Source organism: Streptomyces sp. NPDC001157, assembly GCF_053598255.1.
On the sequence record NZ_JBSFJW010000001.1, the window covers coordinates 456,373 to 571,715 of the forward strand.

A 115,343-nucleotide genomic window follows, 5' to 3' on the forward strand; every position below is an offset into this window, starting at 1 on the left:
CAAGCAGATCGACAAGTGGCGCGGGGCCAACCCCGAGCGCGCCGAGCTGTTCGACCGGATCGTCGCCGGCCAGCTGCCCGAGGGCTGGGAGGACGCCCTGCCGGTCTTCGAGGAGGGCAAGGCGGTCGCCACCCGCGCCGCCTCCGGCAAGGTGCTGCAGTCGCTCGGCGCGATCGTCCCCGAGCTGTGGGGCGGCTCCGCCGACCTCGCCGGCTCGAACAACACCACCATCGACAAGACGTCGTCCTTCCTGCCGAAGGGCAACCCGCTCCCGGAGGCCGACCCGTACGGCCGTACCGTCCACTTCGGCATCCGCGAGTTCTCGATGGCCGCCGAGATGAACGGCATCGCGCTGCACGGCAACACCCGTGTCTACGGCGGCACCTTCCTGGTGTTCTCCGACTACATGCGCAACGCGGTGCGGATGTCGGCCCTCATGCAGCTGCCGGTGACGTACGTCTGGACCCACGACTCCATCGGCCTCGGCGAGGACGGGCCGACCCACCAGCCGGTCGAGCACCTGGCCTCCCTGCGCGCCATCCCGGGCCTGAACATCGTCCGCCCGGCCGACGCCAACGAGACCGCCATCGCCTGGGGCGAGATCCTCAAGCGGCACGCCACCAACCCGGCCCCGCACGGCCTCGCCCTCACCCGCCAGGGCGTCCCGACCTACGCGCCCAACCCGGATGCGGCGAAGGGCGGTTACGTCCTCAAGGAGTCCTCGAAGGAGACCCCGGACGTCGTCCTGATCGCCACCGGCTCCGAGGTGCAGCTCGCCGTCGCGGCGCGTGAGCAGCTGGAGGCCGAGGGGATCGGCACGCGGGTCGTGTCGATGCCGTCCGTGGAGTGGTTCGAGGAGCAGCCGCGGGAGTACCGCGAGCGCGTCCTTCCGCCGTCCGTGCGAGCCCGTGTCGCCGTGGAGGCCGGTATCGGTCTGACGTGGTACCGGTTCACAGGTGACGCAGGACGCATCGTCTCCCTTGAGCACTTCGGCGCCTCCGCCGACGCCAAGACCCTGTTCGCCGAGTTCGGCTTCACCCCCGAGAACGTCGCCGCCGCAGCCAAGGAATCCCTGGCCGCCGCCCGCGGTTGATCCGATCGCCAGAAAGAAGATGATGAAAGTGACCGAAGCAACCGCGACCGCGGGAGCACTCAAGCGCCTCTCCGACGAGGGCGTCTCCATCTGGCTGGACGACCTGTCGCGGCGGCGGATCGAGTCCGGCAACCTCGCCGAGCTCGTCGAGAACAGCAACGTGGTGGGCGTGACCACCAACCCGTCCATCTTCCAGGCCGCCATCGGCTCCGGCGAGGGCTACGAGGAGCAGCTCGCCGACCTGGCCGTCCGCGGTGTCACGGTCGACGAGGCCGTACGGATGATGACCACCGCCGACGTCCGCGCCGCCGCCGACATCCTGCGGCCCGTGTACGACGCCACCGGCGGCCGCGACGGCCGGGTCTCCATCGAGGTCGACCCGCGCCTCGCCCACAACACCGGGGCGACGATCGCCGAGGCCAAGCAGCTCGCCTGGCTCGTCGACCGCCCGAACGTCATGATCAAGATCCCGGCGACCAAGGCCGGCCTCCCGGCGATCACCGAGGTCATCGGCCTGGGCATCAGCGTCAACGTCACGCTGATCTTCTCCCTGGAGCGCTACCGCGAGGTCATGGACGCCTACCTGGCGGGCCTGGAGAAGGCCGCCGCGAAGGGCCTCGACCTGTCCCTCATCCACTCCGTGGCCTCCTTCTTCGTCTCCCGCGTCGACTCCGAGATCGACAAGCGGCTCACAGTGCTCGGCACGGACCAGGCGCTCGCCCTCAAGGGCAAGGCCGCGCTGGCGAACGCGCGGCTCGCCTACGAGGCTTATGAAGAGGTCTTCGCCTCGGCCCGCTGGACCGCCCTCGCCGGTGCGAAGGCCAACCGGCAGCGCCCCCTGTGGGCCTCCACCGGCGTGAAGGACCCGGCGTACAAGGACACCCTGTACGTGGACGAGCTGGTCGCCCCGGGCACGGTCAACACCATGCCGGAGGCCACCCTCGACGCCACCGCCGACCACGGCGAGATCACCGGCGACACGGTGACCGGCGGCTACGCCCAGGCCCACGCCGACATCGCGGCGGTGGAGGCTCTCGGCATCTCCTACGACGAAGTCGTGCAGCAGCTCGAGGACGAGGGCGTGGCCAAGTTCGAGGTGGCCTGGCAGGACCTGCTGAACGCCGTGACGAAGTCCCTGGACAGCAAGGGAGTTGACGCAGAATGACCGAGGAAGCTGTGGTCGGGTCGGCGCTCGACTGGACCAACCCGCTCCGCGACGAGCGCGACCGCCGGCTCCCCCGCATCGCGGGCCCGTCCGGACTCGTCATCTTCGGCGTCACCGGCGACCTGTCTCGGAAGAAGCTGATGCCGGCCGTCTACGACCTCGCCAACCGCGGAATGCTGCCGCCGGGCTTCTCGCTCGTCGGCTTCGCCCGCCGGGACTGGGAGGACCAGGACTTCGCGCAGGTCGTGCACGACGCGGTCCGCGAGCACGCGCGCACCGAGTTCCGCGAGGAGGTCTGGCAGCAGCTCGCCGAGGGCATGCGCTTCATCCCCGGCGACTTCGACGACGACACGGCGTTCAAGCAGCTGAAGTCGGCCGTCGACGAGCTGGACGCCTCCCGCGGCACCGGAGGCAACTTCGCCTTCTACCTCTCCGTACCGCCGAAGTTCTTCCCCAAGGTCGTCCAGCAGCTCAAGAAGCACGGCCTGGCGAAGGCGCGCAAGGGCTCCTGGCGGCGCGCGGTGATCGAGAAGCCGTTCGGGCGTGACCTGACCAGCGCCCGCGAGCTGAACGCGATCGTGCACGACGTGTTCGAGCCGGACCAGGTGTTCCGCATCGATCACTACCTGGGCAAGGAGACCGTCCAGAACATCCTGGCGCTGCGCTTCGCCAACCAGATGTACGAGCCGATCTGGAACCGGTCGTACGTCGACCACATCCAGATCACGATGGCCGAGGACATCGGCATCGGCGGCCGGGCCGGCTACTACGACGGCATCGGCGCCGCCCGTGACGTCATCCAGAACCACCTCCTGCAGCTGATGGCGCTCACCGCCATGGAGGAGCCGATCGCGTTCGACGCCGAGTCGCTGCTCACCGAGAAGCTGAAGGTGCTGAAGTCGGTGCGGCTGCCGGAGAAGCTGGGCGAGCACACGGTCCTCGCGCAGTACGCGGAGGGCTGGCAGGGCGGCGAGAAGGTCCTCGGCTACCTCCAGGAGGACGGCATCGACCCGAACTCCAAGACCGACACCTACGCGGCCATCAAGCTGGAGGTGGACAACCGCCGCTGGGCGGGCATCCCCTTCTACCTGCGCACCGGCAAGCGCCTGGGCCGCCGGGTCACCGAGATCGCGGTGGTCTTCAAGCGGGCGCCACACTCCCCCTTCGACTCCACCGCCACCGAGGAGCTGGGGCAGAACGCGATCGTCATCCGCGTCCAGCCCGACGAGGGCATGACGGTCCGGTTCGGCTCCAAGGTGCCGGGCACCTCGATGGAGATCCGGGACGTGTCGATGGACTTCGCCTACGGCGAGTCCTTCACGGAGTCCAGCCCCGAGGCGTACGAGCGGCTCATCCTGGACGTACTGCTCGGCGACGCCAACCTGTTCCCCCGTCACCAGGAAGTGGAAGAGTCCTGGAAGATCCTCGACCCGATCGAGGAGTACTGGGCGCGGCACGGCAAGCCCGCGCAGTACCCCTCGGGCAGCTGGGGACCCGAGGAAGCCGACGAGATGCTCGCACGAGACGGACGGAGCTGGCGCAGGCCATGAAGATCGACCTGACCGACACCACGGCAAGCAAGATCAACAAGGCGCTGGTGCAGGGCCGCCGCGCCATCGGCACCCCCGCCGTGGGCATGGTCCTGACGATGGTCATCGTCACGGACGAGGAGAACGCCTACGACGCGATCAAGGCGGCCGAGGAGGCCTCGCACGAGCACCCCTCGCGCACCCTGGTCGTCATCAAGCGGCACGCCCGCACCCCGCGCGACCGCATGGCCTCCAAGCTGGACGCCGAGGTACGGGTGGGCGCCGACGCCGGCACCGGAGAGACGGTCATCCTGCGCACCTACGGCGAGGTCTCCGACCACGCCGACTCGGTCGTGCTTCCGCTGCTGCTGCCGGACGCGCCGGTCGTCGTGTGGTGGCCGGTGGATGCGCCGAAGGTGCCCGCCAAGGACCCCCTCGGTGCCCTCGCCCAGCGCAGGATCACCGACCTGTACGCGGTGGAGAACCCGACCGAGACCCTGGAGCAGCGGGCCCGCTCCTACGCGCCCGGTGACACCGACCTCGCCTGGACCCGGCTGACGCCGTGGCGCTCGATGCTGGCCGCGGCCCTGGACCAGGCCCGCACCCGGATCGTGTCGGGGGCCGTGGAGGCCGAGGCCGACAACCCGGCGGCCGAGCTGCTGGCGCGCTGGCTGGAGGCCCGGCTGAACGTGAAGATCGACCGCGTGGTCACCGCGGGCCCGGTCGTGACGGCCGTGCGCCTGGGGACCGCGGACGGCGAGATCGTCATCGACCGCCCCGAGGGCCCGCTGGCCACGCTCACCCTGCCGGGCCAGCCCTCGCGCACCCTCGCGCTGAAGGTCCGCACGACCTCCGAACTCATCGCCGAGGAGCTCCGCCGCCTCGACGCCGACGAGATGTACGCCGTCGCCCTGCGGGGCGAGGCGACCAAGGAGACCGTCTCCCATGTCTGACTCCCCGAAGCTCACCCGACGCCCCGAGTGGACCGCCCTGGAGGACCACCGGGCCCAGGGCCAGCTGGTGCTGCGTGAGCTGTTCGCAGCCGACCCCGGCCGCGCCGAGCGGTATGTCGTGCGCGTCGGCGATCTGCGCATCGACTACTCCAAGCACCTGGTCAACGACGAGACCCTGGCGCTGCTGCAGGAACTGGCCGCCGCCACCGACGTGTTCGGGCTGCGCGACGCCATGTTCCGCGGCGAGAAGATCAACGTCACCGAGGACCGGGCCGTGCTGCACACCGCACTGCGCGCCCCGCGGGACGCGGTGATCGAGGTCGACGGCGAGAACGTGGTGCCCCAGGTGCACGCCGTCCTGGACAGGATGAGCGACTTCGCCGAGCGGGTCCGCTCCGGCGCCTGGACCGGCCACACCGGCAGGCGCATCAGGAACGTCGTCAACATCGGCATCGGCGGCTCCGACCTGGGCCCCGCGATGGCGTACGAGGCGCTGCGCACCTTCACGGCCCGCGAGCTGACCTTCCGCTTCGTCTCCAACGTGGACGGCGCCGACCTGCACGAGGCGGTACGGGACCTGGACCCGGCGGAGACCCTGTTCATCGTCGCCTCCAAGACCTTCACCACGATCGAGACCATCACCAACGCCACCTCGGCCCGTTCCTGGCTGCTGAACGGCCCGGGCGGGCTCGGCGAGGAGAAGGCGGTCGCCAAGCACTTCGTGGCCCTGTCGACGAACGCCGGCAAGGTCACCGAGTTCGGTATCGACCCGGACAACATGTTCGAGTTCTGGGACTGGGTCGGCGGCCGCTACTCCTTCGACTCGGCCATCGGCCTGTCGCTGATGATCGCGATCGGCCCGGACCGCTTCCGGGAACTGCTCGACGGCTTTCACACCGTCGACGAGCACTTCCGGACCGCGCCCGCGGAGGCAAACGCCCCGCTGGTCCTTGGCCTGTTGGGCATCTGGTACGGCAATTTCTTCGGCGCCGAGTCCCATGCGGTGCTGCCGTACAGCCACTACCTGTCGAAGTTCACGGCGTATCTGCAGCAGCTGGACATGGAGTCCAACGGCAAGTCGGTCGACCGCGACGGACATGTGGTGGACTGGGACACCGGTCCGGTGGTGTGGGGCACACCCGGCACCAACGGGCAGCACGCCTACTACCAGCTGATCCACCAGGGCACCCGGCTGATCCCCGCGGACCTGATCGGCTTCGCCCGTCCGGCGGCCGAGCTCGGTGACGAACTGGCCGCCCAGCACGACCTGTTGATGGCCAACCTGTTCGCGCAGGGCCAGGCGCTGGCCTTCGGCAAGACCGCCGACGAGGTGCGCGCTGAGGGGGTCCCCGAGGAGCAGGTGCCGCACCGCACCTTCCAGGGCAACCGTCCCACCACGACGATCCTGGCCCCCGAGTTGACGCCGTCGGTCCTCGGCCAGCTGATCGCCCTCTACGAGCACAAGGTGTTCGTCCAGGGCGCCGTCTGGAACATCGACTCCTTCGACCAGTGGGGCGTCGAGCTCGGCAAGGTCCTCGCCAAGCGTGTCGAGCCCGCCCTGACCGAAGGCGCCGACGTCCCCGGCCTCGACCCCTCCACCACCGCTCTCGTGGCCGCGTACCGCGAGCTCAAGAACGCTCAGGAAGAAGTGAACTGACCATGCAGATCGGACTCATCGGGCTCGGCAAGATGGGCGGCAACATGCGCGAGCGGATCCGCCTCGCCGGCCACACCGTCGTCGGCTACGACCGCAACCCCGACCTCTCCGACGCGGCCAGCCTCGCCGAACTGGTCGACAAGCTCGAAGCGCCGCGCGTGGTCTGGGTGATGGTCCCGGCCGGCGCCGCCACCCAGTCGGTCGTCGACGAGCTCGGCGGACTCCTCTCCCCCGGCGACACGGTCGTCGACGGCGGCAACTCCCGCTGGACGGACGACGAGAAGCACGCCGAGGAGCTCGGCGCCAAGGGCATCGGCTTCGTCGACGCGGGCGTCTCCGGCGGTGTGTGGGGCCTGCAGAACGGCTACGCGCTGATGGTGGGCGGCGACAAGGAGCACGTCGAGCGGCTCCAGCCGATCTTCGAGGCGCTCAAGCCGGAGGGCCCGTACGGCTATGTCCACGCGGGCAAGGTCGGCGCCGGGCACTTCTCCAAGATGGTCCACAACGGCATCGAGTACGCCATGATGCAGGCCTACGCCGAGGGCTGGGAGCTGCTGGAGAAGGTCGACTCGGTGACCGACGTCCGCGAGGTGTTCCGCTCCTGGCAGGACGGCACGGTCATCCGCTCCTGGCTCCTCGACCTCGCGGTCAACGCCCTCGACGAGGACGAGCACCTCGACAAGCTGAAGGGCTTCGCGCAGGACTCCGGTGAGGGCCGCTGGACGGTCGAGGCGGCCATCGACAACGCGGTGCCGCTGCCCGCCATCACGGCCTCCCTCTTCGCACGGTTCGCCTCCCGCCAGGACGACTCCCCGCAGATGAAGATGATCGCGGCGCTGCGCAACCAGTTCGGCGGGCACGCCGTCGAGTCGAAGTAGGCGCGTGGTGGGGGACCTTCTCCTGGTCCGCCACGGCGAGACGGAGTGGAGCGTGTCGGGACAGCACACGAGCTGGACCGACCTGCCCCTCACCCAGCACGGTGAGGAGCAGGCCAAGTCGCTCGCTCCACTCCTCTCGCAGCGGACCTACGCACTCGCACTGACCAGCCCGCTCGGCCGCGCGATACGCACCGCCGAACTCGCGGGCATCACCGGCGCGGTCGTCGAACCCGACCTCCACGAGTGGGACTACGGCGCCTACGAGGGCATCACCACCGTCGAGATCCACCGCACCCGCCCCGGCTGGAACCTGTGGACCGACGGCGTGCCGCCCGGCCCGGACGGACACCCCGGCGAATCGCCCGAGCAGATCGGCCGGCGCGCCGACCGCGTCCTGTCCCGCGTGTACTCGGCGCTCCCCGACGGTGACGTGATCCTCGTGGCCCACGCCCATTTCCTACGCGTCCTGACGGCCCGCCGCCTGGGCCTGCCCTCCGCGGACGGCCGCCTCTTCCAACTGGCCACGGGCACCGTCAGCCGCCTGTCGACGGAGCACGACCGCCCGGTGATCGCCGAGTGGAACACCCGGCCGTAGAAAAGGTCCGGCCTGTGCAACAGCCCGCCCCGAACCGGCTCAAGGCCGCTGACGGGGCGGGCGATTTGCCGTAGGGGGAGTCCCTCTGCGCCCCCGGGCTACAGAACGTCTCCGTACTCGCTCAACACCCCCGGAGGGGCCAGCGCGTTCACGTAGTGCCCCGGGCCGTGGTCGTCGAAGGAGTACTTGAACGGGATGGTGCGGGTCAGCGCCAGCCGGGTCGCGAAGAACGCCAGCGGCGCCACGACGGCGAGACCCGCGAGGCTGTCCATCTGGGGGTAGTGCAGGCCCGGTTCGGTGACCTCCGTCCAGCCTTCGCCGCCGCCCCGCAGCAGGGGCCGTACCGACCGCCGTACCCCTTCGGTGACGCGGACCAGCAGCCCGCCCCAGTCCCGGTCGACAGCCGTGCGCAGGACGTCGCTCGGCAGGGTCAGGCTCTCGATCGCCGAATCGGCCGCGAAGGTGAGCGTCGCGTCGACGGGGCCGTGCCGCCTGCGGTAGTGGAACTCGCGGCCGAAGGGGGCGTACGGGCCGACCGGCCGCGGCGGCAGGGCGGGCACCACGTCCCGGTCGAAGATGTAGCGGAGCATCCGGTCGCGCAGGACGTGGTTGTCCAGCGGGCCGGGTGTCTCCTCGCAGGCGCGGGCCAGGTCCGGTCCGCCGACCATGGGCTGGCCGAAGGTGTAGACACCCTTGAGCTTCTCGGCGATGTGCCGGTAGCGCGGCTCGTGGACCAGCGTGACGGCCATGATCGCGGCCATCGCGGCGCCGAGGCTGTGCCCGGTGATGTAGAGGGCCTCCAGGCCGCCGCCGCGGGTGCCCTGCTCGTTCGGGTTCAGGGACTCGCCGCGCACGGCGCGTTCCAGGGCCTCGATGATCAGATGGCGGGTGGCACGGACGTTGCGGTAGAAGCCGGCGTGGACCTCGTACTTGCGGCCCTCCAGTTCGACGCAGAGCATCTCGGGCCGTACGTCGGCGTCGGTGAGGATGCTGATGATGTCCTCGGGCTGGGTGCCGCGGTAGCAGAGGATCGCGACCCTGCGGTCCTTGTCCTGGACCAGATAGGCGGCGGACGCGATGTACAGGGCGTCCACGCGCTGCTCGAAGGCCCGGCAGTGGTTCTCCTCCAGGCCGAGCCGCGCCATGATCATGGCGACGGTCTCCACATCGCTGTGCTGCTCGAATCCGGCGTACGAGTAGGCCGCACAGGTCGCGAGGACGTGCGGGATCACTCCGTCCGGATCGGGCTGGTGCTTGTCCTCGACGAGCCGTTCCACCAGGTCGGGATAGACCGGGAAGCTGCTCGGATCGGTCTCCGGCTTGCACGGGCGCAGCGCGGCGTAGCTGGGCCCTTTGACGTATGTGTCCCGCATCTGGGACCTCCCCCGGGACGTCTGCGGGTGCTGGGCACCCACCATGGCCCCGGACCGCCACCGGCAAGGAGTCGTTCCCCGGCCACGGCGGAGGCGACTGATGGGGTTGCTGGGGAAGGGCGGCGTCCGCGGGGCGGGCACGGGAGGTTACGGCTCCCTCACACGCCCGCCTGACGTGGGCAAGTACGACTCCCCGTGCAATTGTTCGCATGGGGCGCAAGATGGCGCACATCGGCGCGAACCATCGCTGCGAGCGCGCCTCGGCCGCCAGTAGCGTGCGGGGCCCTGTCCCGTACGTATCCGTGCGCGTGAGGAAACGACCGATGGCCGAGACCGGGCAGCAAGAACCGCAGTACGAGCGGTACGAAGGCGGTAGTCCCGAAGCGGAACGGCTGGTGTTCGAGCAGCTGGCCGCCGAACTGATGAAGGTGCAGGTCAAGAACCGGCGGGCGGGGGGCGGCGGGATCGCCCGGACCTTCCATGCCAAGGCGCCGGTGGCCGTGGACAACGCGCGGCTGCGTTTCCACGACGATCTCCCCGCCGCGCTGCGGGTGGGGTTCGCGCAGCCGGGCGCCGAGTATCCGGCGACGGTGCGGCTGTCCAACGCGAGCGGGATCCGGCAGGGCGACGGCTCGCCCGACCTGCGCGGGGCGGCCGTGCGGGTGCAGGTGTCGGGCGAGGAGAGCCACGACCTGCTGGCGACCAGCTATCCGGTCTCGCACGCCCGCAACGCACGGGAGTTCGTGGCCTTCGCGAAGGCCATGGCGGGCGCGAAGAGCCCCGTACAGAAGGCGTTCGGGCTGTTCGTGAAGCTGCCGCTGGCCGTGGGTCTCGGCACCGCGAACCGCATGCGCCGCAATGTCCAGGCCGCCACCCGGCACACCGTCGACTCCTTCGCCAACGAGACGTTCTGGAGCCGCGGCGCGGTGCTGTGGGGCGAGGCGGGACCCGTGCGGTTCCTGTTCCGGCCGACGCCCGGCACGCCGCCGGCGCCCGCCCCGGACCGTCGGGACGCGGACGCCCTGCACCGGGAGTTCGCGCACCGCCTGGCGCAGGGAGAGGTCAGCTACGACCTGTGCGTGCAGCGCTTCGTCGACGAGCGGCGCACTCCCGTCGAGGACGCCTCGGTGGAGTGGAAGGACGGGGTGTCGCCCGCGATCGCGGTGGCCCGGCTGACCCTTCCGAGTCAGGACCTGAACACCGCCGAGGCCCGCGCGGCCGCCCGCCGGATCGAGGACCTCACCTTCAGCCCCTGGTACACCACGGACGACTTCCGTCCGCTCGGCAACATCAACCGCGCCCGGAAGGCCGCCTACCAGGCGGCGAGCGCACACCGGCTGGGGCTGAAGTTCGTCACTGAGGAGCCCCTGCGCAACCGCATCCTGGGACGCCCCATGGAAGCGGCCTTCGCGCTGCTGAACCGGTATATCCCCTGGCACCGGCTGCCCTTGCAGCTGAGCCTGCTGAACCTGGTGTTCCTGCGCAAGGTGCTGCGCCGCCGCAACCTGATCGACACCGAGGTGCGCGAGGCACCGCCGAAGGCCCAGCGGGTGCCCGCGCCGATCCCGGAGCAGCTGCGCGGCGAGCGGTCGTACGACGGGACGTACAACGATCTGTCGGCCCCGAAGATGGGCGCGGTGGGTGCCGCCTTCGGCCGCAACCTGAAGCCGGACTACCGCCCCGACCTCTTCGACACCCCGAACCCGGTCACGGTCAGCCGCCAGTTGCTGTACCGCGAGAGCTTCGTGCCCGCGACCTCCCTCAACATCCTCGCCGCGGCCTGGATCCAGTTCCAGGTGCACGACTGGGTCAACCACCGCCGCTACAAGCCCGGCGAGCGCAGCGTCGAGGTGCCGCTGCCGCCCGGCAGCGGGCCCTGGCACAACACACCCGGCGGGCCCGGCGAGAACGTGATGCGGTTCGCGGAGAACGAGGGCATCGAGGTGCCGGGCCGTCCGCCGATCCTGTTCGGCAACAACGCCTCCCACTGGTGGGACGGCTCCGAGGTGTACGGCGAGGACGAGCACACCGCCCGGTTCCTGCGCGAGGCCGACGGACGTGCCGAACTCCGCCTGGAGGACGGCCATCTGCCCGGCGGCAGCAACGGCCACATCCCGCTCACCGGCTTCAACGAGAGCTGGTGGATGGGCCTGAGCGCCATGCACACGCTCTTCGCCCGCGAGCACAACGCGGTGTGCGCCGCGCTGCGCGCCGAGTACCCGGCGATGAGCGAGGAGCACATCTACCAGACCGCCCGGCTGGTCGTCTCCGCGCTGATCGCGAAGATCCACACGGTGGAGTGGACCCCGGCGATCCTCGCCACCGAGGCGATCGACATCGCCTTGAAGACCAACTGGCAGGGCCCGCCGAAGAACTGGCTCAACCAGCTGGGCCTGTGGCTGTTCGAGGCGCACTCCCTGACGGGCATCCCGAAGACCCTGCCGGACCACCACACGGCGCCGTACTCGCTGACGGAGGACTTCGTCACCGTCTACCGCATGCACCCGCTGGTCCCGGACGACTTCGAGCTGCGCGAGCACCACTTCGGGCAGCGCCTGGAGACGGTGGGCTTCCTGGACATCCAGGGCGGGGCGGCCGAGTCGCAGATCCGCAAGACGGGCCTCGCGAACACGCTCTACTCCTTCGGCATCGCCCACCCGGGCGCGATCACCCTGCACAACTACCCCCGCGCACTGCAGCAGTTCGAGCGGGACGGGGAGATCATCGACCTGTCGGTGGTGGACCTCGTACGCACCCGCCGTCGTGGTGTGCCGCGCTACAACGACTTCCGCGAGGGACTGCACAAGCAGCGCATCCGCTCCTTCGAGGAGCTGACGGAGAACGCGGAGACCCTGGCGCGCCTCAAGGACGTCTACCGCTCGGTCGACGAGATCGACACGGTGGTGGGCCTGTTCGGGGAGAACCCGCCGACCGGGTTCGGCTTCAGCGACACGGCGTTCCGCATCTTCATCCTCATGGCGAGCAGGCGCCTGCAGTCCGACCGCTTCCTCAACGTCGACTACCGGCCCGAGGTGTACACACCGCTGGGCATCGACTGGGTGGAGCGGGGCGGCATGAACTCCGTCATCCTGCGGCACTGCCCGGAGCTGGCGGCGCTGCTGCCGCGCGGGGCGAGCGCGTTCGCGCCGTGGCGGGCGGTACGGCCGACCAGCGAGGAAGACATGCACGGAGGCCGTGAATGAGCACGGTCGACGGACATCCGGGGCTGGCCGACCTGTTCGGCCGGCCCCTGCTGGACACGGTATGGCACCGGCGCACCCACCGCGTCAGCCGCGGCGCCTCGGTGCCCGCCGGGTCGATGAGCTACCGCTCCCCGCACACCCAACAGCCGCTGTCGGAGCTGGAGGAGGCGGTGCTGATCGCGATCACCGGTTGTACGGGCCTCACCATGCCCGACCGGCCCTTCGAGGACCCGCGCGACGGCAAACCCATCATGTCCAAGCCCAACCTGACCATGGCGGGCCGCACCGCGGGCAGCCCCGACAACGCGCAGGGCACCCACTTCTTCATGATCAACGACACGGGGACCTACTACCTGCGGAAGCTGCCACCGGCTCCCCAAGAGCCCTTGGACGCCGAGACGCTGGCGGCGCGGGCGGCACAGTCCAAGGTGAAGGTCCTCGACCACCGGCTCGACGTACCGCAGAACAAGCGGGACTTCCCGGCCTACCTGGACTCGAACCGCTTCCTGTCCAACCTCGCCGGAACGACGGTGTTCTTCCCGGTCGTCGACCTCTCCCACCAGTACATCAACGCCTTGATGTACCTGCTGACCCAACCCGACGGAGCGCGCCCGACGCTGGTGGACGACCGCAACCTCTACCGCCCCGCCGGCGTGACGAAGTGGGTCAGGAACGGCTTCCTGAACGGTGATCTGAAGCTCCCCCTCGGCGCACTCGGCCCGATGCGCACCCAGATCGAGGCGGACCTGCTGCTGCAGAACCTGATGCTGACGGCGGAGGCGATGGGCCTCGGCGCCTGGATCCACGCGTCGATCAACCCCCAGATCGCCCTGGGCGACCCGAAGTTCTCGCGCGCATACGGCAGGATGCTCGGCTTCACCTTCGTCACCCCGCGCTGGCGGCTCGCGGACCTGTGGCGCTGGCACGTCCCGCTCCCGAGGTACGCGACCCTGCGCTCGCACCCGGTGGGCCTCACCTCCCGGGACGGCGAGGCGCTCATCGCGGCCGCCTGCCCGCCCGCGCACAAGTCGATGTCGGACGCGGTGGACTCGGTGATCAGCTCGAAGTTCGGCACCGGCGGCATCTACACCGACAAGGACGTCTTCACCCGCATCTACAAGGAGGACTACGGGCAACGCTATCTCGCGGAGGCGAGCGAGTACGAGGAGCGGGTGATCGACTGCGCCCGCGACATCTGCGAGTACGTCATCCGCACCCACCGCCGCTTCCCCGCGCACACGGACGCGATCCACGTCCCGGGCATCTGGCTGCAGACCCATCACGTGGAACGGGAGTACTACGAGCGGTTCTTCGTGAACGGACTGACCGACACCCACCGGCGGCACGCGGAGCTCTGGGATTAGAGTCCCGCTCTGTGGAGATCAACGATCTGACGCCGGCCGAGCAGCAGGTGTGGCGGGCGTTCTCGACGGGGGCGACGGTCGACTTCCGGGAGGGGGGCGACGACGAGGATGTGGCGGAGGGCGCGCAGTGGGGGCCTGAACGGAGCATAAGAGCAACGGTGTTGCGGGCACTGCTCCTCAACGGCCCCCGAGTGCCGGGCGAAGTGGCCGCCCTGAAGGTCAAAGGGGCACGGGTCACCGGCACGCTGGACCTGAGACACGCGACGGTCCACAGCATCATCCACCTGAGCCACTGTCACTTCGCCGACACCCCGGACCTCTCCGGCGCCCACCTCCCCTACCTCAACCTGCGGGATTCCGTGCTGCCCGGCCTGATGATCGCGCGGGCCCGAGTGGACGGCAGCGTCCGGCTGACCCGATGCCGGTTCACCGGAGTCGTGCACCTGGGCGGATCGCACATATCCGGGGTGCTGTTCCTCGAACGGGCCGAGTTCGCGGCCGTGCCGGAACCGGGGCCGGTCCTGCGGCTCAGCCACGTCACCATCGAGGACGACCTGTGCGCCCCCGGGCTGCGCACGCACGGCGAGATACGACTCGACGGCGCCGCCGTCGCCGGATCGGTCGACCTCAACGACGCCCGGCTCCACCACCCCGGCGCCGCCGTCCTCGACGCCCAGACCCTCGTCGTGGAAGGCGACCTCCTGATGCGGCGCGTGGAGGCGACAGGCTGGATCGGCTTGCGCGGCGCACGCATCGCGGGCCGCTTCGACCTGTCGTACTCCCGACTGTCGAACCCGGACGACTCGGCCCTGCGGGCGAGCAGCTGCACCATCGGCGAACTCTGGCTGCGCAAGGCTCCGCCCTTGGAAGGACGGCTCAACCTGCGCCGTGCCCAGGTGGACGTCCTGTTCCTGGAACCGGAGGTGGTGCCCGACGAGGTCTATCTGAGCAGCCTCGTGTACACCACTCTCACACCCCACGAACCCGCCGAACGCCGCCTCCCCATGCTCGAACGCGATGCCGAGGGCTATGTCCCCCACGCCTACGAGCAGTTGGCCACCGCCTACCGCCGCGTCGGCGACGACCACGCCGCCCGCCTCGTCCAGCTCGCCAAGCAGCGCCGCCTCCGCTCCACCCGCGCCTGGTACGGCCGCCTCTGGGGCTACGTCCAGGACGCCACCGTCGGCTACGGCTTCCGCCCGCTGCGCGCGGCGGTCTGGCTGCTGTCCCTGCTCGCCATCGGCTCGACCGCGTACGGCCTGCACCACCCACACGCCCTCAAGCCGTCGGAGGCCCCGCACTTCAACCCGGTCTTCTACACCCTCGACCTCCTCCTCCCGGTGATCTCCTTCGGCCAGGAGGAGGCGTTCGCACCGGACGGCTGGTACCAGTACCTCGCGTACGCCCTGATCATCACCGGCTGGGTCCTGGCGACGACGGTCGTCACCGGCGTGACCCGAACCGTCAGCCGCCAGTGAGCCGCCGCGCGGCATGCTGCGCGGCCAGGCGCACGGGCGCGTTCTGGGCGCCGTACCCCTGGTATCCGCCGTCACGCTGGACGAGCTCGAAGAAGACCCGGCCCACGGTCCGCGTGTAGCAGTGCCGGAACTCCCCATGCCGGTCCCGGTCGTAGAGGATGCCGAGCTCGCGGTACGTCTCCAACTCCCCCTCGGGGAACTCGAACCGGGCGGCCAGGTCGTCGTAGTAGTTCGGGGGCATCGGCAGCAGCAGCCCGCCCGCCTCGCGAAGGCGGCGTGCCGTGGCCACCACGTCGTCCGTCGCCAGCGCGATGTGCTGGGCGTGGACCGTGTCGTCGGCGGGCGCCGCGCCGACGGACAGGGCGATACGGACGCTGCCGTCGGCGTCGGTGACGGCACGGCTGCGCAACAGGCCGTACGGGTCGGCGACGTCCACGCTCTCCTGGGCGGACAGGCCGAGGACGCTGCGATGGAAGAGGGTGGCCTCGTCGAAGTGGTGCCAGGGCTGGACGAGAGCGAGATGGTCGATGCGCCGCACACCCGGGGCCGCCGCCTGCGCGACGCGTTCGACGTCCTGGAAGTCGCCACGCCAGTCGGGCAGTTGGGGTCGACCCGTGGCGCAGAAGAACAGCTCCGTGCCGTCCGGGGCCGCCACGGCGTCGAGAGGGACGTCCTCACTCGCACGACGGCGGGGCAGCACGGGCGCCAGCAGCGCCTCGGCGCGCCGCGCGGCGCCCGCCGGGTCAGGGGACTCCAGACCGATCGCGGCGAGCCCGGTGCCGTCCCGTCGGGCGGCCGGCCCGGTGTTGACGAGCACCCGGGCCTGACCCGCCTGCCACAGATCGACCGGCTTGCTGCGGTGCCGCGCCGTCCGGGCGAAACCCAGGGCCCCCAGCACTTCGCTGACCGGCTCGGCGTCGGGAGTGACCAGCTCGGCGAAGGCGACACCCGTGGGAACGACAGGGGCGGGCAGCTCGGCCAGCCCCACCGCCTCCTGGAGGACCAGCAGCGACCGTTGCGCGTCCACGGCCGTCGGCCCGGCCTCGGCCTGCCGGAAGACGTCGTTGAAGACCTCCAGGGAGAGCGGCCCGGCATACCCCGTGCGCAGCACATGCCGCACGAGTCCGGCGACGTCGAAGCCCCCCTGCCCCGGGAAGCAGCGATAGTGACGGCTCCACTGCAGGACGTCCATCGCAAGCAACGGGGCATCCGCGAGCTGCAGGAAGAAGATCTTCTCGCCGGGGATGTCCTCGATGCCCTTGGGATCGGACCCACGGGAAAGAATGTGAAAGCTGTCGAGACAGGTGCCGAGCGCCGGGTGATCCGCGGTCTCGACGACGTGCCAGGCATGGTCGTACGTACTGACGTGCCGCCCCCAGGCAAGTGCCTCGTAGGCGACACGGATCCCGAAGTCCTGGGCGAGGTCGGCGAGTCGACTCAGTTGCTCGGCGGCGAGCGCGTCGTCGTCCACGGCCAGGGGACTCACGCTGGAGCAGACGAGGACCGTCTCGGCCCCCAGCCGCCGCATGACCTCGAACTTGTGCCGGGCTCGGCGCAGATTGCGCGCGAACTCGTCCTCGGGGACGGCTTCGATGTCCCGCATGGGCTGGTAGAGGTCGATGCTGAGCCCGAGATCGACACAGCGGGCCCTGACCTCTTCCGGGTCGAGGGGGCTGGCAAGCAGATCGTTCTCAAAGATCTCAACGCCGTCGAACCCGGCCCGCGAGGCAGCCGTGAGCTTCTCGGTCAGGGAGCCACTGAGCGAGACGGTCGCAATGGATGTGCGCATGACGGTGGCCTTTCCGCTTGCCTTACTGCAACGCCCCTTCAGGGGCGCGAGGCTGTGTTTGATTTGCGGCTACCGCCGCGTGGGCGCGACCAGCCACATACGGCCGGCAGCCGGAATACCGCCTAACTCGCCGAGCTCTCGACGGCCCCCGCCATCTCCGCAATATCAGCCAACATTCGCCCACTGTCGGGCTCCCGCCCGGTGAACAGCCGAAACGCATCCGCAGCCTGGAACACAGCCATCCCACCCCCATCCAAAGTGGCGCAGCCAACCGCCCGGGCAGTGCGCAGCAACTCCGTCTCCAACGGCCGATAAACAACCTCGGCAACCCACAAACCGGGGTGGAGAAGCTCGGCGGCAAAAGGCAGCCCGGGGTGTGCGGCCATCCCGGTAGGCGTGGCATGCACAACACCGTCGGCCGAGCCGAGCAGCCGAGGAAGCTGATCGGGAGCAGCGGCGGCCGCACGGCCGACACCGAAGTGCCGATTCAGCCCCGCAGCCAGGTCCGCCGCCCGATCGGCCAGCGCATCAACGACGGTGACCCGTTCGGCGCCCAGCGTGAGAGTGGCGTGTGCAACGGCCGCCCCCGCCCCACCGGCGCCAAGCTGCACCACCCGCTCCAGCGAAGCGTCCGGCAGCCCGCGCGCGAACGACGCGGCGAAACCGGTGACGTCCGTGTTGTGGCCGACGGCGCGGCCGTCCTCGAAGACGACGGTGTTGACCGCCCCCAGCGCCTCGGCCTGCGGAGCAAGCCGGTCCAGGTGCTCGATCACCAGCTGCTTGCACGGGTGCGTGATGTTCAGCCCGTCGAAGCCGAGATCCCGGGCGGCCCGCACCAGGTCCCCGACCGCCTCCGGCGGCACGCCGAGGGTGTCGATGTCGATGAGCCGGTACACATACCGCAGGCCCTGCCGGTCCGCCTCCCGCTCGTGCAGCGCCGGGCTGAGTGACGGGCCGATGCCGGAGCCGATCAGTCCGACGAGATACGAGTCCTTGGCCACGGGGCCTCCTGAGCCGAGCGTTAATGTACGAACCAGTACGTTAGCTATATCAGCACCACGCTTCCCTGGGAAGACCTCGCCGCCGCCATCCGGCCCGCCTTCTAGAATCTGCGGCACTGGCCGTACTCCCCGAAGGAACCCGATGACCAGCGTCGACGAACCGGCACGACCCAACGGGCGGATCCGCGACGCCGCCCGCACCCAGGCCGAGATCCTCGACGTGGCGACACAGGAGTTCGCGCGGGCGGGTTACGACGGCGCCCGGGTCGACGAGATCGCCGCCCGCACCCGCACCACGAAGCGGATGATCTACTACTACTTCGGCGGCAAGGAACAGCTGTTCACGGCCGTCCTGGAGCGGGCGTACGGCGTGATCCGCGAGGCCGAGCAGAAGCTGGACGTCGAGCATCTCGACCCGGTCGCGGCCATCCGGCGCCTGGCCGAGCTGACCTTCGACCACCACGAGCAGCACCCCGACTTCATCCGCCTGGTCAGCATCGAGAACATCCACGGCGCCGAGCACATCGCCGCCTCCGAGAAACTGGGCAGGATCGGCTCACCGGCACTCGACGTGATCCGCCGCATCCTGGCCGCCGGACAGGAGTCGGGCCTGTTCACGGCCGATGTCGACGCGGTCGACCTGCACGCGATGATCAGTTCCTTCTGCTTCTTCCGGGTCTCCAACCGGCACACGTTCGGCGCCCTCTTCGGCCGCGACCTGGTCGACCCGGCGCAGCGTGAGCACTACCGCACGATGCTGGGCGACATGGTGATCGCCTACCTGACGGCGGACCGCGCGACGGACTGATCACGCCGATCACGCCGATCACGCGCACGGCGGCGGCAAGATCCTTCGGCACAACCCCTTGACACCCGGGAAACGTGGGCGCAACATCCGTAGCCAACCGCTACTAACTACCCAGTGGGTTAATTAGCCGGATAGCACCCGGCACGGCCGTCCCGCCACCCCAGGGATCCGGCACTTCTCCCCCGCCGCTCACTCCGCATACGTTGGAGTTCCCTCGAAGGAGCAAGCCGTGTCCGTCCCCGCCGAAGCCGTCGGGCAGCCGAAAAAGGCGGCCGCCGCCGCCTGGATCGGCAGTGCCCTGGAGTACTACGACTTCTTCATCTACGGCAGCGCGGCCGCGCTGATCTTCCCGAAGGTCTTCTTCGACGAGTCCGACCCGGCCACCGCGACCCTGCTGTCGCTGGCCACGTTCGGTGTCGCGTACGCGGCCCGGCCGGTCGGCGCGCTCTTCCTCGGCCACTTCGGTGACCGCGTCGGCCGTAAGAAGATCATGGTCTTCACGCTGATCCTGATGGGTCTGTCGACGTTCCTCATCGGCTGTCTGCCCACCCGCCACCAGGTCGGCACGCTCGCCCCGGTCCTCCTGGTCGCCTGCCGTGTCCTGCAGGGCATCTCGGCGGCGGGCGAGCAGGCCAGCGCGAACTCGATGACCCTGGAACACGCGCCACCGAACAGGCGCGGCTTCTTCACCAGTTTCACCCTCAGCGGCACGCAGGGCGGCCAGCTCATCGCCACCCTGGTCTTCATCCCGGTGGCCGCGCTCCCCGAGGACCAACTGCTGTCCTGGGGCTGGCGGGTCCCGTTCTGGGCGAGCGTCGCGGTCGCCGTCGCCGGCTACGTCATCCGCCGCAAGCTCCAGGAGACCCCGGCCTTCGCCAAGCAGGCGGCCGGCGAGGGTGTCGTGAAGCTGCCGCTGGTGGTGCTGCTGCGCGAGCACTGGGTGGACGTGCTGCGGGTGATCGGCGGCGCACTCATCGCCTCGGTCTCCACGATCTTCACGGTGTGGGCCCTCGCCTACGCCACCAGCGACTCGGTCGGCATGTCCCGTTCCTCCATGCTGTGGGTGGGCGCGCTCGCCAACCTCGTGGCCCTCGCCGCGATCCCCCTGTGGGCCTCCCTGTCGGACCGCATCGGCCGCCGTTCCGTGTTCCTGATCGGCGCGGCGGGCAGCGCGCTCGCCATGTTCGGCTACCTGTGGGCGATCTCGACGGGCAACTACCCGCTGACCCTGATCCTGGGCATCGTCGCCTTCGGCATCGTCTACAGCGCCGCGAACGGCGTCTGGCCCTCCTTCTACGGCGAGATGTTCTCCACCCGGGTGCGTCTGTCCGGCATGGCGATCGGCACCCAGATCGGGTTCGCCGTGGCCGGCTTCGCGGTCACGTTCGCCGCGCAGATCGCGGGCCCCGACGGGAGCGACTGGTCCTCGGTCGCCCTGTTCACCGCCGCCCTCTGCGTCCCGCCGGTGATCACCGGACTCTCGGCCCGCGAGACCCACAGGATCCCGACGGAACGCCTGGGCGAGCGGACCGGTCAGGGGGCGTCACAGCCGGAGACGGTCACCGCCTGACGGCGCTCCACGAACACCCCTGGGCCCCGGACGCCAGACCGGCTCCGGCGCCCGGGGGTTCCGGCCTGCCCGCCCCACGCTCACCCGACGGGCACTGCCCTGAACTCCTCGGCCTCCCGCTCCGGCGTGCCCGCCTCCCGAGCCTGCTCTCGCGCCACCGCACCGGCCTCCCCCCACCGGCCGGGGGCCCGCCGTGCTGCCGGCCTCCGCCGGACCGTGCCCCGCCAGGGCGGCGATGCCCTCCGCCCTTGCCTCCGGGCTGTCGTGGATCCACCGCCGGTCGTGGATCTCGTCCGCGCCCTGCCACGACAGCAGACCGGGCACGGCTCCGGAGGCCATCTCTTGGGACGGGCGAGGTGCTCCGGTCCTACGCCCGTGGGTGACGGGGCTCGTAGAGGCCGACCTCGCCGCCGCCCGGCAGTCGGAAGCCGGTCAGCCGGCCCCAGCGTGCCTCCTGCACGGGCCGCGTGAACTCCACGCCCTTCTGGGTGAGTTCGGCGGTCGTCGCGTCGATGTCGTCGCACATCAGCATCAGTTCGTGCGAAGGTTCGCCCTCGGCCGGGTGGAAGGCCACCTCGGCGGGCGGTGCCTTGAAGATGAGCCAGCCGTGCCCGGCGTCGACGTGAGCCCAGTCGAGGACGTCCCGGAAGAAGGCGCGGTCCGCCTCGGCGTCGCGGGTGTAGATCACCACATGTGCACCATTGATCACGCGCGGAGGCTAGGTCCCCGGCCCGGGGCACGGCAAGGGCGGCACGCGGCCCGTCATGCGGAGGCCGCTGCCACACAGAACTCGTTGCCCTCCGGGTCGGCCATCGTGATGTGGTGTCCGTCGAACTCCTCCAGGACGCTCCCGCCCGCCTTCACCAGGCGCTCGGACTCGGCCCGGATGCGGGCCCACCGCCGGTCGGGGCTGCCGCCGCCCGGCACCCGGACGTCGATGTGGAGGCGGTTCTTCGCCGTCTTGGGCTCGGCGACCTTCAGGATGGACAGCCGGGGGCCCACGCCGTCGGGATCGCAGAGCCACGCGCCGTCGTCCGCCGAGTCGTCGTCCGGCAGGTCGAACTGCGCGAGCCACTCCTCGCGCGTGGTGAAGGGGGCGGGCGGCGGCTCGTCGACATAGCCGAGCGCCGTCTTCCAGAACTCGGCGAGGAGCCGCGCGTCCGCGCAGTCAAGCGTGAGATCGAAGGTGGCTGCCATACAAGGACCGTACTGCGCAGCACTGACAGCGGGTCCGCGACCGGAACCTGATCAGGCGTTCGACCAGCCCCGCTCGCACAGCACCAGCCGGTAGCCGTCCGGATCCTCGATGGTGACGCCCCACCTGTTCCAGTACGGATTGGGCGACGACACCCGCTTGCCGCCGTGCTCCTCCAGCCGGCCCACCAGCTCTTCCGGCACCGGCCCGTCGACGTAGACGACGAGGAGGTCCTCCTCGGTGGGCCGGGGCTCGACGGGCCGCACCGGTTCGTGGACGAGCTCCAGATGCCATCCCGCGTCCGGCCAGCCGAGCATCAATAGGTCGTGCTCGCCGGGTTCGGAACCGCCCTCGGCCCGCCACACCACGCTCAGCCCGAGCCCCTGCGCCCAGAACCGCTCGGCGGCCGCAAGGTCCCGGGACGGGCGGGCGATACGGATGTGGCTGCGGCCGTCGACCGGCATCGTGACCTCTTCCTGAGCAGCGGCTTCGTTCCTCGCAGCCTAGGCGGTCCGTGATCTCCGAACCATCGGTCGTCCGTCCTGCGCTCCCGGACCTAGGTCTCCACCCTCGCTTACCTGAACCCTCCGGGCGAAAGGCGCTGTTGAGGCATTGCGCGCACTGCGGTAATCATGAGGGACCTCCGCGCGCTCCGGCCGGATTCAGGGGCGGCCGGGGTGCGCGGACCGACGTTGACTATCGTTGCCCGATCACACGAGCGGGCGGCGAGAGGCGGACGAGGACGTGGCGGGGGCCGGGTGGATACGGGTGCCGGTCGGCGACGGCGCCGCACGGTGGGCCACCCGCGGGCGCAGCCACAAGGTGCTTCTCGTCGTCCACAACGTGACGGCGGCGACCCGTCTGCTGGACGTCCTGCCGCTCTTCCACGACGACTTCAGGGTGCAACTGCTGGCCACCTGCCCGGGCTCGTCGGCGTTCCGGGCGGGCGTCGCCGAACTGCTGGGCGGGTCCGGGGTGCCCGTACTGCCGTGGGAGCAGGCGGTCGAGACGCCGGTCGCGCTGGCCGTGTCGGCGAGCTTCGGCGGTCAACTCCGGTCACTTTCCGGCGTATTGACCATCTTGTCGCACGGTGTCGGATACACTAAAAGGCTGGCGACACCCGACACCCGACACCCGACACCCGACACCGGGCAGCGGTCGGAAAGAGTCGGATCCGGTCTTCGGGATGTCGCCGGAGTGGCTCCTCGACGAGAACGGCGAGCCGCTCGCGGACGCACTCGTCCTCTCACATCCCGAGCAGTACGAGCGGCTGCGCACCGTCTGCCCCGAAGCCGCGCCCACGGCCGTGCTCGCCGGGGATCCCTGCTGGGACCGTATGCTGGCGGCCCGCCCGTACCGCGACCGCTTCCGCCGCGCCCTCGGGGTGGGCCGGGGGCAGCGCCTGATCGTCCTGAACTCCACCTGGAACCCCGAGTCGCTCTTCGGCGACGGCGGCGATGACGTACTCCCTTCGCTACTGCCTCGTCTGACCTCGGAGTTCCCCGCCGACGAATACCGTCTCGCGGCCGTCCTGCACCCCAACGTCTGGCACGGTCACGGCCCCGGCCAGATCCGCGCCTGGCTCGACCGCGCCCGCCGCGCCGGACTGGCCCTGATCGACCCCCTTGAGGGCTGGCGCCAGGCGCTGCTCGCCGCCGACGCCGTGATCGGCGACCACGGCTCCGTCACCTACTACGCCGCCGCACTCGGCACACCGGTCCTGCTCGGCGCCGCACCCCTCGCGGCCCTGGACCCCGAGGCTCCGGTCCACGAGTTCGTCCGCACCGCGCCCCGCCTCGACCCGGCACGTCCCCTGCGCCCGCAGCTGGACGCACTCGTCGCCCACCACCGCCCACGGCCCGAACCCGCCGAGTCGGTCAGCTCAGCGCCCGGCGAGTCCGCGACCCGGCTGCGAAGGCTCTTCTACGACCTCATCGACCTCCCCGAACCGGACGCTCCCGCCCGCCTCGAACCACTCCCGCTTCCGCCGTACGAACCCGCGAATCGCACGGTCCCGCTGCTCGTCCGCACCCGACTACTCGGCTCCGGCGAGGTATCCGTCACCCGGTACGCGGGCCCGCATCCGGCACCGGACGGGGTGGGCGAGGCCCACACGGCGGTCCACGAGGACACCCGCGAGAGCGAGCAGCTCGCCCTGGCTGACGTGGTGTTCCGATACGGCGAGGCACGCGACCCGCGCTTCGTCTCCCCCACCCACTGGGCGGCGGAAACCCTCGACCGGCATCCGCACTGCGCCCTGGCCGCCTACGTCACCGGCCCCCGCTCATGCGTCGTCCGCACCCGTGCGGGCACGTCGCTCCGCCTGGACGCCGCCCCTGACGCGGACGCCGACCCGGCCGCATACGCCTCCGCCCTGTACGCATGGCACGCGGCGGGCAAGTCGCTGGAGGAGTTGGCCGGGCACCGCCTGACGGTCCGGATCGGGGAGGCGACCCACCCCGTGCGGCTCACCCTGGCGTGACGCACGGGAAGGCGACCCACCCCGTGCGACTCACTCAGGCATACCGCGCTCCCGCAACACCCGCAGCCACGCCACCTGCCACTCGGCACTCCCCTGCCCCAGAACCGCAACCGCTCGCCGATACGCATGGCTCGCGCCAGGGCAAGCCACCGGAAGAGCCGGCCGGCCAGCACCTGACGGTCCGAATCGGGAAGGTGGCCCACCCCGTGCGGCTCACTCCGGCGTGACGCACCGCTCCCGCAGCACCCGCAGCCACGCCACCTGGTACTCGGCGTTCTCCCGCCCGAGAGCGGCAACAGCCTCGTCGATCAGCGGACGTGCATGGTCCGGTGCGCCGCCGTCCAGATGGGTTTCGGCGAGGTCGGTGAGGGTGCGGGCGGTGTTGTAGGCCTCGCCCGAGTCGCGGAAGAAACGCAGGGCGCGTTCCAGGCGCTGCACCGCCTCCTCGCGGCGGCCGAGGCCGCGCAGGGCACGTCCCCGATGGCGTTCCAGCAGGGCCCGGGCGCGCGGGAGGTCGGCGGCGCCCTCGTCGTCGGGGCCGATGCCGTCGAGGATGCCGTACGCCTCCTCGAAGCATGTGTACGCCTCCTCGAACCGCCACTGCCGCAGCCGCAGCAGTCCGAGGAACTCGACCGCGGAGGCGTGACCGCGTACATGGCCGGCCGTCTGCTCGTCCCGGGCGGCGGCGAGCGCTTCGGGTTCGGCCTCGTCCCAGCGGCGCAACTCCGTGAGAGTGTGGGCGAGTTGGGCGTGCAGCGCACCGGCCGTGCGGGTGCCGGGGAAGTGCTCGTCGGCGGCGCGTGCTCCCGTGCGCAGCGCGGGCAGCAGGACGTCGTGATGGCCGGCCTTGAGCTGGAGCGGCCACAGGGCCTGGCAGAGCAGGACGACCGTGGCCCGGTCCCGGAAGTCCTCCGCCGCGTGCACCGCCTCGACGAGACCGGGCGCCTCGACGGCCAGGGCGGCGACGGCCGTGCCCCGGTCCGGGAAGGACACGGGCGAGTCGGCGGTCGGCACCCGCCAGCTCTCGGGCAGCGCGGCCCGTGCCGCGCCGACGGCCAGGTCGCGATAGCCGGCGACGACGCGGGTGACCGCGGCCGAGCAGGCCGCGATTCCGTCGACTACGGCCGCCGTGTGCTCGGCGTGGGCGCGGACGGCGGGGCGGTAGCGGTAGCGGCCGGAGTCGGTGCGTTCCAGGAGGAGGGCCTCGGCGAGTTCCTCCAGGCGGCGGGCGGCTTCGCTCTGGTCGAGGGCCGCGGCGCGGGCGGCCGCCGCGGGGTCGAGAGCGGGCCAGTCGCGCAGGGCGGCGAGCCGGTAGAGACGGGCCGCGGCGGGTGTGAGCAGACGGTAGGAGTCCTCGGCGGCGGCGTGGACGGGGTCTGCCTCGGGTCCGGCGGGCGGCTCGGTGTGCGCGGCCAGGCGAGGTGCCGCGGCGCGCAGGGCGTAGGGCGAGCCTGCGCAGCGGTCGAGGACCGCGGGCAGCGCGGCGCGGGCAGCGCTGATCGCCGGTTTGCCGACGAGGTCGGTGAGCAGCCGTACGGCGTCGCGCCGGGCCAGCGGGCCGACCGGGATGCGCAGGGCGTCCAGGCCGGTGAGCGGCTGCCGGGCGACGACGATCGTGAAGACGCCGGGCGCCGAGGTCAGCAGCGGCCGGAGCTGGGCGGCGGACCGGGCGTGGTCGAGCACGAGCAGCAGTCGCCGGTCGGCCAGACAGCGCCTCAGGAGCTCCGCTCGGTCGGCGGCGGCCGGGGGTATCTCCTCGTCGGGCAGGCCCAGTCCGCGCAGCAGTGTGCCGACAACCGCTTCGGGCGCGCGGGCCCGCAGGTCGGCGTAGAGCTGGCCGTCGGGGAAGCGGGCGGTCTGCCGCCAGCCCCAGTGGAGGGCGAGGGTGCTGGTGCCGATGCCTTCGGGGCCGTGGAGGAGCACCAGCCGGGGGCGTCCGGCGAAGGTGCGCGTCGCCTCCTTGTCCAGGGCCTTCAGGGCCTTTTGACGGTCCGTGAAGAAGTGCGGGGCGGCGGGCAGGCAGGGGCGGTGCGGTCCCGATCCGGTGCCGGGAGCTCGTACACCGGCAGCGAACTGAATCCAGATCTGCGCCAGTTGGGGGTCCTGCTGTACGCGCTCGTGCACCAGACGTGCGACGTCGTCCAGTTGGCCGGGGGTGGTGGGAGCCGTCACCTCACCCCCGGCGATGCGGCGGACCAGACTGCCGGCCGACTCCCACGCCCACTTGCCGGCTTCGTTCGCCATGCCCGACCCGACGGCTCCGAGCACCGCGCCGATGGCGCCCAGCGAAACCGGATCCACCATGCCGCGCACTCCCCGTCTTCCGTTCTCCACGCCGCCCGCGGTGATCAACCCTAGCCGCAGTCGGGCGACATGACAGAGCTTCAGCCGGTGTTGGCGCCCTTGGGAATGCCGTAGGCCCGCTCCACCTTCAACCGCACCACCAGACGCCGGTCGCGGACCATCGCGGCACGGTAGTCGTCCCAGTCGGGGTGCTCGCCCAGGACGTCGCGGTACAGGCGGATCAGCTCCTCCACCGTGTCGTCGTGCGGGTCCTTGGCGACGGGTGTGAGCTCGGCGGTGCCCTCGACGACCGTGTAGGCGCGACGGTCCGGGGTGGAGACGTGGTAGGACGCACGCGCGTCCCGGCGCAGGTTGCGGGTCTTGGCCCGGTCGTCGGTGACGGAGATCCGGATGACGCCCTCGTCCGGGTAGTAGCGGTGGCTGACGTTCGACAGCTGGGGCCGGCCGTCGCGCTTGATGGTGACCAGCACGCCGCTGCGGTCCTCGGAGAGCAGCGTGAGCAGTGTGTCGTGAGTCATACCCGGTCAACCCCTCCTACCGATCTCCGCATTCCCCCGACTGCTGATAGACACTGTCTACGCCCAACTGGTAGACAGTGTCTATGGATGCATCGGAGCGTGGACTGCGGGACCGGCTGGTCGATGTCGGAGTGGATCTGGTCGCAAGCGAGGGCGCGCAGGCGCTGACCCTGCGGGAGATCGCGCGCCGCGCGGGCGTCTCGCACGGGGCGCCCCGGCGCTACTTCCCGACCCACCTGGAGCTGCTGTCCGCCATCGCCCGCCGCGGCTTCGCCGAACTGGCCGAGCGGGCGACGGCGGCGACCGGCGACGGCACGGCGCCCCCGCGCGAGCAGCTGACGGCCCTGGGACGGGTCTACCTTGAGTTCGCGGTCGACAGCCGCGGTATGTACGAGTTGATGTTCCGTCACGATCTGCTGGAAAGCGGGCACTTGGGTCTGCGTGACACCAGCCTGCCCCTGTTCGGGCGTCTGGTGGAGCTGGTCGGGCGGGTCCGGCCCGACGCGGACGCCCGGGTCGTCGCGGGCGCGCTGTGGGCGAACCTGCACGGGATCGCCCAGCTGTGGGGCTGGGGCAGCCTCCAACTCGCCACGGACGCCGACGACTTCGTACCTCTGCTGCGTTCGGCCCTCGACGCGCACCTGGGGGACGGCGCATGAGCGGGCACCGCGTCCTGACCCTGACGTGCAGCGTGATCGGGGCGGTGATCGTCGCCCTGGACGGCACCGTCCTCACCGTCGCGCAGCCCACTCTGCAACGCGACCTGGGTGCGTCCTTCGCTCAGGTCCAGTGGACCAGCACCGGCTATCTCATCGCGGTGGCGGGCCTGTTGGTGTTCTCCGGACGGCTCGGTGACCGGTACGGGCATCAACAGGTCTTCGCCATAGGGATGTTGGGCTTCGGGGCGACCTCGGCGGGCATCGGTCTGGCGCCCGGTGTGGGCTGGGTGATCGGTCTGCGGGTCCTGCAAGGTGTGTTCGGGGCGCTGCTGCAGCCTGCCACGCTGGGGATGCTGCGGGCCGCGTTCCCGCCCGACCGGCTGCGGATGCCGATCGCCGTGCGGGCCGGCGCGATCGGGGTGGCGGCCGCGACGGGGCCCGTGCTGGGCGGGGCGCTGGTGGCCGGGCCGGGCTGGCGGGCGGTGTTCTTCCTCAACGTCGTACCGGCAGTCGTCTTCGGCCTGCTCGCGCTGACGCTGCGCGACCCGCACCCGCGACGGTCCTCCCCCGCCCGTCCGGACGTGCCCGGCGCGCTCCTGCTCGCGGTGACCCTGGCCTGTCTGGTCCACACGCTGGTCACCCTGCCGGACGGCGGCTGGACGGCGGCGAGCGCGCTCGGCCTCGCGTCGGCCGTGGTCGCAGGTGCCGCCTTCGTACGGCACGAGCGGCGCGCCGCGAGCCCACTGGTGCCGCCGGACGTCGTGGGCTCGGCGGCCGTCGGTTCCGCGCTGGGCATGCTGGTCGCCGCGTCGGCCGCCCTGAACGGCACGCTGTTCGTCGCCACCTTCCTGCTCCAGGACACGCTCGGTCTCGACCCGGTCCACATGGCCCTGCTCAGCCTGCCGCTCGCGGCACTGATGATCGTCGCCGCGCCGGGGTGCGCGGTGCTGCTGCGCCGGGCCGGGGCCCGCCGTACGACCGTGGCCGCGATGGCCGTCCTGGCCGCCGGGATCCTGGTGCTGGGCCGGGCCTCGGGCACGGTCGGCTTCTGCACCGGGTTCGCACTGCTGGGGGCCGGGTTCGGCACGGTGATGGTGGCGGCCACCCATGTCGTCGTACGCCAGGCCGCCGTCGGGTCGGCCGGGGTGGCGGGCGGGTTGCAGCAGACCGCGATGAACGTCGGCCCGGCGCTTGGCGTGGCCACCGCGACGACGCTCATGGGGCTGGGCCACGGGCACGGGCTGCCGCTGTTCGTCCTCGCCGTGGTGGCGCTGGCCGGGGCGGTGACGGCCCGCGCACTGCCGGAACGTTCCGCCGAAACGATCAATCATGGTCAACCGGGGGACCTCGCGCTCGTTCCTGAGCGACGATGAGACCAGACAGAACTGGCAAGGTCCGCTGTGGTTCAGCACGCCCCTGAAGGAGCGCGGGGCCGTATCCTTATGCGGCTCCGCCGCGTGGGCGCGACCAGCCACGATGGTGCCGCGGACGAATTGCGGTCTGTTCGCGGCACTCACAGCGGAGCGCGTTTCGGAGGAGAGCGATGGGACAGCTGCGACAAGAGGTCGACCCGGGCGAGGCCGGGCTGGACGCCAAGGCGCTGGACCGCCTCGACCAGCACTTCGCCCACTACGTCGACGAGGGCCGCCTGCCCGGCTACCTGGTGGCCGTGGCCCGCGGCGGTCGCGTCGCCCACCTCACCACCCACGGCCTGCGTGACGTCGCAGCGGGTCTGCCCGTCGAGGCGGACACCCTGTGGCGTGTCTACTCCATGACCAAACCGGTCACCTCGGTCGCCGCGCTGATACTGGTGGAGGAGGGCCGCCTGTCGCTCGACGACCCGGTCGCCCGCCACCTCCCGGCCTTCGCCGACCCCCAGGTCTACGAGAGCGGATCCGGCGCCGGCCTACGGACCCGCCCGGCAACCCGACCCCCGCTGATCCGGCACCTGTTGACCCACACCGCGGGCCTGACCTTCGCCTTCTACCACCAGCACCCCGTCGACGCCCTCTACCGCGAGGCGGGCCTCGATTCAGCCGTACTGCCCGGCTCGGACCTGGCCGGGACCGTCGATGCGTACGCGCGCCTGCCGCTGCAGTTCGAGCCGGGCACCGAGTGGAACTACTCGGTCGCCACCAATGTCCTCGGCAGGGTGATCGAGGTCGTGTCCGGGCAACCGCTCGACGTCTTCTTCGCCGAGCGCGTCCTCGGCCCGCTCGGCATGACCGACGCCGGATTCTGCGTGACGGACGAGCAGGCCCCGAGGCTCTCCGAGTTGTACGGCGAGACCGACGCCGGCGGCATCGAGCCGATCGCCGGGCTGCCGCTGCGCGGGCGGCCCCGCTTCCTGTCCGGCAGCGGCGGGATGGTGGCCTCCGCATACGACATGCACCGCTTCATGGAGCTGCTGCGCCGCCGCGGCGAGCTCGACGGCGTCCGCCTCCTGGCCCCCGAGACGGTGGCCCTGATGACCCGCAACCAGTTGCCCGGCGGCGCCGACCTGCGCGCCTTCGGCAGCCGCCCCGCCCACGACGAGCCCGGCAACGACGGCGTCGGCTTCGGCCTCGGCGTCTCCGTCGTCATCGACCCCGACCGCACCCAGGCGCCCTCCGGCCCGGGCACGTTCGGCTGGAGCGGGGTGGCGACGACGACCTTCTGGGTGGACCCCAGCCGCGATCTGACCGTGCAGTTCATGACGCAGGTCCGGCCGAAGTCGTCGCTCAGGCTCTTCCCGGACCTCAAGCGGCTGGTCCACGAGGCGGTCACGGACTGAACGATCCCCGGGACCGCGATCGGATCACCTCGCCGACCGGCGGTGTCGGCGAGGTGATGCACGATCCTGCTCAGGACAGGTGGGCCACCGCGTCCAGATGCGGCAGGACGTGGTCGAGCCGTTCCCGCTTGGTGCGCAGATAGGTGATGTTGCTCTCGCACGGCGGGATCAGCAGCGGGACGGTCTCCGCCACCTGGATGCCGTGGCGCACCAACGCCTCCTGCTTGCGCGGGTTGTTGGACATCAGGCGCACCGAGTTCACGCCCAGGTCCTGGAGGATCTTGGCGGCGACGCCGTAGTCGCGGGCGTCCACCGGCAGCCCCAGCGCGAGGTTCGCCTCGACGGTGTCCAGGCCCTCCGCCTGCAGCGCCATCGCCCGCAGCTTGGCGAGCAGACCGATGCCGCGGCCCTCGTGGCCCCTCAAGTAGACGACTATGCCGCTGCCTTCGGCGACGACGGCCTTCAGCGCGGAGGCGAGCTGGTCGCCGCATTCGCAGTGCTGGGAGCCGAACGCGTCACCGGTCAGGCACTCGGAATGCAGTCGGGTGAGGACACCGTCCGTGCCGATGTCACCATGGACGAGAGCCACTTGCTCGTCGCCGCGATCGTGATCCATGTAACCCACCGCCCTGAATTGCCCGTACACCGTGGGCAGCGGGGCATTCACAATCCGTTCCACGCCCGTGCGCTGTGGGGACTTCTTGCCGAGGACGCCGATTTTTTCTGTCATGATCTGATTCCTAAGCAGAGACGAAAGGCCGTGAAGAAATGAGTGTTTCGGGCGCGCGTACGGCGGCATACGGGCTGGTGCCGGCGGACACTACAGAAGAGGTACGGACCAGAGCGGCGGGTGTCTCAACGCAGGTCGCCGTCCTTCCGGTCGGGAGCTTCGAGCAGCACGGTCCGTTCCTTCCGCTGGCGACCGACACGCTCGTCGCCTGTGCCGTGGCCCGGGAGATCGCCGCGGCATACCCCGTGCACCTCCTTCCGCCGGTGACGATCTCCTGCTCGCACGAGCATGCGGCCTGGCCGGGGACCGTCAGCATCTCCTCCGTGACCCTTCATTCGGTGGTGAGTGACATCGCGCAGTCGCTGCGCCGCTCCGGTGTCGACGAACTGGTGGTGGTCAACGGGCACGGCGGAAACTACGTACTGGGCAACGTCGTTCAGGAATCCTCCGCCCGCGGCGAGCGTATGGCACTGTTCCCGGCCGCGGAGGACTGGGAAGCGGCGCGGCAGCGGGCGGGGGTGACCACATCCCTGCTGACCGACATGCACGCGGGAGAAATCGAGACCTCCATCCTTCTGCATGCTCACCCCGAATTGCTCCGGCCCGGTTATGAGACCTCCGATTTCGTCGCGGACGACCGGCGTCATCTGCTCACCCTCGGTATGTCCGGCTATACCGATTCGGGCGTCATCGGACGCCCTTCGCTCGGTTCTGCGGAAAAGGGGAAGGAACTGCTCGCCGCCCTGGCGGATTCCTTCGGAGCGTATTTCTCACTCCTCACCTCGACGGATGATTCCGGAACGGAAACCGGAGATACGGGGGAAGCCGGCAGCGCGCGCGGGTAGTTGTCCTCGCGGGCGGGTTCCGGGGCTGCCGCCGCGGCCGTTCCGGTCCCTGCCCGCAGGCCGGTGTACCAGCGGGCGACGAGGACGGCGAGGCCGGGCAGGGCCGCCACGAAGCTGAGCACCCCGTACACCACGGAGACGGCGACGCCACTGCTCGCGCCCAGCCCGGCCGCTCCGAACGCCCAGGCGGCGACGCCCTCACGGGGGCCGAAGCCGCCGACGTTCAGCGGCAGGCCCATCGCGACCAGTGCGAGGACCGCGAGCGGCAGCAGCGCGGCCACGGAGGCGCCGGATCCGGCGACCCGCGCGGCCAGCACGAACATCGCGATGTGGCCGGCCAGGACGACCACCGACGAGACGACGACACCCGGCCAGTTGCGGCGCGACAGCAGCCCCTCGCGCGCCTCGGCGAGCGTCGCGCGCAGCGCGCGCCCGCGGGGGGAGGGCGCCCGGTTCATCCGCAGCGCAACCATGACGGCGAGCGCGCCCACCGCCGCGAGCCCGACCAGCGGCGCGAAGTGCCGGGTCTGGGCCAGTACGGGCGACGGCATCGTCAGCAGGACGGCCCCGCCGACCACGGTCAGCGCGACCTGCCCGGCGACCCGTTCGAGGACCACCGAGCGCACGCCTCGGCCCATGTCACCGGCGCTCTGCCCGTGCCGCACCGCCCGGTGCACATCACCGAGGACACCGCCGGGCAGGGCGGCGTTCAGGAACAGCGCCCGGTAGTAGTCGGCGACGGCCGCCCCGAGCGGCAGCCGGATCCTCAGCCCCCGGGCCACCAGCGCCCACCGCCACGCACTGAGCACGGTGGTCACCACCCCGATCACCAGGGCCGCCAGCAACGTCGGCATGTCGATCCGCCGCAGCCCGTCCAGCAGCACCCCGGTACCGAGGCGCCACAACAGCGCCCCGAGGATGACGGCACCGGCGACCGTACCGAAGTGGGTCCGCACGGCACGAGAGTTGAGCCGGGACAGCACGGCACGCCACCAGGGTGTCCGCGCGGCGGCCGGCTCGGGCCGGGCCGAGGAGACGATCACACCGATTCGGGCCTCGGAGACGGCGGGCCCCACGGGTGGGGCGGACGCGAGTACATCCGCCCGCGCCCGCAGCGCCGCATCCCGCGCGGCGAGGCAAGCCGCGCCGTCCGCCCATACCTCGACCGCGACGGAGGCGGCACCACCGGCCGCACCCGCCGCTGCCGGGCGGACGGCGCATGCAGTTCGCGTCTCCAGGCCGACGCCGGTCGGAGCCCCGGACACGACGTCCACACCCCGCTTGTCCGCCACGTCGCCGCGCCGGCCGGCCCGCACCAGGTGTGCCCGTATCGTCTCCACGCTCATGCCGCGCCGCCCGTCGGCCGGGACAGTGCCAGCAGGTCGCTGTGGTGGACCACGACGTGCAGTTCGCCCGCCTCGCAGGCCGCCAGGCGGTCCCGCAGATACCGTTCTGCACGGGCCTTCAGCTCGGGGCGTTCCTCGACGGCCGCGCCGACCCAGCCGCGCAGCCACTGGGCCGTCAGCGCGGCCTCGTCGGGGCCGAGGCGCCAGGGGCTGGGGTTGACCCGTACCGTCGCGCCCCGTTCCGAGAAGGCCTCGCAGGCGACCGTGATCGCGTCCGGACCGAGCAGGCCGCCGCGCCGCTGGTGGGCGTTGAACGCCTCGGTGATCTCCTCGTCCATCGGGTCGGACGGGGTGAGTTCGACGCGTCCGGCCACCGAGAGCGTCAGCAGGGCGGGGCAGCCGGCCCCGGTGCAGGCGTCGGCGAGGGTCTCGATCTCCTCGCGGGTGAGGACGTCGAGGAGCGCGGAGGCCGTCACCAGCGAGGCGCCGGCGAGGGCGTCCGGGGTGAGCCGGGCGACGTCGCCGCGGCGCGTCTCCACGGAGACCCGGCTCCCGTCGGCGGCGGAGCGCGGGGAGGCGACGGCCGCGAAGTGCAGCAGGTAGGGGTCGCGGTCGTGCAGGACCCAGTGCTGGGCGCCGTCCAGGCGGGGTGCGAGCCAGCGGCCCATCGAGCCGGTGCCGCAGCCCAGGTCGTGGATGACCACCCCGGCCTTGCCCGGCAGGTTGGCCAGCCGGATCCGCAGCGGGTCGAGCAGTTCGTGCGCCCGTCCGGCGGCGTCGGCGGGTTCGCGCAGCTCCAGCCACTCGGGCGCGTAACGGGGCGGCTCCTCGGGCCCGGTGTCCCGCAGCCGCACGGTGGCTCGCTCGCCGGGGCGCGCGGCGGGCCCGGCGCCGGGTATCACGGAGTCCGCCGGTTCGGAGCCGTTCAGCGGCGCGGGCTGCCCCGGAATCTTCCCGCCGGTCTTCGCCGGTACGGTCCTGTTCATGCCGCCCTCCTGGGCTCACTCGGCAGCCGGCCCAGAACTCCGGCAAGGCTTCGGGCCGTGGTCGCCCATCCGTCCAGGGCGGCCCGCCGGCCCCGGGCGGCGGCCTTCAGCCGGCGTCGTACGTCGGCCTCGCCGAACCAGCCGCGCAGTTCGGCCGCGAGGGCGGCAGGGTCCTCCGGCGGCACGAGGATGCCGGGCATGCCGCCGTCGGGGGCGCGCCCGACCGCCTCCGGCACACCGCCGACGTCCGTGGCCAGCACGGGGATGCCGCGTGCAAGGGCCTCCGTCACCGCCATGCCGTACGTCTCCGCGTACGAGGTGAGGACCATGAGGTCGGCGGCGTTGTAGCTGGCGTCGAGCTCGGCACCGGCCTGGGGGCCTGCAAGGTGGATGCGGTCCTCAAGGCCGTGCTCCTTGATCAGCAGCCGCAGATGGGCCACGTACTCGGGGTCGTGCCCGAGCCCGCCGACGCACACGCAGCTCCACGGCAGGTCGGCCGCCGCGGCCAGCGCCTGCACCAGCCGGTGCTGCCCCTTGCGCGGGGTCACCGCGGCCACGCACAGCAGCCGGGAGAGGCCGTCGGTGCCGGAGGCGAGCGGCGCGATGTCGGCGCCGGGGGCGGCGACGTGCACCCGCTCGGGGGCGAGGCCGTGGTGGGCGACGAGGCGGCGGACCGCCCAGTCGCTGGTGGCGATCACGGCGGGCACGGCCCGCAGCACGTCACGCTCCTTGGCGTCCAACTCGGCGGCCACGGCGGGTTCCAGGCCCCGCTCGTCGCCGAGCGGAAGATGCACGAGGACCGCGAGGTTCAGCCGCTCCGTCTCCGGTACGACGATCTCGGGGACCCCGCAGGCGACGATCCCGTCCAGCAGGACAACCGTCCCGTCCGGCAACTCCCGCAGTGTCCGCGCGAGTTCCGCACGGGCCGCCGCCCCCGGCCGGGGCCACTCGCCGGCCACGGCGTGCTTGTGCACCTGCCAGCCGAAGCCGGGCAGGTCCAGGCTGACGCGCCGGTCATAGGCGTTGCCGCCGCTCGGCGCGGCCGGGTCGTCGACCCCGCCCGGCATGACGAAGTGCACGGACCGCAGGGACATGGGGATGATCTCGGCGTTCTTCAGGACGGAGTGCTGCACGGGGACGTACCCGAGCGACAGCGGCTCCGGCTTCCCCGCGGGCTGGTTCACCTTCTCCAAGGTCACGTCGGTCACAGGGCACGCTCGTAACTCGCCCAGGCGATGTGCGACTCGTGCAGGGTCACCGAGATGCCCGCGATGCCCTTGGCGCCCTCGCCGAGCGCGCCCTTCTCGATCCGCTCGGCGAGCCGGTCGGCGATGACCTTGGCCAGGAACTCCGTCGAGGTGTTGATTCCGGCGAAGTCGGGCTCGCTGTCGAGGTTTCTGTAGTTCAGCTCGCTGACGACGGCACCGAGTTCCTGGGTGGCGAGTCCGATGTCGACGACGATGTTGTCGTCGTCCAGCTGCTCGCGCCGGAACGTGGCGTCCACCAGGAACGTCGCTCCGTGCAGGCGCTGCGCGGGTCCGAAGACCTCGCCGCGGAAGCTGTGGGCGATCATGATGTGATCGCGGACGGTGACACTGAACAACGGACGACCCTCCAGGTGCGGCGCGTCTGGCCCTCCGGCCGTTGGTCGCCGGAGGATGCCGTGTAGTACGGCTCTTCGCTTCCCCCCGTTCAGCCGAGTCTCACTCTTTTCTCAGGTCAGACCGTTTCGGGGTACCTCACACGGTGACACAGCCCGGGGATCTCACCGGAGGCCAGTCGGGGCATCACCTCCGGTAGCTCCTCGAACGCGCTTTCCCCTGTGATGAGCGCGTCGAGGGCCGGGTCTGCGAGCAGGTCGAGAGCGAGGGCGAGCCGGTCGGCATAACTGCGGTTCGCGCGGGCCGGGGAGACGGTGCCGACCTGGCTGCTGCGGATCGTCAGCCGCCGGGAGTGGAAGGCCTCGCCGAGCGGGAGGCTCACCTTGCGGTCGCCGTACCAGCTCAGTTCCACCACGGTGCCCTCGGCGGCCAGGAGTTCCAGGGCGCGGGCCAGGCCCTGTTCGGTCGCGCTGGCGTGCACGACGAGGTCCCGCTCACCGAGCGCGTCCCCGGGCAGCGCGAAGTCGACTCCGAGGGCCTCGGCGGTCTTGGCGCGGGCCGGGTCGGCATCGACGAGTTGCACGCGTACGCCCGGGAAGCGGGCCAGCAGGGCGGCGACCGAGCAGCCGACCATGCCGCCGCCGACCACCGCGATCCGGTCGCCGACCAGCGGCGCCGCATCCCACAGGGCGTTCACGGCGGTCTCCACGGTCCCGGCGAGGACGGCCCGCTCGGCAGGGATGTCGTCCGGCACGACGGTGACGGCCGAGACAGGCACCACATACCGCGTCTGGTGCGGGTACAGACAGAAAACCGTACGCCCGACCAGTTCCTCGGGCCCCTCCTCCACCCTCCCCACACTGAGGTAGCCATACTTCACGGGTGCAGGGAACTCGCCCTCCTGGAAAGGCGCTCGCATGGCCGCGTGCTGACTCTCCGGAACGCCGCCGCGGAAGACGAGCGTCTCCGTACCCCGGCTGACCCCGGAGTAGAGCGAGCGCACCAGCACCTCGCCCTCGCCGGGTTCGGGCAGGTCGACGCTCCGGATCTCGCCGAGACCCGGACGACTCAGCCAGAACGCGCGTGCGATGCGGTTCATCCGGCCTCCTCCTGAACGATCGGGAAGTTGTTCACGTACCGAGGTGTGCACAGGCCGCGCACAGTACGCGGCGTTGATCGACTTTGTCATACGGCCGGAGGGTGTGCGGTGGCCCTGAACAACACTTACGAAGCAAGGCTGGTCCAGCAGGAGACCGCTGTGGGAGCGGGCGTTCAGATCCTGTTGCTGGCCCTGCTCGGCACGGCGATCGGCATGGGGCCGGCGGGCTGGCTGACCGGCCTGGTCTTCGCCGTCGCCATGTGGGCGGTGCTCTCGCGGGCACTGCACCGCACCCGGCCGCGCTCGTTCGGCCCGGCCAACCGTGTGACGCTGGGCCGGGCGACCCTGGTGGGCGGTGTGACGGCCCTGGTCGCGGACTCCTTCGAGAGCTCCCCGCCGGTCACCGCCCTCGTCGGCCTCACGGCTGTCGCCCTCATCCTGGACGGCGTCGATGGCAAGGTCGCCCGCGCCACCAACACCTCCACCCCCCTGGGCGCCCGCTTCGACATGGAGGTCGACGCCTTCCTGATCCTGGTGCTCAGCGTCTACGTCTCCATGCAGCTCGGCCCGTGGGTCCTGCTCATCGGCGGCATGCGCTACGCCTTCGTCGCCGCGGCCCGCGTCTGGCCGTGGCTGAACGCCTCCCTGCCGCCGAGCACGGCCCGCAAGACGGTCGCCGCGATGCAGGGCATCTGCCTCCTCCTGGCCGCCTCGGGCTACCTGCCCCCCGTGGCGTCCCTCGGGGTCGTCGTACTCGCCCTGGGCTCGCTCATCTGGTCCTTCGGCCGCGACGTCCTGTGGCTGCGTCGGACGTCGCGAGTCCAGGACGGCGAGGTCGAGGAGATGCTGGACCTGGAATCGGAACGCGAGACGGTGGCGTCCTGAATCCCAACCTCCGGGACGTATCAGGAAGCGGCCCAGCAGCGCGCCCATAGGGGCGCGGGGAACTGCGCGACCAGCCACGACGGCGCGGCAGCCGACCGATAACGCATCGCAGCGATCACCGGCGCGGCACCAACCCCACCGCAGCCGCCGGCACGGCACCCAACACCAGCCACGGCACACCCCCCGGCAGCGCAGCGTCCAGCAGCGCCCCCGTCCCCGAACTGCCGACCAGGACGATGAGTCCGGCCACCGAGGACAGCGCCCCGGTGTACAGGCCGAGCCGTCCGTCCTCCGCAAGGTCGGGGACCCAGGCGCGGGCGACGGGAGCCACCAGCATCTGGCCGAGGGTGAGCAGAGCGACGAAACCGACGGCGGGCAGCAGTCCCGTGATGCCGGTCGAACCGGCGGGGCGAGCGACGGCCATGACCGCGAACCCGGCCGCGATCAGCAACAGCCCGGCCGTCATGGAGCGGCGCAAGGTGAGACGGCCGCCCACCAGGCGGGTGGCCGGCAGCTGCGCGGTCACCACCAGCAACGACGACATCGCGAACAGCCAGGCCACCGGCGCCTGCGAGCCCGTCACGCGCTCCACCTCCGCGGGCAGGGCGAGGTACAGCTGGTTGTAGGCGAGCAGACAGGCGCCGTAGGCACCGCACAGCGCCAGAAAACGGCGGTTGCGCAGCAGCCCGCGCACCCCGCCCCGCGCCCGGGTACGCGCCCGTCCAGGAATGTGCTGCGGCAGCAGCCACGCATGCCCGGCGAGAACGAACACAAAGATGGCGGCCCCCGCCAGGCACACCGCACGGAAGTTCACCGCCAGCAGCAACGCGCCCAGCAGCGGCCCGAGGAACGCCCCCGCCTGCCCGGCCACGGTGAACAACGCCAGCACCCGGGTGCGCGAGCCCCCACCCGCCTCCTCGAACATCACCGCCTGCCGGGCGACTTCGGACTCCACGGCCGGTGAGAACAGAGCGGCGGCGAACCCGACCAGCAGCACCGCACCGACGACCGCCCAGGTCTCCCGGGCGTACCCGAGCCAGACGAAGCCGACGATCCGCAGCACGCAACCGGCAAGCACCACGGGCCGGATCCCGTACCGGTCGGCCAGCACCCCGCCCACCACGAACAGCCCCTGCTGGCTGAAGGTCCGCAGCCCCAGCACGAAGCCGACCAGCCAGCCCGCCATCCCCATCGCCCGGCCGAGATGCTCGGACAGAAACGGCAGCACGGCGAAGAAGCCGGTGTTGAAGGCGAGTTGGGTGAGGATCAGCAGACGGAGAAGGGGCGTCAGCCGAAGGCGGCCCTCCGTACCGTGACACGGACCGATCGACAAAGACGTCGCCCTGCTCACCCGACTACCACCAACTCCCTTGTATCGGCGGGCTGTTCATCAGCCACGGCATCGGTGGTACGGCGCCGGGGCCGCCACCCTCCCGCGCCCGCGCTCACCGCCAGCGCACCGAGCAGGGCGAGTACGGCGGCGGGCGCGAGAACCGCCCATGGCGCTCGTTCCGCATAGGGCTGGTTCTCGGCGAGCAGCAGGCCCCACTCCGGGGAGGGCGGCTGGGCGCCCAGCCCGAGGAAGGCGAGCGAGGCGAGCGCGAGGGCCGTACCGGGCAGGCGCAGCAGGGCGTGGCGGGTGACGGGCGGCAGGATGGCCGGCAGCAGCCCCTTCCGCATCAGATACCGGCGGCCCGCGCCCAGACCGCGCGTGGCGGTCAGGTGCAGGGCGGCCCGCTCCTGCCGCAGCAGTGCGGACGTGTGCACGGCGAGAGGCGCCCAGGCGACGGCGCTCACGGCGAGCGCGGGCGTCGCCGGTCCGCTGCCCGCGACGGCGGCGACGAGAAGCGCACCGAGCACCGGCGGTACGGCGTTCACGGTGTCGACGAGCGGCCCGGACAGCCGTGGCAGCAGCCCGAGCAGTACGCCGACGAGCAGGGCGGCCACGCTGATCACGGAAGCGAGCAGGAGGGTGTCGAGGGCACCGTGGGCGACCCGGGCGAGTACGTCCCGGCCCAGCGCGTCCGTGCCGAACGGGTGGGCCCAGGAGGGAGGTCGGAGCCGCTCTCCGGTGTCCAGCGCGAGCGGATCGCGAGGCAGGCCCAGCCCGATGACGGCGAGCAACAGCCCACCGGGGGCAAGAAACCCCGCCCCGCGGACCGGCGCCGAGGGCCGGTGCAGGGACGGCAGTGCCCCGTCGCGCAGGGCGGGTCCGGTCAGCTGACGGACCGCGAGCCGGGCGGCTCCCGCCGCGACGGCGCCGAGCAGGACGAGGACGAGTACTCCGGCCTGAAGGACCGGCAGGTCCTGGGCGAGGGCGGCCTGGAGGGTCGTGCGGCCGAGCCCGGGGATGTCGTAGATCTGCTCCACGGCGACGGAGCCGCCGGTCAGCCCGACCACGAACAGCCCTGCGTTGGGCAGCAGTGCGGGCAGGCAGCGGCGTACCGCCTGGCGGGCGATGCTCCGGCGGGGCAGTCCGCGAGCGGTGGCGGCCACCGCCCAGGGTTCGGCCAGGGCGCCGGGCAGCAGGTCGTCGAGGAGCCGCCCGAGCACGGCCCCGGCGGGCAGCCCGAGGGCGAGCGCGGGCAGCACGGTCCAGCGGGGCCCGTACCAGCCGAGGGCGGGCAGCCAGCCGAGCTGCACGCCGACGACGGTGGCGAGCACCGACGCGACGAGGAACTCGGGCAGCGCGGCGAGGACCGCGGCGCCCAAGCCGCCCCGACGCCCCGGCCGGCGCAGGGTCCGGGCGCAGACGAGCCCCGCCGTCACGACCGCGACCACGAGCGCCACGGCCATCAGCAGCAGAGAGACACCGAGGGCCTGGAGCACGGCGGGCGTGACCTCGGCCCCGGAGATCCACGACCGCCCCGCGTTTCCGCGCCACAACCCGCCGAACCACTGCCCGAGCAACCGCAACGGGCCCTCGTCCAGGCCGAGTTGGGATCGTATGTCGGCCAGCACCTCGGGACTCGGATCGCGTTCGGCGGACCGCGCCCTGAGCACGGTGAGCGCCGGATCGGTGCGCGAGAGCCAAGGCAGCAGGCCGACGCAGCACACCAGGGCGAGGGCGAGTCCGGCGCGCCACAGGACCGCGGTGGCTTGGTGCCGCATGTGTCAGCGCCGGGTGCCGGTGCCGACGAGGGTGCGCTCGTACGGATCGAGGAGCGCACCGCGGACCGAGCCCGCGACGCCGGTGATGACGCGCTGGTGCACGAGCGGCACGACGGCGTCGGTGCCGAGGATGTCCGCCTCGGCCGCCATCACCGCGTCCTGCCGCCGCGCGGTGTCGGTGGCCCGCTCGGCCCTGGCCACCGCCCGGTCGACGTCCTCGTCGCAGAGCTGCGCCAGGTTGTAGCCGCCGTGGCAGGTGAAGTCGCTCGCCAGGACGGCGACGGGGTCCCCGGTGTCGACGAGCGTGTTCCGGGCGAGCACGAGGGCGTCGAACTTCCCGTCCAGCGCGTCGCTCTCCAGCCGCGAGTACTCCCGCACCTCCAGTTCGACCTTGAACCCCGCCTTCTCCAGCTGCTGCTTCAACACCTGGGCGACTTCCGGGAGTTCGGGCCGGTTGTCGTACGTGGCGAGGGTGACCTTCGCGCCATCGGGGGCCGCGGCCTTCGCGCGCCCGACCGGCGGCCTGCGCTTGCCCTCGGCCCAGCTGACGGCGGGCCCGTAGACACCGGCTCCGGCGTCGGCGTGCCCCTCGTAGACGCCGTCGGCCAGCACGGACGTGTCGACGGCCCGCCGCGCGGCGGCGCGCAGCTTCGGGTCCTTGAAGGGGCCCGACGCGGTGTTGAGGAACAGGCTGGTGGTGCGGGTCGTGGCCGTCTCCTTGCGGGTGGCCCTGTCGAGAGTGGCGGCCTGCGCGACGGGGAGCGCCTCGGCGAGGTCGACCTGGCCGGTGCGCAGGGCGGCCGTGCGGGCGGTGCCGTCGGCGATGAACTTCACGTCGACGCCCGAGGATTGGGCACGTCCGCCCCAGTAGGCGTCGAAGCGGTCGAGGGTGGCGGAGGCGGTGCCGGTGACCTTGGTGAGCTCGAAGGGTCCGGTGGCGGTGCCGATCGGGTCGACGCGACCTGTGGCGCCGTAGGCCTTCGGAGCGAGGATCGCGAGGCTCGGGCTGGACAGCCGCAACGGCAGTACGGGGTCGGGGCTGCCGGTGGTGATCCGGACGCCGGTACTGCCGTCGGCCGCCGCCTTGAGGCGGACGCCGGAGAGGGCGGCCGGCGCGGGCTCCGCCCCGCCGGCGTGGGTGAGGGAGGCCGCGACGGCGGACGGGGTGACGTCCGTGCCGTCCTGGAAGGTCGCCTCGCGCAGGGTGAACAGCCACGTGCGGTCGGTCTCCCGGTGCCAGGAGGCGGCGAGCGCGGGGGCCGCGGCGCCGTTGGCGTCCAGCGCGGTGAGGCTTTCGGTGACGCCGAGGCGGCTGAGGATGGTGGCGTCGTCGCCGTACGGCGAGAGGTTCTCGGCGGGCGGGAAGGCGAGCGCGACCCGCAACCGGGAGCCGGCCGTCGTGTCAGCGGCCGCGCTGCCGGAGCCGCCGGAGCCCTGGGAGGCGAAGCAGCCGGTCAGCGCCGGGGCGAGCAGGAGGGCAAGGAGCAGTCGGAAACGGTGCACGGCGACTATCGCCCCATCGGTATCTCGAAATGGATGATTCCCTGTCCGCCGCCGGGATCCTCGCGCTCGTCGTGCACGACCTCGCCGAGCGACCGCCAGAAGGCCTCCGCACCGGGGACCGCCGGGTCGGTGTGCAGGTAGACGGCGCCATAGCCGCCGTCCGCGGCCGCGAACGCGAGCAGCTCGCCGACGAGGCGCCGGGCGAGTCCGCGCCGACGGTGCTCGGGTCGGACGTAGATCCGGCGCAGTTGAGCGGTCTCGCCGGAGGGATAACGCTCGGCGAGACGGCGCGGGTTCGGGGGGTGGGCGGGGCCACGGGAGTCGAGGGCGGCGGTCGCGACGACGTCTCCGTCCCTCGGGTCGAGCGCCACCAGCAGGGTGTGGCGGGAAGAGGCGAGGTAGGCGGCGGCCGGATCGAGGATGTCGCCGTGCCAACGGGGCACGTAGCCGGTGCCGAAGTCACGGTGGACGGTGTCGAGCATCACGGCTCGCGCACCGTCGAGGTCGTCCGGGCCCGCCGCCCTGATGCAGTAATCAAGCACTTGCACATCATATGCATTAAGACTTTCCCCTTGATCGTCGAGGTTGCGCCGCCCGAGGTTCCCGATTTGACAGACCGTCGGAAGCTGCCTAAAAACTAGCACATGACATTCATTTTCAAAAAGAGCTCGGCCCGGTAATGCGGGTAGCGTTCGTCGGCAAGGGCGGCAGCGGCAAGACCACCCTGTCAGCGCTCTTCTCCCGTCATCTGGCCCGCTCCGGCGCGCCGGTACTCGCCATCGACGGCGACATCAACCAGCACCTGGCCGAGGCGCTGGGACATGACGAGGACCATCTGGACGCCCCGCCCCTGGGTGCCCATCTGGCCGAGATCAAGGACTATCTGCGGGGCAGCAACCCGCGCATCGCCTCCCGCGAGGCGATGATCAAGACGACCCCGCCCGGTCGCGGCTCCCGTCTCCTCCGCGTCCTCGGCGACGACGAACTCCACGCGCGCCACGTCCGGCGCGTGGGCGACGTACCGCTGATGGTGACCGGGGAGTTCGACGAGAGCGACCTCGGGGTGGCCTGCTACCACTCCAAGCTCGGCGGCGTCGAGCTCTATCTCAACCACCTGGTGGACGGCCCCGGCGAGTACGTGGTGGTCGACATGACGGCGGGCGCGGACGCCTTCGCGTCCGGCCTGTTCACCCGTTTCGACATCACGTTCCTGGTGGCGGAACCGACCCGCAAGGGCGTGTCGGTCTACCGCCAGTACCGCGACCACGCCCGCGAGTTCGGGATCCGCATCGCCGTGATCGGCAACAAGGTGACCGGCGAGGACGACCTGCTGTTCCTCAAGGAAACGGTGGGCGACGACCTCCTGACCCACCTGGTCCACTCCCCCTGGGTGCGAGCGGCCGAACAGGGCCGCGCGGAGGGCGGGTTGGACAGCCTGGAGCCGCACAACCGCCACGCCCTGAACATCCTGCGCGAGACCGTCGACGCCCACCGCAGGGACTGGCCCGCCCTCCACCGCCACGCGGTCGAGTTCCACCTGCGCAATGCCCGCGCATGGGCGGACGAGGCGACGGGCCTGGACCTGGCCGACCAGGTGGACCCGGACTTCGTACCGGGCCCGACGGCGCTCACCTGACCACTCCCCCCACCCTGAAGCACCTCCACCCACTCCTGGAACGGACGCCCCTTTCATGTCTCTCGACGTCTCCCCGAAGCTCCTCGCCGAAGCCGAGTCCGGTGACATCCGCGAGGAGGACTTCGTGGACACGGTCCGCACGTCCCTCCCGTACGCCTACGACCTGATCGCCACCCTCGCCGCCGAACTCAAGGGCGGCACAGCCGAGTTCACCGACAACCAGACCCCTCCCCCGTCGGAGCAGGACCGCGGCCAGCTCCTGCGCGCCCTCGCCGGCGACGCCATCCGCGGCAGCCTGGAACGCCACTTCGGCGTGGAACTGGCCTTCCAGAACTGCCACCGGGTGGCGGCGTTCCGGCCGGGGGCGCGGGACGGGGAGACGTACGGGCGGTTCACTTCGGTGCGGTCGCAGGTGCTGAACCAGTCGCCGGAGTTCAGGGACTGCTGAGGCCCGACGGACTCAATCAGGTAAGGCCTGGTCCGCGTCACTCTGCCTTGGGTTACCGTTACGACTGCTGACATACAGCGGCTGACCTGGGCGAAAGGACCACCCACGTGAACGCGGCTCCGTTGAGCCCCGAGGACCCGACCGAACTCGGCGGATTCGAGTTGCTCGGCCGCATCGGTCACGGGGGTATGGGCCAGGTCTACCTCGGTGAGTCTCCCGGCGGAGAACCCGCGGCTGTGAAGGTCATCAAGCCGTCGGTGGTCGATTCGGAGACCCGTCTGCGTTTCGCCCAGGAGATCGAGGTCCTGAAGACGCTCTGGGGTCCTCGCATCGCGGCGTTCCTCGACGCGGACGCGGAGGCCGAGCAGCCGTGGCTGGCGACGGAGTACATCGACGGGCCGGACCTGCGCAAACACGTCCACACCCACGGACCCCTGCCTCTGGTGCTGACCGCCTCCCTCGGCGCCCTGATCGCGGAAGCCCTCGTCGGCGTACACAAGCAGGGACTGCTCCACCGCGACCTCAAGCCCGCCAACATCCTCCTCGGCCCGAACGGCCCGAAGATCATCGACTTCGGGCTCGCGGTGTTCACCGAGACCAGCGCGTCGCTCACCGCCCCGAACACCGTGCTGGGTACGCCCGCCTGCATGGCGCCCGAGCAGGCCAACGGCGTCAAGCCGCTCACCTCGCCCGTCGACGTGTACGCCCTCGGCGCCGTGACGCTCTACGCGGCGACCGGCCACTACCCCTTCCGGGCCGACAACATCCACGCGCTGTTCCACCTGATCACCAAGGCGGACGCGAAGCCCGATCTGACCGGAGCACCCGCCGAGCTGGTCCCACTCCTCACGTCGATGCTCGCGTACGCCCCGCAGGAGCGGCCCACGCTGCCCGAAGTCGTCCAGGAGTGCCGTGCCGTGATCGAGGCGCAGGGCCTCAGGATCGCTCAGGCCCGGCGCCGGCTCACCGCGCACACGGCGGCGGCCGCCGTGGCCGACCCGCCGCCTGCGCCCACCGTCCCGCCTGCTCCTGTCGACGCAGCCGCTGTCGCGGACCTTCCCACGGCAAGGCTGCCGCAGAGCACGGCACCCACCGTGCCACTCCCCCAGGACCTGCCGCCGACAGCCGTCCACACCCCCACGGTCAAGGCCGAACCGGCTTCCGCGGTCCGCGACGAGGCGCCGCCCCGGACGGTCGCGGCCCCCGGCACGCCCCCGCCTGCCCAGCGAGGCCGGGAGCGCACGGGTCCCGGGCAGCTGCGCACCTCGGTCCAGGCCAGGCGCGTGGCCCAGCAGCTGCGCGAGGCCTACGCCCAGCGCGCGAAGTTCTAGTCACATCAGCAAGGGAAGGCAGTGCACGTGACCGTCGACGAGGTTGCGGCCGCCGCGGAGGCCGCCAAGTACCCGCCCGGTTCGCAGATCGAGGTCCGGGACGAGGAGTGGCTCGTACGGAACGTGACGCGCACGGCCCATGACGGCGACCGTATCCAGGCGGTGGGCGTCTCGGAGTTCGTACGGGACCAGGAAGCCGTCTTCTTCACCACGCTCGACGACGTGCAGCTGATGGACCCGCGCCGCACCAGGCTGACGACGGACGACTCCCCCAACTTCCGTCGCAGCCGCCTCTTCCTGGAAGCGGTCCTGCGCAAGACGCCGCTCCCCCAGTCCGAGCGAGGCCTGGCGCTGGCGGACAGCTTCCTGCTCGACTCACTGCCCTACCAGCACCGCCCGGCCCAGCTTGCGCTCTCCGGAAAGAACCTGCGCCCGCGGATGCTCATCGCGGACGTGGTCGGTCTCGGCAAGACCCTCGAAATCGGCATGACACTGGCCGAGTTGATCCGGCGCGGGCGCGGCGAGCGGATCCTCGTGGTCACACCGCAGCACGTCCTGGAACAGTTCCAGCACGAACTGTGGACGAGGTTCGCGATCCCGCTCATCCGCCTCGACTCCGTCGGCATCGAGCGCATCCAGCGGGAGATCCCTGCGGGCCGCAATCCCTTCACGTACTTCAAGCGCGTCATCGTCTCCATCGACACTCTGAAGAACACCGACCAGTACAAGCACCACCTGGAGCGCATCCACTGGGACGCGGTCGTCATCGACGAGTCCCACAACCTCATCAACCGCGGCTCGCTCCGCAACCAGCTCGCCCGACTCCTCGCCCCGCAGACCGACGCCCTGATCCTGGCCTCGGCGACCCCGCACAACGGCGACGCGCGTTCCTTCGCGGAGCTGATCTCCCTCCTCGACCCGGCCGCGATCCGCGACCCGGAGCGCTACGAGGCGAAGGACATCGAGCACCTCTTCATCCGACGGACGAAGATCAGTCCCGAGGTACGGGAGCAGATGAAGGGCCAGTGGGCGGACCGTGGCCCGAGCACATCGGTGCACTGTGCGGCGACACCGGCCGAGGAGCGGATCTTCGAGGAGCTGGCGCAGGTGTGGCTGCCTCAGGACGGCGGCACGTCCGTGAGCGAGAGCCGACTGTTCCCGTACACCGTGCTGAAGTCCTTCCTCTCCTCGCACGTGGCGCTGGCGGCGACGGTCGACGCCCGCATCAAGACGCTCACCACGAAGGAGTACGCCGTACCGGGCCCCGAACTCGACGCGCTGCACCGCCTCAAGGAGCTCACGGCGGGCATGTCGGAGCAGGACTCGGCGAAGTTCCGGGCCCTCGTCGAGCAGCTCCGTGAGATCGGCGTCGGCCCGAGGAGCGACACCCGGGTCGTCGTCTTCTCCGAGCGCGTCCAGACGCTGGAGTGGCTGCGCAAGGCGGTCCCGGCGGCTCTCGGCTTCAAGGGGAAGGCGGCACAAGAGGCCGCCCGGGTCATGCACGGCGGTCTGTCCGACGAGCAGCAGATGCAGTGTGTCGAGGACTTCGGGCTGGCGGACACCCCGGTCCGCATCCTGTTCACGGGTGACGTGGCGTCCGAGGGCGTCAACCTCCACCGCCAGTGCCACCAGCTCATCCACTACGACGTCCCGTGGTCGCTGATCCGCATCGAGCAGCGCAACGGCCGTATCGACCGCTACGGGCAGTCCCACAAACCGCAGTTCCGCGCGCTGATCCTGACCAGCGGGACCGACGGCGCGAAGGACGACCGCACGGTGGCCGAACGGCTCCTGGAGCGCGAGGACGAGGCCCACCGCAGCCTGGGCACGGCGGAGGCGGTCTCGGGTCTGTACCGGGCGGAGGCGGAGGAGAAGTCGCTCATCCAGGACCTGTTGCGCGGTCGTTCGGTCGACGAGTCCCTGGACGCGACGGCGCAGGCAGCCGCGGCGGAGGACTCCGGCACGGACTTCCTCGCGGACTTCTTCGGTGCCGTCGGCGACGACCCGGAGGAGGTGGACGGCGACGCACCGCCCGCGCCCGCCGACGTGCCCCGCCTGTTCACCGGCACCCGCGAGTTCCTCGACGAGGCACTGCGCGAGGTCTTCTCCGACCCGCAACGGCAGTTGGACCTGGACGAGGACCCGGAGACGGGCCTGCTCTCATTCAAGCCGCCGTCGGACCTGACCCACCGCCTCAAGGCCCTCCCACCCGACTACCGTCGCGAACAACGCCTTCACGAGCGCCTGTTGGTGACCCTCAACCGCAAGCTCGCGGACCTCTCCCTCGTACGGGCCCGGGAATCATCGGCATCCAGCTGGCCCGAGATCTCCCTCCTCACCGACCTCCACCCGGTCGTGGAGTGGCTGACGGACAAGGTCCTGGTGCGACTCGGCCGTCAGGAGGCGCCGGTCATCACGGCGGACGTGGACGCGCCCACGTACCTGATCCAGGGCATCTTCTCCAATGCGCTGGGCAGGCCGACGGTCGTGAAGTGGATGGCGGTGCGGGCCGGGGAGGTCACGGACGACATGGTGGGCATACTTCGGCGCGCGGGTATCGGTCCGACCATGGCCAACCCGCTCCACTCCCACGACCTCGACCTGCTCGCCTCCGGCATCCCGGGCGCCCTGGAGCTGGCGGAGGACTTCCTGCGCCGGCACAGCGCCGAGTGGGACAAGGCGCTGCTCGACCCGATCGAGAAGTACAAGGAGCGGCTGGGCGCCTGGGAGCAGCCGACGCTGGCAGGCGGTGACACCAAGTCCAAGCTCGCGGACCTGGCCGACTCGCTCCTCACCACCGGTCGCCCGATGCTCCGGGTCCTCGCCGTTCTCGACCACGCCGCCTGATTCACCGAGGTTCTGACCCATGACGTACGACTCGCTCGTCAACCGCGGCGACTACTTCTCCGCGCACTACCTGGCCGAGGTTTTCCCCAAGGACCTCAAGGCGGGCCTCCTCACGACGTGGAAGGACCGCGAGGAGGCGGCGCGCGACACGGAGACCGCCGAGGACGCGCTGCCGGTGACCCCGCGCGTGGGTCTGCGTGAGCTGCGCCGCCCGTACTTCCGTGCGCGGGCGTTCTTCGCGGAGGCCGCGGCCGAGCAGGACGACGCGACGACGTACGACTCTCCGGGGTGGCGCGAGCGGGCGAGCGAACTGAACGCGACGGTGCTGCGGGCGCTGGGCTACGACGCGAAGCCGCAGACGCTTACGGTCGAGCGCGCCGACCACACCTACGAGGTGCGGGTCGCGCATGCTGAGCGAGGGCTCGTGGCCCTGGACTGCGGGTGGGCGGCGGAGCCGGACGCGGCGCTGGACCCGGACGGGCCCGGACGGCTGCTGCAGCGGGTCGCGTTGGAGGGTTCGGCAGAGCTGGCGACCGGTTCGAAGCTGGCGTCCTTCTTGTTCGCGTGTGAGGACGCGCCGAGGTATGTGCTGTTGATGGTCGGCGGCGTCGTGGTGCTGGCCGACCGCGCCGTGTGGGGCGAGGGCCGTTATCTGGCGGCCTCGCTGGACGCGGCGCTGGAGCGCAACGACGTGCGCGCGGGCGGCGAACTCGACACCCTGGCGGCCCTGTTCGGCGCGGACTCGCTCCGGACGCCGGAGGAGGGCGGCGAGAATCCGCTGGCCGGCCTGGTCGACAAGTCCACGAAGCATGCGGTGGGCGTTTCGAGCGATCTGCGGGACGGTCTGCGCCTGTCGGTGGAGCTGATCGCGAACGAGGTCCTGGAGCGGCTGCGGGCGGCGGGGCTGCGTCCGGAGGACGTGAAGGAACTCCCGGAGCTGTCACGGCAGTTGACGAGGGAGTCGCTGCGGTACCTATACCGGATCCTGTTCCTGCTGTATGCGGAGGCGCGGCCGGAGCTCGGCATCCTGCCGTCGGACTACCCGGAGTACCACCAGGGGTACGGACTGGGGCGGCTGGGCGAGCTGGTCGCGGAACGGGACTTGGTGGGCGAGAAGGCCCGCGAGGGCTTCTACCTCTATGAGTCCCTGGACCTGCTCTTCCGGAAGGTGCAAGAGGGCTACCGCTCGCGGCGCACGCACGGCGCGGCGGAGGAGGCCGTCTCGGAGGACATCGGCCTGCGCTTCGAACCCCTGCACTCCAAGCTCTTCGAAGCGGAGTCGATCCGTCTCATCGGCGCCCGTTCGGTCGAGGACCCGCGCTTCGACGAGGACGAGACTGGCGAGGTCCGGTACGTCGACACACGCCTGCGCAACGCCACGCTGTACCGCGTCCTGCGCCTGCTGATGCTCACGCGCGGCAAGAAGGGTGAGCGAGGCGGCTTCATCTCGTACGCCCAGCTCGGCATCAACCAACTCGGCGCGGTGTACGAGGGGTTGATGTCGTACTCCGGTTTCGTCGCGAGCGAGGAGCTGTACGAGGTCGCCAAGGGCGGAGATCCGAAGGACGGCTCGTGGCTGGTGCCGGCGTCGAAGGCCGACGAGTACGCGGACTCGGTCTTCGTGCGGCGGAAGGACGAGGAGACCGGTGAGGAGGTACGGGTCCGGTATCGGCCGGGGTCGTTCGTGTACCGGTTGTCGGGGCGGGATCGGCAGACGTCGGCGTCGTACTACACGCCGGAGTCGCTGACCAAAGTGACCGTGCAGCTGGCGTTGCAGCACCGGCTGGACCAGGACGGCACGGTGACCGACGCGCGGGAGCTGCTCGACTGGAAGATCTGCGAACCGGCGCTGGGTTCCGGCGCGTTCCTCAATGAGGCCATCAACCAGGTGGCGGCGGAGTATCTGCGGCGGCGACAGGACGAGCTGGGCGTCGCCATCGACACGGAGAAGTACGCGGTCGAACTGCAGAAGGTCAAGGCGTACGTCGCGCTGCACAACTCCTACGGCGTGGACCTGAATTCGACGGCTGTGGAGCTCGCGGAGGTCTCTCTATGGCTCAACACGATGCATCCCGGGATGGAGGCGCCGTGGTTCGGGCTGCATCTGCGGAGGGGTAACTCGCTGATCGGGGGGCGGCGGGAGGTCTACCCGGAGGAGCGGCTGAAGAAGGGCGGCTGGCTGGGGGCCACGCCGGAGCGCTTTCCGCTGACGGAGGTGGATTCGGCGGGCGGCGCTGGTCTGCCTTCGGGTGCGGTGCATCATTTCCTGCTTCCCGCGAAGGAGTGGGGTGCGGTCGCCGCCGAGAAGGAGGCCAAAGCGCTGGCGCCGGAGGAGGCGAAGGCGCTCGGTGCTTGGCGGAAGGCGATCACCAAGTCGCCGTCGAAGAAGCAGACGGAGCGGTTGCAGGGGCTGGCTCGGCGGCTCGAGTACCTGTGGGGGCTTGTTGTACGGCGGCTGGAGATCTCCGAGCGGGACATCTCGCGGCGGATTGATGTGTGGGGCGCGGAGGACGGGTGGCTGCGGTCGCCTGAGGTGGCGGTGCAGCGGGAGAAGGTGCTCGCCGATCTTGAGGGGGTCGATACGCCGTATTGGCGTCTCAAGACTCTGATGGATGCGTGGTGTGCGCTGTGGTTCTGGCCTGTGCAGAGTGCTGCGCTGCTCGACGGTTCGAGTGAGGTGTATCGGCGGGGCGGTGTCGAGCTGGTCGAGGAGGTTGCGACCGGTGACGACGACGGTGTGTTGATGTCGTGGGAGGCGGAGGCGCTTCCCGGGTTCGGTGCCGAGTCCGAGCAGTTGAGTCTGACGCGGGATGCTGTTGAGCGGCGACGGGCCGGGCGGCGTAAGGAGCAGGTGCCGGAGCGGCGGCGGGCGGTTGTATCGCTGGCGGAGCTGGACGACTGGCTGGAGTTCGCGGAGTCGCTGCTTGGGCGGCGGGATGTTCCGGGGGACTCGCTGGTCTCTGAGTTCGAGCGGCTGGATGAGCTTGAGACGTATGAGGATGCGTTGCCGGATCTGATGGGCATGGAGGGGGCCCATCGGTTGGAGGAGCGGTATCCGTGGGCTGCGGTGGCTCGGGATGTCGCTGGGCAACAGGGTTTCTTTCATTGGGAGTTGGAGTTCGCGCAGGTGTTTGCGCGGGGTGGGTTTGATTTGCAGGTGGGGAATCCGCCTTGGGTTCGGCCGCGCTGGGAAGAATCTCCCGTGCTTTCCGAGATCACACCTTGGTTTTCACTACAACAAGGCGCATCGGCGAGTGAAATTCGATTGAGAAAGGAGGAAGAACTTCAGCGTTCAAAGCCTGCCACTTTCTACTTGGAAGAACTGGCGTCAACAACAGCCATGCAAGCATTCCTTGGGTCAGAGTCCACATATCCAGAACTGAGCGGCACTCAAGCAAATCTTTACCGCTGTTTCATGGTGGGATCCTGGGCACATGTCAACCCACACGGAACGATCGGACTCATTCACCCCGACACCCATCTCTCAGGCCAGGAAGAGGGAAGGCTTCGCGAGACAACCTACAAACACCTTAGACTGCGGGCGCATTTCTCCAACCTGATGAGGGCTTTCCCTGAAATCCGCGTCACGCGACAATTCTCTATTGCGATCTATGGCGGGCCTCAGGATGTCGAGTTCGCGAGCATCAACTGGTTGTTCACAGGCCAGACACTCACAGATTCACTAACTCACGACGGAACCGGCCCACTGCCCGGAATGCGACACGAAGGCCGCTACGATACGCGCCCCCACGCACGTCGATTCACGTATGTTAATCGCCACACCCTGACCAGATGGTCCTCTCTGTCCGCGAAATCAGAAGCGCCCGTTTATCAAACACCCATCCTCTACCCCATCACCCAGGCAGAGGATGATGCTATTTCCGCCCTCGCAACATTTTCTACCCGGCTTGGTGAATTCAATCCGGAAATTAGTGACGGACTGCACGAAACCAAAGCAGTCCGCGAGGGCTTCATCCGTGCTCAAATCTCACACAATGCCTCTTGGGAAGATGCGGTTCTTCGCAGCCCAAGCATTGAGATCGGAACGCCTTTCGCAAAGCAGGCACCAGACATGGGGCGTGCGGGAAAACCAACGGATCTACGCAGCCTAGCTCCAGATGCCGTTCCGAGCTGCGACTTCGCCCGTGCCTGTTCGCCGGAAAAGTATCGGCAGCGACAGGACATCTGGGGAGGTCGACGCGAAACCGAATATTTCCGAATGTGTTGGCGTGAGCGTATTACATTCGACACATACAGAAGTCTTTTCGCAACCCTAATTCCCCCCGGTACCAACCACCTAAACTCACTGCTGAGCATGACCACAACGAACAACGTGACAACTTGTCTTAATGCGGGCTTCTGGGCTGCACTCCCAATGGACTACGTGCTCCTCGTTTCTGGGCGTGATCACCTACAACTTGCCGATGCGCGAAAGATGCCTGCACCGGACCCCAAGCATCCACTCGCCTCAGCTCTCCTCCTTCGGACCATGCGCCTCAATGCACTGACAAACCACTATGCCCCGCTCTGGGAGGAACTTTATGACCCCACTTGGCCAGCCTACGAAGAGTGGGCTTACAGTGGTTGGTCGAACCTTCAGCCCCTATCTGTCTCCCTAAGACCTTCATGGGAGTACCACACTCCTTTGCGCACCGAATATGAGCGGCGTGCGGCCCTCGTTGAGATCGACGCATTGGTATCGGTCTGGCTCGGTATTACAGCAGACCAACTTACGGTGATCTATCGCTCACGCTATCCAGCTCTCTTCGGTTACGAGTCGGCAACGTGGTTCGACGCGAATGGGCGGAAACTCGCCTCGGATCACAACACCTACGGCCACGGACAGACCAAGCAGGACTACATCGACCTCATGGCCCACCTGGAAGACCCGAAGCACACCCCACCCCCATCTGGCTACCAGGCCCCCTTCTACAAGGCCGACCGAGAAGCCGAAATGCGGGCCGCCCACGCCCACTTCCAGTCACGCCTGGACGCCGAGATCTCCGCCGGCCGCTGGACCCCGTGAACGCGCCAGTGCCCCGTGACCAACGGTGAACGGTCACGGGGCACTGCAACGGTCGCGCTTCGCTCTACGCGGTGCGCCGAGCGGCGAATCCGACGAACTCCGCCCAGGTGTCGGGCGCAAGGCTCAATATGGGGCCCGTCTTGTCCTTCGAGTCCCGCACATGCATAAGGCCCGCCCAAGCGGCCACCTCAACGCACTCGCCGCCCTCGCCACTGCTGTAACTGCTCTTGGCCCAGGCCGACTCAGGCATGCTCGTCACAGAGTCTTCGACGCTCATCTCTCCCCTAGCAACTTCTCGATGAAGGCCAGCGATTCGCGCGGAGTGAGTGCCTCGGCCCGCAGAATCCCGTACTGCTCCTCAAGCTCCCGGACCGACCTACGCTCCGTGTAGAGGCGGCTGTCCTTGTGCACCTCTGCATAGGCGATCCTCCGCCCCTCCTTGGTTTCGATCAAGGTGAACGGACCGGCCAGTCCTGCGTGGTCCTCGCACTCGGTGGGCATCACCTGGATCTCGACGTTCCGCCGCTGACCGCGAAGCAGGATCTGCTCCAGCTGACCTCGCCAAACCGCCCGGCCGCCGAGCGGACGCCGTAGAACCGTCTCCTCGATCACGAAGCTGATGGTGGGCAACGGCATCCGGCAGAAGATCTCCTGCCGGGCCAGGCGAGCCGCGACGCGCTGTTCGACGATCTCCTCGTCCAGCAACGGGCGTCGCATGGTGAACACGGCCCGCGCATACTCCTCCGCCTGCAAGAGTCCGGGCACCGCCTGGCTCGCGTACACGTGGAGCTCAACCGCGGCGGCCTCCAACCTGGCCGCATCCCTGAAGAACGCCGGATACTGCGCCCGCCCCACCTCCTCCTTCCCCGCCCTCAACACCCCACCCGCACCCAGCACTTCATCGTCCTGGTCGATGAACTTGGGCGACGGAATCCGCCTCCCCTGCTCGAACGAAGCGATCGTCGCCGCCGAGTACCCCGTCCGAGCCCCCAACTCCGCCCGGTCCATCCCCGCCCGCTCCCGGCACAGCTTCAACTGCCGCCCAAAGACGAGCAGCATCCCCGCCCCGGCCTCGTACTCGCCGCCGCTCCCGCCGCCGTCCTCTTCCCGCTCCTCCAAGCCCGGCACCTCCCGTACGCCACCACCGACCGCCATGGCCACCGCTCCGGAGACCAACACGCCTCACGGAAGGCCGGTCACGCCTCACCGCGCGTACAACCGCACACCGGCCGCGTACAACGGGCATCCGTCAGCGCGTCACTCCTGTTCAAAGTTACGCACAGTCAGCAACCGTTGACCGCATGAAATCGGCAACTTCCCCACAAGAGCACACACCGCAACCCTCAACCCCCACGCACGAGTTCGCCATGCGCTTCACCTCGACCCCGCGCGGCGCACGCCTGGCGCGCCGTCTCGTCTCACACCGCCTCAACGACTGGGGCCACCCCTACACCTCACCCGCCAACGAGAGCACGACCCTGATCGCAGCCGAGCTCACCGCGAACGCCGTCCAGCACGGCCACGTACCCGGCCGCGACTTCCACCTCCGCGTCACGTTCGCCGAGTCCGATGGCGTCCTCCGTATCGAGGTCACCGACACCCGCACCGAGCGGCTCCCCACCCCGGGCACACCGCCCCCGGACGCCGAATCCGGCCGGGGCCTCCTCCTCGTCGATGCCCTCGCCGACGACTGGGGCGTCACCCCTCGCCCGACGGCACCCGGCAAGACCGTATGGGCGGAGCTCCTTCTGTCGCCGTCCAAGTACTAACCAAGCCCCATCGCCACGGCGAAGGCCTTCCCCCATGTGCCCAGTGGACCGAGCCAGGAGTGGGGGCTGAACAACGCGGCGATGAACACGCAGCCAGCCCCCAGGAGGGCACCCGTGCGTCCGAGATCGCGTGAGGCAATCTCCGAATCCCGGTCAAGTTGGTCGAGCATCATCTTCAGCGCAAGTCCCAGTGCGAAAGACACCAGGACACCCACCAAGACGGTAACGATCATGAACCACGTCGTTTTCCCGGAGGGCGCGTCGGACGCGTACGCCGCCCGGTTCGCCGTGACGAGTATCGCTGGAGCCCATGGCGGAATCAGACAGCACAGCCAGACCACGCCGATCCGGAACCATCGGGGCTCACCGACCACACGCGCGCGCTCGCGTGGCACGGGCGACGGGACCGAAGCCTCGCCGTTGTCCTTCGGCGGGGAACCGGACCGCTTCTTCTTCTGCCCGGCCTTGGGGTTGCCCGGCGCGGGCGTCGCCCTCTGCGGAGCCTCGCCGCGGCTCTCGTGCGGCTGCTGTACCACCTGTCCTTCGACGACCCGCGCAGCCGCCGATGACGGGTCCTGCCCGGAGAACTCCTGACCGAGCATCCGCAAGTCGTCACGCACCTGACCCAGTTGCTCCTCGGCCCGTTCCACGAACTCGGCGAACTGTTCGCTCTCCTCTTGCGGCGTCGCCACGGTGGAGGCAGGCTCGGCCTCGGCGGAGGCGCGTGCATCGGCCCGGGCCAGTTGCCGCTCGCGCCGCTCCTCGGCCCGCCGCCGCAGCGCCAGTTCCTCCTGGGCCCGCGCGAGGAGTGCCTCCGCCTTCTCGCGCTCCCGCACCGCGGCGCGCATAACCTCCTGCGTCTTCATGACGCGGAGTTCGGCGGCCTGCAACTGCTCCCGCATCTCGGCCAGCGCCTCGGCACGCCCATCGGCCCTCGCCCGCCGCGCCTCCTCCTCCAACTCCACACAGCGGGCCTGCAGCTCAGCCTGGGCGAAGCTCAGCCTCCGGATCAGCAGGGTGACACGCTCCTGCGTCGACTCCAGGGCAGTACCGCGCCTTTCGGTCTGCGCCAGCTCCTGAGCATCACAGTCGGCTTCGCCATACAGGTGGACATGCGTGATGTACTGGTTGTTCTGGGCCTGGTACACATGCCCGCTGTCCGAGGCGCGGCCCCGGATGTCGGTCTCTCTCCGGCGCTCCGGGCCGGGCGGCTCGATACCGCTCACCGTTCGGCATCCCCCGAGATCTTCGATCCATCGGGCCACACATCTCTGCCCCGGCCACGCCAACCCACTCACGGTAGCGCAAATGCCTTGGGACTCATGGAAGTTGTCTGTCCCGTTATCCGGCGAACCAAGGACACGGGGCAACGAGTCATAGGCCACCAGCCCGAACCGGGCTCTAATACCGGGCTCTAAGACGAAGGCAGTGGGGCACACCGCGCCCGGTGGCGCCCGGGAAGACTGTACGGGCGCAGCTTCTTCCCGACCGAAACCGTCCGCGCGCTAACCCAAGCCCGAAGCGGCAGCGAGCCACTTGCCCCATTCACCAGCCGGACCGAGCCAAGTGAGGGGAGTCCAGAACGCGATCACGAACGAGACGGTGGTGCCTGCCCCGACGATCAGAACTCCGATGGCGCCGGCCTTGTGCTCGGAGTCCCGATCCAGACCGCCGTATACCTCACTCGCGGCCAGCCCCACCGTGATCACGTACAGCACCGCGCCTACGAAAATCGACAGGACAGTGAACAGCATCTGCTTCCAAAAGGCCGCCTCCGACGCGTATGCGGCTCGGTTCGACGTGATGACGAGCATCGGAAACCACGGCGGGAGCGTGCAGAAAAGCCAGGTCCAACCAATCCGCAATCGTCGAGGCGGCCCAGGCACAGGCGTCCGCCTGGGACGCGCGGTCGTGGCTGCCGTCTTGCCGCCGCCCTTGGCCTCGGAGCCGGACGGCTTCTCCGCTTCCGGTTTCGTCGCGGCCGGGGTAATGCCCGGGGCGGGCTTCGCCTCCTTCGGAACCTGCCCGGGGAGATCGCGTGGCTGCCGTACCACCTGGCCCTCGATCACCTGCGCAGCCGGTGTTCCGTCCTGTCCCGAGATCTCATCACCGAGCAGCCGCAGGTCATCCCGCACCTGGCCGAGTTGCGCCTCGGCCCGCTCCAGGAACTCGGTGAACTGCTCGTCTTCCTCGCTCGGCGTCGGCTCGGGGGGTGTCGTCCCGGCCTGGGGGCGGGCGCGCGCCTCGTCTCGGGCCCGTTCCTCCTCGCGCCGCTCCTCGGCACGCCGCCGCAGCGCCAGTTCCTCCTGGGCCTGCGTGAGCAGCGCCTCCGCCTTCTCGCGCTCCCGCACCGCGGCGCACATCGTCTCCTGCGTCTTCATGATGCGGAGTTCGGCGGCCTGCAACTGCTCCTGCATCGCGGCCAGCGCCTCGGCACGCCCTTCGGCCCTGGCCTGCCGCGCCTCCTCCTCCAACTCCACGCAGCGGGCCTGCAGCTCAGCCTGGGTGAGGCTCAGCGTCCGGATCAGCAGGCTGACACGCTCCTGCGTCATCTCCAGGGCAGCACCGCGCATCCCGGCCTGCACCAACTCCCGGGCTGAGCCGCCGACTTCTTCATGAAGGTGAAGATGGGAGATGTACTGGTTGCCCTGGGCCTGGTACACGTGCCCGTTGTCCGAGGCGCGGCCCCGGATGCCCGTCTCTCTCCGGCCCTCTCGGCCGGACGGCTCGATACCGCTCACCGCTCGGTGATGTGCTGGTCACCCACTGACTGGTAGATCCGGGAACTGCCCGAGGCACGCGCGTCAAGCCGTACTTCGCCGCTGATCTCCTGCCGCGGCGCAGGGGCCGACTGGGCCAGCAGCGTGCGCAGCTCCTCGGCGGCGCCGGGGTGTTCACCCAACAGGTCCGCCACCCGGCGCTGCCAGGCCCTCGCCACGTCCGCCTCGCCCGCGGTGTCACCGGAGTCGGCGGCTGCGAGCAGCGCCCGTCGAGAGGTCTCGAGCTCTCGCTCGACGTCGTCCGCGGCCTGCGGGCGGTACCTGCGCCACACGGTCACGATGCCGTCCCGCGCCTGCTGCCATCCCTCGCTCACGAGAAGGGCCACCATTGCCGTTCCGGCTTCGCCGGCCAGGGTGACGAGATACGGGTCCATGGCATCCCCCGAGACTTCGTTCGATCCACCGGGCCACGCAACCGTGGGCACGGCAACGTCAACAAGGCCCAGAGTAACGCAACTCTCCTAGGGCTTATGGGCGTTGTTGCCCCGCCGAACTGACGCACTGTGAGGTACATGTGTTGCAGGTGAACCACCTTGATCCAGGTCTGCGCGTTGCCCGAGCCTGGCAACTCGGTCGCTGCCCTTGTCGGCACCCGCCCGACGAGGGAAGCCGTCCGGTGCGAGATGGGCTCGACGGTCGTGGCTCCCCCCAGACCCCGCTGCTGCGCCGGCGCGACCCTCGGTGAGGACGTCTCCGGCGATCGGGTCGGCGGCATCCCGGACGTGGCCGCCCAGGTCTTCGATGCCGTTCGCGCCCTTTGTCCGCACCCTTCTCACGACGCCTGGCGCGCGCACCACGTGATCGGCGCTCTCACTGGCGGCTGGGGGCGTTGCCCCACACGGCTCGACGGACCCGGGAAGACCGTATGGGCAGAGCTGTCCCGCCGTCCGCCCGCACCGCCCCGTCCTGAGTCGCTCTGCGGCCCGCATCCGGTGCCGCTCATCAGGCAGAATCGACATGGACGTACACATGGGCATACACGGGCCACGGAGACACCGTCGACCGAACGGGACGCGAGGACACATGTCGCTGGAGGACAGCACCGGCAGCCGCGCGGCGGCGCGGGAGCAGCAGTCGCTGTTCAGCCGCTACCAGGACGACGCCTCCGCCGAGGACAGCGGCGGCTTCCGGGTGGAGATCGGCGCGGACGGCGGGGGCACCGACGTGGAGCTGGAGCTGCCCGATCCCGAGACGGAGGAGAGCGCCGACCGGATCACGGCGCCGTACGACCCGTCCAAGATCGAGATCCAAACCAGCAACCCCACGATCAACCTGCTGATGTCCCGGCTGAGCAACGGCATGATCGACCTCGCGCCGGACTTTCAGCGGCGGGCCGGGATCTGGTCCGACGAGCAGCAGAGCCGGCTGATCGAGTCGCTCCTGCTGCGCATCCCGATCCCCTCCTTCTACGCGGCCGAGCTCGACGACGCCTCCTGGGCGCAGGACAGCTCCTGGGCCATCGTCGACGGCATCCAGCGGCTGACGGCCATTGCCCGCTTCATCGCGCCGGAGGCCCTCGCGGAGGTGGCCGGGATCGACGCGGGGCCGCTGCGGCTGCGCGGGCTGGAGTATCTGCGGGACAGCTTCGAGGGGAAGGGGTACGACGATCTGTCCGGGCGGCTGCAGATCCGGCTGAACGAGACGCAGGTCGTCGTGCACGTCATCCGGCCCGGCACTCCGGAAGAGGTCAAGTTCAACATCTTCGCCCGGATCAACACCGGAGGGCTGCCGCTGACCCGGCAGGAGATCCGGCACGCCCTCGTTCCGGGGCCGGCCCGGCAGCTGTTGTCGTCGCTCGCAGAGTCCGCGGAGTTCCGGTCCGCGACGAGCGACGGCGTCTACAGCGAGCGTATGGCCGACCGGGAGATGGTGCTGCGCACCCTGGCTTTCAGGCTCACGCCACCCACCTCGTTCAAGGCCCAGGACTTCGACCAGTTCCTCGCGCTCACCATGCGGCAGATCAACCGGCTGTCGCCGGAGGAGCGGGACGCGCACGCCCTCGACTTCAAGAAAGCGATGCTGACGGCCTGGGGAATCTTCGACGGACACGCGTTCCGCAAGCTCTATCCAGGTCAGACGCGCCGCTCACCGGTCAACAAGGCCATCTTCGAGGCGGTCGCGGTGAACCTCGCCGAACTCTCCGACGACGAGCGCGCCGCGCTGGTAGCGTCCCGCGAGAAGGTGATCGAGGGCTTCCAACTCCTCATGACCGACCGGGACTTCGAACGTGCCGTGTCCGTGGGCACGGGTGATCGCGCCAAGGTCGTCACACGGTTCGGCCGGGTTCGCGATCTCTTCCGTACCATCCTGGAAAGCGACGGGGGCAGCACGCGGTGATCGACCAGTTGTCACTGACCAATTTCAAGGCGTTCCGGTCGGCGGACATCCGGCTCGCCCCGGTCACCCTGCTCACCGGCCTCAACTCCTCCGGCAAGAGCACCGTCCTGCAGTCCCTCGCCATGCTGCGTCAGTCCTACGACTCGGGCACCCTGCTCTCCACCGACGGCGACGCCGACGAACGCGGCGGCTTTCTCCTCGACGGCGATCTCGTCGAGCTGGGCACTGGGCTGGACGTACTCCACGAGGACTTCGTGCGGGCTGAAGGAGAGCCCATCCCACTGATCACGGTGGCCTTCCGCACGGACGGCGGAGAGACGTACGCATGGTCCGCGCGCTACTCCCCGGAGCAGGACGTACTCCCTCTGCGTCACTCCAAGACGATGGACCCCGAGCACTGGGCCGAGGTCCCGCTCTTTTCCAGACGTTTCCAGTACCTCAAGGCCGACCGGATCGTCCCGGCCACCAGCTACCCCCGGTCGCACCACCAGGCGATCGGCCGCGGCTTCCTCGGCGCGCGCGGCGAGCACACCGTCAACTTCCTGCGCCACCGCGCCCAGGACCTCGTCCAGCTCAAGCCCCTGCGTCACCCTGAGGCACGCGCTCACACCCTGCTGGACCAGGTCGTCGCCTGGATGCAGGAGCTGTGCCCCGGGGTCAATCTGGAGGCGGCGGGGATCCCCGGAACCGACTCCGTCCGGCTGAGCTACGGGTTCGGCAGCACCGCCGGCCTCGACTCCACGAGCCGCCGCCGCCCGACAAACGTCGGGTTCGGTCTGACCTACGCCCTGCCCATCGTCGTGGCCTGCCTGACCGCGGCGCCCGGAAGCCTGATCCTCCTGGAGAACCCCGAGGCCCATCTCCACCCGCGCGGTCAGGCCAGGATGGCCGCCCTCATCGCCGTCGCCGCGTCCGCCGGGGCGCAGCTGATCGTCGAGACGCACAGCGACCACGTCCTCGACGGCACTCGACTCGCCGTCAAGCAGGGCCGGCTGAAGGCCGCGGACACGGCCATCCACTACTTCCGGGGCAACGGCGCCGGCGTGGAGATCGTCAGTCCGGTCGTCGGCGAGGACGGCGCGCTCTCCGAATGGCCCGAAGGCTTCTTCGACGAGTCCGACAACACCCTCGACCAGCTCCTCGACTGAGCACTTCGCTCACCGCCAGCATTTCTCACACGCCAGGGGGGCGCATCAGTGGTGCTGATGTTCTTCAACGAGAAATCCTGCGCCTCACCGTCCACGAAGGACGAGGCACGGCAGGCCATGCTCGACTTCATCAAGGTCTGCCGGGAGATCTGGAGGATTCACCGCGGTACCACGCTGGTGAGCGAAGTCCGCCTGGAGGACATCGAGTTGGCCCCTGGCTACTACCTCCAGCAATGGCGCAACGAGCCGGGCAACCACGACGCCTGGCAGTTCATGCGCCGTACGCTGCAACGTAAGGCCCCGCTCTCCGGCGCACTCCCAAAGCCCCCGGACGACCAGGACAGCGAGTACCGCCACGAGGGGGTAGCGGTGCTGGGCCTCGCCGCCGCGCACATCATGAAGGCCCAGTCCCTGGCGGTCAGTCTGCCCACGGCACCGTGCTGGGACCTTCCCTGGGTCAAGGTGGACTACGAACTCCTCGACGAGGACGGCCACATCGAGGACACCGCGGACGTCAGACATGCCGCCACACGCGCCCACGTCACGGAGCACGAGGACTGGATCCGCAGGACCGCGGAGGCCGCCGCGACAACCGGCGCCGACCTGTGGTCCAAGCGCCAGGACCTCTACCCGCACCTCCAGTTCGTTCCCGGTGTGGAACAGAACCTCAAGGACCTCCCCGGCGTGGCCGTCCCCTCCGTACGCGAGGAACTGAGCCTCCTGAACACCGCCGCCGAGGCCTGGCGCCCCGGTGAAACGGAGCCGCCCTGGGCCGTGAAGGTGGTCCCCGAGAGCGACTCTCGCATCAACCTCGGCCTCTGCGACTTCACCGACTGTGACGGCACTAAGCGCCTGTTCAGTCTCCACGTCCGCTACAACCCCAAGCCGGGGCGCATCCACTTCCGGCTGATCGGTGAGGAGGGGAAGATCCGCATTGGCTACGTCGGCCGGAAACGGCTGGCGGACGGGGTGCCGCGCAGGGCACGTTGACGAGCGCACACAGACATTCGGCACCGCCATGTCATGGAACGGATCCGGCCAACCTGCGCGGTGGGGGCCCCGCCCACGATGAGACCGGTGCGTGCACCCCACCGGCAACAACCTCTCGGTCGGCGACCAGTCACGCATACGGTGGCCAATACCGCCTCGTCCGAAGATGCGGTGAAGCAGGCGCTCGAACTCATCGAGCAGCTACGAGGCTCGCTCTCCGCGGATTCAGACAGCGCCCTGCGCGAAGAGATCGCGGACAGCCTCGACGACACGGCAGACGCCCTCGGCTCCCAGTCGTCCTCCGGCGAATCCACATGGCGTCGGCGGCTGGACAGAATCAGCCGTGCCATAGGACGCCTCGGCGAACGCACCACGTCGCGCACAGAGCCCCTCGGCCAATTCGCCGGCGCAGTCGCAGTCATTGCCGGAGTCGCCGGACACTGATCGACTCTCGCGCCTTGGCATGGCCATCACAGATAGGCTGCGCTCAAGTTGGGGATCTTGCGGCGCAAGAGCCGCCGAGAAGCCGCTGCCGCACAGCGATGGGAACGCCTCCATGCCTCCGCGAGACAACTCGGGCCCGGCTACCACATCGTCCGAGTCGCCGAGGTGTATCAGCGAGCGCGCAACGGCTCCAAGGCGTATGTGATCTGGACGGAGACCGGGGCACGGCAAGACACGTGGTTCCAAGGGTGGGTTCCTCAGCCGGGTCCTTCCTGCTCGTGGGCGGATTCGTGGGGTACGGACCGCACAACAACAACCCCAAGGTGCTCTTCATCGGGCAGAGCGGCGTCCACAGCACGGCCGCCGCCAACTCCCGGAGCGCCTGGCTGCGGCAGCAGAGACGTGCGTAGGTAGCGAACATCGCGGGTCGTCGGCCGGGGAGGACCGGCCGACGACCCGCGCTTCACGGCAGCCAGCGGCGTGCCTGCTCGCGGCTGACGCGGGCGGCGTCGACGTACCAGAGGCGTTTCGGTGCGTCCCACTTCGCGCCGAGCTCTCTCTTGGCCTCGTCCTTCTCGGCGAACGGGACATCGAGGTAGAGGCGACCGTTGACCACGGAACCGGGGCCGATGCCGTCAGCCGACGGCTCAGCTGCCTCGGCCTTGCGACGCGTGCTGTCGGTACCGCCGCCCACAGCCCGTGGGTTCCACGCGACCTTGTCCTTACGGGCCCGCTCGATGACCCTGCTGACCCGCTCGCAGGCCGTGGGATCCGTAAACCTCATCATGAGGTCCGTCGGGCCGCTGTTGGCCAGCAGATTGAGTGAGCCGTGCCAGAGCACCGTGCTGTCGAGGATGAGTACCTTCTCGTGCATGCGCTCCCGGAAATCCACCTCGCAGCCGACTGATCGGAGCTGGTCGATGCGCTGCTGATGGCGCTCAGCTGCGGCATCGTCGCGCTGTTCGTCGGCGGAACGGGTGTAGACGACCACCTTGACGCCCTGACCAGCTCGTCGGCCCAGCAGAGTCGACCATCTGCGGACCGGGTTCGGGTCGAGGAAGGGGCAGTAGATTTCGATACTCCTGGCAGCCCTCTCGATGTCCCACTCCACCGCCTTGTGGACCTCGTCCGCCGGGAAGAAGGCGGGGCGTGCCAGTTCCTCCTCGGAGAGAACGGAGAGTTGGGCCGCCTCTCGCGTGGGTACGAGCTGGTCGGCCGACATCACCTCCGCGTGGGCTTCGAGGTGGTCGATCATGGTACGCGCCTCGCTGTGCGGTGCGAGGTGCCGCCGCAGGTGCTCCAGATCGGCGACAACGACCAGGTGGTCCTGGGCACGGCTGAGGGCGACGTTCAGGAGTCGGCAGGTCTGGGACGAGAGGCCGGTTCCCTTGTAGAAGATGCCGGGGTCCTTGCCCGCGCCGACGGCCGTGTCGAAGACGACGATCGGGCGCTGGCTGCCCTGGAACCGGTGGATCGTGTCGACCAGGCCCTCGTAGTCCTCACCGAACCGGTACTTCAGACTGCCCTTCAGTGCCTTGACCTGGGCGCGGTAGGGAGCGATGACGGCGAGTCTGTCGGTGGCCCGCTCCCGCGCTGCTGTTTCGGCCTCACTCCACTTCCGGCCCGGGAGCACCCCCTCGTACTGAAGACCGCGTACGAGTTCGTGCACCACTGCCTCGTTCACCGTGTTGGCCCGGTAGTCGGGCCCTGCGATGCGCTGCTTCGAGGTGTCGATGAGGATGACCGGGGATTCGACCAGCGGGTTGAAGGGGATCCTGCTCCGGTCGTCACGGCCGGTGCCCAGCGGGGCGTCCGGATAGGCGACGGCGTTCACGAGTTCGCAGATCGGCTCGCGCATGCGGTACTGCGTGTCCAGGGCCACGAGCCGGGGGTCCTGACGCACCCCTCCGGAGGCGGTGACCAGACCAGCCGCGTGGAAGGCGTCGCGGGCTGCCCACTGCCGGGAGTGCTCTCGTTCCTCTTCCGTGGCCTTCCGATCGCCCTCGCCCTTGGTCACGGCCGGCAGTTGCCGGAAATCCCCGGCCACAACGACTCGCTTCCCGGCGAGGCCCGCGGCCAGCCAGGCGGACGGCAGATCGACCATGCCCGCCTCGTCGATCACCACGACGTCGACCCGGTCCAGTAGCTTGCGCGACTGGACGGCCTTGGCGACCGTGGCCCCCATGACCCGGCACTTGGAACGCACTGTGTCCTGGATCTTCCTGCGCTGCTGATCCAGTCCGTCGAGCTGCTTCTGCAGCGTCTCGGCCTGACCGACGAGCACGGTGCGTGCAGGAAATCCCGCGAGACGGGACCGGGCCGCGGCGAGGCGACCGGTCACCTCACTGATCTCCGCGGCGGCGGTGCTCGCACGCCCATCGGCCTCGGCGGCGCGCCCGGGGGCACTGCGCGCCACTGCTTCCGCCTGGACGAGTCGGGCGTGCAGGTCCGCGAGTTGAGCTTCCTTCCGCTTGGCGAAGAGCCCGCCCGGTTGTCCCAACTGGCTGATCTGGACACGCAGTTGTGCTTCCGCAAGCTGCGCGCGCAGAGCTTCCTCAAGAGCGGAAGTGCTTGTCGCCAGGGCCTCGGAGCGGATCGTACGGGCCGCGTTCAGCCGCTCTTCCAACGACCGCACTTCGTCATGCAGGGCAATGGAGGCACGGATGCCCTTGAGGGCGTCCGTCGAACGTGTCAGTGCCTCGTCCAACCGGGCGGAAACCCGAGCGGCAATCTGCACCGGGTCGACGTACTCCCCATACCGCTCACGCAGGGACGGGACCTCGATCTCTCCGGCACGCTGCACCAACCCCTCGGAGAAGCCTTCCTGGGTGGCGAGGAGATCGCAGATCCGCTCCAGGGCCTGGTCGACCGCGACCTTCGTCGGGGCGAGGAAGAGGATGGTGGACCCCTGTCGGAAGTTCCCCTCGACGATGTGCCCGACGACGTCCGTCTTTCCCGTTCCGGGCGGCCCCCACAGGAAGAGGATCTGACTCGCGAGCGCCTGCTCGACGGCAAGTCTTTGGCGCGAATTCAGCTTCAATCCCTGCCAGTTGGCGATCCAGCGCCCGGGATCGGTGTCGCGAGCGGTCTTGGGACTTCCCTGACCGACGATCCACCCGGCACTCTCCGTGCGTATGCCGCTGTCCGTATTGCCCGCCGTCTCAAGACGCTCGGCGACGATCTCCAACCCGGCCGAATCGTCCTTGCGGATCTGGGCGTTGGGAACCGACTGGCCCAGGTTCTCCGTGGTGATCAGCCGCACGCTTCCGTCGGGCAGACGAGATGCTTCCGCTGTCGCCCAAGGGCCGCTCGCCCGTGAGGCCCTGACAAGAACCGGCATGCCGTCGAGGGAGTCGTGCCACTTCCTGCATACGAAGAGGTACTCGAACCGTTCCCCCGCCGACGACACTAGGCGTCCGCCGGACAGCGGCACCTTCTGCCCATCGCCCCCGTCACCGCGCCGTTCCGCCAGGATTTCCGACCGCACGGCAGTCAGTAGTTGCGGAACCGGATACGGCTTCTCGGCCTGCCCCATGCGCCCGCTCCCCCGATCTCTTCCGCATGTGCCCCTCGTTGGATGCACCGACCAACTTGGTGACTCTATGTGTTGTCCCGGGGGACACACACGCCTTTTGGCCAGCTCACGGCGCCGCATCCGCAACAAGTTGGTTCACGACGAAGCTCATGTGCTGGATATGCCCCACCTTGATCCAGGTCTCCGCGTTCCCTGACCCCTTGGCGCCCTCTCCTGACGCGCACTCGTACAACCAACGCTCACCGTCGCTGTAGCCGCTGCCTCGGAATGCGTCGGACTCCGTGATCCGGCGGGCCATGGCCCGCACCCGGTCCACTCGGTCGTTCCCCCTGGTGGGCACTCGCCCGATGAGGAAGGCGTCCGGTGCGGTGTATCGCATCAACCCCCACGGTGGTCCCGGTGTCCGCACATGGGGAATGTTCGCACTGAACGCGTGCTCCACCGAGTGGTCCCCGTAGACCAAGGCACTCGGAATTGCGGGGCGGGCAGCCCGCACGGCCCCGTAGAGCTGCCGATCATGGCGTGGAGCGATGTAGGAGGTCTCTGCGCCCGGGTTGTCGTGCAGGCGCGGAAAGGCTCCCGACGTCAGGATGATCGTGCGCCACGGGACGAGCACGCCCAGCAGGTCCAGGGCCGCGATGGCGTTCTTGCTCGCCTCCGCCGCGTCCGCGACCGCACCCATGTCCAGGATCAGGTCCAGTCGCGAAGGGGGCAGGCACAGTCGGTCGATCAGCCTCAGCAGCTCAGTTGACTGCGGCTCGTCCGGCGGGACGTCGACCAGCACCCGTATGCCGATTCCCCGCCCGCTGAGGAACGCCAGGTCGGCAGTGCAGCGCTGAAGCGTGGGATCCCGCTCCGGGCCAGTGACCAGCCGCAGGGTGCTGCGGGTCGTCAACCGCCACAGGGTCGCCGCGGTCCCGTGGAGGCTGCCTTCCACATGGACGGGGTCCACCCAGCCGGGCAATCCGTCCATCGCCTCGATCAGCTGGTCCGTGCGCGGACCGAGCCAGCGGTCGAGTGCGGCTTGGTCGCTGCCCGGCGTCTGGACCGGAGTGGTGCGCTCGCCGCGTGGACGTTCTCGTCCCGTGTGCGGCACCAGCGTCCACAACGGCGCGATACGTCGCCGTACACGCACATCCAGTTCCGCATAGGCGTTCCAGGCATCCCGCCGTGCAGGCAGCACCGGTACATAGATCGGCTCGACCATCGCGGCTCCCCCAGACCCCGCTGCAGCGCCGTATCGCCCCTGGTTGAAGCGTGAAGTGGAACGTTCGGTGACGAAAGAATGCGGTTTCGGCCATGGACCGCTCATATGAGCCGCGAATCGGGAGACGATGTCACATGACCGCTATACGGTTGATCCGCACAACATCCTGGGGACGAAGGAGTACGTCGTGAGGCCGACCCTGGCCGCCGCACAGGTCCGCGGCAGCTTGATCCAATACCTCACGACGACATACGCCCTCACCGACGGAGACACGCGCCTGGCGTTGGAGCGCTTCCTCGGGCACCCCGAGACGGGCATCTTCCGAGGTCCCTATCTGCGGATCAGGACGCCCTTCCACAAGGCCGACGACGGCTGGCAGCGGCATCTCGAGTGGGCGCCCGGCTTTCCGCCGTACCGACACCAGGCCAAGGCGTGGGAGCGGCTGAGTACTCTGCACGGTCCGGCGCGGCCCACGCTCATCACCACCGGGACCGGCTCCGGCAAGACGGAGTCCTTCCTCGTGCCCGTGCTCGACCACTGCCGCCGGGAGAAGGCACGCGGGAAAAGCGGCATAAAGGCGGTGCTGCTGTACCCGATGAACGCGCTCGCCACCGACCAGGCCGGGCGTATCGGCGAGTATCTCGCGCAGCCGGAGCTCGCCCAGGTCACCGCCGGGCTCTACATCGGTGACCGGCCGGACACCGACTTCCGGCGGGTGCTGACCCGGCGCGAGGAGATGCGGCTCGCGCCCCCCGACGTGCTGATCACCAACTACAAGATGCTCGACCTGCTGCTGCAGCGCGGCGAGGACCAACCGCTGTGGGACGGCGCCGACATCACCTTCGTGGTGCTCGACGAGTTCCACACGTACGACGGGGCGCAGGGCACCGATGTCGCGATGCTGCTGCGCCGGCTGGCCTCGGCCACCGGGCAGAGCAGGCCGGGTCAGCCGCTCGGGGCGATCTGTCCGGTGGCGACATCCGCGACCCTTGGTGAGGGCGGCCCCGGCGATCGGGACGGCGGGATCCTCGACGTCGCGGCCCAGGTGTTCGGGATGCCGTTCGCGCCCGATGCCGTGATCGGTGAAGAGCGCATGTCCGCAGGGCAGTTCACCGGAGATGTGGACTATGAGCTGCCCGTGCCACCCACGCCGAAGGAGGTCATCGACTTCTCCGGCGGCCCCGGGGTCGAAGCCCGCCCGGACCTGCTGGACCTCGACGGGCTCGCGGAGAAGCTCCTCGGGCGGCGCGGGCTGGACGCGTTCCAGCTCGGCAGGCTGCTGAAGCGGCACGACTTCACTCACGGTGTGCTGTCGCTCCTGGACGGTGAACCGCTCGGCGAGTGGGAGCTGCGGGACCGGATGAACCGGTTCGGGTACGCGTGGGCACGCACCGCACGGGATAATCCGCGACTCGTGCTGCAGGCCCTGTCGCGTTTCGTGGCGCTGCTGTCCGCCGCTCGGGATCCCGAGTCGGACGAGAAGCGGCCTCGGCCCCTGCTGCACATCGAGGCCCACCTGTGGGTCCGGCCCGTCACGCGCGTGCTGCGCGGTGTGGCGCCGACACCGGAATTCCGCTGGTACGAGGACGACCGGACCGCGGCACGCCGAGCGGCACTTGCCGCGCCGCCCGCCGGCGGTGACGAGGACGAGCGGTCGTCGGGGTCGTGGCCGTCCGGTGACGCCCGGCGGGCAGAGGCACAGCCCGGGTCGGACACGACGGTGCGCCCCGCCGCCGTACATCTGCCCGCCGTCTACTGCCGCAACTGCGGGCGGTCCGGGTGGGCCGCGCTGTCTCCGGAAGCCGATCCGCAGCAGTTGGTGATGGCGCAGGACAAGGTGTGGCGCGCGGGAATCGGGCGCGACAAGCGGCGTATCCGCTACTTCATCGCCGCCACGCCCGCCGAGCGGGACGCGGCGCTCGGCGCCCTCACCGGCGCCAAGGCGTCCTCGGGAAGCGGCGTCGACCCGCTCTCGGTCGTCGTACTGGACGGCGCCCAGGGGACGTACCGGCTGCCGACGACCGCGGACCGCGACGAACTGCAGGACGGCTGGTTCGCGCTGGCCGTCACCGACAAGAAGTCGGGGGACCGGGCGGCCGTCGACGACCGCTGCCCGGCCTGCAGCACGGACAACGGAATCCGCTTCCTCGGTACATCGCTCGCCGCCCTGGCCTCCGCCACTGTCACCCAGCTGTTCACGGGCGGGGACATAGCGCTCGTCCCGGAGGAGCGCAAGACGCTGCTCTTCAACGACTCGACGCAGGACGCCGCGCACCGGGCGGGTTATGTGGCCAACGCCTCGTACAAGTTCTCCCTGCGGTCGCTGCTCGCGCACGCCCTCGACGACTCCCCGGAGCCACTGGCGCTCAACGACCTGATCGGGAACGTGCTCGACTCCGTCGACGACCCGCAGGCGCTGGCCGCCGTGGTGCCGCCCGACCTGCACGACGAGCCCGGCGTGGACCGGCTGCTGTCCGGGCGGGGCACGGGTGACGCCCGTACCTGGAAACTCATCGGTGAGCGGCTGGCGTTCGCCACCGTCATGGAGTTCGGTCTGCGCTCGCGTCAGGGGCGGACCCTGGAACTCACCCGGACCACCGCCGCCGAGGTCGTCATCGGGGAGCCGGAGCGCCTCACCGCGCTCGCCCGCGATCTGCATCTGTCGCTTCCCGGTCAGCTGGTCGCGGTGGGCGGGCTGCCGACGCCCGAGCGCTATCTGGCGTTCGTGCGCGGGCTGTTGGAGCGGGTACGGCAGCGCGGTGGCGTCCGGCACCGGTGGCTGGAGCCCTGGATGCGGGACGCGGGCGTCACGCGCTTCAAGGTGTGGGGAGGGCGTCCGGACGGCATGCCGGCGTTCCCGGACGGCGTCGCGGCTCCGCGGTTCCTCCTGGACGGGCCGAAGGAGAAGTCGACCTTCGACGCGGCCACCGGCAGGCTCGGCTGGTATCAGGACTGGGCCCGGCGGTGCCTCGGTCTGGACGCGGCGGGCGCGAGCGAATACCTGCGCCGGCTGCTGCCCGTGCTGGCGGAGGAGCATGTGCTCGCGGTGCGTACGGCGCAGGACCGGACCACCAAGGTGTACGGCCTGCAGCCAGGGCACATCGAGGTACGCCTGCTGGACGACGACGTGGTCAACAAGGCGTTCGTCAGCTGCGCGGACTGCGGCTGGGAGCAGGTGGTGCTGCCCGAGCGCAGGACCCGCTGGTACGGGCATCCGTGCCCGCGCTACCGCTGCCCGGGGATATTGCGGCCTCCGCCGGCCGACGTGTCCGTCAGCGTCACCAGCACGTCCGGCAGCTTCGGCGGCTCCCGGGAGCGCGACTACCAGAACGACTACTACCGGCGGCTGTACCTGACGGGCGGCACGTTCCGCGTGGTCACGGCGGAGCACACAGGTATGCTCACCCGTCCCCAGCGCGAACGCGTCGAGCGGACGTTCCGCGAGGGCACTCACTACACGGACCCGAACGTGCTCTCCTGCACGCCCACGCTCGAACTCGGCATCGACATCGGCGACTTGTCGGCCGTCCTCCTCGGCTCCCTTCCGAAGGGTCCGGCGAACTATGTGCAGCGGGCCGGACGAGCGGGCCGGAAGACGGGCAACGCGCTGGTGGTCGCGTTCGGCGGCCGACGCGCCCGCGACCTCTACTACCTCGACGAGCCACGGGAGATGATCGCCGGCGACATCGTGCCGCCCGGCTGCTATCTGTCCGCGGTGGAGATCCTGCGCCGCCAGTACACGGCCCATCTGCTGGATCTCGCGGCCCGCGGCTCACTCACCACGGCGGACGGGGAGCAGCTCCAGCCCGCGCCGCGGCTCGTGTCGGCGCTCTTCGGCACCACCGGATGGTGCCAGGACCTGGCGGACGCCGCGCTCACCCAAGGTGCGCGTCTGGTCGAAGACTTCCTTGGCCTGTTCCCCGTCGGTGGGCCGGACGGCTCGGGAGTCTCCGATCACGCCGCAGACCAACTACGCACCTACGCCATGGGCGGCATCGTCCGGGCCCTCCAGGAAGCCGAAGAAGACTGGACCGGCCGGCGTGAAGAACTGCGGCGGCGCATCGCGGCCATCGACAGCGCGATGGACGCACTCGTGCGCTCCGATCCCGAACAGGACCGCGAATACCGGGAGTTGCTGGCCGAGCGCCGCGCCACCGGCGACCTGCTGCGCGAACTGAGCCAGACCAGTGCCCACGGCGCGCTCGTGGATCTCGGTCTCCTGCCGAACTACAGCCTCGCCGACACGACGACCCAGCTGGAAGCCACCCTCTACTGGACCGAGGAGACCGAGGACGGCGACGCCGAGGCCGCCGGCTCGAAGAAGACGTACCGCAGCGAAGTACGGGACTACGAGCGCTCCCGCAGGCTGTCCCTCTCCGAACTCGCCCCGGGAAACAGCTTCTACGTCAACGGCTACCGGCACGTCGTACGCGCCCTGGACATCGGCAGCCCGGACCGACGCGCCTGGTCCGTGTGGCGGCTCTGCCCGGCGTGCGGCTACGTCCGCACCGACAACGCCAGGACGGACACCTCGCCGTGTCCGCGCTGCGGCGGACGGGAGATCGCCGACGCGGGTTGCGTCCAGTTCGTCATGGAGCCCAAGCGGGTCATCGCCCGCGACAAACGTGACGACGCCAGGGTCCGGGACGACAAGGACGAGCGGGACCGCCGCCGCTACGCGATGCTCACGACCGTCGACATCGATCCGGTGCATCTGGCACCCGGCTCGTGGCGGCATCAAACGGCCGTCTTCGGCATCGACTTCACCAGACGCGCCGTCATCAGAACCCTGAACCTGGGGCTCGACCGGCAGGACGGCAGCAGCACCGTGCCCGTCGCGGGGGACGATGTCCGGCTCAACCCCTTCTACGTGTGCACGAGTTGCGGCGGCGCCACCGCCGACGGACGCCCCGTCGTCGACCAGCCCTCGGGCGCACTCACGGAGTCCCTGGCCGCCAGCAACAAGGCGAGCGCCCACCATCTGCTGTGGTGCCCGCGCCGCAAGACACGGGACGCGGGCGACCAGCAGGGCAAGGGTCAGGACGTGCCGCTGCTGCTCGCCCACGAGTTGGCCACTGAAGCCGTGCGCATCCTGCTTCCCGCGTCGGTCGCCCGCGCCAAGGAGCGGCTGGCGTCGTTCACCGCGGCTCTGTTCGTGGGCATCGCCGCGCGGTACGGCGGCGATCCCGACCACATCGACATCGCCTCCGCCTCCATGCCCGACGGCGGCGACGCCGACTGGCCCCGGCGCTTCCTCGTCGTCTACGACCGGCTGCCGGGCGGCACGGGATACCTCCACCGACTGGCCTCGGCCGACGGATTCCGGGAGGTGCTGCTCAAGGCACGCGAGGTCATCGAGAGCTGCCCCTGCATCGAGAAGGGCATGGACGGCTGCCATCGGTGCCTTCTCCGCCGCGTCCCGGCGAGCGACTACGACCGGGTGAGCCGCAACGAAGTCCGCCAGATGCTCGACGAGTTGCTCGGCAAGTCCGGTGAGCGATGGAAGACCTCGCCGGTGACCGCCACCCACCAGATCCCCCTGGAACGGCAGGCCGAGAGCGACCTCGAGGTCATGTTCATCGAGACGCTCAAGGACTGGGCGAAGCATCCCGACTCGCGCGCCAGCGCCGACGCGTACACGACCTCGGCCGGTACGTACTCGCTGGATCTCCGGCTGACCGGCGCGGACGGCAGCACACTCAGCTGGCGCGTTTCTCAGCAGCGGGCGCTGGACGGGACGCGTCCGGACGTCCTCTTTGAGCGCCTCGACGCCCCCGGACCTCGACTCGCGCTCTACCTCGACGGCTACGAGTTCCACGCCACCCTCAAGCACAACCGGCTGGCCGACGACGCCGACAAGCGCACCCGGTTGCGCGCCGAGGGCCTGCGGGTCTTCCAGCTCACGTACTTCGACGTGAAGGAGTGGCGCACCCGGGTGCGCGACACCGGCTACGCCGCCGGGCCGACGGATCCGGTCTGGGAGCCGTACGGAGACCTCGGCACACAACAGGCCCGGAAGTACTATGACGAGGTGCGGGGCGGCCTGCCCGGCGAGCTCGCCCACACCGTCTGGATCAACCCGGCGGATCTGTTGCTCTCCTACTTGCGCGCTCCTGACGCCGATGCATGGCTGGCACGCGCGGAAGCGGTCGTGGCAGGCCTCACCGGGACCCGGCCGCACATGGCGGCCGTCTCCGAGGAGGCCGTGGGCCCCCAGCTCACGGCGGCTCTGCACGGTACGCCGCCCCAGGGCCGGGGCGGGCCCCTGCGCATCCTCGCCGCGGTGGACCGGTCGGGCTGTGCCGTGACGGCTGTGGCGGACGCCCGGCACAAGCCGCCCGCGTGGACGGCCGCCACCGTGCTGGACGACGGCCCGGCGGCCGTCGCGGACACGGACAACCACCGGAAGCGCTGGCGGGCGTGGCTGTACTGGAGCAATCTGCTGCAGTTCCTGGAGCACGGCGGAGGCGACAGTGCCCAGCTGACCACGAGTCTGCTGGACGGCTTCTCGGCCGACACCCTCGCGGTGACCGGCGGCTCCGGGTGGCTCGCCTCCACCCGGATCGATCTCGGGATCGACACCGAAGAGCCTGTCGAGCAGCCAGGCGTCCGTGACGCTCCTGAACCGGCACCGGCCGCACAGGAGCCGAACGGAACCACGTCGGACGGCTCTGCCTGGGACACCGTGCTGGAGTACCTCGATCCGGACGAGCCCGGACTCCAGCTGCTGGCGGTCGCACTCGCCTCGATGGCGGCACCCGCACCCGTCGACGGCTTCGAGCTCGACGACCGCGGCTGGCTGGCCGAACTCGCCTGGCCGGACCGCAAGATCGGTGTAGTGCTCGCTCCCCGCCCCGTCGGCTCCGAACCGGACTACGAGGCCCAGGACCGGGACGCCGCATTCGCCGACGCGGGATGGGACGTACGCCCCGCGAGCGAATGGACCGCCAGGGAACTGGCGGAACGGCTGACGGTGCAACCATCCGCGCCCGGCAGGAATCGTGATCAGCAAGAAGACGGAACCACCGGAACGACCCACGGGGAGCCCCACCGATGAACACCGCGAGTGTGACCCTGCGTCTGCTCGACAAGGCCGACAAGGAGATCCTCAAGCTCCCCCGCTCGGTCAAGGGCGCCCTCTACGACTTCCAGCACAAGTTCAAGGCGAATCCGCAGGCCACAGGTCTCCAGCTGAAGCAGCTGAAGGGCGACAGCAGACTGTGGTCCGCGCGCGTGAACGACGAGTACCGCGCCCTGCTGCTGCATCTCGCCGACAGCGACTGGCTGATCGTCTCCGTAAAGCACCGCAAAGAGGTCTACGAGAACCTCGACCGCCTCTCCTACGGCATCAACCAGGTCACCGGTGCCATCGAGTACGTCGACCTGCAGGTCGTCGAGGAGAGCGTCCTCAGGCGGACGGCACCCGCGCAGCCTGAGCCGACGCCCCGCGTCCAACCCGAACTCCCGCAACCGGAACCGTTGTTCGCGCACTTCTCGGACCAGCAGCTCACAGACCTCGGTGTGGCCGAGCCGCTCGTACCGGTGATCCGCACCCTCACCACCGAGGAGCAGCTGCTCGGGCTCATCGAGTACGCACCCCAGCTGACGGGCGAGATCCTGCTCTACCTCTTCGACGGCAAGTCGTACGACTACGTCCTGGAGCAGGTGACGGCCCCGGTCGCGGCGCCCGAGCCGGTCGACACCGAGGACTTCAGGACCGCCGCCGAACGCCCGGCAACGATGGTCACGACCACGGACGAGGCGCTGCGCGAGGCCCTGGAGGGCGAGGACTTCGGGCGCTGGAAGGTCTTCCTGCACCCCACCCAGTCCAAGCTGGTCGAGCGGGACTACTCGGGCCCGGCCCGCGTCGGCGGCGGCCCGGGGACGGGCAAGACCATCGTCGCCCTGCACCGCGTGAAGCACCTGGTCGAGCAACTCCCCCAGGGTCGCAACAAGCAGGTGCTGCTGACCACGTACAACAAGAACCTCGCGGCGGACCTCCGGGCGCGGCTGCTGGAACTCGGTGGCGAGCAGCTGCTGTCACGCGTGGACATCAGCCATGTCGACCAACTGGCGCTGCGCGTGGTCCGGGAGGCCGAGCCCGGCAGCACCAAGCAGACGATCGACGACAACCAAGTGCTTCGCGAGTGGCGCGCCATGCTCGACGAACTCGGCGAGACAGCCTGGGACGCCGAATTCCTCCACGACGAGTGGACCCAGGTGATCCTGGGCCAGGCGGTCGCGTCCCGCACCGACTACTTCCGTGCCCGCCGCGCCGGCCGGGGCAGGAACATCACCCGGCCCGAACGGGCCGAAATCTGGCAGCTGGCCGAGAAGTTCACCCAGCGACTGGACCGTCTCGGACGGCAGACGTGGGCACAGGTCGCCGAACGGGCCGCACGGCTGGAGATGGAGCGCGAGCGGCGGATCCAGGCTGTCGAACAGCAGCGTGCGGAGCATGACGGCCTGGACAACATCCATCTCCAGGACGGTTCCGCGGGATGGCTCCGCCACCGCTACCGGCACATCGTCGTGGACGAGGCCCAGGACCTCCGGCCCGGGCACTGGAAGATGCTCCGCGCCATGGCCGCCAGAGACCGCAACGACATCTTCCTCGTCGGCGACACCCACCAGCGCATCTACAACAACCAGGTGACCTTGGGCAGTCTCGGCATCAACATCCGCGGACGGTCCGCCAGGCTCACCCTCAGCTACCGGACCACGAGGCAGATCCTCGGCTCGGCACTCGGCGTGTTGAGCGGTGAATCGTTCGACGACCTCGACGGCAACGAGGAGAACCTGGCCGGGTACCGGTCCGTACTGAGCGGGGCCCTGCCCGAACTCCACCCGAGCACCGACTGGGAAGCCGAACGCGAGGCGATCACCGAGCTGATCTCCGAGTGGGACGACATCCCGCCGGAGCAGATCGCCATCTGCGTGCCCACCAACGCCATGGCTCAGCAAGTCGCCATGGCCCTGGCCCAGTCCGGCATCCGCGCGGTGGAGATCGGTCCGGACGGGCCGCGCGGCGACGAGGGTGTGCACATCGGCACGATGTTCCGGTTCAAGGGACTCGAGTATCAGCGCATGATCATCGCCGGAGTCAGCGAAGGTCTCGTACCTCGTGCCGAGGTGATCGGTATGCAGCGCACGGACGCCCTGCGATACCGGCGTGAACTGCAGCGGGCCCGCTCCCTCCTGTTCGTCGCGGCCACCCGTTCACGCGACTCGCTGGCGATCTTCTGGCACGGGACACCCAGCCGGTTCCTGGAACCGCTACTCGCAAGCTGACGTGAGGCTCATTCATCATGACCGACGGGTTGGACGTGTGGACGGCAGCGGCAGGGTTCGACCGGAGCGCCGTGGCCGAGGAAGAGGCCTCTGCCGCGGGCGAGCGGAAGCAGGTGCTGGGGCAGTTCCCCTTGGAGGACTGGGCGAGCCTGACCTTGGAGCGCTACGCGCTGGGTGTGGATCCTTCCGGGTCGGGGACGACGTACTGCCGGCTGATGGAGTTCGGCACGCCGAGCCTGGGCAGTATCCGGGGCGGCAGTGCGGCGAAGCACATCATTTACCGCCACAACTCCGGCGAATGGCGGATGGCGGCCCCTCTACGCGGCCTGGAGCCGCAGGAGGCGTGGGAGCAGTTGCGTGGGCAGTTCGTCCAAGCCTTCGAGGCGGTGTCGGCAGCGGACTTCGACGCACTGGACGACCTGGAAGTACTGCGGTTCGGGCCGGCGTTGGTGACCAAGTCGCTGGCCACCTATTTCCCCGAGCACTTCCTGCCCGTGTACTCCGCCGAACACATACGGAGGTTCCTCGCCCTGCTCGGTGGTACGGCGCCGGCCGACTCCCCGGCCTGGCGCAGCAACCGCAGGCTGCTGGAACTCGTGCGGTCCCGGCCCGAGTTCGAGGGCTGGAGCGAGTACGAGGTGATGACCTTCCTCTACGAGGAGTTCGATCCACGCCCCCGGCTGCGCACGATCTGGAAGATCGCCCCAGGTGAGCGGGGCCGGTTGTGGGAGGAATGCCGTGCCGGTGGATTCATCTGCGTGGGGTGGGACGAACTCGGCGACCTCAGCGCGTTCCAGACCGACACCGAGCTCAAAGCGGCCCTCGACGCGCACTGGCCACGCGGCAGCGGCGGCAGTCTGACGACCGCGCGGCGGCTGCTGGCTTTCCGGGATCTGGAGGCGGGCGACCGGATCGTCGCCAACCGCGGCATGGACGAGATCCTGGCCACCGGCACGGTCACCGGGAGCTACCACTTCCTGCCGGACCGGCCGGAGTACCAGCATGTCGTTCCCGTGAGCTGGGACGTCTCCCACGCACAGAGGCTGGCTAAGCCGCAGCGCGGATGGCGGTCCACCTTCGCCAAGGTGGACCCGACCCTGTTCACCAGGCTCACCGCGCACCAGATCGGTTCCACCTCGCAGGTGACCCCACCGGACACGGTCCCCGCGGACGTACAGACCGTACTGGACGCCCTCAAGCGCAAGGGCCAGGTGATCCTCCACGGACCGCCGGGAACCGGCAAGACCCGACTCGCTCTCAGCACCGCCCTCGCCCTGGCCGGACGCGCGGAGATGATCAACTGCGAGCCCGCCCAACGCGCCCCGGCCCAGTCCGATGTCCTCGGCGGAGACCAGGTCCGCATGGTGACCTTCCATCCCTCCTACGGCTACGAGGACTTCGTCGAAGGCTTCAAACCCGACCTCAGCGCCACCGGCTCCGGCCTGACGCTCTCCCTCACCGACGGTCTGTTCCAAGCCCTTTGCCGCCGTGCCGCCGAACAGCCCGAGCAGACGTTCCTGCTGATCATCGATGAGATCAACCGCGGCGATCTGCCGCGCATCTTCGGTGAGTTGATCACATTGCTGGAACTCGACAAGCGAGGCCTGCCGCTCGACCTGCCCGTCAGCGGGCGAAGCTTCTCCGTGCCGCCGAACATCCGCATCATCGGGACGATGAACACCGCGGACCGGAGCATCAGCCACCTGGACGCCGCGGTGCGCCGCCGCTTCGCCTTCTTGCCCGTCGATCCCGATCCCGACGCCGTGTCCGGCACAGTCGGCCCCCTGGACCTCGCCGCGTTCTTCGAGTCCCTCAACACCCGCATCAGCAGGCACCTCGACGCCGATCACCGGCTCGGGCATGCCTACCTCCTCCGCGACGGGGAGCCGATCGCGACCGAGGAGGACCTCGCCGCCGCCTTCCACCACGACGTGATCCCGCTTCTGGAGGACTACTGCCTCGGCCGGGCCGACCTGCTGCACCGCATCCTCGGGGACCTCGTCGATGCGGAGACGGGACGCCCCGCGCTCATGTCCCCGCAGGATCTCGCCACCGCCCTGGCAACCGAGTTCACCAGCGGCAAGCCGAATCCCGATGCCTGACCGCACCGAGGTCCGCCTCAGCGAGTACGAGTCCACACGGCTGGGCTGGGACCAGCTCACCGACCGGAACGTCGATCGTCTTCGCGCCCTCCAGGCACGCGGTTGCCTCGCCCTGGATGCGGACCGGTCCGGGTGGCGGCTCAAGGCCGACTCGACCGTCGGCGTCCTGGTCCTGGACCACATCCGGCTCGTCGTAGAACCCAAGTTCGCCATCCCGGGCGAGCGGCTCATGATCTGGCTCGCGTACGCCCTGGGCGCGCCCGCGCCTGTCCCGACGACGGTACGGCGTTGGTCCACCGGCCCCGAGGGCTATGCCGAACTCGTGGCCGCGGCCCTGCTGGAGCAGTGCGAGAAGCTGGTGCGTGAGGGGCTGCGCCGCGACTACGTACGCCGCCAGAGCCTCGAACCGGTGCTCCGCGGACGCCTGGACTTCGCGGCCCAGGCGACGCGCCGCTACGGACAGCTCGACCGGCTGTGTCTGCGCACCTTCGACCGGGAGACGGACATCTGGGACAACCGCGTCCTCGGGTCCGCGCTGCGGGCCGCGCTCACGCTCACCGCCCGCTCCGACCTGGCCCGCGACCTGCACGGCATCGCCGGCGCGTTCCCCCGCGCCGCCACGCCGGAGGCGGCCCTCCGCGCCCTGGACCGTATGCGCTACACGCGTCTGAACGCCCGCTACCGGCCCGCCCACACCTGGGCCCGCCTGGTCCTGCGCGGAGGAGGCGTGACCGACCTGCTCACCGACGAAGGCACCACGGCGGACGGGCTTCTGCTGCCGATGCCCGCCCTCTGGGAAGCAGTGGTACGCCGCCTCGCCGCCCAGGCTGTCGCTGCCGACCGCGGCCAGGCCGTCCCCAGCAGCGGCGGGAACCGCATCACCGTCCGCGGAGACCTCGGCACCGCCTCGTCATTCCGGCCCGATGCCCTGCTCAGCCTCCCCGGGCGGGAGCCAGGGGACCGCATACTGCTGCCGGTGGACGCCAAGTACAAGCGCTACGACCGTCACGGCGTCAGCGCCGCCGACGTCCACCAGCTCCTCACCTACAGCGCGGGCTACGCCCCTGCCGACGCCCCGGACGCGGTGATCATCCATCCTCGACCCGGCGGACACGCCCACCGCACCCTGCGCATCGACGGCCCTCGTGGTGGCCTCGGCGCAGTCCACGTCCTCGGCATCGACACGCACGCGCCTCCCGAGCAGGCGGTCGCATGGATCCGCACTGTGCTGGGCAGTAGCCTCTCGAATCCGCGTAGTACCACGCACCTGCCAGGCAATGCCGCGTAGTACTTGGAGACGACCGCACGCGAGTTCAACCAGAGCGCCCGGACACACCACATTCAGTGGGCGTGCTTCGCCTCCCGTCCGCTCTCCTCGCCCCGCTCAGAGGATCTCTTCCTCCTCCGGGACGACGACCTGGTCGATCATGTACTGGATCTTCTCGGCCGGCAGGGCGACCGCCATGGCCCAGTAATAGATGATGAGGCTGAAGCCCGCGGTGACCAGCATGTCCCACCACAGCGGGAACCACGGGTGCTTCAGGGGTCCGAAGTCGCTCAGGTAGACGATCAGCCCCATGCCGACCAGATAGACCGGCAGCCACTGCGCGGCGCGCAGGTCCAGCTGCGGCGTGATCGGGTTCATCTTGAACACCCGGTTGGCGACCAGGATGACGTAACCGATGAGGATGGCGACGCCGAGCTTCCAGTCGGTCGTCCAGCCCGACCAGAGGATCAGCAGGTTGGCGACGATGAAGGCGAGCGGTGACATCCAGCTGCCGCCGGGCAGCCGGTAGGGGCGGTGCGCGTCGGGCAGCCGGTTGCGGAACACACCGAAGGACAGCGGCGCGCCCGCGTACATCAGCACGCTCGCGCTGGTGATCAGTCCGACCAGGGAGCGCCAGCTCGGGAACGGCAGGAAGCAGATGCAGCCGATCACGAAGGCGGTGATCAGGCCGACCCAGGGGACACCGCGCCCGTTGGTCTTCTCGAACGCGGACGGCACGTAGCCGTTGCGGCTGAGGCCGTAGGAGACCCGGGAGGAGCCGGTGATGTAGATCAGGCCGGTGCCGCCGGGGGAGATCACCGCGTCGAGATAGAGGATCGTGGCCAGCCAGCCCAGGCTGATCAGCGTGGCGACCTGGGCGAACGGTCCGCTCAGGGCGTTGAAGGCGGAATCGGCCCAGGTATGGCCGATCTGGCCCGCGGGGAGTGCGGCGAGGAAGACGACCTGCAGGAGGATGTAGATGATGATGCCGAGGATGATCGATCCGATCACCGCCCGCGGGATGTCCCGCTTGGGATGGGCGCTCTCACCGGCCAGCTGGTCGGCCTGCTCGAAGCCCAGCAGGGCGAAGATGATGCCGCTGGTGGACACGGCGGACAGGATGCCCTTGGCGCCGTAGGGGTTGAATCCGTCGGCCGCGGTGAAGTTGCCCGTGTGGAATGTCGCGATGGCGAAGACGAAGATCGTCAGCAGCGGTACGCCGACCTTCCACCAGGTCGCCGCGCTGTTGGTGCGGGCCAGCAGCCGGATGCTGAGGAAGTTGATCGCCGTGATGACCGCCATCAGCCCGACCGCGACGGCGATGCCGGACCCGGTCAGGACATGCTCGCCGCCCTTGATCTTCTCCCAGCCGTGCGCCCAGGAGTAGTGCTGGCCGTACGTGATCATGGCCAGCACCTCGATGGGGGCCACCGTGGCGGCCTGCAGCCAGGAGAACCAGCCGAAGGAGGCACCGGCGGCGCCGCCGTAGGCGTAGTGCGGGAAGCGGGCGGTTCCGCCCGACACCGGATACATTCCGCCGAGCTCGGCGTGCACCAGCGCCAGGATGAGGATCGCCACGCCGCCGATGGCCCAGGAGATGATCGCCGCCGGCCCGGCCGCCGCCAGGGCACCCTGGGCGCCGAACAGCCACCCGGATCCGATGATCGATCCCTCCGAGGCCCAGATGAGGCCGATGAAGCCGATCTCGCGCTTCAGTCCCGGTTTGGTTCCCGCGCTGGGCGCTTTTTCCGATGTGGCCATGACGCGCACACCCCCTCATAGGGTGATCCTCGTCACATCATCGTCCCACGCCGACGCGCTCGCGGCAGCCGCACATGCGTGCACGACTCGGCAAAATGCCCATGCCGGGGCGACCGCGCCTGTGCCGGACCCGGGCTCCCGCGCCCGGGTCCGGCACAGAAGTCCTGTCTCAGGCCGCCTCGCGGATACGGCCCCGGTGAGCGCGGACGATCTCGGCGTAGCGGTGTCCGCTGCCCTTGATCGTCCGCACCTGCGTCCGATAGTCCACGTGCACCAGCCCGAACCGCTTGTCGTAGCCGTACGCCCACTCGAAGTTGTCGAGAAGCGACCAGGCGAAGTAACCGGCCAGCGGGGCGCCCTTGCGGGCCGCAGATGCGCAGGCCGCGAGGTGCCGCTCCAGGTAGTCCTGGCGCTCGGGGTCGTCGACGGTGCCGTCCGGGCGTACGACGTCGGGGTAGGCGGAGCCGTTCTCGGTGACGTACAGGCGCCGGGCGCCGTACTCCTCGGTGAGGCGGAGCAGGAGCGTCTCGATGCCGTTCGCGTCGATCTCCCAGTCCATGCCGGTGCGCGGGATGCCGAGGCGGCGGACCGAGCGCACGTGGGGCGGCGGGGCCGCGGGGTCGTCGGCGACTGTCGCCGGCATGTAGTAGTTCAGGCCGTGCCAGTCGAGCGGGGCGGCGATCGTCGCCAGGTCGCCCTCCTGCTCGGGGAGGTCGACGCCGTACACCTCGCGCATGTCGGCCGGGAACCCGCGGCCGTACACCGGGTCCAGCCACCAGCGGTTGACGTGGCCGTCCTGTCGGTGGGCGGCCCGCACGTCCTCGTCGCGGTCGGTGGCGGGGTGCACCGTGGAGAGGTTGGTGACGAGGCCGACCTGCGCGGACGGGACCGCGGCGCGGATCGCTTCGGTGCCGAGGCCGTGGCCCAGGAGCAGGTGGTAGGAGGCGCGGACGGCGGCCGTCAGGTCGGTCAGGCCGGGGGCCATCCTGCCTTCCAGGTGGCCGATCCAGGCCGAGCACAGGGGTTCGTTGAGAGTGGCCCAGTGCGACACGCGGTCGCCGAGACGTGCGGCGACGACCGAGGCGTATTCGGCGAAGGCCTGCGCGGTGTCCCGCTCGGGCCAGCCCCCGCGGTCCTGGAGGGTCTGCGGCAGGTCCCAGTGGTAGAGGGTGACGAACGGCGTGATACCCGCCGCCAGCAGGCCGTCGATCAACTTGTCGTAGAAGGCGAGGCCCTTGGGGTTCACCGGTCCGTCCCCGTCCGGCATCACCCTCGGCCATGCGATCGACAACCGGTAGGCGTTCGTGCCCAGTTGTCGCATCAGGCCGATGTCCTCGCGCCAGCGGTGGTAGTGGTCGCAGGCCACGTCTCCGTTGTCGTTGCCCGCGACCTTGCCGGGCGTGTGGGAGAAGGTGTCCCAGATCGACGGGGAGCGGCCATCCTCCGCGACGGCGCCCTCGATCTGGTAGGCCGCTGTGGCCGTGCCCCACAGGAAGTCGGGCGGGAAGGCGGCGAGGTCGATGCGGTCGGACACGGAAGTCCCTTCGGAATCGGTGGAGTTGGTTTCCCGACGGCTCACTTGACGGCTCCCGCCGTCAGCCCGGCGACGAGATAGCGCTGCAGCAGCAGGAAGCCGGCCACCACGGGCACGCTGACGACCAGCGAGGCGGCCATGATCTGGTTCCAGTAGACGTCGTTGAGGGTGGAGTAGCCCTGGAGGCCGACGGCGAGCGTGCGGGTGGTGTCGTTGGTCATGACGGAGGCGAAGAGCACCTCGCCCCACGCGGTCATGAACGCGTAGACGGCGACGGCGACGATGCCGGGGATCGCGGCCGGTACGACGATCCGCAGCAGCGCGCCCAGCGGTCCGCAGCCGTCCACCAGCGCCGCCTCGTCCAGGTCGCGCGGCACGGAGTCGAAGTACCCGATCAGCATCCAGATCGAGAAGGGGAGGGAGAAGGTGAGGTACGTGAGGATCAGACCGCCGCGGGAGCCGAACAGGGCGATGCCCGTGGCGTTGCCGATGTTGACGTAGAGGAGGAACAGCGGGAGCAGGAAGAGGATGCCCGGGAACATCTGCGTGGACAGGACGGTGACCGTGAAGATCCGTTTGCCGCGGAAGTCGTAGCGGCTGACGGCGTAGGCGGCGAACACCGCGATCACCACCGAGCAGACGGTCGCCGTACCCGCCACGATCAGCGAGTTCACGAAGTAGCGCGCCAGCGGGACCGTCGACCAGATGTCGATGTACGGGCGGACCGTGAGACCGCTGGGCAGCCAGCGGAACTTGCCCGTGACGTCGGCGAGGGGCTTCAGCGAGCTGGACACCATGACGTACACCGGCACCAGGACGAAGCCGGTGAGCAGGATGAGGAAGATCCGCCGGGACCAGAGGAAGGAACTCGGCGGCGCCATGGGCGACTTCAGCCTCTGGGCCTCAGACATCGGCCGTCCTCCGTCCGCGCGAGGTGAGCGCCAGATACGCGCCCGTCACCACCAGCAGGAAGAGCAGCAGCAGTACGGACATCGCGGAGCCCGTGCCGAAGTTCCAGGTGACGAAGGACGCCTGGTAGATGTGGACCGAGATGAGGTCCGCGGCCTCGGGCGCGGCCTTCCCGAACAGGACGTACGGTGTGTTGAAGTCGTTGAAGGTCCACAGGAAGAGAACCAGGACCAGGACCTGGTTCACGGGGCGCAGGGACGGCAGCGTGATGCGGCGGATCTGCTGCCACATCCCGGCACCGTCCAGGGCGGCCGCCTCGTACAGCTCGCGCGGGATGTTCTGCAGGCCGGCCATGACGATCAGGAAGGCGAACGGCCAGCCCTTCCACACCGACACGGTGAGCAGCGCGTAGAAGCTGTTGTCGCCGATCAGCCAGAAGGACGGCTTGTCGGTCAGGTGCAGCTGGTCGTGCAGGACGTGGTTCACCAGGCCGTTGTCGTGCTGGAACATGAACACCCAGGTGATGACGGCCGCGTAGACCGGTAGGGCGTACGGCACCAGGAACAGCGCCCGCAGCAGGCCGCGGCCGCGGAAGGTGTCCTGCATGAAGACCGCGGCCGCCGTGCCGATCAGCCAGCACAGGCCGACCGAGAGCAGGGTGAAGGCGACGGTGACGAAGAAGGAGTGCAGCAGCGCCTCGCCGACGGGGGCGTCGAAGTCCACCGAGACCTTGTAGTTGCCGAGGCCGGACCAGGGCGCGCTGCCCCAGTCCCGGATGTAGAACTGCGTGAGCTCCTTGAAGCTCATCACGATGCCGATGACCATCGGCACGAGGTGGACCAGGAGTTCGAGGATCAGGGCGGGCAGCAGAAGCAGGTAAGGGAGTCCGATACGGCGGACCCGGCCGGAGCGGCGGCCACGCGGTTCGCGCGCCGCCGCCCCGGAGGAACTCCCGCTCACCGAAGGCTCCTTGAGGGCGGTGGTCGTCATCGGATCACTTCGCCGGCATCTGCTGCTGGGCCTTCTCGAGCGCCGCCTTCACCGAGCCGGTGGTCACCGCGCGCCCGGCCGCCGCCTCCGCGAACAGGTCCTTGACCGCCGTACCGACCGCCGTCTCGAACTGCGACTCGTCGGCCACCTGCGGCAGCGCGGCGGCGCTCGTCGCGAGGGTCTGCTTCAGCACGGAGTTGGACGCGCTGTTGAACGCGGCATCCGACTGGGCGGCCTTCACCGGCGGGATCGAGCTGTACGCCGTGTTGAGGATCTTCTGCTCGGCGTCGCTGGTCATGAACTTCACGAACTTCGTGGCGCCGTCGAGGTTGTGGGTGTTCTTGAAGACGGCGAGGTTGATGCCGGCGACCATCGAGTTGACCTGGGTGCCTGTGCCGGGGGTGCCGGACTGCACGGGTACCGGCGCGATGCCGTACGAACTCTCGCTCATCCCCTGGGACTTGAGGTTGGCGGCGGCGGACTGCCACAGCAGCATGGCCTGCTTGCCCTTGGCGAAGTCGCTGACGGACTGGTTCTGCGCGTACTCGGCGTCGCCGGCCGGGATGACCTTGTCCTTGGCCATCAGGTCGACGTACTGCTTGACCGCGGTGACCACGCCGTCGCTGGTGAAGTCGGGCTTGCCGTCCGCGGTGAAGAAGTCGGCGCCGTGCTGCTTGGCGAAGACGAAGACGTGGTGGATGTTCTCCGCGAGGTTGGCTCCCTCGGCGCCGAGCGGTGACTTGCCCTTCGCCTTGATCTTCTTGCCGTCCGCGACCAGTTCGTCCCAGGTGGCCGGCGGCTTGGAGATGCCCGCGTCGGCGAAGATCTCCTTGTTGTAGTAGAGGGCGTAGGCCATCGAGTACAGCGGTACGGCCGCAGGGTCCTGGCCCGCCGCTCCCGTCGAGCCGAGTGCGGAGTCCACGAAGCGGTCCTTGCCGCCGATCTTCGTGAAGTTCTTGGCGTCCCAGGGCAGCAGGGCGCCGGTGGCCTGCAGGGAGGCGCTCCAGGTGTTGCCGATGTTGAGGACGTCGGGGCCCTGGCCGGAGGTGGTCGCGGTGAGGATCCGGTTGAGCAGATCCGACCAGGGGACGACCTCCAGTTTCACCTTGATGCCCGTCTGCCTCTCGAACTTGTCGAGCTCGGGCTGCAGGACCTTCTTGTCGACGGCGATGCTCGCGCCCTGGTTGGAGGCCCAGTACGTGAGCGTCTTCGGCGAGTCGTCGGACCCTCCGCCCGTCGACGAACCGCCTCCGCAGGCCGAGGCGGCAAGGGCGAGTGACATGGTGACGGCGCCTACGGCCGCGGCTCGGATGCTGCGCATGGCTCCCGGTGTCCCTTCAGGGATTGCACTCATGACTTAATTTAGGACGTGAGTTAAACCTCAAGGGATGGGCTCGTCAAGGGGTACGGCAACCCTTTCCGGCCACACCTCTTGACGCAGCCGTTCGGGCAGTTGAAGCATTCAGCGGCGAGAGAGCGCTCCCAAACCCCACCTCGTTCACTTCCTGAACAGGAGAGCCGCCCCATGCCCCTGCCTGACTCCGGCCTGCCCGCCATGGGCCGCAGAACCGTCCTCGGCGCAGTCGCTCCCGCTGTGCTGGCCCTGTCCGGCCGCGCCTTGGCCACCCCCTCGGCCAAGAAGCCGCGACTCCTCCCCGGCGGCGGCGACCTCGGCCCGAACGTCCTGGTCTTCGACCCCTCCACCCCTGGCATCCAGGCCAAGCTCGACGAGGTGTTCAAACAGCAGGAGTCGGCCCAGTTCGGCACCGGCCGCTACGCACTGCTGTTCAAGCCCGGTACCTACAACGGCCTCAACGCCCAACTCGGCTTCTACACCTCGATCGCAGGGCTGGGCCTCTCCCCCGACGACACGACCATCAACGGAGACGTCACGGTCGACGCGGGCTGGTTCAACGGCAACGCGACGCAGAACTTCTGGCGCTCGGCGGAGAACCTGGCCCTCGTCCCGGCGAACGGCACCAACCGGTGGGCGGTCGCGCAGGCGGCCCCGTTCCGCCGTATGCACGTCCGCGGCGGCGTCAACCTCTCGCCCACGGGTTACGGCTGGGCGAGCGGCGGCTACATCGCCGACAGCCGTATCGACGGCCAGGTCGGCCCGTACTCCCAGCAGCAGTGGTACACCCGGGACAGCGCGATCGGGAGCTGGCTCAACGGCGTCTGGAACATGGTGTTCTCCGGCGTCGAGGGCGCCCCGGCGCAGAGCTTCCCGAACCCGCCGTACACCACACTGGACACCACCCCGGTCTCCCGCGAGAAGCCCTTCCTGTACCTCGGCGGCGCCTCCGACCTCCGCGTCTTCCTGCCGGAGAAGCGGACGAACGCCCGCGGTGTCACCTGGGGCAACGGCACCCCGCGAGGCACCTCACTCCCGCTGTCCCAGTTCTACGTCGCCAAGCCGGGCGCATCCGCGGCCACCCTCAACCAGGCGCTGGCACAAGGACTTCACCTGCTGCTGACACCGGGGATCTACCACCTCGACCAGCCGATCCAGGTGAACCGCGCCAACACGGTCGTCCTGGGCCTGGGCTACGCAACTCTCGTACCCGACAACGGAGTTACCGCCCTGCGCGTGGCCGACGTCGACGGCGTGCGCCTGGCCGGATTCCTGATCGACGCCGGACCGGTCAACTCCCCCACCCTGTTGGAGATCGGCCCGCGCGGCGCCTGGCGGGACCACTCCGCCAACCCGACCACCGTGCAGGACGTGTTCGTCCGCATCGGCGGCGCGGGCGCCGGAAAGGCCACCACCAGCATGGTGATCAACAGCCGGCACACCATCGTCGACCACACCTGGGTATGGCGCGCCGACCACGGCACCGGCGTCGGCTGGGACACCAACCGCGCCGACTACGGAATCGTCGTGAACGGCGACGACGTGCTGTGCACCGGCCTGTTCGTGGAGCACTTCAACAAGTACGACGTGCAGTGGTACGGCCAGCGGGGCCGCACGATCTTCTTCCAGAACGAGAAGGCCTACGACGCCCCGAACCAGGCCGCGATCCAGAACGGCTCGGTGAGGGGCTACGCGGCCTACAAGGTCGGCGACGGCGTCACCGCGCACGAGGGCTGGGGCCTGGGCAGTTACTGCTACTACAACGTCGACCCGACGATCGTCCAGCACAACGGCTTCGCCGCCCCGAACCGCCCCGATGTGCGCTTCCACAACCTGCTGGTGGTCTCCCTGGGCGGAAAAGGCCAGTACGAACACGTCATCAACGACACGGGCGCACCGACATCGGGCACCTCGACGGTGCCGTCCACAGTGGTGTCGTATCCGTGAGCCGGGGCGGCCCCGCCCGGGTACGGGGAGGGGCCGCCGTGCCTCGTTCGCCAAACGACGGTCGGGGCCGGGTTCGGCGCGTCGCGCGTCGGGCGGGTCGTGAAGGTGCCGCGGCCGCGGGGGCGGTGGCCGACGTCAGGGGCATCGCCCACACCCTCCACGGGTCGTGACGTATCCCCGAGCCGTGGCGACCCCGCCCCCATACGGGAGAGGCCGCCACGCCCGTCACCAGACCACGACCGCGGCCCTCGCCCACGCCTAACCCGCCGCACGGGCCATGAACGCGCCACGCCCCTGCGCCCAGCACGACAACGGCCCTACCGGCCCGTCCCCAACGCGACCGGCGCGCCGACCTCAAGACCATCCACCGCACCCTCCACGGATCGTGACGTATCCCCGAGCCGGGACGGCCCCACCCCACATTGCGGGAGGGGCCGCCACGCTGTTCAGCGGACCACGGTCACGCCCTGCGCCGGTGCGTAGCCCGTCGGGCGGGTCGTGAAGGTGCCGCGGCCCTGGGTTCGGCTGCGCAACCGGGTTGCGTAGCCGAAGAGTTCGGCCAGCGGGACGGTGGCCGTGACGGACGCCGCGCCGCCGTGGGTGGCCGAGCCCGAGACCCGGCCGCGGCGGGCGGCCAGGTCGCCGAGGACTCCGCCGACGGCGTCCTCCGGGACGGTGACCGTCACCTCGACGACCGGTTCCAGGAGGACCATCGCGCAGGCTCGCAGAGCCTCCCGCAGACCGAGCTTGCCCGCCGTGCGGAAGGCGGTCTCCGAGGAGTCCTTCACGTGGGTCGCCCCGTCGGTGAGGGACACGCGCAGTCCGGTCACCGGGTGACCGCCGAGCGGTCCCTCGGCGAGGGCGTCCCGGCAGCCGGCCTCGACCGCGCGGACGTACTCCTGCGGCACCCGGCCGCCGACGACGGCCGAGCGGAACTCGAAGCCGTCGTCGAGGGGCTCGACATCCAGGACGACATGCGCGAACTGCCCTGCTCCGCCGTCCTGTTTGACGTGCCGGAAGACCACACCGGACACCCCGCGGCCGACCGTCTCGCGGTAACTCACCCTCGGACGGCCGACGTTGACCTCCACCCCGTGGGCGCGCCGGAGCTTCTCCGCCGCGACCTCCAGGTGCAGTTCCCCCATCCCGGACAGCACCGTCTGGCCGGTCTCGGGGTCGGTCCGCACGACCAGCGAGGGGTCCTCCTCGGCCAGGCGTGCGAGTGCCGAGGCCAGCTTGTCGGCATCGGTGGATCTGCGGGCCTCGACGGCCACGGAGACGACCGGCTCGGCGACGCCCGGCGGTTCGAGCACGATCGGCGCGCCGGGGGCGCACAGGGTCGAGCCGGTGCGGGCGGACTTCAGCCCGACCACGGCGACGATGTCCCCGGCGACCGCACGGTCCACATGCGCGTGCCGGTCCGCCTGCACACGCAGGATCCGCCCGATCCGCTCGGTGCGGCGCGCGCCCGCGTCCCACACGGCGTCTCCCTTCTCGATCGTTCCCGAATACACCCGCAGATACGTCAGCCGCCCCGTCGGGGTGGCGTTCACCTTGAACGCCAGCGCCGCGAACGGCGCCGCCGGATCGGCCGCCCGCTCCTGCTCCGTACCGTCGAACGTCCCTTGTACGGCGGGCACGTCGAGCGGCGAGGGCAGATACGAGACCATGGCGTCGAGCAGCGGTTCGATGCCACGGTTGCGGTACGCCGAGCCGCACAGGACGACGACACCCTCGCCGCTGTGGGTCAGGTCACGCAGCGCGGCGGCAAGGGTCTGAGGCGAGAGAGCCCCGTGGAGGCAGAACTCCTCCAGTGCGCCGGGGTGCAACTCGGCCACCGCCTCCTCCAGCAGCCGCCGACGCCGCTGCGCCTCGGCCCGCAGTTCCTCCGGCACCGGACTCCCCACGGCCGTGTCGACGCCGTCCGCCCAGACCAGCGCCCGCATGCGGACGAGGTCGACGACACCCCGGAACCCGTCCTCCGCACCGATCGGCAACTGCACCACCAGCGGTGCCGGATGCAGTCGCTCGCGGATCGAGTCGACGGCCGCGTCGAGGTCGGCACCCGCGCGGTCCAGCTTGTTGACGAACGCGATCCTCGGCACCCCGTGCCGGTCGGCCTGCCGCCACACGGACTCGCTCTGCGGCTCGACCCCGGCGACGGCGTCGAACACCGCGACCGCACCGTCGAGCACCCGCAGCGAGCGCTCCACCTCGTCGGCGAAGTCCACATGGCCTGGGGTGTCGATGAGGTTGATCCGATGACCGTCCCAGGCGCAGCTGACCGCCGCGGCGAAGATGGTGATCCCGCGATCGCGCTCCTGCGGATCGAAGTCGGTGATGGTGGTGCCGTCGTGGACCTCACCGCGCCGGTGCGTGGTCCCGGTGGCGTACAGGATCCGCTCGGTGACGGTGGTCTTGCCCGCGTCGACGTGGGCGAGGATGCCGAGGTTGCGAACGACGGCGAGGGAGTTGAGGTTGGTGCGCACGGCCCGTCGGCCTTTCTGGTGATCGCTGATCATCGGCGATGATCGGAACAGGGCAGCGCGATTCCCCGGCGAACGGGCGCGACCACGGGCGCCGGTGAATACGGCGGTCGCGTCAGACGTTCGTCACGGGCATCCGGTACCGGCCGCGCAGCGGGCACCGGACGGACGAGGACACGAGGATCACCTCGAACAGCGAGCAGGGGACGACGACATCGGTGCAGTCACGCACGGCCGTCCTCCTCACTCGTCCCGCACGTCACGGCGACGCACGGTGCGTGGCGAGTGTAGGGAACGCGGAGGGGGCAGGGCACCGGATTTTCCGGCGGCACGCGGAAGTGAACTCTCCCGGAACGTCCGGAACTTATCCTCCGCGCCACGAGTTTCCACGGTGCTGTAGATCTCTTACGACACCGAACACATGGAGTTCTCATGGCCCTGTGGGACCGCATCAAGGAATCCGCGTCGACGATGCAGACCCAGCTCGTGGCGAAGAAGAACGACCTGAAGAGCGGGGCCTTCCGCGACGCCAGCATGGCGATGTGCGCCCTGGTCGCCGCCGCCGACGGCACCATCGACCCGGCCGAGCGGCAGCGCGTGGCCCAGTTGATCGCCACCAACGAGGTCCTGCAGAACTTCCCCGCCGACGACCTGCGCCGCCGCTTCGAGGAGAACCTGAACAAGCTGACCACGGACTTCGCCTTCGGCAAGGTCAGCGTGCTGCAGGAGATCGCCAAGGCGAAGAAGAAGCCCGCCGAGGCCCGTGCCGTCATCCAGATCGGCATCGTCATCGGCGGCGCCGACGGCGACTTCGACAAGACGGAGCAGGCCGTGGTGCGGGAGGCGTGCTTCACCCTCGACCTGCCGCCCCACGAGTTCGACCTCTGATCCGGCCTCTCACCTGAGCTGCGGCGCCCCCGGCTTGTCTGCTTCGTCTCCTCTGGTTTACGTCGCGCAGAACCGGTGAGGCGCGTGGGATGTCCCACCCCCAGACCACAGCCGTAACTCAGGTAAGACACGCATCAGAGAGCGCAGGTTCCCCACGCGGTGTGCAGCAAGGGCGGGTGAAGCAGCGCGACGCCTACTTCGACAACGCGAAGTATCTGGCGATCGTGCTGGTGGCGATGGGCCACGCGTGGGAGCCGCTGCGCGACGGCAGCCGGACCGTCACCGCGCTCTACAACCTCGTCTACGCCTTCCACATGCCGGCGTTCATCGTGATCTCCGGCTACTTCTCCCGTGGTTTCGACGCGAGCCCGGCGAAGATCAGACGACTGGTGACCGGCGTCGCCGTTCCGTATGTGGTCTTCGAGACGGCGTACACGCTCTTCACCCGCTGGACCGACGGTGTCCCGGACCGGCCGATCACCATCCTGGACCCCTTGTATCTGACGTGGTTCCTGGTGGCGCTGTTCATCTGGCGGCTGACCACCCCGCTCTGGCTGAAGCTGCGCCGGCCGCTGCTTGCGGCGCTCGTCGTCGCGATGCTGGCGACCGTCTCCCCGTCCATCGGCAACGACCTTGATCTGCAGCGGGTGCTGCAGTTCCTGCCGTACTTCGTGGTCGGCCTGTGCCTGCGGCCGGAGCACTTCCGGCTGGTACGACGCTGGAAGGTGCGCGTCCTGGCCGTGCCGGTGTTCGTCTGTGCGCTCGCCGCGTCGTACTGGGCGGTGCCGCGGATGACCGGAGCCTGGTTCTTCCACCGCGACAGTGCCCAGGAGCTGGGCGCCCCCGCCTGGTACGGGCCGGTGATGACGCTGACCGTGTTCGGCTGCTCGATGGTCCTGGTCGCCTGCTTCCTGGCCTGGGTGCCGGGTCGCCGCCTGTGGTTCACCGCACTGGGCGCGGGCACCTTGTACGGCTACCTGCTGCACGGCTTCGTCGCCCAGGGGTCGAAGTTCTGGGGCTGGTACTCCCCCGCCTGGATCCACGGGCCGCTCGGCGAGATCACCGTCACGGTCGGGGCCGCGGCGATCGTGACCGTGCTGTGCACACCGCCCGTACGGCGAGTCTTCCGCTTCGCGGTGGAGCCGACCATGGAGTGGGCGTTCCGACGGGACACCCGCGCGGCGTTGTCCTGACGCCACCGCATCCAGAACGCAAAAGACCCCTGCTGAGCAGGGGTCTCACTGGTGTCCGAGGGGGGACTTGAACCCCCACGCCCGATAAAGGGCACTAGCACCTCAAGCTAGCGCGTCTGCCATTCCGCCACCCGGACCAGGTGTCTGCCGCCTGACCGGGGGTGTTCCCCGCGGCGACATGGACAACAATACCAAGGTTTCAGAGTGCCTTTCACCTGCATATCCACCCCTCGGGCACTGGCTCCGGACGGCCCGGCGCGGGCAGCGGGACGCGTCACGGGAGGTGATGGCACGACTACGGCCGTCGGCCGGATCGCACCACCTCGCGCGCTTCACGTGAGCGGCTGGATCCCGGCGTTGTCCGCGAAGTCCGCCGCCACCGCCCGCACCTTGCGCCGCTGCTCGCGGGAGAGGGTCACGAGCATCTCGAAGGCGGTGGCCTCGTCGCAGCCGCGGCGGGCCATGAGCATGCCCTTGGCGCGCTCGATCAGGGCGCGTCCCTCCAGGGCCTCTCTGAGCTGGCGGTTTTCGACTCTGAGCGCCTCCACATCGTCGATCAGGGCGAGCGCCGCGCGCATTGCGTCCATGAGGGTGGCCGCATGGTCCCGGTCCTCTCGGGGCGAGGGACCCGGTGGTCCGTCGTAAGGCATGAGGGTCATGCTTGTCGCGGAATCACAGGTTCAGCAGGGGGACTGTGAAGAATGCGGTGACTTTCACCTCGGCGTAATCAAGGCGTAGATCTGGCTACGTTTGACCGTGACGGAGGGGGTCGCAGTGCACGTATGAGACGCATGCGATCGAACCAAGTAAACAGCAGGATAATTACCGGCGGATACGGGCCAAACGCCCAGCCAACGCGTCAACTCCGCTGCTAGCCTCTGGCATCCGCTCCTGACCGTGGAGCCCGGTGCGCGTTCGCCGTTGCACTGCGCACCTCCGGCACGTCCCGCACCTCCCCGCGCCGCGTCGAGACCGTACGCCCGCGAGGGTCACCGCTCATTCCTCCGCCCGTGTTCACGGGCGGTCGTCGGTGTCCGTCGCGCCGCTCGGCCGACGGCACGCGTTCTGGGGGGACTCCATGGCGCACATGATCGATTCCCTTTCGGCTGCCCATGACGGGGTGCCGGCAGGTGTCCGGGAACTCGGCGGCGGAGGCGACGGCGACACTGCCACGCCCCGGCTGACCGTCCTAGTACCCACCCGCAACGAGCAGGAGAGCGTTCCGCTTCTGCTCGACCGGCTCGGGCCGGCCCTCGCCCCGCTCGGGGCCGAGATCCTCTTCGTGGACGACAGTGATGACGCGACCGTCCAGGAGATCACCGCCCTCGCGCCGGACTGTCCTGTCGCGGTCCGCGCCCTGCACCGGCCCTCCGGCCTGCGCGTCGGCGGTCTGTCGGGGGCCGTGGTGGCCGGGATCCGGGCCGCGCGCGGCGCCTGGGTGCTGGTCATGGACGCGGATCTGCAGCATCCGCCGCAGGCCGCCGCACTGCTGGCCAGGACCGCGATGCGGGAGGGCGTCGACATCGCCGTCGGTACCCGGTACGCCGGGACCGGCCAGTCCGACGGGCTCGCGGGCGCGGGCCGGCAGGCCACCTCGTCCTCCGCGACCCGCCTGGTCAAGGCGGCCTTCCCGCGCCGGCTGGCCACCGTCAGCGACCCGCTCAGCGGGCTGTTCGCGTTCCGCCGGGACGCGATCGACACCGAGCGGCTGCGGCCGGTCGGATTCAAGATCCTGCTGGAGATCCTGGTTCGGCATCCGGCCGCCCGGGTCGCCGAGGTGGCGTACACCTTCGCGCCCCGCGAGGCGGGCCGGTCCAAGGCGTCCTTCAGGGAGGGCCTGGCCTTCGTACGGCATGTCGTGCGGCTGCGCCGCGGGGTGGCCGGCGGGCAGCGGCAGTTGATGCGGATGGTCGCGTTCGGACTGGTGGGCCTGTCCGGGGTCGCGGTCAACACGGCCGCCCTGTGGCTGTTCTTCGACGTGCTCGGGGTGCACCACCTGGTGGGGGCGGCGCTCGCGACCCAGTTCTCCACGGCCTGGAACTTCCTTCTCACCGATGCCGCCGTCTACCGGAACGGACAGCGCAAGGGCAGTTGGCCCGGGCGGGCCGGCCGCTTCTTCGCGATGAACAACCTGCTGCTGATCGCCCGGCTCCCGCTGCTGCAGTGGCTCGTCGTCGCCGGTGTGGGTGTCCTCACGGCCAACGCGCTCACCCTCGTCCTGCTCTTCGTCCTGCGGTTCCTGATCAGCGACCGCATGATCTACAGCGGCGGCGAGAAGAAGGTCAGGCGGCGCGACCCCGTGAAGATGCTCGTCGATGCCGATGCCCCGACCGCGCCGGTGAGCAGGAAGCGGTCTGTGTACCTGCCCTACCGCTACGACGTCGCCGGGACCGTCACCATCGGCTCCCAGATCCGGCTGCCCGAGCTGGAGTTCTTCCGGGCGCAGTGGGTCCCGGACGCGGACGTCGACATCGCCGTGCGCGTCGGGGACGTCGGGCGGCGCAGGCCCCGCGGGCGGGCGGCACTGACGGAGGACCACAGCGACACGGCGGCTCTGCGCTACGAGGAGCATCTGGGCCGCTTCGGCGCGAACTTCCGGGTACGGCTGGGTCCGCCGATCACGGTGGAGGTGGGCCCGCTGCTGGCCCGTTCGCCGCACGTCGTCTACACGAACGTCGTCGAGGCGCTGCTGCGTTTCGTGCTGATCTCCCGTGGGCGGATGCTGCTGCACTCCGCGTGCGTGGAGCTCGACGGACGCGGGGTCATGCTGTCGGCGCTGACCGACACCGGCAAGACCGCGACCGTACTGCGACTGCTGCGCGAGCACGGCGGGCGGTTCCTGTCGGACGACATGACGGTCGTGGACGCGAGCGGGCGGGCCGTGTGCTTCCCGAAGCCGCTCACCATCAGCGCGCACACGCTGCGGGCCGTGCAGGCCGAGGACCTGACGAAGAAGGAGTGGCGCCGGCTCAATCTGCAGTCGCGGCTGCACTCCAAGGGCGGTCGTTCGATCGCGCTGATGCTGTCCCGCTTCAACCTGCCGATCATGGGCATCAACGCGATCACTCAGATCCTGGTGCCGCCGCCGAAGTACAGCGTCGACCGGCTGGTGCCCTGCCGGCTGGGATCGAGCACCGAGGTCCGGGACCTGTTCGTCATCGAGCGCGGTGTGCCCGACCTGTACGACCTCGACGGCGACGTGGCGCTGGAGCGGATGCTGGTCAACACCGAGGACGCGTACGGCTTCCCGCCCTACCGTTATCTCGCGCCGGCGCTGCGCATCGACGGTCTCGACCATGCCGAACTGCGTGCCCGGGAGCGGGAGATCCTCGCCGGGTTCCTGTCCGGCGTCCGTACCCGGGTGCTCGCCTCGGACTGCTTCGGCTGGGCCGACGAGATACCGCGGCTGCTGGCGGGCGAGGAGCACCGTCCGACAGTGAGTGCCTCCGCCGAGGCCTGGCCGCGGTGGGGACTGCAAGCCGGCTCGGCCGCATGACCGACCGGTTCGTGCTCCCCAAGGGAGCATCCCGCACCGCCCCGGCGCCGGCCCCCTCCGGCGCCGGGGTGCGGGCTGCCGCGCCCCTGACCGCCGTACTGCTGCTGGCGGCCTTCCTGCGTCTGTGGCAGCTCACCGCGGCCGGGTTCAACAGCGACGAGGCGGTGTACACGGGTACGGCGGCCTCGCTCGCGGGGGACGATCGACTCGGTTCGCTCTTCCCGGTGTTCAGGGCGCATCCGGTGCTGTTCCAGTCGCTGGTGTCGCTGGCGTTGCGCGTCCACGAGAGCGACTGGGCGGCGCGCGCGGTGCCGGCGCTGCTGGGTGTGGCGACGGTGGCGGTGACGTACGGGCTGGGGCGGCGGCTGTACGGGCGGCGGGCCGCGCTGGTCGGGGCGCTGCTGCTGGCGGTGATGCCGTACCACGTCGTGGTCAGCCGCCAGGTGCTGCTGGACGCGCCGATGACGCTGTGCGCGACCGGCGCCCTGTACTGCGTGGTGCGCTACGCCGAATCGCCGTCCCCGCGCTGGCTGCTGGCGGCCGGCGGGATGCTCGGGTTCACGGTGCTGGCGAAGGAGACGTCGGTCGTCCTCCTGGGGTCGCTGTACGCGTTCTTCGCGCTGACCCCGGCCGTGCGCACCCGCTGGCGGCATCTGCTGCCCGCGCTGGGCGTGATCGGGGTGGTGGCGGTGGCCCATCCGCTGTCACAGCTGCTGGCCGGGCATGCGCGGGCGGGCGGCAACTATCTGCTGTGGCAGATGTTCCGCCGCGCCAATCACCCCTATTCCTTCTACGGGCGTGAAGTGCCGTGGGCGCTCGGCCCGTTGGTGGTCGTGGCGGCCCTGGCGGGGCTGGTGTGGCTGCGCCGCGAGAACACCTGGCGGGAGCGGCTGCTGGTGTGCTGGGTCGTGGTGCCCGCGCTGTTCTTCACGGTGTGGCCGGTGAAGGGCTTCCAGTATCTGCTGCCCGTGGCACCGGTGTTCGCGGTGCTGGCGGGCAGGACGCTCACCTCGTTACCGCGGGTGGTGCGGATCCAGCGCTTCGCGGCGGCCGCGGCCGTCTGGCTGGTCGTGGCCTCTGTGGCGGTGCCGTGCTGGATGCGGATCCAGCCGCAGACGAGCACCCGCTTCCTGGCCGGGACGGGCGGGCTGCCGGGAGGCCGGGAGGCGGGACTGTGGGTGCGCGAGCACGCGCCGGAGGGCTCGCGGCTGCTGGCCATCGGTCCGTCCATGGCCAACGTGGTGCAGTACTACGGCTTCTGTCCGGTCTCCGCGCTCTCCGTCTCGCCCGACCCGGCCCGCCGCAACCCCAGCTACCGGGCGGTCCCGAACCCGGACCGGGCGCTCAGGGACGGCGACTTCCAGTACCTGGTGTGGGACGCGTACACGGCCCGCCGTACGCGGTTCTTCACCGCCAAGTTGCAGGGACTGGTGGGGCGTTACCACGGGACGGCGGTGTTCACGGCACGCAACGGGGCCGGGGTGAAGGTGGTCGTGATCTACCGGGTGAGGGTGTCATGAGGGTGCTGCTGGTGGCACTGCTCCTGCTGCTGACGGGCAGCGGGACGGCGACGGCGTCATCAACTCCCCGCCCGTGCACGCCCGTTCAGCACTTCGTCTATCTCATGCAGGGCGACCGCACCTTCGACCACTACTTCGGTACGTACCCGGGAGCAGACGGCCTGACAGCGGGGACCAGGCAGCCGCGCGACCCGGCGCATGCGGACGCGGGCACGGTGGCACCGTACTCACTGCACGGCTCGCCGCCCCTGTCCCCCGGTGCCGGGCCGCGTCTGGTGCGGCAGCAGTACGACGGCGGGCGCATGGACGGCTTCGTCGGGGCCTTCGAGCGGCAGGGCCGGGACGGACGCGTGGCCATGGGCCACTACGACCGCCGTGACCTGCCCTTCTACTGGAACGCAGCCGACCGCTACGAGCTCTTCGACCACTTCTTCGCGTCCTCGCTCGACGGCACCCGCGCCAACCGCGCCCACTGGGTCGCGGGTACACCGGACCTGACCGGGCCCACCGTCTTCGACCGGCTCGACGAGGCAGGCGTGAGCTGGAAGTTCTACGTCCAGAACTACGACCCGAAGCAGACCTACCGCTCCCCCGACGACCTGACCACCCAGACCGTCCGCGTCCCGCTCCTGGACATCCCGCGCTTCGTCGACAGCAGGCGGCTGAGCGCGCACATCGTCGACCTCGGCGAGTACTACCGGGACCTGGACCGCGGGACACTGCCCTCGGTGGCGTTCGTCGCGTCATCGGGTGCGGGCGAGCGCTCGGCGCGCTCCGTGCCGGCCGGACAGCGGCTCGTGCGGGAGCTCACCGCACAGCTGATGGTCAGTCAGTACTGGTCGTCTTCGGCACTGTTGTGGTCCTACGACGGGTCCGGGGGCTGGTACGACCATGTGAAGCCGCCGGCCGGTCGGGGGCTACGCGTGCCGGCGCTGCTGGTCAGCCCGTACGTGACGCGGGGGAAGGTGCAGCACGGGCAGTTCGAGGCCGCGAGTGCGCTGCGGTTCGTGGTGGACAACTGGCGGCTGCGGCCACTGGGCGGCCGTACCACGCAGGCGCGGAGTCTCGCCGACGCCTTCGACTTCTCGGCGGCGCCGCGGCGGGCCGAGCTGATTCCGACGGGGGTGCGGGAGGCGGCGCTTCCGGTGGCGCGGCGGCCCTCGCCGGCGCCCGTGTACGCGGTGTACGGCGCCGCGTCGTTGCTGGTGGCAGGGTTGCTGTGGGGGGCGGTGCGGCCGAAGTGGCGTATGTCATGAGGTGGTTGGTGCTGGTCGGGGTGGTGCTGGTGGGGCTGGCCCCGAGTTCTGCCGTGGCCGTCACGGCGGTCACCGTCACCGTGCGGACGACCCCACAGCTCGCCGGCGTGCCGTTCACGTTCGACGGACGGACGGCGGTCACCGGGCCTGACGGGGCGGTGAGCTTCACCGGTGCGCACGACTTCGCGGGGCACAGGCTGGCCGTCGACGATCACGGACTGGCCTCGGAGGGACGGCAGTTCACGTTCTCCCGGTGGGCCGGGCAGCGCGATCCCGACCAGGCGTTCCGGCGCACGGTGCAGGGGCTGCCGCTGCGCCGGGACTACACGGTGACGGCGGCGTTCACGGCCCGCTTCCGGGTGACGGTGCGCTGCGTCGACCAGGAGGGTCGCGCCGTACCCCGTGACCGGGTGCCGTATGTGACCGTGCGCAGCGACACCGGGCACACCCAGCGGCTGCCGGTGGGACAACCGGTCTGGCTGGACGGGCTGTTGCCCGTGTACCGCAAGAGCGTGCTGACCTCGCGGAGGGTCGGGTACGCACTGCTGTCCGCAAACGCGTACGGCACGAACACGGTGGACGCCGGGCGGCAGCGGTTCCAGCCGGCATCGCATCAGGAGGCCGTCTTCACCACGCCGTTCCACGATCTGACGGTCTCGGCGCGGGACGCCGTCTTCGGGTCGTCGGCCGGGCGGGCGGCGCGGGTCACCCTGCCGGACGGGTCGGTGCGCGAGGTGACATTCGGTGCGGGACGGGAAGCGACGCTGCGGGATCTGCCGCACGGGCAGTACGAGGTGGAGGTCACCGGCGGCCAGGGGCTGCGGGCCGTGCAGCAGGTCCGGCTGTCGCGGACGCAGAGCATGCAGCTGCGCGTGGTCAGCCGGGCCGATCTGGCGCTGGCGGCGGGCACGGTGGGGGTGCTGGCGGCCGGACTGCTGCTGGTCGGGCGGTGGATGCGGCGACGCCGGGGTGGTGAGCACGGATGAGAAGACCGGGGCTGCTCGCCGTGCTGGTACTCGTTCTGGCGGGGCTGTTCCCGGCGTCAGCGAGCTCGGCCGAGGGGCGTCGGGTGCCGCTGCTCGCGTACTACTACCAGTGGTTCGAGCCGTCGTCGTGGCAGCGCGCGAAGACCGACTACCCGCGTCTGGGCCACTACTCCAGCGACGACGCCTCCGTGATTCGCACGCATGTCGACTGGGCGAAGTCCGCGGGCATCGACGGTTTCGTGGTGAGCTGGAAGTCCTCGGCCGTCAACGACCGACGGCTGCGGCTGCTGCTGGACGTGGCGCGGGCGCGTGACTTCAAGGTGGCGGTCATCTATCAGGGGCTCGACTTCCACCGCCGGCCGCTCGCGACGGACCGGGTCGCCGCCGACTTCCGTCTGCTGTACGGGCGCTACGCCCGCGACCCGGCCTTCTTCCGTCTCGACGGCAAGCCGCTGACGGTGTTCAGTGGCACCTGGCAGTACTCGACCGCGGACATCGCGCGCATCACCGGACCGGTACGGAAGGGGATGCTGGTGCTCGGCACCGAGAAGAGCCCGCAGGGCATCCGCAGGCTGGCGCACGTCACCGACGGGGACGCCTACTACTGGTCGTCGGTCAACCCGGACACGAACGCCCGGCACGCGACCAAGTTGCGCGAGATGGCCGCCCTCGCACACGCGGCGCACGGCTACTGGATGGCGCCGTTCGCCCCCGGCTTCGACGCCCGCCTGGTGGGCGGCACGAAGTCGGTGCCACGGGACGGCGGCCGGACGCTGCGCACCGAGTACGCGGCCGCCCTGGCCTCGGGCCCGGATCTGCTCGGGCTGATCAGCTGGAACGAGTTCAGCGAGAACTCGCATGTGGAGCCGTCGGTCCGAAACGGCACGCAATCACTGGACGTGCTGCGCGAGTTGCGCGGCGTTCCCGTGTCGGACTCGCCGTCGGCGCCCTCCTCCTCAGCCGCACGTCGCGACCCGCTCGGCTACTGGCCGGGCGTGCTGCGGATCACCGGCTGCGCGGTGCTGCTGGTGGGCGCCGTCGCGGCACTGGCGCGGCTGCGCGGGATCAGAATGAGAAAGGAAGAAAGAACATGACCAGAAGACTCTCGTCCCGGCACCGCAGACTCTCCCTGAGCCACGCTCGCAGCGCCGTGTTCGCCCTCGTCCTGGGGGCGGGCACGGCGCTGTCGTTCGCTCCGGCGGCGCACGCCGACCTTCCGGGCGCCGACGCGCAGTTGACACGCGCCCCCTATCTCTCCGACGCCACGACGACGTCCGTCCAGGTGAGCTGGGCGACCACCACACAGAGCCGCGGCTCGGTCCGCTACGGCCCGCTGGGCAACTGCGCGGCGGACACGGCTACTTCGTCCACCCTGGGCAGCCCGATCACCGTCGGCTCGACCCGGGAGTACGCCAACTCGGTGACGGTGACGGGCCTGACCGCGAGCACCACCTACTGCTACCGCGTCCACACCGCATCCGGCACCGACCTGCTGGGCACCCTGCCGACCCCCAGCTTCACGACCCCCGACTCCGCGGGCTCCACGACGTCGTTCACCTTCGATGTCCTCGGCGACACCGGTGAGACCACGAACTCCGGCGTCGACGACGGCTCGCTGAATGTGAACCAGGCGAACGTGATGAGCCAGATCGCCGCGAGCGGTGCCCGGTTCGTCGTCCAGACCGGCGACAACACGCATCCGGGCACCTCGCAGACCCAGTACGGCGACCTCAACCAGACCGGTGTGGACATCAGTTCGTGGTTCGGTCCGTCGTACTGGACGCAGCCGGGCATGCGCATTCCGCTCATCGGCACCGTCGGCAACCACAGCATGACCAACACCTATCTGCAGGTGTGGAAGCAGTCGGCGCTGGCGGCGGCCTCCGGCGGGGTGTGGGCGCTGGTCGACTATCCGTCGTACCTGGGCTCGAGTCCGATCACCTATCCGACGACGTACTACGCCTTCACCACCGGCGGCGTCCGTTTCTATCTGCTCGACACTGCGTGGGGGAACTCCAACACCGGCGCCGCCACGGGTGGTTCGTGTGGCTCGCACTGCGCGATCTACGAGCAGGACGCGCACGCCCACTGGCAGGACGGATCCGCCGAGTACGCATGGCTGAAGGCCGACCTCACCGCCCATCCCGGCGTGCCGAAGTTCGCCTTCTTCCACTTCCCGCTGCGCTCCGACAGTGCGAGCGAGCCGAGCGACACCTTCCTCGCGGGCGTCGAGCAGACCCTGCTGGACGGCGGCGTGGACCTGGTCTTCAACGGCCACTCGCACCTCTATCAGCGCAACACCGCGGGGGCGGGCCGGATCGCGTCGTATGTCACCGGTGGCGGCGGGGCCGATGTGCACTCCGTCGGGGAGAACGGCTGCTCGGCCACCGACGCGTACGGCATCGGCTGGTCCTACGGCCGCAACCGGGGTTCGGCCTGCGGTGCCGCGTCGGTGCCCACCGACGACGCGCAGGTGTACCACTTCCTGAAGGTGACCGTGAACGGCACCTCGGTGACGGTGGCGCCGACGAACTCGCTCGGTCAGACCTTCGACGTGCAGACGTACACGGTCACTCCGTGACGCTTTCGTGCGCCGGCCGGAGCTGATCCCCGGGTGGCGCCCTCGCAGCGAGGACGCCACCCGGCCCTCTGTCACGGCATGAGGTGGTAGTCCGGGAAGTTCCCCGGCAGCCGCTCTCCCGCCGGGCCCCGGGTCACGGCGCGCACCAGCAGTTCACCGCCGACGAAGGCGCCGTGCCAGGACGCGCCGAATCCGCCGAACAGTTCGTCGCGGTCGCCGCGGGAGCGCGGTGTGCCGTGGCCGACCTTGAAGGCGCGGATCTGCGGGGCCAGCCGGTCGAAGGTGGCCCGGTCGTCCGTGGACAGGGTGGCCACCAGCGCGCCGTTGGACGCGTTCATCGCGGCCAGCAGCTCCGCCTCCGTGTCGACCAGGACGATGGTGTCGACCGGGCCGAACGGTTCCGCGTGGTGCAGGGGTGAGGACGGTGGCGGGTTGAGGAGCGTCACCGGATGGACGTACGCCGAGGTGTCCTGGCCGGGCAGGAACCGGCCGTCGGCCTCGCTGCCGCGGTGCAGCGGGACCGCGCCCCGGTCGATGGCCTCGGCGACCTGGTCGCGCAGCTCCTTGGCCTTGGCCGCGTTGATGACCGGCCCGAAGTCCAGCTGCGGGTACGGGTCGTCGCTGTGCTCGACCGCCAGCGGGTGCCCGACCGTGAGTGTGCGCACCGCGGGGAGGTACGCCGCCAGGAACTCGTCGAACAGCTGCCGCTGGACGACGAAGCGCGGGTACGCCGTGCAGCGCTGCTTGCCGTAGTCGAAGAGCTTGGGGATCACCGCCGTGAGCGCGTCCCAGTCCGAGTGGTTCCAGATGCCCCAGGTGTTGAGTCCCTCCTGTTCGAGTACATGGCGCTTGCCGAGGTCGGCGACGGCCGTGGCGACCGCCGCGCCGGTGTCCCGGCCGCCGACGAAGGAGACACAGCCGATCTCGGGCGCCCGCACCAGCGCCTGGGACAGCTCGCCCCCGCTGCCGCTGACGAGGGTGACGGGAATCCCCTCACGCGCGGCGAGCGCACAGGCCAGGGTCAGACAGGCGAGGCCGCCGTCGGTCGGGGTCTTGGCGATCACCGCGTTGCCTGCCAGTGTCTGGACCAGCATGGCGTGAACGAGCACGCTCATCGGGTAGTTCCAGCTCGCGATGTTGGACACCGGGCCGTCCAGCGGGGTGCGCCCGTCGAGCATGGGGTCGATGCCGTCGACGTACCAGCGCACACCGTCGATGGCCCGGTCGACGTCCGCCTGCGCGAGCCGCCAGGGCTTGCCGATCTCCCACACCAGGAGCAGGGCGAGCAGTTCGCGGTGCTCGGTGAGGGCGTCGAGGGTCGCCGCGACACGTGCGCGGCGCTCGTCGAGGGGGACGTGCCGCCAGGCGCGGTGCTGGTCGAGCGAGGCGCGTACGGCCTGGTGCGCGGTGTCGCGGTCGAGGCGGGGCGGGCCTGCGATGGGGCTGCCGTCGACGGGGCTGGTGGCGGGCAGGGCCCGGCCGTCGGCCTGCCAGGCGGAGTTCCAGAGGTTGAGGACGCGGTCGTCCTGGAAGGCCTCCGGGGCGACGGACAGGCAGCGCTGCCAGGCGTCGGCCCAGGACGTGCCTGATTTGAGGGTGAGGCTTGTTGCCATAGGGGTTTCTCCGCTCTCGGTGCACAGTCGGGGGCGGGGGTGCATGGCTCGTCGCGCGCGGGCTCGCACTGCCGTGCGCGGACGTCGTACGAAGGGCGCCGTGACGCACGCGGTGGTGCGTCACGGTCGCCTCACATCAACTATGAGCGGCCGCGTGCCCGCGTTCGAGACACGCGAGCACAAGTTTCGCCGTCTCGGTCGGTGTGCTTCCCACACTCACCCCGGCCGCCTCCAGGGCCTCTTTCTTCGCCTGGGCGGTGCCGGAGGAACCGGACACGATCGCGCCGGCATGCCCCATCGTCTTGCCCTCGGGGGCGGTGAATCCGGCGATGTAGCCGACGACGGGCTTGGTGACGTGCTCGCGGACGTATGCGGCCGCGCGTTCCTCGGCGTCGCCGCCGATCTCGCCGATGAGGACGATCAGTTCGGTGTCTGGGTCATCCTGGAAGGCGGCCAGGCAGTCGATGTGGGTGGTGCCGACGACCGGGTCGCCGCCGATTCCGACACATGTCGAGAAGCCGATGTCGCGGAGTTCGTACATGAGTTGGTAGGTGAGCGTGCCGGACTTGGACACCAGGCCGATGCGGCCCGGCTTGGTGATGTCGGACGGGATGATGCCCGCGTTGGACTGTCCGGGGGTGATCAGGCCCGGGCAGTTGGGGCCGATGACGCGCGTGCCCTTCGCCTTGGCGTGGGCGTGGAAGGCGACGGAGTCGTGGACGGGGATGCCCTCGGTGATGACGACCGCGAGGCCGATGCCGGCGTCGGCGGCCTCGACGACGGCGGCCTTCGCGAAGGGGGGCGGCACGAAGACGACGGTGACGTCGGCGCCGGTCGCCCGGATGCCTTCGGCGACCGATCCGAAGACGGGGACGCCGCGGTCGTCGAAGTCGACGGTGCGGCCCGCCTTGCGCGGGTTGACGCCGCCGACGACGTTCGTGCCGGCCGCGAGCATGCGCCGGGTGTGCTTCATGCCCTCGCCGCCGGTCATGCCCTGGACGAGGACCTTGCTCTCCTTGGTGAGATAGATGGCCATGTCGGGCTCCTTCAGCCGCTGGTGGCGAGTCGGGCGGCACGGCCGGCGGCGCCGTCCATGGTGGTGGCCTGTTGGACCAGAGGATGCGCGCGCTCGTCGAGGACGGCGCGTCCGCGGGCCGCGTTGTTGCCGTCGAGCCGCACGACCAGCGGCTTGGTCAACTGCACGCTGTCCAGGGCCCGCACGATGCCGTCGGCGACCGCGTCGCAGGCGGTGATCCCGCCGAAGACGTTGACGAAGACCGACTTCACGGACGGGTCGGACAGGACGACCGAGAGGCCGTCGGCCATGATCTGGGCGGAGGCCCCGCCGCCGATGTCGAGGAAGTCGGCGGGGCGGGCGCCGCAGCCCGCGACGACGTCGAGGGTCGACATGACCAGGCCCGCGCCGTTGCCGATGATGCCGACCTCGCCGTCCAGCTTGACGTAGTTGAGGCCCTTGGCGGCGGCCGCCGCCTCCAGCGGGTCGTCGTGCTGCACGTGCTCCGCGCCCCAACGTGCCTGCCGGAAGCGGGCGTTGCCGTCGAGCGTGACCTTGCCGTCGAGCGCGAGGATCTGCCCCTGTGCGGTCCGCACGAGCGGGTTGACCTCGACGAGGAGGGCGTCCTCGCGGACCAGGACCTCCCACAGCCGTACGAGGACGTCGACCGTCTGCGCGGGCAGCCCGCCCGCCTCGGCTATCTCGTTCGCCTTCGCCGAGGTGACGCCCTCGGCCGGGTCGATGTGGACACGGGCCACCGCCTCGGGCCGGCTTGCGGCAACCTCCTCGATCTCCATGCCGCCCTCGGCGGAGGCGATGGCGAGGAAGCGGCCCGCCGCGCGGTCGAGCACATAGGAGACGTAGAACTCGGCCTCGATGTCCACGGGTTGGGCCAGCATCACCTTGCGGACCGTGTGGCCCTTGATGTCCATGCCGAGGATCTGCCGTGCGGTGAGCTCCGCGGCGGCCGGGTCCGCGGCGAGCTTCACACCGCCCGCCTTGCCGCGCCCGCCCGTCTTGACCTGAGCTTTCACTACCACGCGCCCACCGAGTGCGCGGGCGATCTCCCGGGCCCTCTTGGGAGAATCGGTGACCTCGGCCCTCGGCACCGGGATGCCGTGTTCTTCGAAGAGTTCCCTTGCCTGGTGCTCGTACAGGTCCATTCCGGCTCCTGACTCAAAAGTGCCGCACGCCCCCTGGACACCACCCACCGGATGCGGGATAACAAGGTTCATACAGTATTCGTCGACTGTATGCAATGTACCGCGAGAGCAGTTCGAACCCCCTACGAAGGGACAGGACTTCGCCATGCCCGACGACACCCAGGACGTGATTTCCGGTGGTCATCTCGTTGCCAAGGCACTCAAGGCCGAGGGGGTCGACCGCATCTACACGTTGTGCGGCGGCCACATCATCGACATCTACGACGGCTGCGTCGACGAGGGCATAGAGGTCGTCGACGTCCGCCATGAGCAGGTCGCCGCCCATGCCGCCGACGGTTACGCCCGCCTCACCGGCAAACCCGGCTGCGCGGTCGTCACCGCGGGCCCGGGCACGACGGACGCCGTCACCGGTGTCGCCAACGCCTTCCGCGCGGAGTCCCCGATGCTGCTGATCGGCGGCCAGGGAGCCCTCACCCAGCACAAGATGGGATCCCTTCAGGACCTGCCGCACGTCGACATGATGACGCCGATCACCAAGTTCGCGGCGGCCGTGCCGGACACGGCGCGCGCGGCGGACATGGTGTCGATGGCGTTCCGCGAGTGCTACCACGGTGCGCCCGGCCCCTCCTTCCTGGAGATCCCGCGCGACGTCCTCGACGCCAAGGTGCCGGTGAGCAAGGCGCGCGTGCCGAAGCCCGGCGCCTATCGCGCCTCGACGCGCTCGGCCGGCGACCCCGAGGCCATCGAGAAGCTCGCCGACCTGCTCGCGCACGCCGAGAAGCCGGCCATCCTGCTCGGCAGCCAGGTGTGGACGACCCGCGGCACCGAGGCGGCCATCGAGCTCGTACGGACCCTCAACATCCCGGCGTACATGAACGGCGCCGGCCGCGGCACCCTGCCGCCCGGCGACCCGCACCACTTCCAGCTCTCGCGCCGGTACGCCTTCTCCAACGCCGACGTGATCGTCATCGTCGGCACACCCTTCGACTTCCGCATGGGCTACGGCAAGCGGCTTTCGCCGGACGCGACCGTCGTGCAGATCGACCTCGACTACCGCACCGTCGGCAAGAACCGGGACATCGACCTCGGCATCGTCGGCGACGCGGGCCTGGTGTTGAAGTCGGTCACCGAGGCTGCCTCAGGGCGCATCAACGGCGGGGCGGCGAAGCGCAAGGAGTGGCTCGACGAGCTGCGTGCCGCCGAGCAGACCGCCATTGAGAAGCGGCTGCCGAGCCTGAAGTCGAACGCCTCGCCGATCCACCCGTACCGCCTGGTCAGCGAGATCAACGACTTCCTCACCGAGGACTCCATCTACATCGGCGACGGCGGCGACATCGTCACCTTCTCCGGACAGGTCGTCCAGCCCAAGTCACCCGGGCACTGGATGGACCCGGGCCCCCTCGGCACCCTCGGCGTGGGCATCCCCTTCGTCCTCGCGGCCAAGCAGGCACGGCCCGACAAGGAGGTCGTCGCCCTCTTCGGCGACGGCGCCTTCTCCCTCACCGGCTGGGACTTCGAGACCCTCGTCCGCTACGACCTCCCCTTCGTCGGCATCGTCGGCAACAACTCCTCCATGAACCAGATCCGCTACGGCCAGGCCCAGAAGTACGGACTGGAACGCGAGCGGGTCGGCAACACCCTCGGCGACGTCCACTACGACAAGTTCGCGCGGATGCTGGGCGGTCACGGCGAGGAGGTCCGCGACCCCGCCGACATCGGCCCGGCGCTGCGGCGTGCCCGTGAGTCGGGCAAGCCGTCGCTGATCAACGTCTGGGTCGACCCGGACGCGTACGCCCCCGGAACCATGAACCAGACGATGTACAAGTGAGGTGAACGCCCGTGACCCGCAAGGCACTTGAGGGCATCCGCGTCCTCGACATGACCCACGTCCAGTCCGGGCCCTCCGCCACCCAGCTGCTCGCCTGGCTCGGGGCGGACGTGGTCAAGCTGGAGGCGCCGACCGGTGACATCACGCGGGGGCAGCTGCGCGACCTCCCGGACGTCGACTCCCTCTACTTCACGATGCTCAACTGCAACAAGCGGAGCATCACCCTGAACACCAAGACCGAGCGCGGCAAGGAGATCCTCACCGAGCTGATCCGGCGCTCCGACGTCATGGTCGAGAACTTCGGACCGGGCGCGGTCGACCGTATGGGCTTCACCTGGGACCGCATCCAGGAGATCAATCCGCGGATCGTCTATGCCTCCATCAAGGGGTTCGGGGACGGCCCGTACACCGACTTCAAGGCGTACGAGGTCGTCGCGCAGGCCATGGGCGGGTCGATGTCGACCACCGGTTTCGAGGACGGGCCGCCGCTGGCGACGGGGGCCCAGATCGGGGACTCGGGGACGGGGGTGCACGCCGTGGCGGGGATACTCGCGGCGCTGTTCCAGCGGGAGCACACCGGGCGCGGTCAGCGGGTGAACGTGGCCATGCAGCACGCTGTGCTCAACCTCTGCCGGGTGAAGCTGCGCGATCAGCAGCGCCTGGCCCACGGCCCGCTCGCTGAATATCCAAACGAGGACTTCGGCACCGAAGTTCCCCGGTCGGGGAACGCGTCCGGCGGCGGCCAGCCCGGCTGGGCGGTCAAGTGCGCGCCGGGCGGACCCAACGACTACGTGTACGTCATCGTGCAGCCCGTCGGCTGGAAGCCGCTCAGCGAGCTCATCGGCCGGCCGGAGCTTGCCGATGACCCCGAGTGGGCGACGCCCCAGGCCCGGCTGCCCAAGCTCAACAAGATGTTCCAGCTGATCGAGGAATGGTCCTCCACGCTTCCCAAGTGGGAGGTGCTGGCGCGGCTCAACGCCCACAACATCCCGTGCGGGCCGATCCTGTCCACCAAGGAGATCATCGAGGACGACTCGCTGATCGCCAACGAGATGGTCGTCACCGTGCCGCACCCCGAGCGCGGCGAGTTCACGACCGTGGGCAGCCCGCTGAAGCTCTCCGACTCCCCCGTCGAGGTGACCAGTTCACCCCTGCTCGGCGAGCACAACGAAGAGGTCTACATCGGCGAACTCGGCCTCGGCGACGAGGAACTGCGCCTGCTCAAGTCGAATGGAGTGATCTGACGTGATGGCCGAAGACCGGGAGCCGAGGGTGCGGTCGCTCCTCGACACTGTGCGGGCCGAGGGGCGCACCGCGCTCACCGCCCCCGAGGGCAAGGTGATCGCCGACGCGTACGGGATCGCCGTACCCGGCGAGGAACTCGCGACGGACGTCGACGAGGCCGTCTCGTACGCCGCGCGCTTCGGCGGACCCGTGGTGATGAAGATCGTCTCGCCGGACATCCTGCACAAGACCGACGCGGGTGGAGTGATCGTCGGGGTCGAGGGGGCGGCGGACGTCCGGGCGGCGTTCCACAAAATCATCGACAACGCGCGCGCGTACAACGCGTCCGCGCGCATCAAGGGCATACAGGTGCAGGAGTTGCTGCCCCAGGGGCAGGAGGTCATCGTCGGCGCGGTGACGGACCCGACCTTCGGGAAGGTGGTCGCCTTCGGGCTCGGCGGGGTGCTCGTCGAGGTCCTCAAGGACGTCACGTTCCGGCTGGCGCCCGTGAGCGCCGACGAGGCGCTGTCCATGCTGGACTCGATCCGCTCGGCGGAGATCCTGCACGGGGTGCGCGGCCGGGCGGGCGTGGACCGGTGGGCGATCGCCGAGCAGATCCGCCGGGTGTCGCAACTGGTCGCGGACTTCCCGGAGATCGCGGAGGTCGACCTCAACCCGGTGATCGCCACCCCTGAGGGCGCGATCGCCGCGGACATCCGGGTGATCCTCGCCGAGTCGGTGCCGAAGCCTCGCCGCACGTACACGCGCGAGGAGATCCTCACCTCCATGCGCCGTCTGATGCAGCCCTCGTCGGTCGCCGTCATCGGTGCCTCGGGCGAGCCGGGCAAGATCGGCAATTCGGTGATGCGCAACCTCATCGACGGCGGCTTCGCCGGAGAGATCCATCCGGTGAACCCCAAGGCCGATGACATTCTGGGCCGCAAGGCGTACAAGAGTGTCACGGACGTTCCCGGTGAGGTGGATGTGGCGGTCTTCGCTATCCCCGCCAGGTTCGTGGCCTCGGCGCTGGAGGAGGTGGGACGCAAGAAGATCCCCAACGCCGTGCTGATCCCCTCCGGGTTCGCGGAGACCGGCGAGCACGAGCTCCAGGAGGAGATCGTCGCGATCGCCGAACGGCACGGCGTGCGCCTCCTCGGGCCGAACATCTACGGCTACTACTCGACGTGGCAGGATCTGTGCGCCACGTTCTGCACGCCGTACGACGTCAAGGGCGGTGTCGCGCTGACCTCGCAGTCCGGTGGCATCGGGATGGCCATCCTGGGCTTCGCGCGCACCACGAAGACGGGTGTGTCGGCGATCGTGGGCCTGGGCAACAAGTCGGACCTGGACGAGGACGACCTGCTGACCTGGTTCGGCGAGGACCCGCACACCGAGTGCATCGCGATGCACCTGGAGGACCTCAAGGACGGCCGCGCCTTCGTGGAGGCCGCGCGGGCGACCGTGCCGAAGAAGCCGGTCGTGGTGCTCAAGGCGGGCCGTACGGCGGCGGGTGCGAAGGCCGCCGGTTCGCACACCGGGGCGCTGGCGGGCGACGACGCCGTGTACGACGACATCCTCAGGCAGGCGGGGGTCATCAGGGCGCCCGGACTGAACGACATGCTCGAGTACGCGCGCGCGTTGCCGGTGCTTCCGGCTCCCCGAGGTGACAACGTCGTGATCATCACCGGGGCCGGCGGCAGCGGTGTGCTGCTGTCCGACGCGGTGACCGACAACGGCCTGTCCCTGATGGAGATCCCGCCGGACCTGGACGAGGCCTTCCGCAAGTTCATCCCGCCCTTCGGAGCCGCGGGCAACCCGGTCGACATCACCGGGGGCGAGCCGCCGTCGACGTACGAGGCGACGATCCGGCTGGGTTTTCAGGACCCGCGCATCCACGCGCTCGTCCTCGGCTACTGGCACACCATCGTCACTCCCCCGATGGTCTTCGCGGAGCTCACCGCGCGCGTGGTGGCCGAGTTCCGCGAACGCGGCATCGAGAAGCCCGTGGTGGCCTCCCTCGCGGGCGACGTCGAGGTCGAGGAGGCCTGCCAGTACCTCTACGAGCGAGGGGTCGTGGCCTACCCGTACACGACCGAGAAGCCGGTGGCCGTACTCGGTGCGAAGTACCGGTGGGCACGGGCGGCGGGACTGTTGGGGGGCGGTTCATGAGGTGAGCGAAGCGCGGGGCCGGCCGACAGTGCGGTCGGTCGGCCCCCGGGACCCGTGCGCACGCGAAAGGCATTGGACAGGGGGCGCTGGCCAGAGCTTTCGATGCAAGGGGTGCTGAGCGATGACAACCACCGACCACACGACGTCCGTCCCCCACCGGGAGGTGACGGATCGCAACGGCCGCGTGTACCGGATCGGTGAGTCCGATACGGACGTCATGGGCCGAACACGCAAGTGGATGGTCGTCCTGCCCTGGGTGGGCATGATGGGCATCAGCTCCGCCGAGTACGCGTTCACGTCGGCGGAGGACACGCTCCACGAGGCTCATCTGTGGAGCAGCGGACACATCTTCTGGCTGATGGGCGTCTGGGTGTTCTTCCAGGCGGCCGTGGCCTTCCCCGCCGGGCAGTTGCGGGAGAGCGGCAGGCTGCCCGCCCGTACGGCGATGATGATCGGCGCCGTCGGCACCTTGCTGGGCTATCTGTCGCTGGCGTTCGCACCGACCGTGACCGTCGCGTATGTCGGCTTCGGCATGTGCAGCGGCATCGGCGCCGGCCTCGTCTACGCGACCTGCGTGAACATGGTCGGCAAGTGGTATCCGGAGCGCAAGGGCGGCAAGACGGGCTTCGTCAACGGCGGTTTCGCCTACGGGTCCGTGCCCTTCGTCTTCCTGTTCACCTCGTACATGGACCTGAGCAACTACCGGACCGTGCTCGCCTGCGTGGGCGTCGGGCTGTGCCTGGTGGTGGCCGCGGCCGGCCGGTTCTTCAAGGACCCGCCGAAGAACTGGTGGCCCGCGCACGTAGACCCGCTGAGGATGACCGCCGACCCGAAGATTCGCCGGGCGCTGGAGAAGAACCCGCCCGCCGTCAAGCAGTACACCCCCAAGGAGGCCGCCCGTACCCCTGTCCTGTGGATGATGTGGTTCTGTCTGCTGTGCACGGCCGGCATCAACATCTTCGGCATCGCCTTCCAGGTGCCGTTCGGCAAGGACATGGGCTTCGCGGGCGGGATCGTGGCCACGGCGATGTCCCTGAAGGCCATCGTCAACGGCACCGGGCGCGGTGTCATCGGCTGGATCTCCGACCGCTACGGCCGCCGCAACACACTGATCATCGTCTGCATCGTGCTCGGCACGGCGCAGTTCGGCGTGCTGGTCTCCGGCCAGACGGGCAGCATGCCGTTCTTCCTGTTCTGCTCCATGGTCTCCGGATTCGGCGGCGGGGCGATCTTCCCGCTGTTCGCGGCCATGACCGCGGACTACTTCGGTGAGAACAACAACGCCACCAACTACGGAATGGTCTACAGCTCGAAGCTGATCTCCGGACTCGTCGGCTCCGGCCTGGGCGCGGTCGTCGTCGGCGCATGGGACTACCACGGCGCGTTCGTGCTGGCGGGTTCCGTCGGCCTGGCCTCCGCGGTGCTGGCGCTCTTCCTCAAGTCCCCGGGACGGCCGAAGGCCCGGCGCATCGTCCCCAATCCGCACCCGCTCGGCGAGGAGATGGCATAACCATGACAGCAGACCCGCTCTCGGCCGATCCGACAGCCGCGAACCGTCCCTACCGTGAGGTGACCGACACCAGAGGCCGCGTCTACCGCATCGGCGAGACCGACCGGGACATCCTCGGCCACTCCCGCAAGCTCATGGTGTACCTCCCGTGGATCGCCATGATGGCCATCAGCGTCTTCGAATACGCGTACGGCTCCGCGGAGGACACGCTGTCCCACGCGCACGGCTGGACGCAGTCCAACACCTTCTGGATCCTCAGCGTCTGGGTGTTCTTCCAGGCCGGCATCGCCTTCCCGGCGGGCTGGCTGCGCGAGAAGGGCATCCTGACCGCCCGCAAGGCCATGTACACCGGCTCCGGGATGTGCCTGATCGGGTTCCTCGCCCTGTCGCATCTGAGCAATGTGTGGCTGGCGATCCTGGGCTTCGGTGTCGTCGGCGGGCTCGGCGCCGGCCTGGTCTACGCCACCTGCATCAACATGGTCGGCAAGTGGTTCCCCGAGCGCCGCGGCGCCCGCACCGGCTTCGTCAACGGCGGCTTCGCCTATGGGTCGCTGCCGTTCATCTTCATCTTCAACTACGCCTTCGACACCGGGAACTACCACCGCGTCCTGGACCTGATCGGCTGCTACATCATGATCGTGGTGTTCGGGTGTGCGTTCTTCTTCAAGGACCCGCCGAAGAACTGGTGGCCCGCGGACATCGACCCGCTGACCTTCTCCGGGGCCCGGAAGAGCGCGGAGAGCCTCGCCAAGAACCCGCCCGCGACGAAGCAGTACACGCCCAAGGAGGCCATCAGGACGGGCATGCTGCCGCTGATGTGGATCTCCATCGTGATGACGGCCGGTGTGTCGATCTTCGGGATCTCCTTCCAGGTCGACTACGCCAAGGAGGTCGGCTTCGGCCCCCTGGTGGCGGCGTCCTCCATGGGTGTCATGGCGGTCATCAACGGCATCGGACGCGGTGTGGTGGGCTGGCTGTCCGACAAGTGGGGCCGCAAGTCGACCCTGGTGTTCGTCATCGTCGTCCTGGGGCTTGCCCAGTTCGGTGTGATCCTGGCGGGCGAGACGAAGAACGAGTGGCTCTTCCTGTTCTTCGCCTTCCTCTCCGGCTTCGGCGGCGGCGCGTTCTACCCGATGTTCGCGGCGCTCACCCCGGACTACTTCGGGGAGAACTACAACGCCACCAACTACGGCCTGGTGTACAGCGGAAAGCTGGTCAGCGGCCTGTTCGGCGGCGGCCTCGGCTCCATGGTGGTCGCGGCCTGGGGCT

Annotated in this window: 81 protein-coding genes, 1 tRNA gene and 1 pseudogene (2 of these 83 only partly in view); 47 read left to right on the forward strand and 36 right to left on the reverse strand. The window is 69.9% G+C overall.

What is annotated here, in order from left to right:
- The 7 genes in view from tkt to ACWDAG_RS02080 are tightly spaced (at most 19 nt apart) and all read left to right on the forward strand, a layout consistent with a single transcriptional unit that may run on beyond the window.
- Positions 1-1,093 carry the 3' portion of a transketolase gene (tkt, locus tag ACWDAG_RS02050; protein ID WP_450693633.1) on the forward strand. The gene continues 983 nt to the left of window position 1, outside the view, so 1,093 of the gene's 2,076 nt are visible here — the last part of the coding sequence; its start codon lies beyond the left edge, outside the window; the stop codon is at positions 1,091-1,093.
- Between the two features lie 19 nt (positions 1,094-1,112).
- On the forward strand, positions 1,113-2,258 hold the full coding sequence (tal, locus tag ACWDAG_RS02055; protein ID WP_450693634.1) for a transaldolase: 1,146 nt from the start codon (positions 1,113-1,115) through the stop codon (positions 2,256-2,258).
- On the forward strand, positions 2,255-3,808 hold the full coding sequence (gene zwf / locus ACWDAG_RS02060; protein WP_450693635.1) for a glucose-6-phosphate dehydrogenase: 1,554 nt from the start codon (positions 2,255-2,257) through the stop codon (positions 3,806-3,808). Before tal ends, zwf begins: the two co-directional genes overlap by 4 nt.
- The gene (gene opcA / locus ACWDAG_RS02065) at positions 3,805-4,740 is read left to right on the forward strand and encodes a glucose-6-phosphate dehydrogenase assembly protein OpcA (protein WP_450693636.1); all 936 of its coding nucleotides are present in this window, start codon (positions 3,805-3,807) and stop codon (positions 4,738-4,740) included. Before zwf ends, opcA begins: the two co-directional genes overlap by 4 nt.
- A complete protein-coding gene (gene pgi, locus ACWDAG_RS02070; protein WP_450693637.1) occupies positions 4,733-6,397 on the forward strand; it encodes a glucose-6-phosphate isomerase in 1,665 nt (554 codons plus the stop codon). Before opcA ends, pgi begins: the two co-directional genes overlap by 8 nt.
- Before the next feature lie 2 nt (positions 6,398-6,399).
- The gene (gene gnd, locus ACWDAG_RS02075; protein WP_450693638.1) at positions 6,400-7,275 is read left to right on the forward strand and encodes a phosphogluconate dehydrogenase (NAD(+)-dependent, decarboxylating); all 876 of its coding nucleotides are present in this window, start codon (positions 6,400-6,402) and stop codon (positions 7,273-7,275) included.
- Positions 7,276-7,282: 7 nt separating this feature from the next.
- Entirely contained in the window at positions 7,283-7,870 is a 588-nt protein-coding gene (locus ACWDAG_RS02080) for a histidine phosphatase family protein (RefSeq protein WP_450693639.1), read from the forward strand.
- 98 nt (positions 7,871-7,968) lie between these two features.
- On the opposite strand, the gene ACWDAG_RS02085 is transcribed toward ACWDAG_RS02080, so the two are convergent.
- Positions 7,969-9,243: a lipase family protein gene (locus ACWDAG_RS02085; protein WP_450693640.1), complete on the reverse strand. Its 1,275-nt coding sequence runs from the start codon at positions 9,241-9,243 to the stop codon at positions 7,969-7,971.
- A 323-nt stretch (positions 9,244-9,566) separates the two neighbouring features.
- Here ACWDAG_RS02085 and ACWDAG_RS02090 point away from each other — a divergent pair, with 323 nt between their 5' ends.
- From ACWDAG_RS02090 to ACWDAG_RS02100, 3 genes are read left to right on the forward strand one after another with little or no spacing between them, the layout of a single operon-like run.
- The gene (locus ACWDAG_RS02090; protein WP_450693641.1) at positions 9,567-12,446 is read left to right on the forward strand and encodes a peroxidase family protein; all 2,880 of its coding nucleotides are present in this window, start codon (positions 9,567-9,569) and stop codon (positions 12,444-12,446) included.
- Positions 12,443-13,810, forward strand: a complete 1,368-nt coding sequence (locus ACWDAG_RS02095; RefSeq protein ID WP_450693642.1) for a hypothetical protein — start codon at positions 12,443-12,445, stop codon at positions 13,808-13,810. Before ACWDAG_RS02090 ends, ACWDAG_RS02095 begins: the two co-directional genes overlap by 4 nt.
- A gap of 11 nt (positions 13,811-13,821) precedes the next feature.
- Positions 13,822-15,288, forward strand: a complete 1,467-nt coding sequence (locus ACWDAG_RS02100) for a membrane-associated oxidoreductase (protein ID WP_450693643.1) — start codon at positions 13,822-13,824, stop codon at positions 15,286-15,288.
- On the opposite strand, the gene ACWDAG_RS02105 is transcribed toward ACWDAG_RS02100, so the two are convergent.
- Entirely contained in the window at positions 15,275-17,077 is a 1,803-nt protein-coding gene (locus ACWDAG_RS02105; RefSeq protein ID WP_450693644.1) for a bifunctional sugar phosphate isomerase/epimerase/4-hydroxyphenylpyruvate dioxygenase family protein, read from the reverse strand. The genes ACWDAG_RS02100 and ACWDAG_RS02105 overlap by 14 nt on opposite strands.
- A 122-nt stretch (positions 17,078-17,199) precedes the next feature.
- A complete protein-coding gene (locus ACWDAG_RS02110; protein ID WP_450693645.1) occupies positions 17,200-18,078 on the reverse strand; it encodes a shikimate dehydrogenase in 879 nt (292 codons plus the stop codon).
- A 142-nt stretch (positions 18,079-18,220) separates the two neighbouring features.
- Here ACWDAG_RS02110 and ACWDAG_RS02115 point away from each other — a divergent pair, with 142 nt between their 5' ends.
- Both ACWDAG_RS02115 and ACWDAG_RS02120 read left to right on the forward strand, forming a co-directional pair.
- On the forward strand, positions 18,221-18,886 hold the full coding sequence (locus ACWDAG_RS02115; RefSeq protein WP_115910319.1) for a TetR family transcriptional regulator: 666 nt from the start codon (positions 18,221-18,223) through the stop codon (positions 18,884-18,886).
- Positions 18,887-19,115: 229 nt separating this feature from the next.
- A complete protein-coding gene (locus tag ACWDAG_RS02120) occupies positions 19,116-20,456 on the forward strand; it encodes an MFS transporter (protein WP_450693646.1) in 1,341 nt (446 codons plus the stop codon).
- A gap of 367 nt (positions 20,457-20,823) precedes the next feature.
- Here the strand turns inward: ACWDAG_RS02120 and ACWDAG_RS02125 are convergent, their stop codons facing one another.
- Genes ACWDAG_RS02125 through ACWDAG_RS02135 form a run of 3 tightly spaced genes read right to left on the reverse strand, consistent with a single transcriptional unit; the run spans position 20,824 to position 22,115 of the window.
- Positions 20,824-21,165: a VOC family protein gene (locus ACWDAG_RS02125; RefSeq protein WP_450693647.1), complete on the reverse strand. Its 342-nt coding sequence runs from the start codon at positions 21,163-21,165 to the stop codon at positions 20,824-20,826.
- A 53-nt stretch (positions 21,166-21,218) separates the two neighbouring features.
- A complete protein-coding gene (locus ACWDAG_RS02130; protein ID WP_450693648.1) occupies positions 21,219-21,653 on the reverse strand; it encodes a VOC family protein in 435 nt (144 codons plus the stop codon).
- Between the two features lie 51 nt (positions 21,654-21,704).
- Positions 21,705-22,115, reverse strand: coding sequence for a VOC family protein (locus ACWDAG_RS02135; RefSeq protein ID WP_450693649.1), 411 nt, complete (start codon positions 22,113-22,115; stop codon positions 21,705-21,707).
- Between the two features lie 722 nt (positions 22,116-22,837).
- Here ACWDAG_RS02135 and ACWDAG_RS02140 point away from each other — a divergent pair.
- A complete protein-coding gene (locus ACWDAG_RS02140; RefSeq protein ID WP_450693650.1) occupies positions 22,838-24,133 on the forward strand; it encodes a hypothetical protein in 1,296 nt (431 codons plus the stop codon).
- A gap of 213 nt (positions 24,134-24,346) precedes the next feature.
- Here the strand turns inward: ACWDAG_RS02140 and ACWDAG_RS02145 are convergent, their stop codons facing one another.
- Both ACWDAG_RS02145 and ACWDAG_RS02150 read right to left on the reverse strand, forming a co-directional pair.
- Positions 24,347-26,437 carry a tetratricopeptide repeat protein gene (locus ACWDAG_RS02145; protein ID WP_450693651.1) on the reverse strand — a complete coding sequence of 697 codons (2,091 nt, stop codon included), beginning with the start codon at positions 26,435-26,437 and terminating at the stop codon, positions 24,347-24,349.
- Between the two features lie 80 nt (positions 26,438-26,517).
- Complete coding sequence (locus ACWDAG_RS02150) at positions 26,518-26,955, reverse strand: PPOX class F420-dependent oxidoreductase (RefSeq protein ID WP_450693652.1); 438 nt, start codon at positions 26,953-26,955, stop codon at positions 26,518-26,520.
- Between the two features lie 83 nt (positions 26,956-27,038).
- On the opposite strand from ACWDAG_RS02150, the gene ACWDAG_RS02155 reads away from it, so the two are divergent.
- The 3 genes from ACWDAG_RS02155 (at position 27,039) to ACWDAG_RS02165 (ending at position 30,387) form a co-directional block, all read left to right on the forward strand.
- Entirely contained in the window at positions 27,039-27,614 is a 576-nt protein-coding gene (locus ACWDAG_RS02155) for a TetR/AcrR family transcriptional regulator (RefSeq protein WP_450693653.1), read from the forward strand.
- On the forward strand, positions 27,611-28,987 hold the full coding sequence (locus ACWDAG_RS02160; protein ID WP_450693654.1) for an MFS transporter: 1,377 nt from the start codon (positions 27,611-27,613) through the stop codon (positions 28,985-28,987). The genes ACWDAG_RS02155 and ACWDAG_RS02160 overlap by 4 nt, the downstream gene beginning before the upstream one ends.
- Before the next feature lie 170 nt (positions 28,988-29,157).
- Positions 29,158-30,387 carry a serine hydrolase domain-containing protein gene (locus ACWDAG_RS02165; protein ID WP_450693655.1) on the forward strand — a complete coding sequence of 410 codons (1,230 nt, stop codon included), beginning with the start codon at positions 29,158-29,160 and terminating at the stop codon, positions 30,385-30,387.
- A 70-nt stretch (positions 30,388-30,457) separates the two neighbouring features.
- Here the strand turns inward: ACWDAG_RS02165 and ribA are convergent, their stop codons facing one another.
- Positions 30,458-31,117: a GTP cyclohydrolase II gene (gene ribA / locus ACWDAG_RS02170; protein WP_450693656.1), complete on the reverse strand. Its 660-nt coding sequence runs from the start codon at positions 31,115-31,117 to the stop codon at positions 30,458-30,460.
- 38 nt (positions 31,118-31,155) lie between these two features.
- Between ribA and ACWDAG_RS02175 the strand changes: the two genes are divergently transcribed.
- On the forward strand, positions 31,156-31,962 hold the full coding sequence (locus ACWDAG_RS02175) for a creatininase family protein (protein WP_450693657.1): 807 nt from the start codon (positions 31,156-31,158) through the stop codon (positions 31,960-31,962).
- A 152-nt stretch (positions 31,963-32,114) separates the two neighbouring features.
- Here ACWDAG_RS02175 and ACWDAG_RS02180 read toward each other — a convergent pair.
- The 5 genes and pseudogenes from ACWDAG_RS02180 to ACWDAG_RS02200 form a co-directional block, all read right to left on the reverse strand.
- Positions 32,115-33,308, reverse strand: a pseudogene (locus ACWDAG_RS02180) (lysylphosphatidylglycerol synthase transmembrane domain-containing protein); the annotation flags it as partial.
- Positions 33,305-34,294 (reverse strand): class I SAM-dependent methyltransferase, encoded by a 990-nt coding sequence (locus tag ACWDAG_RS02185; RefSeq protein ID WP_450693658.1) that lies wholly within the window; start codon positions 34,292-34,294, stop codon positions 33,305-33,307. The gene ACWDAG_RS02185 and the pseudogene ACWDAG_RS02180, both read right to left, overlap by 4 nt.
- Positions 34,291-35,502, reverse strand: a complete 1,212-nt coding sequence (locus tag ACWDAG_RS02190; protein WP_450693659.1) for a glycosyltransferase family 4 protein — start codon at positions 35,500-35,502, stop codon at positions 34,291-34,293. Before ACWDAG_RS02190 ends, ACWDAG_RS02185 begins: the two co-directional genes overlap by 4 nt.
- Positions 35,499-35,897: a 6-pyruvoyl trahydropterin synthase family protein gene (locus ACWDAG_RS02195; RefSeq protein ID WP_030936582.1), complete on the reverse strand. Its 399-nt coding sequence runs from the start codon at positions 35,895-35,897 to the stop codon at positions 35,499-35,501. The genes ACWDAG_RS02190 and ACWDAG_RS02195 overlap by 4 nt, the downstream gene beginning before the upstream one ends.
- A 116-nt stretch (positions 35,898-36,013) precedes the next feature.
- Entirely contained in the window at positions 36,014-36,994 is a 981-nt protein-coding gene (locus tag ACWDAG_RS02200; protein ID WP_450693660.1) for a dehydrogenase, read from the reverse strand.
- Positions 36,995-37,102: 108 nt separating this feature from the next.
- On the opposite strand from ACWDAG_RS02200, the gene ACWDAG_RS02205 reads away from it, so the two are divergent.
- Positions 37,103-37,879: a CDP-alcohol phosphatidyltransferase family protein gene (locus tag ACWDAG_RS02205; protein ID WP_450693661.1), complete on the forward strand. Its 777-nt coding sequence runs from the start codon at positions 37,103-37,105 to the stop codon at positions 37,877-37,879.
- Positions 37,880-37,994: 115 nt separating this feature from the next.
- On the opposite strand, the gene ACWDAG_RS02210 is transcribed toward ACWDAG_RS02205, so the two are convergent.
- From ACWDAG_RS02210 to ACWDAG_RS02225, 4 genes are read right to left on the reverse strand one after another with little or no spacing between them, the layout of a single operon-like run.
- Positions 37,995-39,212, reverse strand: a complete 1,218-nt coding sequence (locus tag ACWDAG_RS02210; RefSeq protein ID WP_450693662.1) for an MDR family MFS transporter — start codon at positions 39,210-39,212, stop codon at positions 37,995-37,997.
- Between the two features lie 14 nt (positions 39,213-39,226).
- The gene (locus tag ACWDAG_RS02215) at positions 39,227-40,990 is read right to left on the reverse strand and encodes an ABC transporter permease subunit (RefSeq protein WP_450693663.1); all 1,764 of its coding nucleotides are present in this window, start codon (positions 40,988-40,990) and stop codon (positions 39,227-39,229) included.
- Between the two features lie 3 nt (positions 40,991-40,993).
- On the reverse strand, positions 40,994-42,493 hold the full coding sequence (locus ACWDAG_RS02220) for an ABC transporter substrate-binding protein (RefSeq protein WP_450693664.1): 1,500 nt from the start codon (positions 42,491-42,493) through the stop codon (positions 40,994-40,996).
- A 5-nt stretch (positions 42,494-42,498) separates the two neighbouring features.
- Positions 42,499-43,035, reverse strand: a complete 537-nt coding sequence (locus ACWDAG_RS02225) for an N-acetyltransferase family protein (protein WP_450693665.1) — start codon at positions 43,033-43,035, stop codon at positions 42,499-42,501.
- 137 nt (positions 43,036-43,172) lie between these two features.
- On the opposite strand from ACWDAG_RS02225, the gene ACWDAG_RS02230 reads away from it, so the two are divergent.
- The 5 genes from ACWDAG_RS02230 to ACWDAG_RS02250 all read left to right on the forward strand — a co-directional run bounded on the left by ACWDAG_RS02230 (position 43,173) and on the right by ACWDAG_RS02250 (position 53,781).
- Positions 43,173-44,129 carry an ATP-binding protein gene (locus ACWDAG_RS02230; protein ID WP_450693666.1) on the forward strand — a complete coding sequence of 319 codons (957 nt, stop codon included), beginning with the start codon at positions 43,173-43,175 and terminating at the stop codon, positions 44,127-44,129.
- A gap of 55 nt (positions 44,130-44,184) precedes the next feature.
- The gene (locus ACWDAG_RS02235; protein ID WP_450693667.1) at positions 44,185-44,577 is read left to right on the forward strand and encodes an SCO5389 family protein; all 393 of its coding nucleotides are present in this window, start codon (positions 44,185-44,187) and stop codon (positions 44,575-44,577) included.
- Between the two features lie 107 nt (positions 44,578-44,684).
- Complete coding sequence (locus tag ACWDAG_RS02240; protein WP_450693668.1) at positions 44,685-45,908, forward strand: serine/threonine-protein kinase; 1,224 nt, start codon at positions 44,685-44,687, stop codon at positions 45,906-45,908.
- Between the two features lie 27 nt (positions 45,909-45,935).
- Positions 45,936-48,755: an SNF2-related protein gene (locus ACWDAG_RS02245; RefSeq protein ID WP_450693669.1), complete on the forward strand. Its 2,820-nt coding sequence runs from the start codon at positions 45,936-45,938 to the stop codon at positions 48,753-48,755.
- A gap of 19 nt (positions 48,756-48,774) precedes the next feature.
- Positions 48,775-53,781 (forward strand): class I SAM-dependent DNA methyltransferase, encoded by a 5,007-nt coding sequence (locus ACWDAG_RS02250; protein ID WP_450693670.1) that lies wholly within the window; start codon positions 48,775-48,777, stop codon positions 53,779-53,781.
- Positions 53,782-53,845: 64 nt separating this feature from the next.
- On the opposite strand, the gene ACWDAG_RS02255 is transcribed toward ACWDAG_RS02250, so the two are convergent.
- Positions 53,846-54,031, reverse strand: coding sequence for a DUF397 domain-containing protein (locus ACWDAG_RS02255; protein ID WP_450693671.1), 186 nt, complete (start codon positions 54,029-54,031; stop codon positions 53,846-53,848).
- 23 nt (positions 54,032-54,054) lie between these two features.
- Complete coding sequence (locus tag ACWDAG_RS02260) at positions 54,055-54,840, reverse strand: helix-turn-helix domain-containing protein (RefSeq protein ID WP_450693941.1); 786 nt, start codon at positions 54,838-54,840, stop codon at positions 54,055-54,057.
- 308 nt (positions 54,841-55,148) lie between these two features.
- Here ACWDAG_RS02260 and ACWDAG_RS02265 point away from each other — a divergent pair, with 308 nt between their 5' ends.
- Positions 55,149-55,550: an ATP-binding protein gene (locus tag ACWDAG_RS02265; RefSeq protein WP_450693672.1), complete on the forward strand. Its 402-nt coding sequence runs from the start codon at positions 55,149-55,151 to the stop codon at positions 55,548-55,550.
- Here ACWDAG_RS02265 and ACWDAG_RS02270 read toward each other — a convergent pair.
- The 3 genes from ACWDAG_RS02270 to ACWDAG_RS02280 form a co-directional block, all read right to left on the reverse strand.
- Positions 55,547-56,815, reverse strand: a complete 1,269-nt coding sequence (locus ACWDAG_RS02270; RefSeq protein WP_450693673.1) for a hypothetical protein — start codon at positions 56,813-56,815, stop codon at positions 55,547-55,549. The two genes, ACWDAG_RS02265 and ACWDAG_RS02270, sit on opposite strands and share 4 nt — an antisense overlap.
- Before the next feature lie 240 nt (positions 56,816-57,055).
- Complete coding sequence (locus ACWDAG_RS02275) at positions 57,056-58,213, reverse strand: hypothetical protein (protein WP_450693674.1); 1,158 nt, start codon at positions 58,211-58,213, stop codon at positions 57,056-57,058.
- Between the two features lie 74 nt (positions 58,214-58,287).
- Positions 58,288-58,704, reverse strand: coding sequence for a hypothetical protein (locus ACWDAG_RS02280; RefSeq protein ID WP_450693675.1), 417 nt, complete (start codon positions 58,702-58,704; stop codon positions 58,288-58,290).
- 649 nt (positions 58,705-59,353) lie between these two features.
- Between ACWDAG_RS02280 and ACWDAG_RS02285 the strand changes: the two genes are divergently transcribed.
- From ACWDAG_RS02285 to ACWDAG_RS02305, 5 genes are all read left to right on the forward strand, one after another.
- Positions 59,354-60,667, forward strand: a complete 1,314-nt coding sequence (locus ACWDAG_RS02285; protein WP_450693676.1) for a DUF262 domain-containing protein — start codon at positions 59,354-59,356, stop codon at positions 60,665-60,667.
- On the forward strand, positions 60,664-61,815 hold the full coding sequence (locus ACWDAG_RS02290; RefSeq protein ID WP_450693677.1) for an AAA family ATPase: 1,152 nt from the start codon (positions 60,664-60,666) through the stop codon (positions 61,813-61,815). Before ACWDAG_RS02285 ends, ACWDAG_RS02290 begins: the two co-directional genes overlap by 4 nt.
- Before the next feature lie 48 nt (positions 61,816-61,863).
- The gene (locus ACWDAG_RS02295; protein WP_450693678.1) at positions 61,864-62,805 is read left to right on the forward strand and encodes a hypothetical protein; all 942 of its coding nucleotides are present in this window, start codon (positions 61,864-61,866) and stop codon (positions 62,803-62,805) included.
- Positions 62,806-62,946: 141 nt separating this feature from the next.
- Positions 62,947-63,249 carry a hypothetical protein gene (locus ACWDAG_RS02300; protein ID WP_450693679.1) on the forward strand — a complete coding sequence of 101 codons (303 nt, stop codon included), beginning with the start codon at positions 62,947-62,949 and terminating at the stop codon, positions 63,247-63,249.
- Between the two features lie 248 nt (positions 63,250-63,497).
- On the forward strand, positions 63,498-63,659 hold the full coding sequence (locus ACWDAG_RS02305; protein ID WP_450693680.1) for a hypothetical protein: 162 nt from the start codon (positions 63,498-63,500) through the stop codon (positions 63,657-63,659).
- Positions 63,660-63,712: 53 nt separating this feature from the next.
- On the opposite strand, the gene ACWDAG_RS02310 is transcribed toward ACWDAG_RS02305, so the two are convergent.
- Together ACWDAG_RS02310 and ACWDAG_RS02315 are read right to left on the reverse strand one after the other, a co-directional pair.
- The gene (locus ACWDAG_RS02310) at positions 63,713-66,511 is read right to left on the reverse strand and encodes an AAA domain-containing protein (protein ID WP_450693681.1); all 2,799 of its coding nucleotides are present in this window, start codon (positions 66,509-66,511) and stop codon (positions 63,713-63,715) included.
- Positions 66,512-66,890: 379 nt separating this feature from the next.
- Positions 66,891-67,991 (reverse strand): beta family protein, encoded by a 1,101-nt coding sequence (locus ACWDAG_RS02315; protein ID WP_450693682.1) that lies wholly within the window; start codon positions 67,989-67,991, stop codon positions 66,891-66,893.
- Positions 67,992-68,178: 187 nt separating this feature from the next.
- On the opposite strand from ACWDAG_RS02315, the gene ACWDAG_RS02320 reads away from it, so the two are divergent.
- From ACWDAG_RS02320 to ACWDAG_RS02335, 4 genes are read left to right on the forward strand one after another with little or no spacing between them, the layout of a single operon-like run.
- Positions 68,179-75,048: a DEAD/DEAH box helicase gene (locus ACWDAG_RS02320; protein WP_450693683.1), complete on the forward strand. Its 6,870-nt coding sequence runs from the start codon at positions 68,179-68,181 to the stop codon at positions 75,046-75,048.
- The gene (locus ACWDAG_RS02325) at positions 75,045-77,282 is read left to right on the forward strand and encodes a UvrD-helicase domain-containing protein (RefSeq protein ID WP_450693684.1); all 2,238 of its coding nucleotides are present in this window, start codon (positions 75,045-75,047) and stop codon (positions 77,280-77,282) included. Before ACWDAG_RS02320 ends, ACWDAG_RS02325 begins: the two co-directional genes overlap by 4 nt.
- A 17-nt stretch (positions 77,283-77,299) precedes the next feature.
- Positions 77,300-79,384, forward strand: a complete 2,085-nt coding sequence (locus ACWDAG_RS02330) for an AAA family ATPase (RefSeq protein WP_450693685.1) — start codon at positions 77,300-77,302, stop codon at positions 79,382-79,384.
- Positions 79,377-80,672 (forward strand): McrC family protein, encoded by a 1,296-nt coding sequence (locus tag ACWDAG_RS02335; RefSeq protein WP_450693686.1) that lies wholly within the window; start codon positions 79,377-79,379, stop codon positions 80,670-80,672. The genes ACWDAG_RS02330 and ACWDAG_RS02335 overlap by 8 nt, the downstream gene beginning before the upstream one ends.
- Before the next feature lie 96 nt (positions 80,673-80,768).
- Here the strand turns inward: ACWDAG_RS02335 and ACWDAG_RS02340 are convergent, their stop codons facing one another.
- From ACWDAG_RS02340 to ACWDAG_RS02360, 5 genes are all read right to left on the reverse strand, one after another.
- Positions 80,769-82,412, reverse strand: a complete 1,644-nt coding sequence (locus ACWDAG_RS02340) for an APC family permease (RefSeq protein WP_450693687.1) — start codon at positions 82,410-82,412, stop codon at positions 80,769-80,771.
- 169 nt (positions 82,413-82,581) lie between these two features.
- Positions 82,582-83,946, reverse strand: coding sequence for a GH1 family beta-glucosidase (locus ACWDAG_RS02345; RefSeq protein ID WP_450693688.1), 1,365 nt, complete (start codon positions 83,944-83,946; stop codon positions 82,582-82,584).
- Positions 83,947-83,987: 41 nt separating this feature from the next.
- A complete protein-coding gene (locus tag ACWDAG_RS02350; RefSeq protein ID WP_450693942.1) occupies positions 83,988-84,827 on the reverse strand; it encodes a carbohydrate ABC transporter permease in 840 nt (279 codons plus the stop codon).
- Positions 84,828-84,849: 22 nt separating this feature from the next.
- Entirely contained in the window at positions 84,850-85,845 is a 996-nt protein-coding gene (locus ACWDAG_RS02355) for a carbohydrate ABC transporter permease (RefSeq protein WP_450693689.1), read from the reverse strand.
- A 4-nt stretch (positions 85,846-85,849) separates the two neighbouring features.
- On the reverse strand, positions 85,850-87,166 hold the full coding sequence (locus ACWDAG_RS02360; RefSeq protein WP_450693690.1) for an ABC transporter substrate-binding protein: 1,317 nt from the start codon (positions 87,164-87,166) through the stop codon (positions 85,850-85,852).
- Between the two features lie 204 nt (positions 87,167-87,370).
- Between ACWDAG_RS02360 and ACWDAG_RS02365 the strand changes: the two genes are divergently transcribed.
- On the forward strand, positions 87,371-89,146 hold the full coding sequence (locus ACWDAG_RS02365) for a coagulation factor 5/8 type domain-containing protein (RefSeq protein ID WP_450693691.1): 1,776 nt from the start codon (positions 87,371-87,373) through the stop codon (positions 89,144-89,146).
- Between the two features lie 446 nt (positions 89,147-89,592).
- Here the strand turns inward: ACWDAG_RS02365 and fusA are convergent, their stop codons facing one another.
- Complete coding sequence (gene fusA, locus ACWDAG_RS02370; RefSeq protein WP_450693692.1) at positions 89,593-91,668, reverse strand: elongation factor G; 2,076 nt, start codon at positions 91,666-91,668, stop codon at positions 89,593-89,595.
- 396 nt (positions 91,669-92,064) lie between these two features.
- On the opposite strand from fusA, the gene ACWDAG_RS02375 reads away from it, so the two are divergent.
- Positions 92,065-92,520: a tellurite resistance TerB family protein gene (locus ACWDAG_RS02375; protein WP_266962873.1), complete on the forward strand. Its 456-nt coding sequence runs from the start codon at positions 92,065-92,067 to the stop codon at positions 92,518-92,520.
- Between the two features lie 89 nt (positions 92,521-92,609).
- Positions 92,610-93,713, forward strand: a complete 1,104-nt coding sequence (locus ACWDAG_RS02380) for an acyltransferase family protein (RefSeq protein WP_450693693.1) — start codon at positions 92,610-92,612, stop codon at positions 93,711-93,713.
- Between the two features lie 49 nt (positions 93,714-93,762).
- Here the strand turns inward: ACWDAG_RS02380 and ACWDAG_RS02385 are convergent.
- Together ACWDAG_RS02385 and ACWDAG_RS02390 are read right to left on the reverse strand one after the other, a co-directional pair.
- A tRNA-Leu gene (locus tag ACWDAG_RS02385) sits at positions 93,763-93,850 on the reverse strand.
- Positions 93,851-94,045: 195 nt separating this feature from the next.
- Entirely contained in the window at positions 94,046-94,363 is a 318-nt protein-coding gene (locus ACWDAG_RS02390) for an ANTAR domain-containing response regulator (protein WP_450693694.1), read from the reverse strand.
- Positions 94,364-94,800: 437 nt separating this feature from the next.
- Here ACWDAG_RS02390 and ACWDAG_RS02395 point away from each other — a divergent pair, with 437 nt between their 5' ends.
- From ACWDAG_RS02395 to ACWDAG_RS02420, 6 genes are read left to right on the forward strand one after another with little or no spacing between them, the layout of a single operon-like run.
- On the forward strand, positions 94,801-97,209 hold the full coding sequence (locus tag ACWDAG_RS02395) for a glycosyltransferase (protein WP_450693695.1): 2,409 nt from the start codon (positions 94,801-94,803) through the stop codon (positions 97,207-97,209).
- Entirely contained in the window at positions 97,206-98,729 is a 1,524-nt protein-coding gene (locus ACWDAG_RS02400; protein ID WP_450693696.1) for an ArnT family glycosyltransferase, read from the forward strand. Before ACWDAG_RS02395 ends, ACWDAG_RS02400 begins: the two co-directional genes overlap by 4 nt.
- Complete coding sequence (locus ACWDAG_RS02405) at positions 98,726-99,985, forward strand: alkaline phosphatase family protein (RefSeq protein ID WP_450693697.1); 1,260 nt, start codon at positions 98,726-98,728, stop codon at positions 99,983-99,985. The genes ACWDAG_RS02400 and ACWDAG_RS02405 overlap by 4 nt, the downstream gene beginning before the upstream one ends.
- Positions 99,982-100,971: a hypothetical protein gene (locus ACWDAG_RS02410; RefSeq protein WP_450693698.1), complete on the forward strand. Its 990-nt coding sequence runs from the start codon at positions 99,982-99,984 to the stop codon at positions 100,969-100,971. Before ACWDAG_RS02405 ends, ACWDAG_RS02410 begins: the two co-directional genes overlap by 4 nt.
- Positions 100,968-102,065, forward strand: coding sequence for an endo-1,3-alpha-glucanase family glycosylhydrolase (locus ACWDAG_RS02415; RefSeq protein ID WP_450693699.1), 1,098 nt, complete (start codon positions 100,968-100,970; stop codon positions 102,063-102,065). The genes ACWDAG_RS02410 and ACWDAG_RS02415 overlap by 4 nt, the downstream gene beginning before the upstream one ends.
- Positions 102,062-103,552, forward strand: a complete 1,491-nt coding sequence (locus ACWDAG_RS02420) for a fibronectin type III domain-containing protein (RefSeq protein WP_450693700.1) — start codon at positions 102,062-102,064, stop codon at positions 103,550-103,552. Before ACWDAG_RS02415 ends, ACWDAG_RS02420 begins: the two co-directional genes overlap by 4 nt.
- Positions 103,553-103,623: 71 nt before the next feature.
- On the opposite strand, the gene ACWDAG_RS02425 is transcribed toward ACWDAG_RS02420, so the two are convergent.
- From ACWDAG_RS02425 to sucC, 3 genes are all read right to left on the reverse strand, one after another.
- The gene (locus ACWDAG_RS02425) at positions 103,624-105,165 is read right to left on the reverse strand and encodes an aldehyde dehydrogenase family protein (RefSeq protein WP_450693701.1); all 1,542 of its coding nucleotides are present in this window, start codon (positions 105,163-105,165) and stop codon (positions 103,624-103,626) included.
- Between the two features lie 136 nt (positions 105,166-105,301).
- Complete coding sequence (sucD, locus tag ACWDAG_RS02430; protein WP_450693702.1) at positions 105,302-106,201, reverse strand: succinate--CoA ligase subunit alpha; 900 nt, start codon at positions 106,199-106,201, stop codon at positions 105,302-105,304.
- An 11-nt stretch (positions 106,202-106,212) separates the two neighbouring features.
- Complete coding sequence (gene sucC / locus ACWDAG_RS02435) at positions 106,213-107,343, reverse strand: ADP-forming succinate--CoA ligase subunit beta (RefSeq protein WP_450693703.1); 1,131 nt, start codon at positions 107,341-107,343, stop codon at positions 106,213-106,215.
- A gap of 145 nt (positions 107,344-107,488) precedes the next feature.
- On the opposite strand from sucC, the gene ACWDAG_RS02440 reads away from it, so the two are divergent.
- The 5 genes from ACWDAG_RS02440 to ACWDAG_RS02460 all read left to right on the forward strand — a co-directional run.
- Complete coding sequence (locus tag ACWDAG_RS02440) at positions 107,489-109,171, forward strand: thiamine pyrophosphate-binding protein (protein WP_450693704.1); 1,683 nt, start codon at positions 107,489-107,491, stop codon at positions 109,169-109,171.
- Between the two features lie 11 nt (positions 109,172-109,182).
- Positions 109,183-110,415, forward strand: coding sequence for a formyl-CoA transferase (gene frc, locus ACWDAG_RS02445; protein ID WP_450693705.1), 1,233 nt, complete (start codon positions 109,183-109,185; stop codon positions 110,413-110,415).
- Between the two features lie 4 nt (positions 110,416-110,419).
- Entirely contained in the window at positions 110,420-112,564 is a 2,145-nt protein-coding gene (locus ACWDAG_RS02450) for an acetate--CoA ligase family protein (protein ID WP_450693943.1), read from the forward strand.
- A 121-nt stretch (positions 112,565-112,685) separates the two neighbouring features.
- Positions 112,686-114,074 (forward strand): OFA family MFS transporter, encoded by a 1,389-nt coding sequence (locus ACWDAG_RS02455; protein ID WP_450693706.1) that lies wholly within the window; start codon positions 112,686-112,688, stop codon positions 114,072-114,074.
- A gap of 2 nt (positions 114,075-114,076) precedes the next feature.
- Positions 114,077-115,343, forward strand: the 5' portion of a protein-coding gene (locus ACWDAG_RS02460) for an OFA family MFS transporter (RefSeq protein ID WP_450693707.1). Its footprint extends 125 nt past the window's final position; the window shows 1,267 of its 1,392 coding nt (coding positions 1-1,267); the start codon lies at positions 114,077-114,079; its stop codon lies beyond the right edge, outside the window.

Excerpts from the sequence above, each read along its gene's own strand:
- tal (WP_450693634.1), top strand. The coding sequence starts at position 1,113 with ATGATGAAAGTGACCGAAGCAACCGCGACCGCGGGAGCACTCAAGCGC.
- zwf (WP_450693635.1), top strand. The coding sequence starts at position 2,255 with ATGACCGAGGAAGCTGTGGTCGGGTCGGCGCTCGACTGGACCAACCCG.
- opcA (WP_450693636.1), top strand. The coding sequence starts at position 3,805 with ATGAAGATCGACCTGACCGACACCACGGCAAGCAAGATCAACAAGGCG.
- pgi (WP_450693637.1), top strand. The coding sequence starts at position 4,733 with ATGTCTGACTCCCCGAAGCTCACCCGACGCCCCGAGTGGACCGCCCTG.
- gnd (WP_450693638.1), top strand. The coding sequence starts at position 6,400 with ATGCAGATCGGACTCATCGGGCTCGGCAAGATGGGCGGCAACATGCGC.
- ACWDAG_RS02085 (WP_450693640.1), bottom strand. The coding sequence starts at position 9,243 with ATGCGGGACACATACGTCAAAGGGCCCAGCTACGCCGCGCTGCGCCCG.
- ACWDAG_RS02090 (WP_450693641.1), top strand. The coding sequence starts at position 9,567 with ATGGCCGAGACCGGGCAGCAAGAACCGCAGTACGAGCGGTACGAAGGC.
- ACWDAG_RS02095 (WP_450693642.1), top strand. The coding sequence starts at position 12,443 with ATGAGCACGGTCGACGGACATCCGGGGCTGGCCGACCTGTTCGGCCGG.
- ACWDAG_RS02105 (WP_450693644.1), bottom strand. The coding sequence starts at position 17,077 with ATGCGCACATCCATTGCGACCGTCTCGCTCAGTGGCTCCCTGACCGAG.
- ACWDAG_RS02115 (WP_115910319.1), top strand. The coding sequence starts at position 18,221 with ATGACCAGCGTCGACGAACCGGCACGACCCAACGGGCGGATCCGCGAC.
- ACWDAG_RS02130 (WP_450693648.1), bottom strand. The coding sequence starts at position 21,653 with ATGGCAGCCACCTTCGATCTCACGCTTGACTGCGCGGACGCGCGGCTC.
- ACWDAG_RS02135 (WP_450693649.1), bottom strand. The coding sequence starts at position 22,115 with ATGCCGGTCGACGGCCGCAGCCACATCCGTATCGCCCGCCCGTCCCGG.
- ACWDAG_RS02140 (WP_450693650.1), top strand. The coding sequence starts at position 22,838 with ATGTCGCCGGAGTGGCTCCTCGACGAGAACGGCGAGCCGCTCGCGGAC.
- ACWDAG_RS02145 (WP_450693651.1), bottom strand. The coding sequence starts at position 26,437 with ATGGTGGATCCGGTTTCGCTGGGCGCCATCGGCGCGGTGCTCGGAGCC.
- ACWDAG_RS02150 (WP_450693652.1), bottom strand. The coding sequence starts at position 26,955 with ATGACTCACGACACACTGCTCACGCTGCTCTCCGAGGACCGCAGCGGC.
- ACWDAG_RS02155 (WP_450693653.1), top strand. The coding sequence starts at position 27,039 with ATGGATGCATCGGAGCGTGGACTGCGGGACCGGCTGGTCGATGTCGGA.
- ACWDAG_RS02160 (WP_450693654.1), top strand. The coding sequence starts at position 27,611 with ATGAGCGGGCACCGCGTCCTGACCCTGACGTGCAGCGTGATCGGGGCG.
- ACWDAG_RS02165 (WP_450693655.1), top strand. The coding sequence starts at position 29,158 with ATGGGACAGCTGCGACAAGAGGTCGACCCGGGCGAGGCCGGGCTGGAC.
- ribA (WP_450693656.1), bottom strand. The coding sequence starts at position 31,117 with ATGACAGAAAAAATCGGCGTCCTCGGCAAGAAGTCCCCACAGCGCACG.
- ACWDAG_RS02175 (WP_450693657.1), top strand. The coding sequence starts at position 31,156 with ATGAGTGTTTCGGGCGCGCGTACGGCGGCATACGGGCTGGTGCCGGCG.
- ACWDAG_RS02185 (WP_450693658.1), bottom strand. The coding sequence starts at position 34,294 with ATGAACAGGACCGTACCGGCGAAGACCGGCGGGAAGATTCCGGGGCAG.
- ACWDAG_RS02200 (WP_450693660.1), bottom strand. The coding sequence starts at position 36,994 with ATGAACCGCATCGCACGCGCGTTCTGGCTGAGTCGTCCGGGTCTCGGC.
- ACWDAG_RS02215 (WP_450693663.1), bottom strand. The coding sequence starts at position 40,990 with ATGCGGCACCAAGCCACCGCGGTCCTGTGGCGCGCCGGACTCGCCCTC.
- ACWDAG_RS02230 (WP_450693666.1), top strand. The coding sequence starts at position 43,173 with ATGCGGGTAGCGTTCGTCGGCAAGGGCGGCAGCGGCAAGACCACCCTG.
- ACWDAG_RS02235 (WP_450693667.1), top strand. The coding sequence starts at position 44,185 with ATGTCTCTCGACGTCTCCCCGAAGCTCCTCGCCGAAGCCGAGTCCGGT.
- ACWDAG_RS02250 (WP_450693670.1), top strand. The coding sequence starts at position 48,775 with ATGACGTACGACTCGCTCGTCAACCGCGGCGACTACTTCTCCGCGCAC.
- ACWDAG_RS02255 (WP_450693671.1), bottom strand. The coding sequence starts at position 54,031 with ATGCCTGAGTCGGCCTGGGCCAAGAGCAGTTACAGCAGTGGCGAGGGC.
- ACWDAG_RS02260 (WP_450693941.1), bottom strand. The coding sequence starts at position 54,840 with ATGCTGCTCGTCTTTGGGCGGCAGTTGAAGCTGTGCCGGGAGCGGGCG.
- ACWDAG_RS02265 (WP_450693672.1), top strand. The coding sequence starts at position 55,149 with ATGCGCTTCACCTCGACCCCGCGCGGCGCACGCCTGGCGCGCCGTCTC.
- ACWDAG_RS02280 (WP_450693675.1), bottom strand. The coding sequence starts at position 58,704 with ATGGACCCGTATCTCGTCACCCTGGCCGGCGAAGCCGGAACGGCAATG.
- ACWDAG_RS02285 (WP_450693676.1), top strand. The coding sequence starts at position 59,354 with ATGTCGCTGGAGGACAGCACCGGCAGCCGCGCGGCGGCGCGGGAGCAG.
- ACWDAG_RS02315 (WP_450693682.1), bottom strand. The coding sequence starts at position 67,991 with ATGGTCGAGCCGATCTATGTACCGGTGCTGCCTGCACGGCGGGATGCC.
- ACWDAG_RS02325 (WP_450693684.1), top strand. The coding sequence starts at position 75,045 with ATGAACACCGCGAGTGTGACCCTGCGTCTGCTCGACAAGGCCGACAAG.
- ACWDAG_RS02330 (WP_450693685.1), top strand. The coding sequence starts at position 77,300 with ATGACCGACGGGTTGGACGTGTGGACGGCAGCGGCAGGGTTCGACCGG.
- ACWDAG_RS02335 (WP_450693686.1), top strand. The coding sequence starts at position 79,377 with ATGCCTGACCGCACCGAGGTCCGCCTCAGCGAGTACGAGTCCACACGG.
- ACWDAG_RS02340 (WP_450693687.1), bottom strand. The coding sequence starts at position 82,412 with ATGGCCACATCGGAAAAAGCGCCCAGCGCGGGAACCAAACCGGGACTG.
- ACWDAG_RS02350 (WP_450693942.1), bottom strand. The coding sequence starts at position 84,827 with ATGGCGCCGCCGAGTTCCTTCCTCTGGTCCCGGCGGATCTTCCTCATC.
- ACWDAG_RS02355 (WP_450693689.1), bottom strand. The coding sequence starts at position 85,845 with ATGACGACCACCGCCCTCAAGGAGCCTTCGGTGAGCGGGAGTTCCTCC.
- ACWDAG_RS02360 (WP_450693690.1), bottom strand. The coding sequence starts at position 87,166 with ATGCGCAGCATCCGAGCCGCGGCCGTAGGCGCCGTCACCATGTCACTC.
- ACWDAG_RS02365 (WP_450693691.1), top strand. The coding sequence starts at position 87,371 with ATGCCCCTGCCTGACTCCGGCCTGCCCGCCATGGGCCGCAGAACCGTC.
- fusA (WP_450693692.1), bottom strand. The coding sequence starts at position 91,668 with ATGATCAGCGATCACCAGAAAGGCCGACGGGCCGTGCGCACCAACCTC.
- ACWDAG_RS02375 (WP_266962873.1), top strand. The coding sequence starts at position 92,065 with ATGGCCCTGTGGGACCGCATCAAGGAATCCGCGTCGACGATGCAGACC.
- ACWDAG_RS02380 (WP_450693693.1), top strand. The coding sequence starts at position 92,610 with ATGTCCCACCCCCAGACCACAGCCGTAACTCAGGTAAGACACGCATCA.
- ACWDAG_RS02390 (WP_450693694.1), bottom strand. The coding sequence starts at position 94,363 with ATGCCTTACGACGGACCACCGGGTCCCTCGCCCCGAGAGGACCGGGAC.
- ACWDAG_RS02395 (WP_450693695.1), top strand. The coding sequence starts at position 94,801 with ATGATCGATTCCCTTTCGGCTGCCCATGACGGGGTGCCGGCAGGTGTC.
- ACWDAG_RS02400 (WP_450693696.1), top strand. The coding sequence starts at position 97,206 with ATGACCGACCGGTTCGTGCTCCCCAAGGGAGCATCCCGCACCGCCCCG.
- ACWDAG_RS02405 (WP_450693697.1), top strand. The coding sequence starts at position 98,726 with ATGAGGGTGCTGCTGGTGGCACTGCTCCTGCTGCTGACGGGCAGCGGG.
- ACWDAG_RS02410 (WP_450693698.1), top strand. The coding sequence starts at position 99,982 with ATGAGGTGGTTGGTGCTGGTCGGGGTGGTGCTGGTGGGGCTGGCCCCG.
- ACWDAG_RS02415 (WP_450693699.1), top strand. The coding sequence starts at position 100,968 with ATGAGAAGACCGGGGCTGCTCGCCGTGCTGGTACTCGTTCTGGCGGGG.
- ACWDAG_RS02420 (WP_450693700.1), top strand. The coding sequence starts at position 102,062 with ATGACCAGAAGACTCTCGTCCCGGCACCGCAGACTCTCCCTGAGCCAC.
- ACWDAG_RS02425 (WP_450693701.1), bottom strand. The coding sequence starts at position 105,165 with ATGGCAACAAGCCTCACCCTCAAATCAGGCACGTCCTGGGCCGACGCC.
- sucD (WP_450693702.1), bottom strand. The coding sequence starts at position 106,201 with ATGGCCATCTATCTCACCAAGGAGAGCAAGGTCCTCGTCCAGGGCATG.
- sucC (WP_450693703.1), bottom strand. The coding sequence starts at position 107,343 with ATGGACCTGTACGAGCACCAGGCAAGGGAACTCTTCGAAGAACACGGC.
- ACWDAG_RS02440 (WP_450693704.1), top strand. The coding sequence starts at position 107,489 with ATGCCCGACGACACCCAGGACGTGATTTCCGGTGGTCATCTCGTTGCC.
- ACWDAG_RS02450 (WP_450693943.1), top strand. The coding sequence starts at position 110,420 with ATGGCCGAAGACCGGGAGCCGAGGGTGCGGTCGCTCCTCGACACTGTG.
- ACWDAG_RS02455 (WP_450693706.1), top strand. The coding sequence starts at position 112,686 with ATGACAACCACCGACCACACGACGTCCGTCCCCCACCGGGAGGTGACG.